This window comes from Bacillus sp. EB01, assembly GCF_000613125.1.
GTDB lineage: Bacteria > Bacillota > Bacilli > Bacillales > Cytobacillaceae > Bacillus_D.
Genome location: NZ_HG964497.1, coordinates 875,207 through 990,549, shown reverse-complemented (window position 1 = coordinate 990,549; position 115,343 = coordinate 875,207). Strand labels below are relative to the sequence as shown.

General features: G+C 43.0%; 107 protein-coding genes, 1 riboswitch and 1 other annotated feature (1 of these 109 cut by a window edge). Of the genes, 81 read left to right on the top strand and 26 right to left on the bottom strand.

Annotated features, from left to right (window positions below; genetic code table 11):
• The 3 genes from TY16_RS04405 to TY16_RS04395 all read right to left on the bottom strand — a co-directional run.
• Window positions 1-199, bottom strand: the start of a protein-coding gene (locus tag TY16_RS04405; RefSeq protein WP_043930554.1) for an FdhF/YdeP family oxidoreductase. It extends 2,162 nt beyond the left edge of the window; the window shows 199 of its 2,361 coding nt (coding positions 1-199); its start codon is at window positions 197-199; the stop codon falls past the left edge of the window.
• 248 nt (window positions 200-447) lie between these two features.
• Entirely contained in the window at window positions 448-807 is a 360-nt protein-coding gene (locus TY16_RS04400; RefSeq protein WP_043930553.1) for a DUF2294 domain-containing protein, read from the bottom strand.
• A 70-nt stretch (window positions 808-877) separates the two neighbouring features.
• Window positions 878-2,140 (bottom strand): L-lactate MFS transporter, encoded by a 1,263-nt coding sequence (locus tag TY16_RS04395; protein WP_043930551.1) that lies wholly within the window; start codon window positions 2,138-2,140, stop codon window positions 878-880.
• Between the two features lie 405 nt (window positions 2,141-2,545).
• On the opposite strand from TY16_RS04395, the gene fdhD reads away from it, so the two are divergent.
• Together fdhD and phaZ are read left to right on the top strand one after the other, a co-directional pair.
• Complete coding sequence (gene fdhD / locus TY16_RS04390; protein ID WP_043930549.1) at window positions 2,546-3,334, top strand: formate dehydrogenase accessory sulfurtransferase FdhD; 789 nt, start codon at window positions 2,546-2,548, stop codon at window positions 3,332-3,334.
• A 670-nt stretch (window positions 3,335-4,004) separates the two neighbouring features.
• A complete protein-coding gene (phaZ, locus tag TY16_RS04385) occupies window positions 4,005-4,910 on the top strand; it encodes an intracellular short-chain-length polyhydroxyalkanoate depolymerase (protein ID WP_231505556.1) in 906 nt (301 codons plus the stop codon).
• Between the two features lie 129 nt (window positions 4,911-5,039).
• Here phaZ and TY16_RS04380 read toward each other — a convergent pair whose 3' ends face one another.
• Both TY16_RS04380 and TY16_RS04375 read right to left on the bottom strand, forming a co-directional pair.
• Window positions 5,040-5,693 carry a carboxymuconolactone decarboxylase family protein gene (locus TY16_RS04380; RefSeq protein ID WP_043930548.1) on the bottom strand — a complete coding sequence of 218 codons (654 nt, stop codon included), beginning with the start codon at window positions 5,691-5,693 and terminating at the stop codon, window positions 5,040-5,042.
• A 218-nt stretch (window positions 5,694-5,911) separates the two neighbouring features.
• Entirely contained in the window at window positions 5,912-6,628 is a 717-nt protein-coding gene (locus tag TY16_RS04375; RefSeq protein WP_043930547.1) for a 3-ketoacyl-ACP reductase, read from the bottom strand.
• A 437-nt stretch (window positions 6,629-7,065) separates the two neighbouring features.
• Between TY16_RS04375 and TY16_RS04370 the strand changes: the two genes are divergently transcribed.
• The 7 genes from TY16_RS04370 (at window position 7,066) to TY16_RS04340 (ending at window position 16,973) form a co-directional block, all read left to right on the top strand.
• On the top strand, window positions 7,066-8,301 hold the full coding sequence (locus TY16_RS04370; RefSeq protein ID WP_043930546.1) for an ABC transporter substrate-binding protein: 1,236 nt from the start codon (window positions 7,066-7,068) through the stop codon (window positions 8,299-8,301).
• Between the two features lie 112 nt (window positions 8,302-8,413).
• Window positions 8,414-9,349, top strand: coding sequence for a carbohydrate ABC transporter permease (locus TY16_RS04365; RefSeq protein ID WP_043930545.1), 936 nt, complete (start codon window positions 8,414-8,416; stop codon window positions 9,347-9,349).
• Window positions 9,349-10,170: a carbohydrate ABC transporter permease gene (locus TY16_RS04360; RefSeq protein WP_043930544.1), complete on the top strand. Its 822-nt coding sequence runs from the start codon at window positions 9,349-9,351 to the stop codon at window positions 10,168-10,170. Before TY16_RS04365 ends, TY16_RS04360 begins: the two co-directional genes overlap by 1 nt.
• 16 nt (window positions 10,171-10,186) lie before the next feature.
• Window positions 10,187-13,249 carry a glycoside hydrolase family 2 TIM barrel-domain containing protein gene (locus TY16_RS04355; protein ID WP_043930543.1) on the top strand — a complete coding sequence of 1,021 codons (3,063 nt, stop codon included), beginning with the start codon at window positions 10,187-10,189 and terminating at the stop codon, window positions 13,247-13,249.
• Window positions 13,250-13,362: 113 nt separating this feature from the next.
• Window positions 13,363-15,045, top strand: coding sequence for an amylo-alpha-1,6-glucosidase (locus TY16_RS04350; protein ID WP_043930542.1), 1,683 nt, complete (start codon window positions 13,363-13,365; stop codon window positions 15,043-15,045).
• On the top strand, window positions 15,046-15,927 hold the full coding sequence (locus TY16_RS04345) for a DMT family transporter (RefSeq protein WP_043930541.1): 882 nt from the start codon (window positions 15,046-15,048) through the stop codon (window positions 15,925-15,927).
• Window positions 15,928-15,977: 50 nt separating this feature from the next.
• The gene (locus TY16_RS04340) at window positions 15,978-16,973 is read left to right on the top strand and encodes a LacI family DNA-binding transcriptional regulator (RefSeq protein ID WP_043930540.1); all 996 of its coding nucleotides are present in this window, start codon (window positions 15,978-15,980) and stop codon (window positions 16,971-16,973) included.
• 100 nt (window positions 16,974-17,073) lie between these two features.
• Here the strand turns inward: TY16_RS04340 and TY16_RS04335 are convergent, their stop codons facing one another.
• The 4 genes from TY16_RS04335 to TY16_RS04320 form a co-directional block, all read right to left on the bottom strand.
• Window positions 17,074-17,685: a hypothetical protein gene (locus TY16_RS04335; protein WP_043930539.1), complete on the bottom strand. Its 612-nt coding sequence runs from the start codon at window positions 17,683-17,685 to the stop codon at window positions 17,074-17,076.
• A gap of 101 nt (window positions 17,686-17,786) precedes the next feature.
• On the bottom strand, window positions 17,787-18,779 hold the full coding sequence (locus tag TY16_RS04330; RefSeq protein ID WP_043930538.1) for an LLM class flavin-dependent oxidoreductase: 993 nt from the start codon (window positions 18,777-18,779) through the stop codon (window positions 17,787-17,789).
• Between the two features lie 228 nt (window positions 18,780-19,007).
• Window positions 19,008-20,351, bottom strand: coding sequence for an RNA-guided endonuclease InsQ/TnpB family protein (locus TY16_RS04325; protein ID WP_043930537.1), 1,344 nt, complete (start codon window positions 20,349-20,351; stop codon window positions 19,008-19,010).
• 226 nt (window positions 20,352-20,577) lie between these two features.
• Window positions 20,578-20,934, bottom strand: coding sequence for a hypothetical protein (locus TY16_RS04320; protein ID WP_043930536.1), 357 nt, complete (start codon window positions 20,932-20,934; stop codon window positions 20,578-20,580).
• A gap of 178 nt (window positions 20,935-21,112) precedes the next feature.
• On the opposite strand from TY16_RS04320, the gene TY16_RS04315 reads away from it, so the two are divergent.
• From TY16_RS04315 to xylF, 8 genes are all read left to right on the top strand, one after another.
• Entirely contained in the window at window positions 21,113-21,550 is a 438-nt protein-coding gene (locus TY16_RS04315) for a 2-oxoglutarate dehydrogenase E1 (RefSeq protein ID WP_331281053.1), read from the top strand.
• A gap of 344 nt (window positions 21,551-21,894) precedes the next feature.
• Window positions 21,895-23,010: a sugar ABC transporter substrate-binding protein gene (locus TY16_RS04310; protein ID WP_043930534.1), complete on the top strand. Its 1,116-nt coding sequence runs from the start codon at window positions 21,895-21,897 to the stop codon at window positions 23,008-23,010.
• A gap of 248 nt (window positions 23,011-23,258) precedes the next feature.
• Window positions 23,259-24,779, top strand: a complete 1,521-nt coding sequence (locus TY16_RS04305; protein WP_043930533.1) for a sugar ABC transporter ATP-binding protein — start codon at window positions 23,259-23,261, stop codon at window positions 24,777-24,779.
• Between the two features lie 14 nt (window positions 24,780-24,793).
• A complete protein-coding gene (locus tag TY16_RS04300) occupies window positions 24,794-25,969 on the top strand; it encodes a sugar ABC transporter permease (protein ID WP_043930532.1) in 1,176 nt (391 codons plus the stop codon).
• A 229-nt stretch (window positions 25,970-26,198) separates the two neighbouring features.
• The gene (locus TY16_RS04295) at window positions 26,199-27,173 is read left to right on the top strand and encodes a sugar ABC transporter substrate-binding protein (protein ID WP_043934500.1); all 975 of its coding nucleotides are present in this window, start codon (window positions 26,199-26,201) and stop codon (window positions 27,171-27,173) included.
• Window position 27,174: 1 nt separating this feature from the next.
• The gene (locus TY16_RS04290) at window positions 27,175-28,620 is read left to right on the top strand and encodes a sensor histidine kinase (protein ID WP_043930531.1); all 1,446 of its coding nucleotides are present in this window, start codon (window positions 27,175-27,177) and stop codon (window positions 28,618-28,620) included.
• Window positions 28,617-30,188 (top strand): response regulator, encoded by a 1,572-nt coding sequence (locus TY16_RS04285; RefSeq protein WP_043930530.1) that lies wholly within the window; start codon window positions 28,617-28,619, stop codon window positions 30,186-30,188. The genes TY16_RS04290 and TY16_RS04285 overlap by 4 nt, the downstream gene beginning before the upstream one ends.
• A 1-nt stretch (window position 30,189) precedes the next feature.
• Window positions 30,190-31,284, top strand: coding sequence for a D-xylose ABC transporter substrate-binding protein (gene xylF / locus TY16_RS04280; RefSeq protein WP_043930529.1), 1,095 nt, complete (start codon window positions 30,190-30,192; stop codon window positions 31,282-31,284).
• A 126-nt stretch (window positions 31,285-31,410) separates the two neighbouring features.
• Here the strand turns inward: xylF and TY16_RS04275 are convergent, their stop codons facing one another.
• From TY16_RS04275 to TY16_RS04265, 3 genes are read right to left on the bottom strand one after another with little or no spacing between them, the layout of a single operon-like run.
• Complete coding sequence (locus TY16_RS04275; RefSeq protein WP_043930528.1) at window positions 31,411-31,878, bottom strand: flavodoxin domain-containing protein; 468 nt, start codon at window positions 31,876-31,878, stop codon at window positions 31,411-31,413.
• Window positions 31,859-32,905 (bottom strand): ribonucleotide-diphosphate reductase subunit beta, encoded by a 1,047-nt coding sequence (locus tag TY16_RS04270; protein WP_043930526.1) that lies wholly within the window; start codon window positions 32,903-32,905, stop codon window positions 31,859-31,861. The genes TY16_RS04275 and TY16_RS04270 overlap by 20 nt, the downstream gene beginning before the upstream one ends.
• Before the next feature lie 17 nt (window positions 32,906-32,922).
• Entirely contained in the window at window positions 32,923-35,211 is a 2,289-nt protein-coding gene (locus tag TY16_RS04265; protein WP_043930525.1) for a ribonucleoside-diphosphate reductase subunit alpha, read from the bottom strand.
• Between the two features lie 138 nt (window positions 35,212-35,349).
• Window positions 35,350-35,546: riboswitch (cobalamin riboswitch) on the bottom strand.
• A 213-nt stretch (window positions 35,547-35,759) separates the two neighbouring features.
• Between TY16_RS04265 and TY16_RS04260 the strand changes: the two genes are divergently transcribed.
• A complete protein-coding gene (locus TY16_RS04260; RefSeq protein ID WP_043930523.1) occupies window positions 35,760-36,431 on the top strand; it encodes a ThuA domain-containing protein in 672 nt (223 codons plus the stop codon).
• A 118-nt stretch (window positions 36,432-36,549) separates the two neighbouring features.
• Here TY16_RS04260 and TY16_RS04255 read toward each other — a convergent pair whose 3' ends face one another.
• Window positions 36,550-37,614, bottom strand: coding sequence for an LLM class flavin-dependent oxidoreductase (locus TY16_RS04255; RefSeq protein ID WP_043930522.1), 1,065 nt, complete (start codon window positions 37,612-37,614; stop codon window positions 36,550-36,552).
• Between the two features lie 207 nt (window positions 37,615-37,821).
• Window positions 37,822-38,033: a binding site (T-box leader), on the top strand.
• A gap of 97 nt (window positions 38,034-38,130) precedes the next feature.
• Between TY16_RS04255 and TY16_RS04250 the strand changes: the two genes are divergently transcribed.
• The 3 genes from TY16_RS04250 (at window position 38,131) to TY16_RS04240 (ending at window position 45,875) form a co-directional block, all read left to right on the top strand.
• On the top strand, window positions 38,131-39,321 hold the full coding sequence (locus tag TY16_RS04250) for a pyridoxal-phosphate-dependent aminotransferase family protein (RefSeq protein WP_043930520.1): 1,191 nt from the start codon (window positions 38,131-38,133) through the stop codon (window positions 39,319-39,321).
• Window positions 39,322-39,428: 107 nt separating this feature from the next.
• Complete coding sequence (gene serA, locus TY16_RS04245) at window positions 39,429-41,024, top strand: phosphoglycerate dehydrogenase (RefSeq protein ID WP_043930519.1); 1,596 nt, start codon at window positions 39,429-39,431, stop codon at window positions 41,022-41,024.
• A 297-nt stretch (window positions 41,025-41,321) separates the two neighbouring features.
• Window positions 41,322-45,875 carry a bifunctional 2',3'-cyclic-nucleotide 2'-phosphodiesterase/3'-nucleotidase gene (locus TY16_RS04240; RefSeq protein WP_081772880.1) on the top strand — a complete coding sequence of 1,518 codons (4,554 nt, stop codon included), beginning with the start codon at window positions 41,322-41,324 and terminating at the stop codon, window positions 45,873-45,875.
• Window positions 45,876-45,986: 111 nt separating this feature from the next.
• On the opposite strand, the gene TY16_RS04235 is transcribed toward TY16_RS04240, so the two are convergent.
• Complete coding sequence (locus TY16_RS04235) at window positions 45,987-46,955, bottom strand: NAD(P)-dependent alcohol dehydrogenase (RefSeq protein ID WP_043934498.1); 969 nt, start codon at window positions 46,953-46,955, stop codon at window positions 45,987-45,989.
• A gap of 134 nt (window positions 46,956-47,089) precedes the next feature.
• Between TY16_RS04235 and TY16_RS04230 the strand changes: the two genes are divergently transcribed.
• Together TY16_RS04230 and TY16_RS04225 are read left to right on the top strand one after the other, a co-directional pair.
• On the top strand, window positions 47,090-47,479 hold the full coding sequence (locus tag TY16_RS04230; RefSeq protein ID WP_043930518.1) for a hypothetical protein: 390 nt from the start codon (window positions 47,090-47,092) through the stop codon (window positions 47,477-47,479).
• Window positions 47,480-47,533: 54 nt separating this feature from the next.
• Window positions 47,534-48,586, top strand: a complete 1,053-nt coding sequence (locus TY16_RS04225) for an LLM class flavin-dependent oxidoreductase (RefSeq protein WP_043930517.1) — start codon at window positions 47,534-47,536, stop codon at window positions 48,584-48,586.
• A gap of 306 nt (window positions 48,587-48,892) precedes the next feature.
• Here TY16_RS04225 and TY16_RS04220 read toward each other — a convergent pair whose 3' ends face one another.
• Window positions 48,893-50,020: an HAD family hydrolase gene (locus TY16_RS04220; protein ID WP_043930516.1), complete on the bottom strand. Its 1,128-nt coding sequence runs from the start codon at window positions 50,018-50,020 to the stop codon at window positions 48,893-48,895.
• A gap of 234 nt (window positions 50,021-50,254) precedes the next feature.
• A complete protein-coding gene (locus TY16_RS04215; RefSeq protein ID WP_043930515.1) occupies window positions 50,255-51,991 on the bottom strand; it encodes an ABC transporter ATP-binding protein in 1,737 nt (578 codons plus the stop codon).
• Between the two features lie 298 nt (window positions 51,992-52,289).
• On the opposite strand from TY16_RS04215, the gene TY16_RS04210 reads away from it, so the two are divergent.
• The 6 genes from TY16_RS04210 (at window position 52,290) to TY16_RS04185 (ending at window position 60,720) form a co-directional block, all read left to right on the top strand.
• Window positions 52,290-54,383 carry a sensor domain-containing protein gene (locus TY16_RS04210; protein WP_043930514.1) on the top strand — a complete coding sequence of 698 codons (2,094 nt, stop codon included), beginning with the start codon at window positions 52,290-52,292 and terminating at the stop codon, window positions 54,381-54,383.
• Window positions 54,384-54,522: 139 nt separating this feature from the next.
• Complete coding sequence (locus TY16_RS04205) at window positions 54,523-56,547, top strand: chemotaxis protein CheA (protein ID WP_043930513.1); 2,025 nt, start codon at window positions 54,523-54,525, stop codon at window positions 56,545-56,547.
• Window positions 56,548-56,573: 26 nt separating this feature from the next.
• On the top strand, window positions 56,574-57,053 hold the full coding sequence (locus TY16_RS04200) for a chemotaxis protein CheW (protein WP_043930511.1): 480 nt from the start codon (window positions 56,574-56,576) through the stop codon (window positions 57,051-57,053).
• Window positions 57,054-57,072: 19 nt separating this feature from the next.
• Window positions 57,073-58,800, top strand: a complete 1,728-nt coding sequence (locus TY16_RS04195; RefSeq protein WP_197028356.1) for a methyl-accepting chemotaxis protein — start codon at window positions 57,073-57,075, stop codon at window positions 58,798-58,800.
• A gap of 56 nt (window positions 58,801-58,856) precedes the next feature.
• Window positions 58,857-59,672 carry a CheR family methyltransferase gene (locus tag TY16_RS04190; RefSeq protein ID WP_043930509.1) on the top strand — a complete coding sequence of 272 codons (816 nt, stop codon included), beginning with the start codon at window positions 58,857-58,859 and terminating at the stop codon, window positions 59,670-59,672.
• A 10-nt stretch (window positions 59,673-59,682) separates the two neighbouring features.
• On the top strand, window positions 59,683-60,720 hold the full coding sequence (locus TY16_RS04185) for a protein-glutamate methylesterase/protein-glutamine glutaminase (RefSeq protein ID WP_043934496.1): 1,038 nt from the start codon (window positions 59,683-59,685) through the stop codon (window positions 60,718-60,720).
• 338 nt (window positions 60,721-61,058) lie between these two features.
• Here TY16_RS04185 and TY16_RS04180 read toward each other — a convergent pair whose 3' ends face one another.
• Both TY16_RS04180 and TY16_RS04175 read right to left on the bottom strand, forming a co-directional pair.
• Window positions 61,059-61,838, bottom strand: a complete 780-nt coding sequence (locus TY16_RS04180; protein ID WP_043930508.1) for a flagellar motor protein MotB — start codon at window positions 61,836-61,838, stop codon at window positions 61,059-61,061.
• Complete coding sequence (locus TY16_RS04175) at window positions 61,819-62,619, bottom strand: MotA/TolQ/ExbB proton channel family protein (protein ID WP_043930507.1); 801 nt, start codon at window positions 62,617-62,619, stop codon at window positions 61,819-61,821. Before TY16_RS04175 ends, TY16_RS04180 begins: the two co-directional genes overlap by 20 nt.
• A gap of 345 nt (window positions 62,620-62,964) precedes the next feature.
• Here TY16_RS04175 and TY16_RS04170 point away from each other — a divergent pair, with 345 nt between their 5' ends.
• The 47 genes from TY16_RS04170 (at window position 62,965) to TY16_RS03940 (ending at window position 104,439) form a co-directional block, all read left to right on the top strand.
• A complete protein-coding gene (locus tag TY16_RS04170) occupies window positions 62,965-63,744 on the top strand; it encodes a CheR family methyltransferase (protein ID WP_043930505.1) in 780 nt (259 codons plus the stop codon).
• A 130-nt stretch (window positions 63,745-63,874) separates the two neighbouring features.
• Entirely contained in the window at window positions 63,875-65,188 is a 1,314-nt protein-coding gene (locus tag TY16_RS04165) for a flagellar hook-length control protein FliK (protein WP_043930504.1), read from the top strand.
• A 16-nt stretch (window positions 65,189-65,204) separates the two neighbouring features.
• Window positions 65,205-65,630, top strand: a complete 426-nt coding sequence (gene flgD, locus TY16_RS04160) for a flagellar hook assembly protein FlgD (RefSeq protein ID WP_052342591.1) — start codon at window positions 65,205-65,207, stop codon at window positions 65,628-65,630.
• A 25-nt stretch (window positions 65,631-65,655) separates the two neighbouring features.
• On the top strand, window positions 65,656-66,528 hold the full coding sequence (locus TY16_RS04155; RefSeq protein ID WP_043930503.1) for a flagellar hook-basal body complex protein: 873 nt from the start codon (window positions 65,656-65,658) through the stop codon (window positions 66,526-66,528).
• 70 nt (window positions 66,529-66,598) lie between these two features.
• On the top strand, window positions 66,599-67,573 hold the full coding sequence (fliM, locus tag TY16_RS04150) for a flagellar motor switch protein FliM (protein ID WP_043930502.1): 975 nt from the start codon (window positions 66,599-66,601) through the stop codon (window positions 67,571-67,573).
• A gap of 4 nt (window positions 67,574-67,577) precedes the next feature.
• Entirely contained in the window at window positions 67,578-68,693 is a 1,116-nt protein-coding gene (fliY, locus tag TY16_RS04145; protein WP_043930500.1) for a flagellar motor switch phosphatase FliY, read from the top strand.
• Window positions 68,694-68,720: 27 nt separating this feature from the next.
• Window positions 68,721-69,083: a response regulator gene (locus TY16_RS04140; protein WP_155922137.1), complete on the top strand. Its 363-nt coding sequence runs from the start codon at window positions 68,721-68,723 to the stop codon at window positions 69,081-69,083.
• Window positions 69,084-69,344: 261 nt separating this feature from the next.
• Complete coding sequence (locus tag TY16_RS04135; protein WP_052342590.1) at window positions 69,345-69,788, top strand: YaaR family protein; 444 nt, start codon at window positions 69,345-69,347, stop codon at window positions 69,786-69,788.
• 17 nt (window positions 69,789-69,805) lie between these two features.
• Window positions 69,806-70,684 carry a flagellar hook-basal body protein gene (locus TY16_RS04130; RefSeq protein WP_043930498.1) on the top strand — a complete coding sequence of 293 codons (879 nt, stop codon included), beginning with the start codon at window positions 69,806-69,808 and terminating at the stop codon, window positions 70,682-70,684.
• A 27-nt stretch (window positions 70,685-70,711) separates the two neighbouring features.
• Entirely contained in the window at window positions 70,712-71,548 is an 837-nt protein-coding gene (locus tag TY16_RS04125; protein WP_052342589.1) for a flagellar hook-basal body protein, read from the top strand.
• A 127-nt stretch (window positions 71,549-71,675) separates the two neighbouring features.
• Window positions 71,676-73,157: a flagellar filament capping protein FliD gene (fliD, locus tag TY16_RS04120; RefSeq protein ID WP_043930496.1), complete on the top strand. Its 1,482-nt coding sequence runs from the start codon at window positions 71,676-71,678 to the stop codon at window positions 73,155-73,157.
• A 197-nt stretch (window positions 73,158-73,354) separates the two neighbouring features.
• Window positions 73,355-73,678 (top strand): carbon storage regulator, encoded by a 324-nt coding sequence (locus TY16_RS04115; protein ID WP_043930495.1) that lies wholly within the window; start codon window positions 73,355-73,357, stop codon window positions 73,676-73,678.
• 191 nt (window positions 73,679-73,869) lie between these two features.
• On the top strand, window positions 73,870-74,613 hold the full coding sequence (locus TY16_RS04110) for a flagellin N-terminal helical domain-containing protein (protein WP_043930494.1): 744 nt from the start codon (window positions 73,870-73,872) through the stop codon (window positions 74,611-74,613).
• A 219-nt stretch (window positions 74,614-74,832) separates the two neighbouring features.
• Window positions 74,833-75,072: a flagellin gene (locus tag TY16_RS27045; RefSeq protein ID WP_269320271.1), complete on the top strand. Its 240-nt coding sequence runs from the start codon at window positions 74,833-74,835 to the stop codon at window positions 75,070-75,072.
• A gap of 678 nt (window positions 75,073-75,750) precedes the next feature.
• Window positions 75,751-77,334, top strand: a complete 1,584-nt coding sequence (locus tag TY16_RS04100) for a hypothetical protein (RefSeq protein WP_043930491.1) — start codon at window positions 75,751-75,753, stop codon at window positions 77,332-77,334.
• A 112-nt stretch (window positions 77,335-77,446) separates the two neighbouring features.
• Complete coding sequence (gene flaG / locus TY16_RS04095) at window positions 77,447-77,794, top strand: flagellar protein FlaG (RefSeq protein ID WP_043930490.1); 348 nt, start codon at window positions 77,447-77,449, stop codon at window positions 77,792-77,794.
• Window positions 77,795-77,854: 60 nt separating this feature from the next.
• Window positions 77,855-78,427, top strand: a complete 573-nt coding sequence (locus TY16_RS04090) for a DUF6470 family protein (RefSeq protein ID WP_043930489.1) — start codon at window positions 77,855-77,857, stop codon at window positions 78,425-78,427.
• A gap of 117 nt (window positions 78,428-78,544) precedes the next feature.
• Entirely contained in the window at window positions 78,545-78,820 is a 276-nt protein-coding gene (flgM, locus tag TY16_RS04085; RefSeq protein WP_043930488.1) for a flagellar biosynthesis anti-sigma factor FlgM, read from the top strand.
• Window positions 78,821-78,831: 11 nt separating this feature from the next.
• Window positions 78,832-79,317 carry a flagellar protein FlgN gene (locus TY16_RS04080; RefSeq protein ID WP_043930486.1) on the top strand — a complete coding sequence of 162 codons (486 nt, stop codon included), beginning with the start codon at window positions 78,832-78,834 and terminating at the stop codon, window positions 79,315-79,317.
• 32 nt (window positions 79,318-79,349) lie between these two features.
• Entirely contained in the window at window positions 79,350-80,810 is a 1,461-nt protein-coding gene (flgK, locus tag TY16_RS04075) for a flagellar hook-associated protein FlgK (RefSeq protein ID WP_043930485.1), read from the top strand.
• Window positions 80,811-80,825: 15 nt separating this feature from the next.
• The gene (gene flgL, locus TY16_RS04070; protein ID WP_043930483.1) at window positions 80,826-81,722 is read left to right on the top strand and encodes a flagellar hook-associated protein FlgL; all 897 of its coding nucleotides are present in this window, start codon (window positions 80,826-80,828) and stop codon (window positions 81,720-81,722) included.
• A 93-nt stretch (window positions 81,723-81,815) separates the two neighbouring features.
• Window positions 81,816-82,439: a flagellar brake protein gene (locus tag TY16_RS04065; protein WP_043930482.1), complete on the top strand. Its 624-nt coding sequence runs from the start codon at window positions 81,816-81,818 to the stop codon at window positions 82,437-82,439.
• 258 nt (window positions 82,440-82,697) lie between these two features.
• Window positions 82,698-83,588, top strand: coding sequence for a hypothetical protein (locus TY16_RS04060; RefSeq protein WP_043930481.1), 891 nt, complete (start codon window positions 82,698-82,700; stop codon window positions 83,586-83,588).
• Window positions 83,589-83,913: 325 nt separating this feature from the next.
• On the top strand, window positions 83,914-84,282 hold the full coding sequence (fliS, locus tag TY16_RS04055; RefSeq protein WP_043930479.1) for a flagellar export chaperone FliS: 369 nt from the start codon (window positions 83,914-83,916) through the stop codon (window positions 84,280-84,282).
• 1 nt (window position 84,283) lies between these two features.
• Window positions 84,284-84,631, top strand: a complete 348-nt coding sequence (locus tag TY16_RS04050) for a flagellar protein FliT (RefSeq protein WP_043930478.1) — start codon at window positions 84,284-84,286, stop codon at window positions 84,629-84,631.
• A 258-nt stretch (window positions 84,632-84,889) separates the two neighbouring features.
• Window positions 84,890-85,201 (top strand): hypothetical protein, encoded by a 312-nt coding sequence (locus tag TY16_RS04045; RefSeq protein ID WP_155922135.1) that lies wholly within the window; start codon window positions 84,890-84,892, stop codon window positions 85,199-85,201.
• A 29-nt stretch (window positions 85,202-85,230) separates the two neighbouring features.
• Window positions 85,231-85,944, top strand: a complete 714-nt coding sequence (locus TY16_RS25075; protein ID WP_052342588.1) for a glucosaminidase domain-containing protein — start codon at window positions 85,231-85,233, stop codon at window positions 85,942-85,944.
• 90 nt (window positions 85,945-86,034) lie between these two features.
• The gene (flgB, locus tag TY16_RS04035; protein WP_442853204.1) at window positions 86,035-86,436 is read left to right on the top strand and encodes a flagellar basal body rod protein FlgB; all 402 of its coding nucleotides are present in this window, start codon (window positions 86,035-86,037) and stop codon (window positions 86,434-86,436) included.
• 2 nt (window positions 86,437-86,438) lie between these two features.
• Window positions 86,439-86,879, top strand: coding sequence for a flagellar basal body rod protein FlgC (gene flgC, locus TY16_RS04030; RefSeq protein ID WP_081772875.1), 441 nt, complete (start codon window positions 86,439-86,441; stop codon window positions 86,877-86,879).
• An 11-nt stretch (window positions 86,880-86,890) separates the two neighbouring features.
• Window positions 86,891-87,190 carry a flagellar hook-basal body complex protein FliE gene (gene fliE, locus TY16_RS04025; RefSeq protein WP_043930476.1) on the top strand — a complete coding sequence of 100 codons (300 nt, stop codon included), beginning with the start codon at window positions 86,891-86,893 and terminating at the stop codon, window positions 87,188-87,190.
• Between the two features lie 28 nt (window positions 87,191-87,218).
• Entirely contained in the window at window positions 87,219-88,823 is a 1,605-nt protein-coding gene (gene fliF, locus TY16_RS04020) for a flagellar basal-body MS-ring/collar protein FliF (protein WP_052342586.1), read from the top strand.
• A gap of 5 nt (window positions 88,824-88,828) precedes the next feature.
• Entirely contained in the window at window positions 88,829-89,839 is a 1,011-nt protein-coding gene (fliG, locus tag TY16_RS04015) for a flagellar motor switch protein FliG (protein ID WP_043930475.1), read from the top strand.
• Window positions 89,823-90,617, top strand: coding sequence for a FliH/SctL family protein (locus tag TY16_RS04010; protein WP_043930474.1), 795 nt, complete (start codon window positions 89,823-89,825; stop codon window positions 90,615-90,617). The genes fliG and TY16_RS04010 overlap by 17 nt, the downstream gene beginning before the upstream one ends.
• Complete coding sequence (fliI, locus tag TY16_RS04005; RefSeq protein ID WP_043930473.1) at window positions 90,614-91,936, top strand: flagellar protein export ATPase FliI; 1,323 nt, start codon at window positions 90,614-90,616, stop codon at window positions 91,934-91,936. The genes TY16_RS04010 and fliI overlap by 4 nt, the downstream gene beginning before the upstream one ends.
• Window positions 91,933-92,367 carry a flagellar export protein FliJ gene (fliJ, locus tag TY16_RS04000; protein ID WP_043930471.1) on the top strand — a complete coding sequence of 145 codons (435 nt, stop codon included), beginning with the start codon at window positions 91,933-91,935 and terminating at the stop codon, window positions 92,365-92,367. Before fliI ends, fliJ begins: the two co-directional genes overlap by 4 nt.
• Before the next feature lie 271 nt (window positions 92,368-92,638).
• Window positions 92,639-93,214 carry a flagellar biosynthetic protein FliO gene (locus TY16_RS03995; protein ID WP_043930470.1) on the top strand — a complete coding sequence of 192 codons (576 nt, stop codon included), beginning with the start codon at window positions 92,639-92,641 and terminating at the stop codon, window positions 93,212-93,214.
• Window positions 93,211-93,948 carry a flagellar type III secretion system pore protein FliP gene (fliP, locus tag TY16_RS03990; protein ID WP_081772873.1) on the top strand — a complete coding sequence of 246 codons (738 nt, stop codon included), beginning with the start codon at window positions 93,211-93,213 and terminating at the stop codon, window positions 93,946-93,948. The genes TY16_RS03995 and fliP overlap by 4 nt, the downstream gene beginning before the upstream one ends.
• Window positions 93,949-93,963: 15 nt before the next feature.
• Window positions 93,964-94,233 (top strand): flagellar biosynthesis protein FliQ, encoded by a 270-nt coding sequence (gene fliQ / locus TY16_RS03985; protein WP_043930469.1) that lies wholly within the window; start codon window positions 93,964-93,966, stop codon window positions 94,231-94,233.
• Window positions 94,234-94,242: 9 nt separating this feature from the next.
• Entirely contained in the window at window positions 94,243-95,016 is a 774-nt protein-coding gene (fliR, locus tag TY16_RS03980) for a flagellar biosynthetic protein FliR (RefSeq protein WP_043930468.1), read from the top strand.
• Window positions 95,017-95,020: 4 nt separating this feature from the next.
• Window positions 95,021-96,115 (top strand): flagellar biosynthesis protein FlhB, encoded by a 1,095-nt coding sequence (flhB, locus tag TY16_RS03975; protein ID WP_043930467.1) that lies wholly within the window; start codon window positions 95,021-95,023, stop codon window positions 96,113-96,115.
• Window positions 96,112-98,145, top strand: a complete 2,034-nt coding sequence (gene flhA / locus TY16_RS03970; protein WP_043930465.1) for a flagellar biosynthesis protein FlhA — start codon at window positions 96,112-96,114, stop codon at window positions 98,143-98,145. Before flhB ends, flhA begins: the two co-directional genes overlap by 4 nt.
• Window positions 98,142-99,551, top strand: coding sequence for a flagellar biosynthesis protein FlhF (gene flhF / locus TY16_RS03965; RefSeq protein ID WP_043930464.1), 1,410 nt, complete (start codon window positions 98,142-98,144; stop codon window positions 99,549-99,551). The genes flhA and flhF overlap by 4 nt, the downstream gene beginning before the upstream one ends.
• Entirely contained in the window at window positions 99,508-100,395 is an 888-nt protein-coding gene (locus TY16_RS03960; protein WP_043930463.1) for a MinD/ParA family protein, read from the top strand. The genes flhF and TY16_RS03960 overlap by 44 nt, the downstream gene beginning before the upstream one ends.
• 11 nt (window positions 100,396-100,406) lie before the next feature.
• Entirely contained in the window at window positions 100,407-100,757 is a 351-nt protein-coding gene (locus TY16_RS03955) for a hypothetical protein (RefSeq protein WP_043930462.1), read from the top strand.
• A 17-nt stretch (window positions 100,758-100,774) separates the two neighbouring features.
• Window positions 100,775-101,578 (top strand): sigma-70 family RNA polymerase sigma factor, encoded by an 804-nt coding sequence (locus TY16_RS03950; protein ID WP_052342585.1) that lies wholly within the window; start codon window positions 100,775-100,777, stop codon window positions 101,576-101,578.
• Window positions 101,579-101,766: 188 nt separating this feature from the next.
• Window positions 101,767-103,770, top strand: a complete 2,004-nt coding sequence (locus TY16_RS25070; protein WP_052342584.1) for a PAS domain S-box protein — start codon at window positions 101,767-101,769, stop codon at window positions 103,768-103,770.
• A gap of 27 nt (window positions 103,771-103,797) precedes the next feature.
• On the top strand, window positions 103,798-104,439 hold the full coding sequence (locus TY16_RS03940; protein WP_043930461.1) for a response regulator transcription factor: 642 nt from the start codon (window positions 103,798-103,800) through the stop codon (window positions 104,437-104,439).
• Window positions 104,440-104,595: 156 nt separating this feature from the next.
• On the opposite strand, the gene TY16_RS03935 is transcribed toward TY16_RS03940, so the two are convergent.
• From TY16_RS03935 to TY16_RS03925, 3 genes are all read right to left on the bottom strand, one after another.
• A complete protein-coding gene (locus tag TY16_RS03935; RefSeq protein WP_043930459.1) occupies window positions 104,596-105,399 on the bottom strand; it encodes a CAP domain-containing protein in 804 nt (267 codons plus the stop codon).
• Window positions 105,400-105,813: 414 nt separating this feature from the next.
• Window positions 105,814-106,851 (bottom strand): alpha/beta fold hydrolase, encoded by a 1,038-nt coding sequence (locus tag TY16_RS03930; RefSeq protein ID WP_155922134.1) that lies wholly within the window; start codon window positions 106,849-106,851, stop codon window positions 105,814-105,816.
• On the bottom strand, window positions 106,848-107,225 hold the full coding sequence (locus TY16_RS03925; protein ID WP_043930458.1) for a hypothetical protein: 378 nt from the start codon (window positions 107,223-107,225) through the stop codon (window positions 106,848-106,850). The genes TY16_RS03930 and TY16_RS03925 overlap by 4 nt, the downstream gene beginning before the upstream one ends.
• 436 nt (window positions 107,226-107,661) lie before the next feature.
• Between TY16_RS03925 and TY16_RS03920 the strand changes: the two genes are divergently transcribed.
• Together TY16_RS03920 and trhA are read left to right on the top strand one after the other, a co-directional pair.
• Window positions 107,662-107,904 (top strand): hypothetical protein, encoded by a 243-nt coding sequence (locus tag TY16_RS03920; protein WP_043930457.1) that lies wholly within the window; start codon window positions 107,662-107,664, stop codon window positions 107,902-107,904.
• Window positions 107,905-108,206: 302 nt separating this feature from the next.
• Entirely contained in the window at window positions 108,207-108,842 is a 636-nt protein-coding gene (gene trhA / locus TY16_RS03915) for a PAQR family membrane homeostasis protein TrhA (protein WP_043930455.1), read from the top strand.
• A gap of 93 nt (window positions 108,843-108,935) precedes the next feature.
• On the opposite strand, the gene TY16_RS03910 is transcribed toward trhA, so the two are convergent.
• Window positions 108,936-109,826: a manganese catalase family protein gene (locus tag TY16_RS03910; protein ID WP_043930454.1), complete on the bottom strand. Its 891-nt coding sequence runs from the start codon at window positions 109,824-109,826 to the stop codon at window positions 108,936-108,938.
• A gap of 51 nt (window positions 109,827-109,877) precedes the next feature.
• Complete coding sequence (locus TY16_RS03905) at window positions 109,878-110,102, bottom strand: YuzF family protein (protein WP_043930453.1); 225 nt, start codon at window positions 110,100-110,102, stop codon at window positions 109,878-109,880.
• Between the two features lie 273 nt (window positions 110,103-110,375).
• On the opposite strand from TY16_RS03905, the gene TY16_RS03900 reads away from it, so the two are divergent.
• The gene (locus TY16_RS03900; RefSeq protein WP_155922133.1) at window positions 110,376-110,522 is read left to right on the top strand and encodes a hypothetical protein; all 147 of its coding nucleotides are present in this window, start codon (window positions 110,376-110,378) and stop codon (window positions 110,520-110,522) included.
• 320 nt (window positions 110,523-110,842) lie between these two features.
• Window positions 110,843-112,306: a protein adenylyltransferase SelO gene (locus tag TY16_RS03895; RefSeq protein WP_043930449.1), complete on the top strand. Its 1,464-nt coding sequence runs from the start codon at window positions 110,843-110,845 to the stop codon at window positions 112,304-112,306.
• Between the two features lie 53 nt (window positions 112,307-112,359).
• Here TY16_RS03895 and TY16_RS03890 read toward each other — a convergent pair whose 3' ends face one another.
• The 3 genes from TY16_RS03890 to TY16_RS03880 all read right to left on the bottom strand — a co-directional run bounded on the left by TY16_RS03890 (window position 112,360) and on the right by TY16_RS03880 (window position 114,595).
• Window positions 112,360-112,692 carry a hypothetical protein gene (locus tag TY16_RS03890; RefSeq protein ID WP_043930448.1) on the bottom strand — a complete coding sequence of 111 codons (333 nt, stop codon included), beginning with the start codon at window positions 112,690-112,692 and terminating at the stop codon, window positions 112,360-112,362.
• A 267-nt stretch (window positions 112,693-112,959) separates the two neighbouring features.
• On the bottom strand, window positions 112,960-113,157 hold the full coding sequence (locus tag TY16_RS03885) for a methionine aminopeptidase (protein ID WP_043930446.1): 198 nt from the start codon (window positions 113,155-113,157) through the stop codon (window positions 112,960-112,962).
• Window positions 113,158-113,317: 160 nt separating this feature from the next.
• Complete coding sequence (locus tag TY16_RS03880) at window positions 113,318-114,595, bottom strand: ATP-binding protein (protein WP_043930445.1); 1,278 nt, start codon at window positions 114,593-114,595, stop codon at window positions 113,318-113,320.
• Between the two features lie 489 nt (window positions 114,596-115,084).
• On the opposite strand from TY16_RS03880, the gene TY16_RS26795 reads away from it, so the two are divergent.
• On the top strand, window positions 115,085-115,343 hold a 259-nt coding region (locus TY16_RS26795; RefSeq protein ID WP_231505555.1), incomplete at its 3' end, for a hypothetical protein.

Here is a 115,343-nt window from a genome sequence, read left to right as displayed (position 1 = left end):
CACAGCCATCGCAAACTCCTTTTGTCAGGATATTAGTGGCATAGCCGAAATTGTCCCGGTTGTCCCATAGTGTTTTAACTGTATCACGAATATGTTTCGGCTTTACTTTGCCGAGCCCGAACGGAATGGGGCTTACCCAATGCTCTGGAGCCGGCATAGCCGATTTTTTCTGAGGTCCTGGATGTTTCGTTTTTCCCATATAAAACACTCCTATTTAAATCTTTATCCACATAAATGAAACGGAAATATTCTAGCTCGGTTGACCAAAGCAGAACTTAAGCTCAGTCTGCAACAGAAATTCAATTTGGACTTTGAGGACTTGCTGATGGCACTCCGCCCTTTTTCCTCTAAAAAGAAAAAACCACCGAAAACCTGGAATTCTAGTAAATTCTCAGGTGAACGGTGGTTAGTCTTTAGCAGGATCGCTGCCAAGCGCCATACCTTATTTTAGTTGCAATACTTTTTTTCAATGTCTTCGTCGAAAACAAAAATAGACATTCCAAAATCGCGGTCAATATCAATATCTACGAACAACTCAACGAATTTGCAACCGAGGAATTGTTCCATTTCTACCGGTGGATTTTTACGATACATGTCTTTTACCATTTCGGTTCTGGCTGCCCGCAATGCTTGTTTACCCTCATCGGCAGAAGCAATAAATTTTTCTACCGGTGAAAGGTTTCCTTCCATTTCACAAATGGCCCATTTTTTACAGAAAGTTGTCGTTATCTTGCTTGGCCCTTTCCCCATATGCTTTTTCCGAAAGGAACGGACCAAATTGCTAAACTCTGCTTCGTATTTATTCATAATTTCCCCCTGCTCTAGAGGCTTTCTAATTCTTGGTATTTTACCATACGAAGCCACTATAGAAAAGAAATTAAGAAGCGAGACTTCTTTGCTGTTCGTTTTTACTGCTAAGTTTTTTGATGTCGTAACGGATTAGGATGGATACAGCGAGAGCAACCACAAATAATACTGCAAAATAGGTAAGGCTTGCTGCATAGCTTTGTGTAGCGTCGTACATCCATGCTGCAAACATAGGGCCCGCCAAGCCTGCGGCCGCCCAAGCTGTAAGGATATAGCCATGGATTGCTCCTAGCTGTTTTGTTCCAAACAAATCACCGATATAGGCAGGAATGGAAGCGAATCCGCCGCCGTACATAGTGTAGACAATGGCTAGCATGACTTGGAAAAGGAATGCATTGGTTGTATGCGGTAACAAGGCAAATAATACAATTTGAGTTGCAAAGAAAATAGTGTACGTATTAGGCCTGCCAATATAATCGGAAATAGATGCCCAGCCGAGGCGGCCAAAACCGTTGAAAAGTCCCATGACTCCTACAAGTGCTGCTGCTCCGGCAGTTGTTAATCCAATGCTTTCTTGTGCAAGAGGCTTTGCAGCGGATAGAATCGCAATTCCGCATGTAACGTTTATGAAAAGCATCAGCCATAAATAATAGAAGCGGGTAGTTTTAACAGCTTCATTTGCCGTTAGTTGTGACAAATCCTGCTTAATTTTGGCTTTGCCGGATTGGACTTTTTCCTTGAATCCTTCAGGAAGCCAATCTGTAGGAGGCTTTTCTAAATAAAGGGAAGATAATGTCATGATTGCCAGGTAGGCAACTCCTAAAATAAAAAATGTATTTGCAGCGCCCACAGATTTTATCAATGAATCCATGATTGGACTGCTAATTGCAGCCGCGAAACCAAATCCCATGATAGCAAGTCCTGTTGCGAGGCCGCGCCTGTCAGGAAACCATTTTACCAGCGTGGATACTGGTGCAATATATCCAACCCCAAGACCAATACCACCAAGGACACCATATGTGATGTAAAGTAGCGGCAGTGATCCAAGCTTTACAGCTAGACCAGAACCTATGATTCCAGCACCGAAGAAGGCTGCAGAAAGCAATCCTGCTTTTCTCGGGCCGTGCTTTTCAACAAAGTGGCCAAGGAAAGCAGCGGACAGACCAAGGAACAGAATGGCGAGGCTGAATGTAAATTGCACTTGTTTTGCAGTCCAGCCAAACTGCTCCATTAAAGGATTTGTAAAGTTGCTCCATGCATAGACAGAGCCGATGGAAATATGGATTCCCACAGCCGATGTGGCAATTAGCCAGCGGTTTTTCGTTTTTCTCATAACGTTCCTCCTCGTTAAGATATTTCTGCACCGTAGAAATGTTTTTTATTATCCTGTTAGCCTGCTAAGCAATTGCAGCAAAAAAACCGCCAATCCATCGTGCATGCAAAAAATGGCATGCAGAAAAAGACTGACGGTTAGGTTCCAGCAGGATCGCTACTTTTAGACTAACAGTAATCGCTTTCAAATGTGCACGATTTTAATCGCAAACAGGATCGCTATTCCGAGTTAAAATGTGACATTTTTGTGAACTTTAAAAAAATTTTATCATTTCACAAACTCAAGTGCAACTCCTATTCTATTAATTTTTCACTATGTGCACGTTGTATATTTTTCTTGTGTAATCGATAAGAATGTGGTTAGATTTTAATTATTCAAAAATTCGTCAAGAATTTGGGTGATAAAATGCTTGAAAGTATGAGCCAAAAATATCAAATAACTAAATATGCCAATGGCCGATTCTGCAATGTTGAAGATGTAATTGTGAATGAATTCCCTTTGACTGTCTTCGTGAATGACGCTGAGTTTGCCACCATGGTTGTTACTCCTACCCACTTTGATGAAATGGTAATTGGTTTCCTTGCATCAGAAGGGGTCATACGTACCTACAGTGACATTCTTTCAATCAACATTGACGAAAATAAAGGCTATGCCTACGTAGATTTAAAAGTGAACTCAACAACAAACCAGCAGTATTATTCAAAGCGGTTTATTGGCTCTTGCTGCGGGAAAAGCCGTCAGTTTTATTTTCACAATGACGCCCGGACAGCGAGGACTTCCATGTCAAAAACAAAAATTAGTGCATCGCAGAGCATTTATCTTATGGATCAAATGCAAAACCGCTCAGTGGTTTTTCAGAAAACGGGAGGGGTTCATAATGCGGCACTGTGTTCACCGGATGAAATTATTGCTGTCCGTACCGATATTGGCAGACATAACGCGCTTGATAAATTATTTGGATATAGTATCTTGAACAACATTCCTGTACGTGACAAAATTATCGTTTTTAGTGGGAGAGTGTCTTCGGAAGTTCTCCTGAAAGCAGCAAAGATTGGTGTTGGCATTGTTTTATCCAAGTCGGCACCCACTGACCTGGCAATCAAACTTGCGAATGATTTGAATATCACAGCTGTTGGTTTTATTCGGAGTGAATCGTTCAATGTGTATTCCTGTCCCGAAAGAGTAATCGATTGAATTTTTGATAAAAAAGCCCTCAATGATTATGGCGTCAAATGCCCATTGAAGGCTTTTTTTGTGACTTTTTTTAATATGCTTGTAAAGAAATTGTTTGTGAATAATCACTGGAGAGTTGGGACCACTCGGAAATTCAATCGCATGTGCGTCTTCCCTTTTGGTTCTATCGGAGATACCTGTTCACATCAAGCAGGAGAAAGAGGTCGGGTGAGGCGAACAGTTAATGATAAAAAACGGAAAGGTATGTACACTATCTGTTCGGTGAAAATATTTAAGCAGCAATCATCAGATAGGAATACCTAAATGATTAAAGTTATACTGAGAAAACTTTTGGTCACCTCAATACTTCTTTGATCATGTGGTACCAAAGAGTCTCGCTTCTAGTGATTCGATGCTAAATTGTAATATAAAAAAGCCGTATAGATTACGAGGAAGCGAAGCAGGCAGACGTCTCCTTATCTTTCAATTTTACCCCGTCAGATTCTGATCATCCATATAGTTAAAAGATAGTAAGGGATTTAATAAAGGGATTAAGTATTAGGTGGAATTTCCCTTTTTTTTGCTTAAAGGCGGCAGTAGAAGAAGGGAATTCCAAATAAAAGCAGAAAGAATATACTAGAGATACCGCTATGCCTGAATACAGCCAACCATAAGGGAAAGGGTGTTTGTAGTGGGAAAAACGAAGGCTTTGTCAGTCGAGCTAAAAAAGGTTGATCTACCGAATGGGGAGACGCTTTCTTACCGGGAACGTGAAGGCGGAGAAAAGAATGTCTTGCTTGTTCATGGCAACATGACGTCTTCCAAGCATTGGGATTTGCTGATTGACCGTATGGATTCTGAGTTCAAAATCATTGCTGTAGACATGAGGGGTTTCGGGGAATCAACCTACCACAAAAAGGTCATGTCCATCAAAGACTTTTCAGATGATATTAAGTTGTTTGTTGATGCTCTCGCCCTAAAGGATTTTGCGATGATTGGCTGGTCGACCGGTGGAGCTGTCTGCATGCAGTTTACGGCTGATTATCCCGGATATTGCGACAAGTTAATCCTCCTTGAATCTGCTTCGACAAGGGGCTATCCATTCTTCGGAGTAACGCCCGAAGGCTTGCCGGACACGAGTAACCGCGTGACTACATACGAAGACGTTAAGGTGCATCCTACAACAGTTGCGATTCAGACAGCCTATGACCAGAACAACAGGGACTTCCTTAAAGCAACCTGGAATATGCTTATTTATACAAAGAATCAGCCGGATGCAGAGCTGTATGAGGAATATGTGGATGATATGCTGACCCAGCGGACGCTTGCTGAAGTCTATCATTCTCTTAATACCTTCAATATCAGCAGCAGGCATAATGGTCTGACAGAAGGGACGGACCAGGTTAAGAATATCAAAATTCCTGTCCTTGTGCTTTGGGGAGACAGGGATCTGGTTGTTAATAAACTTATGACAGAGGAAATTCTTGCGGACTTCGGCGGTCATGCCAAATACGTTGAGCTGACAGACTGCGGACATTCACCGCTTGTTGACGACCTTGAGCAGCTTAACGGGCATATTGAGGCATTCTTAAAATAAGATTAGGGACGGTTCTCGTTTGCCAAATGGGCAGAAGAGAACCGTCCTTCATTGTGTCGAATATCCAAAAGAGCAAGGAGGTAGGGTTGGAAAACTAACATCCCAAATCGAACAGCATAAAGCTGCTACCTATTCCCCATAGCTTTCAATTAAGTTGGCGATGTGTGCATATGCTCCGCCAGCCAGCAGTGCTGATGAAACGAGTACTGCTTCTGACAGCTCCTCGTTGCTGGCGCCTGCTTCGACAGCCTTTTTCGTATGGACATCAATACAATATGGGCATTGTGTAGCATGAGCGACTGCGACAGAGATAATTTCTTTAAATTTATTGCTGAGCTTTCCGTCCTTTGTTGAGGCAGCGCTGAAATTGGAGTAGCCCCTAAAGCCGACATGGGCATTCCTTCCGATAAAGCTTAGATTCTTTAGATTGCTTCTTGTGTACAGGTTATCCTCAGCTTCAGGGTCCTGGGCATTTTTGATGTGAGTACTATGGGTGACCGCACCTCCTGCTTCAATTCCAGCAGTCACAAATGCCGCCTCGACAAGCTCTTCGAGGGAAGCACCTTCTTGTTTTGCCTTTTTCGTATGTGAATCAATGCAGTAAGGGCACTGGGTAACATGAGCAATTGCCACTGCAACAATTTCTTTTTGTTTTTTGCTAAGGGCGCCGTCTTGAAAAACTGCCTCATTAAACTTCGAGAATGCTTCGGCTTGCTCGGGGGCTAGTTCTGCTATTCTGTTGAAATGGCGTGTATGCGATTTGTCGTAAAAGTTCGTTGACATTATAAAACCACCTCTTCGTAGTTTTTTAGTTTGGCCAACCGGCCGGTTCCCTTTAATTGTAGTTCTTATAATTTTTTGAAACAAAGAAATCGGCTTGCTGTTTAATGGGATAGGCCAATGTAAGGCCTATAATTAGTAAATGAAGGATGGTTCATGCTTGTTGATGCACAGGGACCATCCTTCTTTTTTAAGTTATGAAAGAAAAAATCACGAACTGGTTACGGATTCGTTGACCAAAGTCCCGCTGATTTCACAAATACTCTTGGATTCAGCTTCAGTCCGGCAACGAGATATTCTGCCAAATCTTCTGGATGCATCACTCGTTCAGGGTCACCGTTAATCAAATTTGTTTCTACCGCTAAGTCAGTGACGACGGTACTCGGTGTTAATGCCGTAACGCGGATGTTGTGCTTACGAACCTCAAGTGCCAAGGACTCAGTCAAGCCCAGTACCGCAAATTTAGATGCGCTATAGGCGCTAGTTACTGGTGCGCCTTTTTGTCCGGCGGTTGAAGAGATATTTACGATGTCTCCCGTTTTCCGTTCAACCATTTCGGGCAATACCGCTCTTGTGACATTGTATACACCCATCAGATTTACTTTGATGATGTTCTCCCATTCATCAGGATCCATTTCAAGGAAGCCTCCGAATTTCCCGACGCCGGCATTGTTGATAAGAATGTCAATCGGCCCAAGGTCGGCTTTGATATGCTCGACAGCATGTGTGACCGCCTCCGGGTCAGTGACATTGGCGGAAGCTGCTGAAACATTCACATCGAATTGATCGAGTTCGGTGCTGACTTTTTCAAGATTGGACATGTTCAATCCAATCAACCCTACATTAACACCTTCTTTTGCAAGTTCCATCGCAACCGCACGCCCAATACCTCTTCCTGCTCCAGTGATAATTGCATTCTTTCCTTTTAAAGAAATCATATGTATACCCCTCCTTATTTTCACAATAGTAATCATACCCTTGGAAAAGGTTTCTTACTCAGAATAAGCCTTCCGGAGGAAAAGTTCTTAGAATTTGCTTATTCACTGAAATGGAAGCAACACCTGTACTCCCTGTTTTAATAAATAGGTAGATGTCGGATTTAAAGAGTGTCTATAGTTTTACTGTTTATCTGATAATTTTAGTAAAAAGTCTAATTATTTAGGTTGTTCCGCTGTGAAAGGTGCCAAATTCAATATGGTTAAGGGGGTATTATTTCTAATAAAATCCATATTTGGATTAATTTTTAACCATTCTTTCGAAGAAGTTGTAAAATTCCAACTTACCTAAAAATATTTTAGTAAAATTAGTCGTGAAAGGGTTTACTTTTAGTAAAACATAATCTATTATTCTCTTATAAACAGCTAGGAGGGATATGATGAAGGTTTCAAAAATGCATTTATTTCTCGTTTTAACTTTAGTACTCTCTTTATTTTTATCAGCATGCAGTTCGTCTGGAGCAAATAGTAAACAAGATGAGGATGGTAAAGTAACGGTTCGCTTTGCTACATGGGATGTTGGAGACGATGTTAAACTCCAGCAAAAACTGATTGATCAATTCAATGCAGAAAACAAAGATATTAAAGTAGTTTTAGAAGCATACGGTGGGGATTATGATACGAAGATCACCGCAGGTATCGGAGCTAAGGATGCTCCGGATATCATGTATATGTGGAATTATCCTCAATATAAAGAAGCGCTCGAACCACTTGATTCATTTATTAAAGACCGTGGGGATGAATACAAGAATAATTTCTATGAAACACTATGGAACTACAACTCTGTAGGAGACGACATTTATGGTCTTCCGGTAGGCTACACAACTCATGTTGTTTATTACAATAAAGACCTGTTTGACCAGGCAGGCATTGAGTATCCTCAAGCTGGATGGACATGGGATGAATTTCAGGCAGCCGCTGAAAAGCTGACAGACAAAGGCAAGAAGACAACAGGATTTGCTTTCCCTGGCAAACCGGACCCATATGACTTTGAAATGTATCTATGGGGCAACGGCACTTCCTATGCTGATGAAAAAGGGAACTTGAAAGGGAATTTGAATTCTGCTAAGTCAGTCGAAACCTTTGAAATGTTCCAGGATATGCTTAAAAAAGATATAGCGATCACCTCTGAAGGATGGGGCGACACAGAAATGAAGTCAGGCAAGGTTGGTATGATTATCAACGGTGCCTGGTACCTTTCAGCTTTTGAAGAAGCTGGAATCAATTTTGGTGTTGTTGAAATCCCGTCGTTCGGTGACAAACCAAGTGCTAGTATCGTAAGTTCCTCGGGTATTGCGATGTCTAAGGATTCCAAGCATAAGGAAGAAGCGTTCAGGTTCATGGAATTCTGGACAGGCGAGCAGGCTAACAAAGAAAGGCTTTCTTTCGAATTGCCAGTCCTTAAGAGTGTAGTTGAATCAGAGAAACTTCAAGAAGACCCAATTAAAAAGGTATTCTACAACATGCTTGAACAAAGTGATGAGTATACACCAACTTCGTTTATCACAGAAGACTGGAGTCAATTGTCAGAGGACTTAGGTTTGGTCTTCGAACAAATCTTTAATCCTAGCACCCGAGTAGAACCTAAAGAAGCGCTTAATAGTCTAGTTAAGTAAAATCATTCACTTGGGGAATGAGGATGAGTCGTTAACAAAGCGATTTCTTCTCATTCTTCCTTTATAAAGAGCGGTTATTGTTTTTAAGGTCAAACCATTAAGAGGGAAAAATATGTTTACTAAAAAGGAAAAACAAAAAAAGTTCACATTAGTCCGTAAGAGAGTGCCATATTTATTTATTTTGCCATGGATTATAGGGTTTATTGTGTTCACGCTGGGGCCTTTAGCTTTTTCATTGGTAATGAGTTTATTTGATTGGCCGATTGCCGGTGAAGCAAAGTTTGTAGGAATGGGCAACTTTACTAAGATGTTTACGGATGACCCTCAGTTCTATGATTCTCTTATCATCACGTTTAAATTTGCCCTTATTTTTGTTCCGCTTAACCTTATCATCGCGCTCATTCTTGCTATGCTGATTACTCAGCCGGTTAAAGGTATCAAGGCGTTCAGAACCATCTTTTATCTGCCCGCAGTCGTATCAGGGGTTGCGGTATCGATAATCTGGGGATGGATGTTCAATACAGAGTACGGGGTCTTTAACTATCTCCTATCGTTCATTGGAATTGATGGGCCAAGCTGGTTGATCGATCCTAAATGGGCGATTGTAACAATCGTTATTGCCAGCGCCTGGGGCGTAGGAACTATGATGCTGATTTTCTATACCGATATTAAAAGTATACCGATTGAAATGTATGAAGCTGCTTCAATTGATGGAGCAGGACCAATTCGCCAATTTTTTAGTATTACGATTCCTACCATTACACCTACCATTCTCTTTAACCTGATTACTTCTGTCATTGCCGCACTCCAGCAGCTGACGCTTGTATTGCTTCTGACTGGCGGGGGCCCATTAAAATCCACTTATTTCTATGGATTATTCGTTTATAACAATGCATTTAAGCACCATGAACTCGGATATGCCAGCGCAAACGCATGGTTTATGTTTATCATTATCCTGCTCCTGACGCTGTTAATCTTTAAGTCTTCTTCGGCATGGGTATTCTATGAAGCTGAAGTAAAAAGAGAAAAAAAGGGAGGTAAAAAATAATGAAGCTTACAAAAAAGCATAAATTCGTAGTTTATACGATTCTTGTTATTTTCTCCCTTTACTTTTTATTTCCTTTTGTTTGGGCACTGATTACAGCACTGAAGTCAGAACCTGAGGTATTTACATACCCGCCAAAATTCATCCCTGATGTGCCGTTATTCAGCAACTTTATTGATGCCTGGAACAGCCAGCCGTTCGGGACCTACTTTAAAAACTCAATGATTGTAACTGTATTGACGACAATCGGCCAGTTGATTTCGTGTTCCCTGGTGGCGTACGGCTTTGCCAGATACGATTTTAAATATAAAAATATCCTTTTCGTTCTCTTATTATCAACGATGATGATTCCATGGGACGTTACAATGATTCCGCTTTATATGGAGTTCAACATGTTTGGCTGGATCAATACGCTGAAACCTCTTATCATTCCGGCATTCTTTGGATCAGCCTATAATATCTTCCTGCTTAGGCAGTTCCTAATGAACATACCGAAGGATCTAGAAAATGCAGCCCGTATTGACGGCGCGAATGAGTTTCAAATTTTTTATAAAATTTTCCTGCCAATCATGAGAGCACCTCTGACATTGATTGCTGTCTTGAATATTATCCTGGTTTGGAACGACTATCTTGGCCCATTAATTTATCTGCAGGACCAATCGAAGTATACGATGGCACTTGGGCTGGCATCATTCCAGGGTATCCATGAGCTTCAAATAATCCCGATAATGGCGATGACACTTGTTATGGTAATTCCGCCGGTAATCGTATTCGCATTTGCACAGAAATACATCGTTGAAGGAATTAGCGGTTCGATAAAGTAGTTTGGAGGTTTATGCAATGCAACGAGAAATGAAACGATGGGAAGATATCAGCTTGCTCGCTATGAACAGGCTGCCTGCCCATACAGACTTTTATCGATACAAAGAGTTGAATGAAGCCCTAGCTTTGAAAAAGGAAAAGAGCAAAGGCTACCAGAGCCTTGATGGGGAATGGAAATTCATTTATCTCCAAGCCCCGGAATATTCACCTCAGCATTTTGAGGCAGCCGACTTTGACATAGCTGGCATGGATTCTATTGAAGTACCTTCCTGCTGGCAGTTAAAGGGATATGGAAACATGCATTATACAGATGTTTTGTACCTGTTTCCGATCAACCCTCCATATGTGCCGCATGAAAACCCAACGGGGATTTACTTTAAAGATTTAGTTTTGGAGGAGGTCAAGGAAGACGAAAGCATCGTTCTTAAATTCAATGGTGTCGATTCTGCTTTCGACCTTTATGTAAATGGCCAGCATGCGGGGTTCAGCAAGGTCTCCAGGCTGCCATCGGAGTTTGATATTACTGATTTCGTCCATGAAGGAACGAACCGCTTGACTGTGAGAGTGTATCAATTTTCCGACGGGACATATTTGGAAGACCAGGATATGTGGTGGCTTTCCGGCATTTTTAGAAGTGTCGAGCTTTTCAGGCACCATAAAGATACGCTGAAGGATGTATGGATTGAAACCATTCCGGATGAGCAGTATCAATCATTCACTTTTACTATTAACGGTACCTTTTGGACAGAAGCGACCAGCAGTTTAAATGTGAAGCTTTTCCTAAAAGGTGAAGAGCAGCTCTCTTATTCCGTCAATGTTGAAGACGGAGCCTTCCAATCAAGCAGGGAAATTGCTGAACCATTGTTATGGAGCGCCGAAGACCCTAATCTTTATACTGCAGTCGTAGAATATGAGTTGCCTATTGGGAAAACAGAAGTTGTGCCAGTGAGATTCGGCTTCAGGTCGATTGAAATTAAAGACAATGAAATCAGGCTGAATGGGAAACGCATTTTCTTTAATGGAGTAAATCGTCATGACTTTAACCCTGTCATGGGCAGGACGGTCACGTATGACGATATGCTTCAAGATGTTATCCTTATGAAGCAGAACAACATTAATGCTGTCAGAACAGCTCACTATCCAAATCTCGATGCTTTTTATGACTTGTGTGATGAATATGGCCTTTATGTTATTGATGAAACAGATCTTGAATGTCACGGTTTTGAAAATACCGGCAATTATAATTGGATCAGCGACAACGAACGGTGGGAAAAGCAGTACGTAGACAGGGCAGTCCGGATGGTCCAAAGAGACCGGAACCATCCAAGCGTGATTATTTGGTCACTTGGCAATGAGTCAGGGGCAGGTCGTAATTTCACCGCTATGTACCAGGCTATCAAGGAAATTGATCCCTCCAGGCTCGTCCATTATGAAGGAGACAGAGTGGCAGCCTATAGCGATATGTACACGACTATGTACACTAGGTTGAAAGCTTTAGAGGAAATTGGTCAAGATGCTGAAGGGAAAAAGCCTCATATTTTATGCGAATATGGCCATGCCATGGGAAATGGACCTGGCGGATTGACCGAATATCAGGAAGTCATGAGGAAGTACCCAAGGCTGCAGGGCGGATTCATATGGGAATGGTATGACCATGGAATCCAGCAGATCGACGAAAATGGAAATGAATATTATCTTTATGGCGGAGATTATGGAGACTTCCCGACCAATGGGAACTTCTGTATTGATGGACTAGTATTCCCTGACCGGACTCCATCCCCTGGATTAATTGAATATAAGAAAGTAATCGAGCCAATTGTGACGGAAGCTGTACCAGGCAATCCGCTTCAGGTGAAAATTACAAACAGGTACGACTTCCGAAACCTGAAAGGAATCCAGCTTCGAATCGGAGTGGAATCGTTTGCGCAGTTAATAGAAGAAGTGGAAGTTCAACTTCCGGATATTCCGGCTGGTGAAACCATTGAGTATACTTTGCCAATCAACCTAGAAAAGGCTCAGGGACATGAAGATGTCTGGATTAGACTTAGCTACCATGAGCCGGAAGAGACAAGTTATGCGGAAAAGTGTCATCAAATCACGAATGAAAGCTTGCTGATTGAGGATACAAAGCGAATCAAGACAACTAAGGACCAATTGGTTCGTTCCGATTCTCAAATAAATGTTGAGGAAACCACAACACGGTTAACGGTGGAGAGCCCGCATTTCAATGCGGAATTTTCAAAGGTTGAAGGCGCCCTTCTTTCGTTTGTTCTCGAAGGGGAGGAAATCATTCAGTCTGGCCCTGAGCTTACGCTTTGGAGAGCATCGATTGACAATGACATGTATAAGCGTGATGCCTGGGTTAATAAATACTTCATTAAACATGCCAGGGAACAAATGGTTTCCATCAAACACCACGTTGGTGAAGGCTTGGTTGATGTGCAAATCAGAAAGTATCTATCCAGTATTAATCAAGGCTGGGGGTTTGACGTAACGTATTCGTACAGGATTACTTATGATGGAGTACTGAATATCCAGTTGGCAGGCGTGAAAGTGATCAGAGGCAAAGAAATTCCGGAGATGCTGCCGAGGATTGGAATCAATATGAAGCTTAATCAGGCATACAACGAAGTTACCTGGTACGGACGCGGCGATTCCGAGAGTTATCAGGACTCCAAGCGGAGCCAGCCTATTGGGTTATACACCAGTTCGGTTGAAGAAATGCATACTGACTATGTGTACCCTCAGGAGAATGGATCTAGATGCGATACCTCCTTCCTGGCGCTATCAAAGGGTGATCGCTCGATTCTTGTTAACTTTAATGAGCTTCGCGACTTCACTATCCATGATTACGAAACGGAAGCCCTAGAAGAGGCAAAGCACCGCGGAAAAATTAAAAAATCACCATATAACGTTTTGACTATCGACTACAGGCAGAGCGGCCTGGGCAGCAATAGCTGCGGCGAAGAACAGCTCCCTCCATACAGAGTCGGTGTCGAAGACTTTGAAATCGGCCTGGAAATCAGGGTAATCCAAAAGGGTAGCCTCGTAGAAGAAAGCAAATACTTTATAGCAAGATAAAGTACCATAATCCAATAAGCAGGGGAAACCCTGCTTATTGAGTTAAAAAGTAAGGAGGGGTCAGACCCCTACCCCCGGGGGGTAAGGGTCTGACCCCGGCTAGGAGAGATAGGATGAAACTAGATATTAAAGAAATTCCTTTTTCGAGATTTGGCTCCTATTTCTGTATTTCGGAGGAAAAGGATTCGAAGGATACTTATATAAGGGACGTTCACGGGGGCGATGATGCCCCGTCCCGTTTATTCAAGGTGGGTGTGCTAAAAGACGGGCTTGACCAGGATTTTGAAGTCCATGCCACGGAAGTCTCTATTCAATTTTTTATAAAAGGATCTGAAGAAGCAGTTGCCGAAATCATCCTTCCTAAGGAAGATGAACTCCATATTGAAGTAAGGGGTGCAGAATTAAGGCTGACTGCTGATAAAGGTAAATATGATTCGATGATGGAATTGCAAGAAGGGATGTATGAATATCATATTTACCCCAAGGAATTAAAGATAATGCTCGTTAATTTAAATGGGGTTATGGATATTCAGGCACCCTGGAATGTGATTGGAAATGAATACATTGATATTCGCTTAAGCAAGGGCCACTATGTTCTTGAAAGCTATCGGACTGTGTACAAAGAAAAAGAATATTTTTCGTTTCAAGAAGGGAAAGAAAAGGTCACTAAAATTTATCAGGCCTGGTTCCAATCGATGGCTCCTGTGAAATTAGAGAGCGAGTATCTCCCGTCGATTGAAAGAGCGGCGTATATTACTTGGTCAAGCGTCGTCCATCCGCATGGCCTGTTAAAAGATTATGCCATGTATATGTCCAAGCTTTGGATGTACAATATTTGGTCCTGGGACAATTGCTTCAATGCCCTGAATTTGGGCAAAGAACATCCTGAACTTGCCTACAGTCAGCTGAAAATTTTCATGGATACACAGGCTGAATCGGGTGCATATCCGGATTTTGTAAATGATAAGTTTATTTCCTACAATTGCATTAAGCCGCCTGTTTTTGCCTATGTGTATGAACAGCTGATGCAAAAAAATGACTACTTCAAGGAGGAGGGCCGGCTTAGGGAAGTCTATGAATCCACCAAAAAGGTATTAGCCTATTATGACAGCTACCGGACGTTTGATGGATGTCTTCCCCATTACAAACACGGAAATGATTCGGGTTGGGATAACGCTTCATTGTTCCACGCTGGCATGCCTGTAGAAGCTCCCGACCTGGCAAGCTTTCTCATCCGCACATATGATATAATGGCATCTTTTGCTAAGATTCTTGGTGAAAAAGAAGAATCAGCTTCCTTTAAGGATAGAGCAGAATCCATGTTCAGCCTGCTAATCGAGAGGTTGTACGATGAGAATGGCTTTTATGGCAGATTTGGAAAAGATGCTGAACCGATAGCAATCCGCTCCAGCTTAATTCTCAGGCTGCCGGTATTGATTGGCTACCGACTGGAAAAAGCCATTATGGACAAACTTGTAGCCGAGCTGGAGGAAAGCTTCGAAACAAAATTTGGCCTTGCAACTGAGAGTCCGTCAAGTCCTTATTATAAAGAAAACGGCTATTGGCTCGGGCCGATTTGGGCGCCAGTCACGTATTTATTTATTCATGCATTAAAGGTGAATGGATATAAGGATACGGCTGAAAGGCTGCGGAACAAGTTCCTTGATTTGACACTGCAAGGCGGAATGGCTGAAAACTTCGACCCATTCACAGGCAAAGGTTTGGTTGATACCTCGTTCACATGGACCTCGAGTGTCTTCCTTCAACTTTTACATGACAGGTTCGGGGAGGATTAAATGCGAAAGTATCTAGGTGAAATTTTTCTAACAATCACAGCCGTCATATGGGGCAGCGGGTTCGTGGCAAGTGCGATAGCCCTTGACCATTGGACACCGTATCAGATTTTGGCTGGCAGATTTGTGATAGGTGCAATTATCTTATGTGCGATATTTTTTCGGAAATTAAAAGGGATAAGCCGAAAGACGATTACCCAGGGTGTTATATTAGGAATTTTCCTTTATGGGGCATTTGCCCTCCAAACGGTAGGTCTTCAATTTACGACACCGTCTAAAAATGCATTTTTAACAGCCGTTAATGTCGTTATAGTCCCTTTTATCGCATTTATCTTTTATAAAAGAAAGGTAGACGCATTTGAATTAGTTGGTGCGATTATGGCGATGGTTGGGGTCGGGGTCCTTTCGCTTAAGGTAACTGGAGGAGTCAATATTGGCGATCTGCTGACCCTCGGATGTGCTGTCTTCTTTGCGCTTCAAATTTTTTATACGGCAAAGTATGTTAAGGATTCGGATCCAATCCTATTAACCTTAATGCAAATGATTGCAGCTGCAGCCATTGGCCTTATAGTAGTTATCTTCAAGGGTGACCCCGTCGGCCATATTGAGAGTGAAGGGATGCTATCGCTATTGTATCTAGGGGTGTTTTCAACAACTGTTGCCTACCTGCTCCAGACCGTGGCTCAAAAATGGATGTCAGAAACAACTGCTGCAATCATCCTTTCGACGGAATCCTTTTGGGGAATGGTCTTTTCGGTAGCGCTTTTGGGTGAGGTTATGACAATCAAAATGCTGATTGGCGCGATTTTAATTCTAAGCGCAATTATGATTTCAGAAACCAAGCCTGCTATTTTTAAAAGGAAAAAATTAAAGGAAATTAGTTGAATATGTAGAAAAGTGAAGATAAGAAATTAAATAGTAGTAGGAGATAACTAATGGCAACCATAAAAGATATAGCCAAGCTGGCGAATGTCTCAATAACAACAGTCTCCAGGGTCCTTAATTATGACGATACACTTAATGTGTCCCCGGAAACCAGAAAGAGAGTATTCGAGGCAGCCGAGAATTTATCATATGTGGTACAACCGAAAAAAAAGCAAAAGAGCAAGTGGAAGGTAGGCCTATACGATTCCTTCTCGCTCGAGGAAGAGCTGGTCGATACGTATTACTTATCGATCAGGGTAGCTCTCGAAAAGAAGCTAAAGGAAAAAGGAATTGATTTTTACCGGGTTGATAAGGAAGGAAATGGGGATGCCCCGAAAAGGCTTGATGGAATTTTAGCGCTTGGAACATTCAAACAAAAAGACATCGAGAAAATCAAAAGCTTTGATACACCGTGTGTTTTTGTTGATTCCAACCCAGATGAAGAGTATTTTGATTCGGTGAACATTGACTTTAAGTCAGCGACAAAAAGTGCCCTGAATTACTTGATTGGTTTGGGCCATGAACGAATCGGGTTTATTGGCGGAGTGGAAACTGATATGTACGGGAACCGATTCAAGGATTTGCGCCAGGATGTGTTTGAGACATATTTGAAAGAAAAACATATTTTTAACGAAGAGTTAGTGAAAATAGGCGGTTACGATCCAAAGGACGGATATATCCATTTAAGGGAAATGCTTAGTGGTGAAATTAAACCCACAGCTGTATTTGTAGCAAATGACACAATTGCCGTTGGCTGCTATAAAGCTGCTTATGAACTTGGTGTTAAAATCCCGGAACAGTTAAGCATTGTTGGATTCAATGACGTAGCCACTGCGAAATATATGATGCCTCCGTTGACAACCGTGAAGCTTTACACGGAAATTATGGGAGAAACCGCCGTTGATTTGCTGATTGACAGGCTAACAAGCAAGCGCGAAGTCAGCAAGAAGATTACGATCAATACAAAGCTCATCATCCGTGAAAGTGCGGCAGAGCCACCCAAATGAAACATTGGCAAATGCGGATTGCAACCTTGCTCGCCAAATAAGAAAGAGGCTCCATTAGGATGGAAGCCCCTTTTTTGTGGTTCATAAACTCCGCAGCATTTCACTTTCCGCGGAGTTTCCGTGTTAATGCCTTAAAGAAGGACTCTTTCATTGGTGCCGCTTTTTCCGAAATCTTCATCACAGTCCAGTGCCTGTCGTTTTGGATTTCCTCTCCTAAAAGGTCAATTCCAAAGTTCTTGCAAAACTCCTGCATGTCATCATAATCAAAGAAATGAGTTTCATTGTCTACACGTGCCAGTATTTCTTTTTCAAAAGGGAATGGAGAACCTTCCTGTTCAAACCCTTCTGTATCCTCTCCGCTATGAAGCTTTCGAATCAGTTCGCCGCCCTGATGGACACTGACCATATAGGTGTCTACAGTACTTTGGCCGATTGCCTGGATGACAGTAGAATTAAATTCAGCAGAAAGCAAGTTGGCTAGATCCAGCTGTGGTTCATAGGAGTCATGGAGAATTGAAATCCAGCCTTCTTTATGTTGACTAACAGCAAAATAGGTTGGAACTTCATTTTTGAAAAAATCAAAGACTGAATCCTGATCATTTTGGATAGTCGGTAATTCACCATGTGACTGGCTAAGCCAGTAACTCAGAAATTTTTTCACATCATTTGCTTTCGCCGTTTTTACATATAGTGCATAAATATTTATGGACATACAAACCTCCTAATTGGAATTGCGTATCTTTATTTTATAGGAAACCATTACGGCAAGGTGCTTTTTTCCAAAAAAAGCATCCACCGAAATGGATGCTCTTGTCATAGAAATGTTTCTGCCAATAACGTATAAGTTTTCATTTTAGCATCGTGGTCATGAACATTGTTAATAATCATGAACTCATTGGTTTGATAGATTTCACTGAGACGTAGTAGCTCATCCCTAACACTTTGAGGAGTACCGATAATCATCCGCTTTCTGTTCTTCCGTATTTTGTCTTTGTCTTCAGCTGTTAAGGACATTCTCCTCGCCTGTTCAGGGGAAGGAATTCTAGTATCCATGCCTCTTTCAACAGCCAGCAGCCATAAATCCTGGGTAATCGCCTGCTCTTCGGCCTCTTCCTGAGTTTGTGCGCACACGACAAAAATACAGACATTTGCTTTTGGCCTGGTGAGCAGGGGGGAGGGCTGAAAGGTATCAAAATAATGGTCCACAGCCTGTTTTCCGCCAGATGGGATGATGAAATGTCCGAATGTAAAAGCTGTGCCACTTTCTGCAGCGAGCCTGGCCCCTCTTTTGGTAACACCCAGCATCCATACATCCGGAATGGAGCTGGATTCCGGGAAGGCCTTCACATGATGAAATGCGTGACCTTCAGGAAGGCGATTTTGCAAAAAGCCCTGCAAATCCACGACCTGCCTCGGAAACTCGTTCATGCTTTTGCTCAATCCATCGGTCAATGCCAGCCTTGTTGCAGGAGCACCACCAGGAGAGCGTCCGATACCCAAATCAATTCGGTTTGGATACAGAGCTTCAAGAAGCTTGAAGTCTTCTGCAATTTTCAAGGGACTGTATTGTGGGAGCAGAACTCCACCCGAGCCGACGCGGATTTTATTCGTTTTTGAAGCAATATGTGAAATGAGAACCTGAGGAGACGACCCTGCGATTCCGTTGCTGTTATGGTGCTCGGCAACCCAAAACCTAGTATAGCCCAGCTCCTCCGTATGCTGGGCAAGCTTCACGGTGTTTTGCAATGCATCACTTGTCGATTCCCCTTGTCTGATAACGGATTGGTCCAGGACACTTAATCTCATTCTAAAATCCTCCACTGAAACACGTATTTATCTTAGATTCCCTAATGCGGGAGATATCTACCTTATTATAGTGAACTACCCACCACTTAATTTCTACAAAATTTGGAGTGGGGGCTTCCAAAGGCTTTCACCTTTTTCTTTTATTGCTAGGTCATCCACAAGACTATCGCCTCATGTCACTAGCCTTGAATTCGTGGCGTCCCTGCCACTACTGAAAATGGATACAACCTATATTGGCACTGGTACCCCAGCCATAGAACCTAAATCCGAAAGTATCTTGATTCCGTACTGTTTTAGATTTCTGGCCGCATTATAGTCTCTATCCATTTTTGTGTGACAATGCTCGCACACATATACTCTCTCTGATAGTTTCACTGTTTCCTTTTTTGAATAGCATTCACTACAAAGCTTAGTGGATGGGAAGAATTTATCTGCAAAGATAAGATGCTTTCCTTTTTTCTTCGCTTTATACTCCAACATGGTACGAAACATGCCAAACCCGTTGTCATGCAATTTCTTGCCCAGGGACAGGCATTGTGCCAAATTGCTCAAATCCAGGTCTTCCACCACGATAGCTCCATAATCATTGGTTATCTGATTACTTCTTTTGTGGAGAAAATCTTTTCGCTGATTTTTTGCCTTGGCCATGGTTTTTTGATAGTTCTTAAGCGTATTTTGATAAGTAGTTGAGTAAAGAATCCTGCCCTCAGAATCGACCAGGGCTTTATTCCAGTTCCTGGCCAATGACTTGTTCAACCGTCTCTGGCGCTTTTCAATGATCTTATGGTACCTTGGATACCCGGCTTTACGACCCTGGCTATCGACGTATAAATATGTTTGGCTATAATCCAGAGCCAGCACTTCATCATCCTTGATGTTACTCCGCAAAGGCTCTTGTTTCATTGGAAAATCCACAGACAACGATACCATATAGCGATCTCCTTCCCGTTTAATGGTCGCCTTCTTGATAATGGCTTCTTCAGGTAACTCACGATGCATGGCAATCGGGATTCCATTTCGAAACTTCGGGATACATAGTAGGGATTGGTGGTTACGTTGGACGATTTTAATATTTCCATTCGTTTGATTGGTGGAGTAGCTGAACTTTCCTTGCTTCTTGCTGTGGAATTTGGGGAGGCCTTTAATGTCTCGCAGAGTAGGAACATACCCAGTCGTTCGCATCTTTTTCCGGACCGCTTTTTTGTACTGCATCGGCTTTTTGGCGAATTCATCATTATATTTTTTCAACGCGGCCTGAAAACGGATTTTCGCATCATTGTAAACAAACGAATCGTTGGATTTATCGAGATAGTCATATTTCTGAGTGATGGTGGTGTAGTTAGGCGTTTTGTATTGAATATAGCCGCCTTGAAACCCGATTTTCTCCAAATGTTCGCAGAGTCCAGCTACATACTCATTGTATACTTTTCGTTCGCATCCGAAAGAGCGTTCTAATACTATTCTATCTTCTTCAGCCGGGAAAATTGCATAACGATACCCATACGTAACCCAATCGTCAGGCAACTCTTTTTTGGTACCTTTTATATAGTTTCCATTCTTGTCGGTAGCCATCTTTTCACCTCCCTTGTCCATGTTTGATCGAACATACTATATAAGAATATTTTACCAAAAAGAACGTATGTTTGTCTTGCTGTGGCATATATATATATTTAAGTGTTTTCCTTAGTTTCCCAAAACAGAAAACACACGCCATTCATCCCCCGCCTAAAATTTTTCGGATTTTTGAGGAAGGGGACTTCTGGCTAAAATTCGTTAAAAAAAGACCCTTAGAGGGCCTTTAAGAGATTTGGCTGACGATGAATTCCGCATTGGTCTGATATTCATCCTTACCCTGTACTTTATCAATCTTTTCAACAAACATGCCGAAGACCTTTTTCTTTTCCTCAAGGTCCTTGATTTCAAGTTTCAACTGGTTAAATCTTTCTTCAAAAGGCTTATGGTAAATCTCACGGATCGTACGGATAATTTCCTCATTCACCGTGGATTGACTTACCTGTTTGGTTATGCTGAACTTGTAACTGTATACTTGAAGCTCCTGCTTTACACTTTCATATTCCTTATCAATTTCCGCGAGCAATTCGAGGATTTCTTCTTTCCACTCATCCAGCGATTTTTTTAAGTATGATGATTCCATGCCCCGTCCCTCCACTTATGTATAAAACGTTTCTTCCATCTTATCATGCATAAATTACAGTCCCTTTTCTAACAAGTTACAAATTAGGCTTGTATATTAAATAGGTGTAACAAGAGGCGACTGATATATTTCATGGCGTCGGGAAAACTAATCTATATTATTTCACAAGGAGAGCATGATGATGAAAATTATATCCATGATTCAGCCATGGGCAAGTTTGTTTGTACTTGGGGAGTCCCAGTTCGAAACCAGGACGTGGAGGACCAATTATCGCGGCAAACTTGCAATTCATTCTAGCAAGAGGCCTGATAAAAAGGCGTGCAATGCTGGTCCTGTCCAGAAATTGCTTAAATTCCATGGCCTTTCAGCGGAAACACTGCCAACTGGCATGATTATTGGTGTTTGTGAGCTAAAAAATTGTATAAGGGTTATCGAAAATACAGGTACGATGGCTGTCCTGGAGGATGGACGGATTATTTCAGGCAAGGAATTATGGCTTGGGGACTATCGGGTTGGCTGCTTCGCCTGGGAAGTTGAAGGAATGCGGGCACTGGATGAGTTTATTCCTGCCAAGGGGCAGCTTGGCTTGTGGGAGTATGATGGAAACGTTTTGTGAACGAGTTATTTATTCTAGGAATATGTACTATACTAGGATTGTCCTAATTATCCTGAGAAATGTCCTGATTAATAAAATTTGTCCTAATCGGTTGCAGTTCTACTAACCCTAAATTTGAGTTAAATAAAAAAGCCCCTCCTTTTGATACCCTACTCACCTTTATTACGTAGTCCCCCATCAATAAAGGTTCTTGCAAACAATTCCTGTAGAGAAGTAAAACACATTTATGTAAAAGGATAAAAAAGTATAGAAGATATTAAAAGTTTACTATTGGTAACGCTTTCATACGGCATGCTTCTAAAAGATAATTAATTTGTAAGATTACTTTTTTGGGAGGAAATAGAATGAAGAAAAGCAGGAAATTAATTTCCCTTTTGATTGCCGTGATGATGGTAATGGTATTTGCATCAGCTTGCAGCCAGGGAACTAGCGGCGGCAGCAAAGATATAAGTGTTGGTATCGTATTGCCAACTAAAGATGAGCCAAGATGGGTTCAGGACGAACAGCGTTTTAAAGATGCGTTGAAAGGTACCAAGTATACAACTGAAATTCTATTTAGCCAAGGTTCTTCCGCTAAAGAAAAAGAAAACGTTGAAACATTGCTTAACAAGGGAATCGATGTCCTAATTATTTGTCCTCACGATGGTGCTGCTGCAGCTGCTGCAGTTGAAGCTGCCAAGAAAGATGGCGTTACAGTCATTGCTTATGACCGCCTTATAACTGATACAGATGCAGTGGATTATTATGTTACATTTGATAGCCTTGCAGTTGGTGCAGCACAGGGACAATACCTGATTGATAATGCAAAAGGTAAAGACGTACCATTGTATCTTTACGCAGGTGCGGCTTCTGACAACAACGCATTTCTTTTCTTCCAAGGCGCATGGAGTGTTCTTCAGCCAAAGATTGCTGATGGCACATTCAAAATCGCTAACTCCAGTGAAGCTGAAGCTTTGAAGGATAAAGCTGAACTTTCGCGTGATGAGCTTAGCAAGGTCATTGGTCAGGTAACAACGAACTGGGATGCTAACGAGGCAAAAAATAAAGCGCAAACACACTTGACAGCAGCTGCCGCTGATGCAAAAGGTGATGTATCAATCCTTGCTCCAAACGATGGAACAGCACGCTCCATTGCAGACGTTTTTGCAACTGACAGTGCTGTAAAAAGCTACACAGTAACTGGCCAGGATGCTGAAAAAGCTTCAATTCAATACATTATTGATGGCAAACAATCGATGACAGTATTCAAGGATGTCCGTACTCTTGTTAAAGATGCAATGGGCATGGCCATCAATATCCTTGACGATAAGAAACCTGAAACAACAGGCTCGTATGACAACGGCGAAATCGAGGTAAAAGCAAAGCAAACAAATGTTATCGTCGTTAACAAAGAAAATGTTAAAAAAGAACTGATTGATTCTGAGTATTACAAAGCAGATGAATTTACAGGCCTTGAGTAGAAAAGTGGTAGCGCCTGTTTAGCGGCGTATGGCCTGGAGGGCTCCTGAACGAGATAAAAAAAAACACGAAGAGGCCTTAAGCCGTTTCGATGTTGACTTATCGTAAGGAGAGGGCCTGAAGGACACTAGCCGCTGGGCGCTGCAGCTGGACAAATTAAGAAAATAGCATAAAGATGACGCGGAATGGTGATAGACTCGTCTATCACTATTTCGGGTTACACTTGTTTGGCTAAGGGAGGGTTCGAGAGTTGAGCGACTATATTTTGGAGATGAAGACTATTTCCAAGGAATTCACAGGAGTCAAGGCGCTCTCAAATGTTAACTTCAAGGTGGAGAAGGGCGAGATACACTGTCTGATCGGTGAAAACGGAGCCGGCAAATCTACCCTGATGAAAGTACTGAGCGGAGTTTATCCTTTCGGTACGTATGAAGGGGATATTGTATTCGAGGGCAGCGTGCAGAAATTCAATAAAATCAATGACAGTGTAAAAGCGGGCATCGTCATCATATACCAGGAGCTGGCTTTGTTCCCGGACCTTACTGTGTACGAGAACATTTTTGTTGGCAATGAAATTAGACGTGGTGGTGTCGTAGACTGGAATCAGACAATTGCCCAGTCCAAGAACATGCTGGAAAAGGTTAAGCTCGATGTGAATCCGGAAACACTTGTAAAGGATTTAAGCGTGGGCAAACAGCAATTGGTCGAAATTGCAAAAGCCTTAAGCAAAGACGTTAAGCTTCTTATTCTTGATGAGCCTACTGCAGCACTTAATGAAGATGACAGTGAAAATCTGTTAAAGCTATTGGGTGAGCTAAAACAGCAGGGGATTACTTGTATCATGATTTCTCACAAGCTGAAAGAGGTTATCGCAATCGCGGATAAGGCAACGGTGCTGCGTGATGGCCAAACCATCTGCACATTGGATAAAGCAAAGGGCGAAGTTCAGGAAAACGTCATTATCAAGAACATGGTCGGCCGGGAAATCGAGGATATTTATCCTAAGCGGCCAACTAAAACATTCGGCGAAAAGGTTCTTGAACTGCGCAATTGGTCTGCTTATGATACCCAGTTGGCCCGCCAGGTTGTCAAAAATGTTGATTTTCATGTAAATAAAGGTGAAATTGTCGGGATTGCCGGATTAATGGGATCGGGCAGAACCGAACTTGCGTTGAGTGTCTTTGGTAATCCGAAATCCTATAAATTGCAGGGCGAGCTGTTTGTGGATGGCAAGACTAGAAACCTGAAACATACAAGTGATGCTATAAGAGCTGGAATTGCCTACGTAACGGAAGATCGAAAGGGTAACGGTTTATTTTTGATACAGGATATTAAAAACAATGTATCCGCCGCAAATCTGAAAAGCGTGGCCGCAAATGGAGTTATTAATGATAACGAAGAAATTAAGAAGGTAAGAGAATATAAGGAATCGATGTATATTAAGGCTCCGTCGATTGAGCAGCTCGTAGGTAATTTGAGCGGTGGCAATCAGCAGAAGGTATCACTGGGCAAATGGCTATTTGTAGGGCCGAAGTTGTTAATACTCGATGAGCCGACACGCGGCATTGATGTTGGTGCAAAATTTGAAATATATACAATTATGAACAAATTGATTAATGAAGGTATGAGTATAATCATGATTTCCTCGGAACTCGGTGAGGTGCTGGGCATGAGCGATCGTGTGTATGTTATGGCTGAGGGCGCGATTAAAGGTGAGTTGTCGATAGAAGAGGCAAATCAAGAAAATATCATGCAGCTTGCTACGCAATAGGAGGGTTTAGGTAGATGGGTTTTGTAAATGAAGCAAAAACACTGTTCAAAGAAAATATCCGTGACTATGGTATGTATATTGCCCTGTTTGTCATTATGCTCACCTTCACCATCATGACTGACGGACTGTTCATATCTTCACGTAACATTAGTAATCTATTGGATTCAGCTGGTTATATTGCTGTCTTGGCAGTCGGTATGACTCTGGTTATCGTTATTCGGCATATTGATTTGTCGGTAGGTTTTGCCGCAGGATTCATGGGTGCGATTGCGGCGATTCTCCTTACAAGATATGGAGTGCCTGTTTTTGTGACAATCCCGATTATCCTTGTCCTGGGCGTTCTTATCGGTCTTTTCAACGGTACACTGGTTGCAAAGTTTGGGATTCCTTCCTTTGTTGCGACCCTAGCAGGGTGGCTGATTTTCCGGGGTGCTCTACTGCGGGTAACAGAAGGTTCGGGAACAATTATCATTAAAAATGATGCGTTCAATGCAATTGGAAATGGCTACATTCCTTCCATCGCCCAGGTAAATGGACTTCATTTGCTCACCTTGCTTTTGGGCCTTGTTGCAATTCTTTTGTATATTTACAGCGAATTCTCCACACGGAGGAATAAACTGAAGTACCAATTTGAGGTCACTTCCAATAGTATCTTTACGTTTAAACTCGTATTCGTTTCAGCAATCATTGCTTATATAACCTGGATACTGGCTGGCTATAATGGATTTTCGTGGACAGTAATCATTATGCTTCTAGTTGTGGTCGTTTATCATTTCCTGGCAACCAAAACAGTCCTCGGAAGGCATGTTTACGCAGTCGGCAGCAATCCGGAAGCAGCTCATCTGAGCGGAATTAATGTCAATAAGATTATCTATATAGTTTTTGGTTCAATGGGAATGCTCGCTGCACTTTCAGGGATTTTGTTCACTTCCCGCCTTCAGTCAGCTACAACGACAGCGGGTACACTGTTTGAGCTTGATGCGGTTGCAGCAGCCTATGTTGGCGGGGTTTCCTCTGCAGGTGGTGTTGGTAAGGTAACCGGAGCCATTATTGGTGCGATTGTTATGGCTTCACTGTCTAGCGGAATGAACCTGCTAGGTGTTGGCGTTTCAATGCAGTATATGATTCGAGGTGGTGTATTGGCCGGAGCAGTCATATTTGATGTCATGACCCGGAAAAAGAGAGGATAATAGTTTAGGCGAGGGGGGCTGACTTGGTCCCTCTATTTGCTATTTTATCCTTTTCCTCTACTTGTCTGGAGCTGCAATTGTACACAGTCCAAACTATGGCAAAAGAGTTACAGAAAACTGCCAGTCTATGTCCCAACCGTTCCTGCTATCCTTAAAACATATTGAACAAATGCTAATAGGTGTTATCATGAAAACAGGCGGATTCTTCTATGGAAAAGGAGATAGTTTCTTGCAAAAAACGGTTATAGTTCTGCTCAGTATTATAGGTATCACACTGTTTTACTTTACAGCATTGTCAGCGGAAAAAGTACTGCAACCAGATTGGCAGCTGCCAAATAACTCTCAGGCAAACCAAGAAAAAATTCGGCTTGTTCTAATTACACAAGAGCTGGAGACGCCCTTCTGGGAAGAGGTAGGAAGCGGCGCGCTTGAACAGGCTCAAGAAGAAGGGGCACGCCTTGAAGTTTGGGGAAGCTATGGAAACAATAAAGAGGACTTTTTAAAGGAAGTTGAAATTGCGATCCATTCAAAGGTGGATGGCATTATCGTGCAGGGGCTTGATACAGAGGAGTTTAAAGAATTAACAAAATTCAAGGCTGCATTTTATGGGATACCGATTATCACTGTTGCAAATGATGTTCAGGCGGATCAAAGCTTAAGAAGGACCTATGTCGGCTCCAATCAGTATTTATCCGGGAAAATGATTGCGAATCAACTTCTCGAAGACATGGGGCCAACAGGCAAAGTAGCGCTTATCGGTGACTTGCAGCAGGATTATTATCAGAAACAACGCCTGCAAGGCATACTGGACGTTTTTAAGAACAATCCAGGCATGTCTATCATCAGAGCTGAAACCACGGATACGAAGGATCAGGTTATTGCAACTACGCAGGAATTATTGAATAACTCGCCAAATGTGGACGGATTCATAGCTGTTGATGCCGATATGGCCGGGGCGATGATTCAGGAAATTGAAAGGCGGGCAATGGTCGAACCTTATTATATATACACATTTGATGACGGTCCTGAAACGATGCGGCTGCTTAGTGAACGCAAGCTTGATGCAGTAATAAAGCAATCACCCGAATCGATGGGGAAAGTAAGTGTTAGCTTGATCATGAAATGGCTGCGGGGAGAGACAGTACCGCTTAATATGGATGGTTATCATACCGATATTACAGTTTTAAAGGCGATGGATTTTTGAAATGAGCAAAATTCAAAAGAAAATATGGATGCATGCCATTACAGTCCTTTTCATAATGGCCTCAATTTGGGGGGCGCTTACTTTTTACAATCAAAAAACGCAAACCCAATATAATGATATCCTTGAGCGTTACTTAAGCCTAAACGAAGTGACGATTTCAAGCCAGAAACTGATTACAGATGTGAACGATTACTTGATAAAGTCTTCAAAGGAAAATTTCGAGGAGGTTATTAAAAGTAAAGGGGAGCTGCGGAGTGCAAAATATAAAGTCTTTGCTCTTAAAAACGACGAGAACGATTTTGAACTTACAAACATTGTAAACTTGATTGATAGCCTGATAGAAACAGTGGATAGGTCTCTCCTGTTCCAAACAGAAAATGAAACCGAGGCGTCTTTAAAGGAATTTTCTGAAGCAACACGAATTACAGGATATATTTCTGATACAACACTTGTTTTGTTGGACAAGGAATTAAAAACATATGAAAGTTTTTATCACGGTATTATCCAGCAGTCCAATGATCTGCGGACATTAGGGATTTGGCTTATGCTTCTTATCACCTTTTTAATGCTGGCGATTACGTACTGGTTTTCGAGAAGTATTACAAAACCCGTTCTTAAATTGACCCAGGCAGCAAACGAACTGTCAAAGGGACGGTTTGATTTGAAAATCGACATTAAATCTAATGATGAAATTGCTTTTCTTGGAAAAACGTTTGACCGGATGAGAATCAATATTAATAACTTAATATCAGAAATCCGAGAAAAGGCGCTTCTTGAACGGGAACTGCAGGAAAACAAGCTTCTTTTGCAGGAAAGTCAGCTTCGTACTTTGCAGAGCCAGATAAATCCGCATTTTCTCTTTAACACTCTTAATATACTTTCCAAAAAAGCGTATCTTGAGGGGGCCGAAGAGACGAGTGATCTGCTTGTAAACGTAGCTGGACTATTGCGATACAACCTAAAAAGAATCGACACTTCTGTCACACTAGGTGAAGAGGCCGATGTATTGCAACAGTATATCGAAATTCAAAAAGCGAGGTTTACAGAACGCCTTCAATTTTATAAGGAAATCGATGAATCATGCCTGGATATCCAAATACCGGGTCTGACATTGCAGCCTATTGTTGAAAACGCTGTCATCCACGCGATTGAACCGAGGGAAAATGGCGGGTCTATATGGTTCCGGGTCGTTGATGGGGGTGAATGGATCCTTATTGAACTTGAAGATGACGGGCCGGGGATGGCGGCAGATACAATTAGGTCTATTTTAGAGGAACTTCCTGTTAAGACGGATGGCCAGTCCACGGGAATCGGCTTTAGCAATGTCATACAGCGCCTCCGCCTTTTTTACGGACAGCAAGATGTAATGGAAATCCTGAGCAATAAAGATAAAGGAACAAAGATTGTCTTGAAAATACCTAAAACTAAGGAGAACCAAGTAGCATGATGAAGCTCCTGATTGTTGATGACGAACAGATTGAAAGAGAAGGGCTTCGCGCGATATTGCAGAAGGCGTTTCCTGACATCCTTATCGAAGAGGCCAAGAATGGTAGTACGGCCATTGCGCTTGCAGATGAATTTCATCCCGATCTTATTTTAATGGATATCAAGATGCCAGGCATGAGCGGTCTTGAGGCAATAGCGGCAATTAAGGAAAATCAGCCACATATAAAATTTGTCATGGTTACAGCCTTTGATATGTTTGAATATGCACGTCAGGCGATTAAGCTTGGCGTTAAAGATTATTTGCTAAAACCGAGCAAAGCCACGGAAATAACCACGACTGTCGGCAGGGTGCTGCAAGAGTGCAAGTCGGAAAAGCACAGTCTTGAGTCTAGAAAGATTCAGGATGCGGCTATGCAAAAAGCACTGGCACTCGTCGAAACCGATGTTGTCACCCAATTGTTGTTTGACCATGTACATGAGGTCCATATCAATATGCTTGTTGAAATGCTAGATATACGATCAGCAAATCAAAGTTTTATAATGCTTGTTATCTTGCCGGAAGAGCCTGAGTCTTATTACTCAATGGTGAAAGAAAAGGTTAGAAAGGCACATAGCGGGTGGGTTGGAGCCATGTATAGCCACCAGATTCCTATCATTGTGTTCAGGAAACAGGATGTATCGTTCCGATCCCAGGCGGCCTCACTAGCGAGGGATATACTTTCCTTATCAAATTCGAGCCTTAGCAAAGATTGGTTCATAGGAATTGGAAATGTGTGCGATTCACTCGATCAAATCAGGCAATCGTATCAGGAATCATTAATAGCTTCCATGGATAGGACCATCCCAGCCCGGCACCGTTTTTATATGGATACCCCAATACTTGGAGGAGATGGAAACAGGCAGCACGACAAGCAAAAGCAAAAACAGTTCTTCGACCAGGTCAGGTTAGGAGAATGGGGACAAGTCCGCCAGGGTGTAATGGAAGTTATTCAATCCTGTGAAAATGACGGAGTCAATCTGCTTCAAGCCCAGCAGAGGGTACTTGAATTACTTTGGCTTACAACCCGGTTGATGGATGAAATAGGCATTGAGGTGGAAACGCCCATTTATTCAGCACAAGCCCAAGATTATCGCCATCTCCGTTCTGAGACAAGTTATTTGCTGGAGAAGATTAGACAGAAGCATGCCGAGAACTACGAGAAGAAGGATACAGATTCAATTTTGAAAATAAAACACTATATTATTGAGCATTCTCATGAAGATATTTCGCTTGAGGCGCTTGGCAATAAAGTAGGCTTAAGCCCGATTTATATTAGCAAAATTTTTAAGGAAAAGCTTGGTGTTAATTATATTGATTTTTTAACAGAATGCCGCATAGAGAAGGCCAAAAAACTACTGAATGACCTTGAAAAAAGCATTAAAGAAATAACTTTCGAGGTTGGATATCATGAACCAAACTATTTCAGTAAGGTTTTTAAAAAAGCAACTGGTACATCGCCAAAAGAGTACCGAACCAGTCTTTTTGGCAATAAAGCAATTCAAGTAAGGAAAATGGAAAAGGTGGAATGAAATGCGGAGGATATTTACCATCATCGTAATTTTCCTGATGGCTATAAGCCTAATAAGTGTTCTCCAAGCTTGTGAAAAAGAGGTTGCCCTGGATAAGCCGCCATTAACGGAGAAACCGAAGAAACCGCAGCGTGAAGATCCAAAACTTGATAACAGTAAAATCAAAATCGGCTTTTCAATGGATACATTGCGGGAGGACAGATGGCTGAAGGATCGGGATTTATTCATAGAGGCTGTTCGCGCTTTAGGTGCAGAGGTAGAGGTGACGGCTGCCAGTGGGGATGACGCATTGCAAATTGCTCAAGCTGAAACGCTAATTAGCAAGGGCGTAGACGTTCTGGTTGTCGTTCCCCATAATGCGGAATCCATGGCCACAATTGTTGACAAAGCTCATCTCGCTGGCATAAAGGTCATTGCCTATGACCGTCTTGTAAAAAACGCCAATCTTAATTATTATGTTTCCTTCGATAATCTCCAGGTCGGTGAGCTGCAAGCCAAGGCGATAACGGATTTGGTTCCAAAAGGCAAATATGTCTATATCGGAGGAGCCGAGACAGATTATAATGCACATTTAATTAAAAAAGGTGTTTTCAAAGTCCTACAACCTTTTATTGATAAAGGGGACATAAAGGTAGTATATGACCAATGGAGTAAGGATTGGACACCGGACAATGCCTTTGCAAACATGCAGGCCGCCTTGGAGGCCAATGGTAATCAGATTGATGCCGTTATTGCAGCAAATGATGCCACTGCCGGTGGAGTGATACAAGCACTTAAGGCGCAGGGACTAGAGGGCAAAATCCCCGTTGCCGGCCAGGACGCGGATCTTGCAGCCATGCACAGAATTCTTTCCGGAACTCAGAAAATGACTGTGTATAAGTCGATTAAATCCTTAACTGAGGAAGCTGCCCGGCTTGCTGTCCAGCTTGCAAAAGGTGAAAGCCCAGAAACATTCAGGATTATAAACAATGGCAAAGTAGAGGTCCCGTCCGTACTACTTCCACCAATCGCGGTCGATAAAAATACAATTGACGAGATCGTAATTGCGGATGGATTCCATTCAAGGGAAGAAGTTTATGGGTATGATAAAAAATAGTTCTCACAGATAGGGGTTTGAAATCCGCAACTTTGCAGTCCAATTCGGAATGAATTGGACTGCTCTTTTCCTAATTAGACTAAGCCGGATTAATGTATGGCTCTAACATGGAAAACCTTATATTCATTAATTTTTAACTTTCTCCACACATTTTAGTATACTTTCCACAAACCTCTTGCAGCGTGGCAGGTCGGTCATTTGAGGTTTTAGTTCCACTTTTAAGGTAGCTGCTAGCCTAGACTGTACGAAAAGCATATCCCTAAACTCATCGACAGCACCACAAAAGTTGGGATAGAAACTGTCCCCGGTGCCAATCACCCCGGTCACAACTTCTGAAACATCTTGAGTTTCAAATCCATTATAAATAGGGAGAATTTCACGGGGCAGTGTTCCATTACCCCACGTATACGTTCCGACAATCACAGCGTCAAATGTGCCAAGTATTTCCATTGGGAACAGGTTCGCCTGATAGATGACAGGATATATGGACAGTTTCCTAAACTCGCTTTCTATTATTTCTGCAAGCTCTTTCGTGTTTCCGGTTATAGATGTGTAAATTATAGCGATATTCTTTTTATAGCTCATCAAAGCCATTGGATTGAGTCACCTTTGAATATGTTCGGGATTTTTGCTCAAAAAAATCGGATTTCGTTTCATTGATCATTTCATCGCTAAAAACGTGAATCCATGGCATCGGGTTTTCTCTTTCCTTAAATAAATTAGTAAATCCTAATTGACGCAGTCTTTTATTGGCCAAATATTCGATGTATGAATGAAACTCTTCAAGATCGATTCCATTGATGTCGTGCAGGATTTCGTCTGCCCATTCCTTCTCCAATAAAACAGCTTGTCCAATAGCCTCATAGATAAATTGAATGTTTTCACTTGTATTTAGTTCGGGGTTTTCTGCTAACATAATTCGGATAAACTGTGACATGAAATAGGCATGCTGCATTTCATCACGTTGAATATAGCTGATCATGGTGCTTGTTTTAAGCATCTTTTGCTGGCGGGCAAGATTGTAAAAAAAGGCGAAGCCCGCGTAAAAATAAATTCCTTCCAGGTTAATGGAGTTTATCCCTAGCTCAAATAATGCTTGGGGGGACGGTTCACTTCGAAATTGCTCATATGATTGTAAAATGAACTTATTTCTTTTTTGAACAATCCGATCTTCTTTGGCTTGATTGAAACGATTGTTTTGTTCGCTTAAAGGCACCAGTGAGCTAAGGATATATGAGTATGATTCATTATGGACAGCTTCTTGTTGGGAGATGACAGCAAAAATTGCTTTAAAACTTGAATCGGTGACATAGTCCATAACCTGGCTCATCGTTGGTGTCTGGAGGCTGTCCAACGAAGCAAGCTGAGTATTGACCCGTAAAAAGATGTCTTTTTCTATTTCGCTAAGGTAGTCCCACTGCTTTATATCATCTTGCATATTAATCTCCTGCGCTTTCCAGAAGTTTGACAGCAGCGTTTGATAAACGTCGTACATCTGCGGATAGGCAATATCATTCCAGTTGAGCAAACCGGATGTTTTTCCGTTGATAATCCCAGTTGACCGGTTTGGTTCACTAAGATTTAATAATTTGCTTTTAGTTAAAGGGGCATATATATTCATGGGTTTCTCCTCTCTAGTTAACTATGACAAGCTTCACATTCTTCAATTTGGGCCTGTGACGTACTCCGGACATAATAGGTAGTCTTCAATCCCTGTTTCCATGATTCGATATGGAGGTTTAATAGGTCCTTCGCCTTAATGTCATGCCTCACGTAAAGATTGAAGCTGATTGATTGGTCGATATGTCGCTGGCGTTTGGCATTCTGGCGGATGCTCCAGGTTTGGTCAAGTTCATGCCGGGCGCGGCGGTAATAGTTATAGGTAACATGGTTTAAATCCGGTGCTGTTACCTTAAACTTGAAGTTCTTTTTTTCTTCCGCGTATTCCACCGAGTAGAGCGGGTCGATTCCATCCGTAGAACCGCCTATTTTTGCGGTAGAGGAATTGGGTGCGACCGCCATGAGCCAGCCATTGCGAAGGCCGTGTGTCTGAATCTTATCCTTCAGATCTTGCCAACGGCTCGATGTGTAATTTTTTCTTTTAAAATAATTGCCGGTTTCCCATTCAGAACCTTTGAATTTGCTGTAGGCTCCTTTTTCCTTTGCTAGTTCCATTGAGGAAAGGATTGTGTAATAAGCGATATCCTCGTAAAGCTTATCTGCAAATTCAACCGCCTTTTCAGATTCCCAATGGATTCCTTCTAATGCCAGCAAGTGATGCCAACCGAACGAACCAAGGCCAATTGCCCTGAACATTTGATTGGTTTTCTGAGCCTGTGCAACCGGAATCGTGTTTAAATCAATGACGTTATCAAGCATCCTGACCTGGATTTTAATGAGTCGTTCCAGTACCGAAGCTGAAAATGCTTTTGCCAAATTGATTGAGGAGAGGTTGCAAACAACGAAATTACCAGGCTTTCGGACTGTCACCAGATTGCCGTCTTGATTCTCATATTCGTTAATAATCGTTGTTGGTGACATGTTCTGGGTGATCTCCGTACATAAGTTACTGCAATAAATCGCCGTCCTTCCTTCACCGAGCAGGTGTTTATTAGGATTCTGGCGGTTTACTTCATCCCTATAGAACATATAAGGAGTCCCGGTCTCAAGCTGGGCCACCATTATTCTCGCCATGATATCCATTGCCCGATATGTTTTCCTTGGCAGGAGTGGATTGCTGACAGCTTCCATGTATTTTTCGGTGAACATCTTTTTATCGACATCATCATAAAAGTCCTCTAGCCCAAGTGGCTGTCCGTTTTCATCTTTCCATCCCATCAATTGCTTTACTTGGTGGGGACAAAAGGTGTGCCACACTCCAATACTCCGCCCATGTTCATCTGTTTCAAGCAGCATTTCCATAAACAGGTCAGGAATCGCTACACCTGTAAAAATATCATGAGCTTTTCTCCGTTCATCACCATTATTGGTTTTTAAATCGAGGAAACCGTTCATGATATCTTTATGAAAAACATCAAGATAGACTGCGATAGCTCCTTGCCTTTGTCCAAGCTGGTCGACGCTTACCGCTGTTCCGTTAATGAGACGGATCCAGGGAATGACTCCGGAAGACATTCCTTTGAAGCCTTTTATATCAGAGCCAAGCGCGCGAACTTTCCCGTAATATACTCCAATCCCGCCGCCATCCTTGCTTAATCGCGCGATATCCCAATTGTTCAAGTAGATACCATCGAGAGAATCCTCAACCGTATCAATGAAGCAGGAGGAAAGTTGGCCATAATTTTTCCCGGCATTGGAAAGGGTAGGTGTCGCCACGGTCATGTATAAATTGCTCATGGCCCAATAAGCTTCTTTGATAAGGGAAAGCCTGTTGGGCTTAGGCTCATTCATCAATAAATACATTGCGATAATCATAAATCGTTCCTGAGGCAGCTCGAATAAATTTCTCTCATGGTCCCTTGCCAAATACCTGTCTGCGAATAAAAATAATCCTATGTAATTAAAGAGGCAGTCTTTTTCAGGTTTAATTTCCCTTTCGAGTTCCTCTATTTCTTCTCTTGTATATGTGTTTAATAGCTCCGGGGAGTAAATCCCTTTTTTCGTTAAAGTTATAATCAGGTTATATAAATCGCCATATTGTAAATCCGCGTCGTATCCGCGGTTTCTTGCTGCTTCTTTATATAATTCTTTAAGATAAAGTCTTGCTGCTAAAAAAGTCCAATTTGGCTGGTCCATTGCTATTCTATTCAATGCATATAACATTGCCTGGTAGTTTACATCTTTGCCTGATGCCCGCCACTCAGCTACTTTCCCCATAATTTCTGTAATATCAAGCTTGTATTGACTGGCCGTTTCTTCGATTGCCTTTGCTAGGTCCAACCCCTCAATCTGAATTTGATGTTCCATGAAAATCCCCTCCTGATAAAATAAAAATCCGCTCAGTGAAACTGAGCGGATGAAACGATCACCTCAGGTGAGGGCGAAAAAAGCGTACACAGGACCCTGCTGAGTGCCATCGTTTCATCTTCCCAATCCCCGAGAAAGTGAAACAGCTTAAGATGGACAGGTCTCCTGACTTATGCTTCAACCTACTTTGAACCCTTCCCCTGCAGGCACCTGACATCCAAGCACGTTGCAAAGTGGTTTGTTCATTTCGTCGCATTTACAGTTGCGGGGGCAGTTCCGGCATTTCACCGGATTCCCTATTAAGCCCAATGGCATCCAATCTCAAGGCAATACTATATATAGTTGTTATTTTATTAAAATCACCATCATCTAGTACATGTATAGTATATTAACGAAAGTCTCATAGAATAGCAAACTATAAAGATTACACATAATTTTTCCTGAAATCCACTTTCTGCAAAAGGCAAGATGCCCAGCTGCTTTTTTTCTCCGAAGTGGTTAGCACTTGGCAGAGAAGGGAACGTTTCAATAGATAGGAGGTAATCAATATGAAAGTAACCATCTGGAATGAATTCCGTCATGAAAAGAACGATCTTCCCGTAAAGGAGATTTATCCGGAAGGAATACATACTATAATTAAACGATTTCTTGAGAAAGCGGGAATTGAGTCTGTCACAACAGCAACGCTTGATGAGCCAGAGCACGGATTAACTGACGAAGTACTGCAAAATACGGACGTTTTAATTTGGTGGGGGCATCAATCCCATGAGGAAGTAAGGGATGAAATTGTTGAAAAAGTGAAGCACCGCGTTTTGGAAGGAATGGGCCTGATTGCCTTGCATTCTGCCCATTACTCAAAAATTTTCAAAAAGCTTATGGGAACTGACTGCAGTTTGAAATGGCGAGAAGCAGACGACAAGGAACGGCTATGGGTAGTCGAACCGGGCCACCCGATTGCCAATGGGATTCCAGAGGTCATCGAGCTAGAGCAAGAGGAGATGTACGGCGAGCACTTCGATATCCCACAGCCGGACGAACTTGTCTTCATAAGCTGGTTTACCGGTGGGGAAGTGTTCCGAAGCGGTTGTACGTTTACCCGCGGGAAGGGGAGGATTTTCTATTTTCGTCCAGGACACGAGACGTTCCCGACCTACCAAAACAAATATATCCAAAAAGTTATCATAAACGCAGTGAAATGGGCAGCACCAGGCCGAACATAGAATTATCCAGCCGACCCTGTCGGCTGGATACTTCTTTTTAAAAAACCGCCGAATTAATTTCAAAATCGCAGAATTATTTCTGGAATCGCCGAATTAACACTCCAAACCGTCGGATTATTTAGCGCTTATTCAATTCCCTTCGTAAAACTGGTGCGACTTCAGTTGCCAGCAGCTCGATACCCTCTACAATCTTCTTAAATGGAACGGCGCCAATGTCTATCTGGGCAAGGAATCTTGTATGTCCAAAGAGTTCGTGCTGATGAAGAACCTTTTCAATAATTTGTTGCGGGCTGCCTACGAAAAGTGCAGTATCCGGGCCGGCCATTTTGTCAAAGTCATTTCTCGAAATGCTTGTAGCCATTCCCCGCTGGCCGTTTACATATTTCCAGTAATTTGAATAGTAAGGATAAAACTCATCCTTTGCCTGCTGGGTTGTTTTTGCGATAAATCCGTGGCCGGTTACACCCAGCTTTAGGCGCTCCTCAGGGTGGCCAGATTCCAATCCTGCCTGGCGATAAATATCGGCAAGTGCTTTGAACCGGATTGGGTCGCCTCCAAGGATGGCCATCGCCATGCCAACACCGAGTTTTCCGGCGCGAATTGCGCTCTCAGGTGAACCGCCTACGCCAATCCAGACTGGCAGCTCTTTTTGGTAAGGTCGAGGGGCGATTTCAGCATTGTTTATTGGAGACCGAAACTTGCCTTCCCAGCTAACCCGTTCGTTCTGGTTAAGCTTAAGCAGCAATTCCATATTTTCCGAAAACAATTCATCATAATCATCGAGGCTATAACCGAACAGAGGGAATGACTCAATGAATGCTCCCCGGCCGGCAATGATTTCTGCGCGCCCATCCGAGATTAAATCCAGTGTTGCGAAATCCTCGAACAAACGAACCGGATCAATCGTACTCAAAACAGTCGTGGTGCTTGTCAGTTTAATCCGTTTTGTTTGCTGGGCAATACCGGCAAGGACGACAGCTGGAGTAGACACGGAATAATCGAGGCGGTGGTGCTCCCCAACTCCAAAAATATCAAGGCCTGCCTCATCTGCTAGCTTTGCAGCAGCCATAATTTCTTTGAGGCGCTCTCCCGCACTAATTGTTTTTCCTGTATGAGGGTCAGGACAAATATCCCCAAGGGTGTAAAGGCCGATCTCGAAGGAGTTGTTATTTTCATGTATCAATGGTAGTCCTCCAGTTATATTAGCTAAATTAAGTTACTTTATATAAGTAGGTTTATCAAAGTAAGTTTATCGTGAAATCATCAAATCGACAAGCTTTTTTACTATAATTTTTATGCTCTTACCCTATTAGTTGTATCAAAAACAAACTTTTTCATACAAATAGGTCTTTACAAAAGGCAATAATTGAGTTAAAGTTTTCTGTATATTCTAAAAGTACTGATGAAGACGGCTATAAGAAGGAGTCCCAGAGAGTCGGTGGCCGCTGTGAACCGATGCCTTTCTTATTAAAGCCCAGCACTTCTGAACTGGTCTGCTGAACAATAAAGTAGGCGGACACGGTGAAAGCCGTTATCTTTCCTGAGGTTGCCTTTTGACTGGCAACGAATGAGGGTGGCACCGCGTTATTCCACGCCCCTCATAACAGACGCATGCTCTGTTATGGGGGGCGTTTTTATTTTGTTTTCTTGCGCCTATGGTTTTGTATTGGAAGATAATTAGCGGAGGGAATGATGAAGGATGATGATTGACCAGCAAGCTTTATTTACCCCGGGACCCACGCCAGTTCCAGAACGAGTGAAGCATGCGATGAACCAGCCGATGATTGCGCATCGCAGTAAACAGTTCTCGAGCCTTCTTGAAGAGGTATCGTTACGCCTCCGACCAGCATTCGGCTCGGAAAATCCCGTGACAGTCATTTCTGGAAGTGGGACGGCCGCCCTGGAAACAGCAGCAGCCAACGTGGTGGAGGAAGGCGACCATGTGATTGTCATCGTAACAGGAGCATTCGGGGACCGGTTCGCCAGCATTTGTGAGTCATTCGGTGCTAATGTGTACCGACTTGAAATAGAATGGGGGAAAACCTGCTCCGCACTGGAACTTGATGATTTTTTTAAAAAAATCAACGTCAGTGTTAAGGCGGTTTTCGCTACCTATTGTGAAACCTCGACAGGTGTGTTCAACCCAATAAAGGCGCTGGGTGATGTAGTCAAGGAGCAGTCTGACGCGTTATTTATTGTTGATGGAGTTAGCTGCATTGGCGCAGTAAACGTGGATATGGAAGCCTGGCACATTGACATTCTGGCAGCAGGTTCCCAGAAAGCTCTCATGCTCCCTCCAGGACTCGCATTCATCGCAACCAGTGATAAGGCGCGCTCCGCCATCTCTGCCTGTAAGACAAAACGGTTTTACCTTGATTTAAACCGCTACTTCTCTTCTTTTGAAAAAGAAACGTCGACGCCATTTACGCCAGCTGTCTCATTGATATACGGAGCGCTCGAGGTTTGCAGGATGCTCGAGGAGGAAGGTTTTGACCATGTTGTTTCCCGTCACCTTCTGCTTAAGGAAATGGTCCGTGAAGGGGTTAAAGCATTGGGCATGCCGCTGCTGACAAGCGATGAGGATGCATCCTCTACCGTGACAGCAATCGTGACCAACAATGAAAAAACCAGGCAGCTGAAAAAAGTGCTGCAGGACCAGTTTGCCATTACCATCGCGGGCGGCCAGAAAAAGCTGAAAGGAGAAATCATCCGCATTGGCCATATGGGTTATTGCACACCGTTTGATGTGATGAAGGTTTTAACAGGGATGGAATTGGCACTCGCTCAGCTAGGCGAAAAGGAAGTGCTTGGAGCAGCAACCTCAAAAGCTAAGGAAGTTTGGCTTAAGAGCTTGTTAAAGCAAGAGCAAAACGAATGGGTACGAACTTGAATCGCGTTTTTTAAAACAAATCGGGAAAGAAAATATGAACGACTAAAAAACCAAAACCAAGCTTCAAAAGACAACAAATTTTGAATAACCAGTGGGGAGGCAGAATAATGTTTAAGGTGTTGATTACAGATAGTATTAGTGATAGCGGGCTTCAAGCTTTATATGAACATCCTCTTTTCACCGTAGATAAGCAGGTTGGCCTTCCGCACTCCGATCTTGTTGAGCAAATCCATCATTATGATGCATTAATTGTCCGCAGCCAAACAAAGGTAACCGAGGACATCATTCAGAAGGCGGACCGCCTAAAGGTGATTGCCCGGGCCGGGGTCGGTGTAGATAACATTGATGTGAGCGCGGCGACACGCAAAGGAATTCTTGTCATTAACGCGCCTGGCGGGAATACCATTGCTGCTACTGAGCACACGTTGGCGATGCTGCTTGCGCTCGCCCGTAATATCCCGCAGGCCCACGAGATTACATCCAAAGGTGAATGGAACCGCGGTGCCTTCCAGGGAGTCGAATTATACAGGAAAACTTTAGGAGTCATCGGTATGGGTAAAATCGGTACTGAGGTTGCCAAGCGGGCAAAAAGCTTTGGAATGGAGATTCTCGGCTTTGACCCCTATCTGACCGAAGAGCGCGCAGCCAAACTTGGAATCGTCAAGGCAACAATCGATGAAATTGCAAGAAATTCCGATTTTATTACGATTCACACACCGCTTATTAATGCGACCCGAAATCTGGTGGATGATGAATTTTTGGCAAAAACAAAAAGGGGTGTCAGGTTTATTAACTGTGCAAGAGGCGGGATTATCGACGAGGAAGCACTGGTGAGGTCAATCAATGACGGTCATGTGGCAGGGGCTGCCCTTGATGTATTCCAGACAGAGCCGCCTACCAACAGCGGACTGCTCAATCACCCGCGAATCATTACCACCCCACATCTTGGGGCATCGACAGTCGAAGCACAGGAAAAGGTCGCTGAAGAGGTTAGTGAGGAAATCATTGAAATTCTTCAATCAAAGGTTGTCCGCCATGCTGTCAACATGCCGCAAATCTCCACTGAAGCGATGAAGAGCCTGCAGCCATATCTCCGGCTTGGGGAACAGGTCGGCCAGCTTGTTATCCAGCTGTTGCACGAAGCACCCAATAAAATCGACATTGATTACTACGGAGATTTGATTAAGGAAGACACAGACCTTATTTCAAGGTCGATTGTAAAAGGAGTGCTGACCCATCACCTGAGCGATTCTGTAAATCTGGTAAATGCCCTGCACCTTTTAAACGAGCATGGAGTTCCGCACACTGTGCGGAAAAACACAAATAATAAAGGCTTTGCGAATTATGTGGAAGTGACGGTCTCAAACGGAAACAGAAAAGCTTGCATTGGTGCCACAGTTCTCAATGGATATGGCGAACGGATTGTGAAGATTAATAAGTACCGTGTCGATGTCCGCCCTGAACGCCATCTGTTATTCATTAATCATCATGATGTTCCCGGGATGATCGGCAGAGTAGGTGCACTTCTGGGGGATCACCAAATTAATATTGGTACGATGCAGGTAGGCCGGGCCGATGTCGGCGGCGAGGCCATTATGGTACTGACACTTGATAAACCAATCAGCCATGAGGTCTTACAAGGCTTGACCGCCATCGACGGATTGAAGGAAGCGCAGTTGTTGGAATTGTATCCAGATCATTAAATAACTTGAACGCACATTCAGATGTGCGTTCTTTTTTTGCGATTTTTTTATCGGAGGGAGCTCATTTTAATAGCTTGAGTAGAGTCGAATTATGAGTAATTTTGCAATGTAAAAATTTTTTAAAATCATTCGACAATATCTATTATTCTAGTTTACTAGGTTGTATAATATGTAAGCGGTTAACAGGTAATACGTCATACCTCTTGAACTATTATTTGCTAATTGATAGAAAATCGGAAAGGAGAACAGTTTTTTAGTAGGATTAACTATTTTATTCTATTTAAGGAGCGTTCTTTCATGAAGAAAAAGAACTTAGGGATGTTTAGCAAGGTAACGGCTGCTGCTGTTCTGGCCAGCACGATTCTCTCCCCTATAGGCAGCTTGTCCGCGAATGCCGAGACGGCTCCCGGATCAATTGATCTTAGGATTTTGGAGACAACTGATGTCCATGCCAATATTATGGACTATGATTACTATCAAACAAAGTCAACAATCGAGTACGGACTCACCAGGACTGCGGATCTGATTAATACTGCCCGTGCTGAGAAACAAAACTCCCTGCTTTTTGACAATGGGGACCTACTACAAGGTAATCCTCTTGCCGATTACATTGCCAAAGTGAAAAAACTTGGCGCAACTGAAACACACCCTGTCTATAAGGCTATGAACCTGTTGGACTATGATGCTGCTACATTCGGAAACCATGAGTTTAACTATGGCTTGGATTTCCTTCACAATGCAATTGAGGAAGCTAAGTTTCCTTATGTAAACGCCAATATTTATGCTGATGACAAAGATAACGACAATACCAATGATGCAAATAAATATAAGCCGTACCAAATCCTTAAACGAACCTTTAAGGACAGCAACGGCAATAATGTAGAGCTTAAGGTTGGTGTCATCGGGCTCGTAACTCCTCAAATTATGCAGTGGGATAAGGCGAACCTTGAAGGCCAAGTAAAAGTTAAGGACATAGTTGCAACCGCTGAAAAATTCGTGCCGCAAATGAAAGCTGAAGGTGCTGACCTTGTAGTAGCTCTTGCGCACACTGGATTTGACGCTACAGCAGAAGCCTACAAAGATGCGGAAAATGCTGTTCTTCCTTTGAGCAAGGTAACAGATATCGACGCGATTCTTTTCGGACACAAGCACGTAGTATTCCCAGGTACAGCTCCTGACTTTGCTAATGTAAACGGCGTTGATGCTACAAACGGCACAATCAATGGTGTTGCAGCTGTTGAGGCAGGTAACTGGGGCAACAACCTTGGTGTCATTGACATGAAAATTGAGCAAGTAAATGGCAAATGGGAAGTAACAGGCTCAAAGTCTGCTTCAAGGCCAGTATTTGTAACTGAGAAGCAAGCAGATGGCAGCTCAAAGAAAATTGCAAAAGCTACTCCTGTTCAAGCTATTGCAGACGCTGTAAAGACTGAGCACGAAGAAACAATCCAATTTGTAAATACAAAAATTGGAACAACAAACGCACCAATGTACAGCTATTTTGCACGTGTGCAGGATGATCCCACTATCCAAATCGTAAACAACGCACAGACTTGGTATGTTGAAAACTATGTTGCGAAAAACCTTCCTGAATATAAGAATGTACCAATCCTTTCTGCAGGTGCACCGTTTAAAGCCGGCCGTGGAGGTCCAAACGATTATACGTACATTCAAAAAGGTGACCTGACAATCAAGAGTGCAAATGACCTTTATTTGTACCCTAACACATTGAAGGCTGTTGAATTGACTGGAGCACAAGTTAAAGAGTGGCTTGAAATGTCAGCGGCACAATTCAATGAAGTGAACCTTGAGTCTTCTGATTCACAAGACATTATCAACTCTGCTTTTGAAACATTCAATTATGACGTAATCGACGGTGTCAAGTATGAAATTGATATCACTGTACCAGCTAAGTACAAACCAGACGGATCAATCAATAATGCAAACTCAAGCCGTATCAAAAATCTTCGCCTGCTGGATGGCACGAAAGTTGACCCAGCACAGAAGTTCCTAGTTGCCACAAACAACTACCGTGCAACAGGCGGCGGTAACTTCCCTGGCCTAGCTGGCGGAAAAGCAAAGATTGTTATTGATTCACCAGACGAGAATCGCCAAATCTTGATGGATTACATCATGACTCAACCTTCCATCGATCCTTCGGCGGATGGCAACTGGAGCATTAAGCCAATCAACAAAGAAGTTGACCTGTTCTTTAAATCTTCACCATCTGATGAAGCACAAGGATTCACTGCTGATACAACAAACATCAAATATACTGGTAGTACTTCTGATTCAAAAGGAACATGGGGTAAGTACTCCATCGACCTTTTCCAGGCTCCACCAGCGAACATTAAAGTTCAGCTTTTGGGAATTAACGATTTCCACGGCCAGCTTGATACAACAAAAGTTGTAAGCGGAAAAGTTGCCGGCGGAGCTGAATATCTAGCTTCTTACTTGAAGCAGCGTGAAAGAACAAATCCAAATACATTGATGGTTCACTCTGGAGACGCAGTTGGAGCCAGCTCTCCGACATCGGCCCTTCTGCAGGACGAGCCTACAATGGAATTCTTAAATGACCTTGGTTTCGATGTTGGTACTGTTGGAAACCATGAATTTGATGAAGGCGTAGCAGAAATGATGCGCTTGATTGACGGCGGACGCCATCCTAAAACATACGATCAATTCGGCGTTTTCAAAGGTGTTGACTTCCCATATGTTTCTGGGAATATCGTAAACTCGGAAACCAATGAGCTAATTTTTGATCCGTATGTAGTGAAAGAAGTAGGCAGCGCGAAGGTTGGTTTCATCGGCGTCACGCTTTCCGATACACCAAGCATTGTAACACCTGCGGGTACTGCGGGAGTTAAGTTCCTTGACGAAGTACCTCAAATCAATAAGTACGCTGCTGAGTTGAAGTCCAAAGGCGTTGAAGCAATTGTAGTTCTTGCTCACAACCCTGGAGTTTCCAATACAGACGGCACAAACGCTTCTGGCGAGATCGTTGATTTTGCCAACCAGGTAGATGATGAAGTAGATGTTATCTTTGGCGCGCACAACCATGCGTATACAAATGCGTTAGTTGATAACAAACTACTTGTTCAAGCTTATTCTTCCGGTACTGCTTTTGCGGATGTAGACATTGAAATCGATCCTGTAACTGGTGATATCGTTGAAAAGCGTGCAAGTGTTGTTACAACATTCCAGAATGGTGTAACTCCTGATGCAGCTGTAAAGGCAAAGGTTGACAGCTACAAAGCAATTGTTTCCCCAATCATCGATCGTGTAATTGGTGAAGCAGCTGTTGAAATGAAAGATGATCAAAACGAGCATGGTGAGTCTGTACTCGGTAATGTTATTGCCGATGCAATGAAAGCTGAAATGGGCTCAGACTTTGCATTTATGAACCCAGGCGGAATCCGTGCTGACCTCAATGCGGGTGAAATCACTTGGGGTGAATTGTTCACAATCCAGCCATTCGGCAACGATCTTGTGAAAATGACTCTGACTGGCCAGCAGGTAAAAGACCTTCTGAACCAACAGTGGACTCCAAATAAAGTTAGAATGCTTCAAATCGCTGGTTTGAAATACACTTGGTCCGAGCAGTTGCCAATGGGTAACCGCGTTGTTGATGTATTCCTTCCAGATGGAAGCAAGATTGATTTAAATAAAGATTACACTGTAACAGTAAATAACTTCATGGCAGGCGGCGGCGATAACTATACTGCCCTACTAGGCGGGAAAAACCCTGAAATTGGGCCAACTGACCTTGACGGACTTGTCAATTATGTTGCTGCACAGCCTAAACCGTTCACTGCACAAATTGAAGGCCGTCACTTGAAGGTTGTTGATACTACAACCACAGCTCCTGTTGTAAATGAAGTTACAACTGATAGCACTGCAATTACTGGAACTGCGGAAGCTGGTGCAACGGTTGTTGCAAAAGTTGCCGATGCTGAAATTGGCCGTTCGACTGCTGACAATGCAGGTGCATTCTCGATTACTATCGAAAAGCAGGCTGCTGATACTGAAATTTCGGTTGTAGCAACAGACTTGGTTGGAAACGTTAGTACTGCTACTGTAGTAAAAGTGGTGGACAAAGCTGCTCCAAATAAGCCGTTCGTAAACCAGGTTCGTGATAATGATAAGAAAGTTACTGGTAAATCGGAAGTCGATGGCAAAGTAACTGTTAAAAAAGGTTCTACAGTTCTTGGAACGGGTGTTGTTGATAAGAACGGCAGCTTCTCCGTTACATTGAAGGCTGCTCAGCCGGCAGGAACTGTTCTGACAGTAACCGTTGCCGACAAAGCTGGAAATGTAAGTGAAGCAACCTCCGTAACAGTTGTTGATAAAACAGCTCCAGTGAAGCCGGTTGTAAACACTGTTAAGGATTCCGACAAGAAAGTTACCGGTAAAGCAGAAGCTGGCTCCAAAGTAACTGTAAAAGCGGGATCCACTGTCCTCGGCTATGCGAATGCCGACAAGTATGGCAGCTTCTCTGTTACGTTGAAGAAAGCTCAAAAGGCTGGTACAAAACTGACTGTGTTCGTTACTGACAAAGCTGGCAATAACTCTGTCTCTGTAACAGTGTCAGTGGTAGACAAGACTCCTCCGGCAGCTCCAACAGTAAACAAAGTGAAAGCTTCTTCCACAACCGTTACAGGTAAAGCCGAAGCTTATTCCACTGTTTACGTAAAGGCTGGCAGCAAGGTAGTCGGCTACGCAACAGCGAACAAATACGGTAATTATACTGTGAAAATCAAGAAACAAAAAGCTGGCACAAAGCTGACTGTCCAAGCGAAGGACAAGGCTGGAAACTATGGTAAATCAGTTAGTGTTACTGTAGCGAAGTAAGACAACCTGGCACGTGATTATTAAAAAATCCCCTCCACGCATCTATTTGGAGGGGATTTTTTATGCTGCAATTTGGAAAAGGGTAAGCTGAGAAAGAAATCGACCGGTATGTCAGACTGTAATAACGACTTTCCCCTGAGCATGCCCTTCTGAAAAATATCTGAAGGCATCAGCGATATCGCTAAGCTGGTATTTACGGTCAATAATGGGTTTTAATTTTCCTGCTTCCACAAGCTCTTTAATTGCAATCAAGTCGTGTTGATTTTGCCGCTGAAGGAAATTGCCAATCTTCTTATTGCTGGTCATCGAAATCCAAGGGCCTAGTGCCATTGCCTGGAACATCTGGGACTCCGAACCCCCGACATGGACAAAAATACCGTTATCCTTTAAAACTCGTTTGTAAGCAGAAATCGGCTGGTGTCCATTTACACCCAGAATCAGGTCATAGCGCTCCGGTTTTTCTGTGAAGTTTTCCTTTTTGTAGTCAATCACATAGTCGGCTCCGATTGCCTTAGCGATATCGGCATTCCTTGTACTGCATACCGCAGTTACTTCTGCGCCCATCGCCTTAGCAATCTGGACGGCAAACGTTCCAACACCGCCAGATGCCCCATTAATTAGCACCTTTTTACCGGCCTGAGTTTTTCCTTTATCACGCAGGCTCTGCAGTGCGGTCGCGGCTGCCATCGGGATCGCCGCTGCCTCTTCATACGATAAATTGGCTGGTTTCAAGGCGAGGGCACGCTCAGGAACAGCAACATACTCTGCATATCCGCCCCAGCCGGAGCTTGATAGATCGCCAAACACCTCGTCATCAGGAGCGAATTGAGTAACATCTTTGCCTACCGCCTCAACCCGCCCAGCGATATCGCCGCCAGGTATTGGGTATTTTGGTTTGCGAAGGCCGAAGACGAAGCGGGCCAGGAAGGGCTCTCCTTTTAAAAGGACGAGGTTGCCAAAATTAACAGAGGAGGCATGGATCCTCACGAGCACTTGATTATCCTTTGGTATTGGCTTCTCTACATCCTTTAATGTTAGGACATCAGGGGACCCGTATTGGTTACTCACAATTGCTTTAATACAAACCAACTCCTTATTATGGTTGATGAAAAGTCGTACTAATATAGTCTTTTATTTGTACGCTTGTAATCTAAAGTAGTTTCGGAAATTTCTGTTTTTTTGTTCGACATCATTTTGTTGAAAAGAATTGAAGGATGGAACTTGTTAATTCAGAGAAAAATACTGAATTGAAATTATTTAAAATGGTCCAGCTCAGCAAACGGTTGCGGACCGGTGGGAATCACCTGAGAATGTTCCTTATCAAATATGCTTCTCTTGAACCGATTTATAAATCAAGACAACTTTTTATGGAATCAAGACAGATTTTTCGATATACAGGACATTTCCCGGAAGATACAGGACATTTCCCAAACTTTACAGGACAGTTTTACAATTTTTCAGGACAAACTCCATTCCAAGCTCAACTGATAGCACAACCCACAACCAAACAGGAAAAACCACACTCCATGAATTTTAAAGAAAGAAAAAATAGAAACCGTCCTGATCAATCCAGCACGCATTTGTTGAAAATAGTAGAAGGGTAGGATACGTTTATCGTATCGCTTTAGGAACGAGCCAAATAAAGGGAGGAAATCATAATGGAAATAGGGATAAGTACCTTTGTTGAAACCACACCAGACCCGCAAACAGGCGAAGTCATCAGCCATGCACAGCGGATTCGCGAAGTGGTGGAAGAAATTATTTTAGCGGACCAGGTTGGGCTGGACGTATTTGGAGTAGGGGAGCATCACCGCGAGGATTACGCCGCTTCAGCACCTGCTGTTGTACTGGCTGCGGCAGCCTCACAGACAAAACGAATTCGGCTGACGAGCGCGGTCACTGTGCTTTCATCCGACGACCCTGTCCGTGTCTTCCAGGACTTCGCAACCCTTGATGCAGTTTCGAATGGCCGCGCAGAAATCATGGCAGGCAGGGGTTCGTTCATTGAATCGTTCCCGCTCTTTGGATATGATTTGCAGGATTACAACGAACTATTTGAGGAAAAGCTGGATTTGCTCCTACACCTGCAACAATCCGAAAAGGTCACCTGGAGCGGCAAGCACCGTGCGGCCATCAACAATTTGGGTATCTACCCACGGCCAGTCCAGGATCCATTGCCAATCTGGATCGGGAGCGGAGGCAATCAGGAATCGGTAGCCCGGGCTGGATTGCTCGGCTTACCGCTTGTCCTCGCAATTATCGGCGGAAGCCCAAGGCATTTCGCCCCGCTTGTCAATCTTTATTACCGCGCAGCGGAGCATGCCGGACACGACCGTTCCAAGCTGAAAGTTGCTTCGCATTCCCATGGATTTGTGGGGGGAAGTACGGAAGAGGCAGCAGATAAATTTTTCCCATCAACCGCACAGGCAATGACGAAACTGGGTAGGGAGAGAGGATGGGGCCAGTATACCCGTTCGACATTTGATGCTGCACGCAGTCTTGAGGGAGCATTGTATGTCGGAGACCCTGATACCGTTGCGGAAAAAATCATTCACTTGCGAAAGAATGTTGGCGTCACGAGGTTCATGCTGCATTGCCCTGTCGGCACGATGCCTCATGAGGACGTCATGAAATCAATTGAGCTATTGGGCAAGGAAGTGGCACCTCGCGTTAGGGAAGAAGTGGCTCGGTGGGAAGCAGAGCAGCGATAAGGCGGGGGTTACAGTGAAGCTATTTTATCCTGGCAAAATCGTCAAGAACCATCATTGACGACCGTGCCATCCATTAGTTAATCGGCAGGGTCGTTCAGAAGCTCTATTGACGACCGCGCCGTCCCATTTTTTCTCAGCAGAGTCGTTAAGAGCCACTATTGGTGACCGTGCCGTCACATTTTTTTCAGCAGAGTCATCAAGAACCACCATTGACGACCGCACCGCCAATTTTCACTCACAGGGTCGTCATTAGTCACCACACAAAAAAGCTGTACGGCCTCATAACGGCCGTACAGTTTTTTTAAATTAATCCCGAATTGCTTCAAGCACCCCAAGTACATTATCAAAAATATAATCCGCCTGATGCTCCTCGAACAAAGTCCTCGCCTTGTCGCCAGTCAGCCCAGTCAGGACCGCCGCAAACGTACAGCCCATTTCCCTTGCAGCAAGCAGGTCTGCCAGCGAATCCCCGACAACCATAATCTCGCTGCCATTCCCTAATGGCAAGACGGAATCCAGGACTGACTCTGCCTTCGTTCCTTTGCCAAGAAGGGCATGCATAAACGTGTACGGATGCGGCTTTGCCAGTGACTTTTTTTCAGGAAGCTGACGTTCAGCCTTAAGCACGTCATCAGCGGTCACAATATGGTCTGCATCAAAATACTTGAGCCAATCAAGATGGCCGAACGGCTGAATAGTTTCCAGTTCTGGACGCCCGGTTCCAATTCCGATAGAAATGCCGGCTTCAAGTAACTGTTCGAACAACTGCTCAAACTGTTCCTGAGGACAGAGGGTGGCTTCATTTGCGAGAAACCCTTTCTTACCGGTTTGGACAGATGGCCTGCCTGTTGAATGCAAAACATTGTCATCGCCAACATACCATTCCTGGGAAACGTGCTCACCGACCGACCAGAGTACTCCTTTTTCACCGAAGGCCGATGTTTCAATGCCGATTTTTTCAAAAACAAGTCTGTCAAGATGCCGGAACAGGCCTCGCTTCGTTTCATCTGTTCTTTCAAAGTCCTCGATAAAGCGTCCGAAATCAAGCTGAACCGAGGTCTCCTTCAGAGTATCGCCAATCTCAATCAAGGCATCCCGGTCTAAATCCCGGCTGAGCCAGGTGAGTACCTTATCCTGGTCGTCAAGCTGCGACAGCAGATGAATGAGCTGATAGCTGAAGGTTATGTAAATCATATCCCAGTTGGCATTCAAGCCCCGTGCTTTCATAAATGACAGAACCTTGTCATCTTGAAAAATTTCACGTCTGATTTCATCAATTTCATCTTGCTGAACATCGGTGTGGAATGTTTCAGGAGCGAGTCCAAGATAGTTTTCGCTATACAACAGCTCCCAAACTGTGAGTGCAGAGGCATCGAAATAATGTTCCTCGCTTAACAGCACCCCATCTACATCAAACAAGATCGTTTTTATCATCCGAATTCCCCACTCCCTATAACTTTCTCATCATATCTAGCTCCAGCGCCTATCGCCTTGCAAACTTCAGGCCTCCTCCCTACGATAAGTCACCATCGAATCGCTATCGCTCTTCGTGATTCCTTTATCTCAGTCGAAGTCCCTCCATTTTGTACGGCGATGAGCAAGGCGCTTACGCTTTTATTTCTTTAATGTACCACAGCGCCAGCTAGATAACTATCATCAACTTACTTATCAATTCGCCAGTTGCTGCTCGGCAAATTCACGGTAAAGTGGGTGTGATTGCGTCAACTCAGTATGAGTTCCAATCCCGGTTACCTTGCCTTTTTCAAAAAAGACAATCTTGTCCGCATTAACGATGGTCGATAATCTATGTGCGATGACGAAAGTAGTCCGGCCCTCCATCAGACGGGTCAAGGCTTGTTGGACCATACTTTCTGATTGGCTGTCAAGACTCGCGGTTGCCTCATCCATCATCAGGATTTTCGGATCCCGCAAAAATGCCCTTGCAATCGCAATTCTCTGCCTTTGTCCGCCGGATAGCTTAACGCCGCGCTCGCCAACCTCGGTATCCAGCCCTTTCGGAAATGCCTGAATGAATTCATCCGCATAAGCCATCCTGGCCACTTCCCATAAACGCTCATCTTCAATTGACTCTTTCTCAACGAGTCCATACGTTAAATTTTCACGGATGGTGCCAGCCATCATCGCACTTTCCTGAGAAACGTAGCCAATTTGGCTGCGCCAGGACGATAAAGCAAGCTCACTGATAGGTATGCTGCCGATTCGGATGATTCCGGAGGTCGGTTCGTAATAACGTTCGAGAAGCGCGAATAGCGTGGTTTTTCCGGCGCCGCTTGGCCCGGCGAAGGCTATCATCTGGCCGGGTTCAGCTGTGACGGAAACTCCCTCGAGAACTGATTCACCTTCGGCATAAGAAAAGGAGACGTTATCGATTTCAACAGGGAGGTTGCTGATGTTCAACTCAATACCCTGCTGCCCTTCCTCGAGAGGCTCTTCCAAAATCGTAATGATTCGCTCAGTTGCTCCTTTTGCTTTTTGCATCTGAGTGAAAAACATCGCGAACGATGTAATAGGCATGATGATTTGGAACAAATAGAGCAGAAATGCAATCAGGGAGCCTGTTGACATCGTACCGTTGGCAACCCGTAATCCACCGTAAGCAATAATCATCACGATAACAACCATGACGACAAGATACATGATCGGACCAATCAGCGCAAAAATCCGGGCTTCTTTTAGGCCATAACCAAGCAAGGACTGAATGCCGCCGTTACCCTTTAATTCTTCAATTTCCTCTGCAGTCGAAGCCTTCATTAACCGGATTTCTCCAAGAGTCTGGGTGATTTGGCCCGTAAACGTTGCAGTTTCGTTTTGCAGCCCGCGGGATATTGCAGCCATTTTCCGCCCAAGCGGAAACATGATAGCCATTGTGAGCGGGACTGACACCAGCATGAGCAGCGTCATTTTCCAATCCATAAAAAGCAGAATGGCAATTGCCCCGATGATGGAAATAATTCCGGTAACAAAATTTGAAAAATGATTTGTAATTAATTCGCGAACGACGCTCGTATCATTGATGACCCGGCTGACAGTTTCTCCGGTAGACTGTTTGTCAAAAAAACCGACCGGTAACCGCAATAGCTTTGACCACATCCGCTCACGCAATCGTGCCACGACTTTTTGCCCGGTATAGCTGAGCAGGTAGATGGAGATTCCGCTAATGACAGCCTGGATGATAAATGCTGCACCAATTCCAATAATTAACGGGACACTCAACGATTCAACAGAGAAACCGTCTACAAGATTTTTTGTTAAAAGTGGCACCACCAGCCCGGCCAGCGTGGTCATTATGCTAGCAGTCAGTCCGGCGAGGAGCGCTGCTTTTGGTATATTGGTTGATAATAATAATGAAATAAATGGTTTGAAATCTGTCTTTTGTTTCTCCATATGAAAGCTCCTATTCAAGTCGTTGCCAAATTTAGTAAGAATATGGCTCTATTATAGCATTTAAAAGGATTGCAATTCGAGGTACGGGAAGACAGTCCGTGATATCGACAAAAATCGTGGTAATTCATGTATATTTTTTACAAAGCTGTGAATTTATGTGGTTAAATGAAATAAAAAGCAAAAAAATAACGAAATATCCTAATCTATTGGCTGCTCCTTGCCGATTATATAAAGTAAAGACTTTATGGAATTATCCGAGGGTAATTTCAATTTGGGTTGAAGTGAGGTTACATAATTTATGGTACAAAATATAAATCAATCATCCTCGCTTTTAGAGATTTATAAATCTTTTTACAAGTATAATCCAAACGTCATTTTTGCATTGAACACAAATGGCAAATTTGTGCTGGTCAATGAAATGGCCATACACTTGACGGGTTATACAAGAGAGGAATTACTGCAGTTATCCCTCACTTCCATCGTTCATGAGAAGTATAGTGATACGGTGACCGAAACCTTTATTGAACTATTAGGCGGAAAAAAGAAAAGCTTTGAAGTTTCCATTTATCATAAATCCGGGGCTTTGATTGATTTAAGTATTACAACAGTGCCTATTTTTATCGGTCAGCAAATCATCGGTATTGCGGGGATGACGAAAGATTTAACCGAAAGAAATACGATTCAGAGAGAGTTGGATTTATCAAAAAACCAGCTCGAAAATTTGTTCAATAATCTCGATATTTGCGTTGTTACCACGGATGTCAACCGTGGATATATCCTGGATATTTCTCCAGGCTGCTATAAGCTATATGGGCGTATGCCGGAGGACTTGCTTCAAAAGCCTTCTTTTTTTTGGAAAGAAGCCGTCCATCCGGATGATATTGATATAGTCCGAACTGGCCTTATCAATATACATAATGGCAAACGGGCAGAAATGGAATATCGGATTAAAGATGTTAAGGGTACAGTCAAATGGGTCAAGGAACAGACGACACCAATTTTTGATGAATCTGGGATATTGACTAAATTTGAAAGTGTCATTACCGATATTAGCGACCGGCGCAAGGTGGAAGAAGATTTAAAGTTCCTGGCAAACCATGACCTTCTGACCGAGCTGCCTAATCGGAGCATGTTTGAAAAAATGGTGCAGAGTGCTGTTGACGATGCTTATAGCAAGAAATCGAAACTGGCGATCTTTTATCTCGATCTAGACCATTTTAAATTAATCAACGATACACTTGGCCATCATGCAGGAGATGAATTACTGCAAATTATCGCCGCCCGGCTGAGGAAATGCTTGCGCTCTACCGATATCATTTCCCGTCAAGGCGGGGACGAGTTTGCGATTCTGCTGGATGGCTTCACGGATGTGAAACAATTAGACATAGTGGCCAAAAGGCTAATTGATACAGTAACCGAACCGCTGCGGCTTGCAGATCGGGAGTACGTTATCACAACTAGCCTGGGAATAAGTATTTATCCAGATGATACTGAAGACCCGCACAGCTTAATTAAACAAGCTGACCAGGCAATGTATCATGCGAAGGAAAACGGCAATAGTTCGTATCAATATTACCAGTCGAGCATGTCAATCAATCTATCAAGAAGGCTCGAATTGGAACAGGATTTAAGACAGGCCTTGAAGGAAAATGAATTGACTATATACTATCAGCCTGTGGTCGATATTCGCTCCAAGAAAATTATCGGATTTGAGGCCCTGCTGCGCTGGATTCACCCAAAGCACGGATTCATCTCGCCTGCTGAATTCATTCCTATAGCAGAAGAATCGGGGCTTATTATCCCAATAGGAGAGTGGGTGCTTCGGACGGCGTGCATGCAGTTTAAAGAGCTGCATAAGGGAGGTCATCCTGATACGTATGTTTCAGTGAATGTTTCCACCAAGCAGTTTGAAGGCGGTAATTTTGTCTCATTTGTTGAAGGGGTCCTTGAGGAAACAAATTTTAATCCTACTCTGCTTAAAGTAGAAATTACTGAGAGTGTCATGATGAAGGATATTGAGGACATTGTCGTCAAGCTCAAGGTTCTCGAGGAGCTGGGAGTCAAAGTATTCCTTGATGATTTTGGAAAAGGCTATTCCTCTTTATATTACTTGCAAAGGCTCCCTATCAATCTGATGAAAATTGATAAGTCGTATGTACAAAGTATTGATAATAATTCTGGCCAGGAAACAATTATTAGAACTATCATTGCGATGGCTAATAGTCTTGGTTTGGGAATTATTGCTGAAGGCGTTGAATTGGAGAGCCAAATTTCCTTTCTGGAAAACCATGGCTGTTATAATCTGCAAGGCTTCATTTTTAGCAAACCAGTACCGTATGACCTGATCCCTGGGTTGCTTGAGAAAAGTGCTTTGGAACAATACACAACTTAACTTAATCTGTGACATTTTTCCGTTTGAGGTCAACAATTCTACTAAACTTACAAAAGGCGGATGAAACAAAAACTTTTTGATTCATGCCGCCTTACAACTCAAATGGATATGGTAACTGATAGAAACGAGGGAGGAGAATATGTCAGGTCAGGTAGTAGATGATGCGATTTTAGAGGTTTATATTTTTGAATTATCGCAAATGGTTGAACAGCTTGAAACAGTCATTTTGAGCTGTGACCAGGCAGGTGTTTATTCACCTGAAATGGTAAATGATATTTTCCGGATCATGCATACGATAAAAGGATCTTCAAGCATGATGGCCTATCATAATATCGCGACATTGGCACATGTTTTGGAGGATCTGTTTTCTTTGCTGCGCCAGGATACAATGAGGCTCGATGATTACTCGAAGCTTACAGATCTTATGCTTGAAGGAGTCGATTTTATCAAAGTCGAGCTGGAAAAAATCAAAAACAGAGACCCTGTTGATGGGGATTCCAGCTTATTAATCGAACAAGCAAAGAAATATTTGAGCATCATGACCTACAGGATTTCAGGTAAAGCCGGGAAAGAAGCGGAAGTTGTGCAAAATGCTCAAGAACAAGCATCGCCACTACCGGATGCCTCTGGGATGAATCAATATGAAGCAACTGTCCGCCTTGAGGATTGTGGCGGTATGGAAAGTGTCCGGGCGTTTCAAATCATACAGCGTTTTAAGGAGGATATCGAGGATCTCCGCTTTGAACCTAGCGATTTGGAAACGAATTTTGATACTGCCACTCATATTCGCGATCATGGCTTCAAAATTTTTATCAATACTGAAAAGGCGTTTGATGAAGTCGAAAACATCTTTAACTTTGTCACCTATGTGGAGTCTTTTGAATTTAGGCAAATCGAGAAGGAAGTTTCCGAATTTGTTTCTGAGCAGAATGTTCAGGAAATCACAGAAACCACCGAAACGAAACTAGCAGGACCAACGGCAACTAAACAAACCTCCAGCCAATCAAGTTTTATTAGTGTAAATGTTGTGAAATTGGACGAGCTGATGGACATTGTCGGGGAGCTTGTTATTGCTGAGGCAATGGTTACCCAAAATCCAGACCTGCAAGGGCTTGAGCTTGACCAATTTACTAAAGCATCCAGGCATTTGAAAAAAATCATCGATGATATTCAAGACAAGGTAATGTCGATCCGAATGCTTCCGCTCGCAAACACGTTCAAAAAAATGAACCGGATTGTACGGGATATGAGTAAAAAGCTAGGGAAAGAGGTTCATTTGCAGCTTATTGGTGAAGACACCGAAGTCGATAAGAACATTATTGAACATATCTCAGATCCATTAATGCACATTGTTCGCAATTCGATTGATCATGGATTGGAGCCAGTTGAGGACCGGATCGCGGCTGGAAAACCATTAGCTGGGACATTAATTCTTGAAGCGAAGAATGCCGGAAACGAGGTTGTCATTCTGGTCAAGGATGATGGACGCGGGCTTAATAAGCAAAAACTTCTTAAGAGGGCCAGGGAAAATGGAATCCTCTATAAAAATGAATCAGAAATGACAGACAGTGAAATCTATAATCTTATCTTCCTGCCAGGGTTCTCTACAAAGGATAAAGTCACGGAGTTTAGCGGTCGCGGTGTTGGGATGGATGTTGTTATGAAGAACATTGGGTCTGTCGGTGGCACTGTTTCTATCGAGAGCCAGTGGGGGAAAGGAACGACCATAATCATCCGGATTCCACTGACATTGGCAATTATCGATGGTATGAATTTAAAAACCGGCAACTCAAGGTTTACATTGCCTACTACTTCAATAAAGGAATCATTCCGCCCTGATAAAAGGAATGTCATTACTGATCCGGATGGAAATGAAATGATCATGGTCAGGGGGCAATGCTACCCAATCATCCGTCTTCACAAAAAGCTCAGCATACAAACGGATATAACCAATTTGGAAGAAGGCATCCTCATCATGGCAGACCATAATTCAAGACAAGTGTGCATTTTTGCCGATGAGCTCCTTGGCCAGCAACAGGTTGTCGTAAAATCCCTGCCGGCTTATTTAAAGAGAATAGGAAATGTAAAAGGGATAACCGGCTGTACGCTTTTGGGTGATGGTAGCATCAGCTTGATCTTGGATGTTACAGGGTTATCAAGCTAACAGATTACTAGAAAGGAGCAGGTGAGATGGCTCAGATCATAGAGGAAGAATTTGAAGACAGCCTGGCGGATAAATTTTTAACATTCAATCTTGAAAATGAATTTTACGGAATTGATATTCGCCATGTCATCGAGATTATCGGTATTCAGCAAATTACTGAGGTACCGGAAATGCCGGAATATATTCGGGGAATTATCAATCTCCGCGGAAAAATAATCCCTGTTATGGATGTCCGGGTGCGATTTAAAAAGCAACCGAAAGAGTATAACGACAGGACGTGTATCATTGTTATCGAAGTTCATGAGGTTTCTGTCGGTCTGATAGTGGACAGTGTTTCAGAGGTATTGACAATTTCCCCTGAAAATATTGTACTGCCTCCAGATATTAGCCAGGGTGTAAATCGGTATGTGAAAGGCATTGGCAAGGTTGGCGATGATGTTAAATTGCTTTTAAACTGTGATACGTTGCTGCATGAAGACATAGCAGAACAGATAGGACATATTTAAGCAGGGGGTTAATTGAACCATGATGAAATGGTATATCAATATGAAAATAGGCAAAAAACTTCTCTTTGGCTTTTTATCTGTTGCTATTTTCACAGCAGCAATAGGTGTCTATCAGATTATTAATATGAGGCAAATCGACCGGGATTACAAAAAGCTTTACGAGGATTATGGCGTAGCTGTTGGAGACATTGGCAAGGTCGGAATCAATTTCCAAAATTCCCGGGCTATCCTGCGTGACTTAATCATTGCCAATGATGTTGACAAAATGGACGAATATAATGCGAAGCTAGAAATATTGGCTGATGAGCTTTTTGAAGAAAGTAAAGCGTTTGAAAAAACTATCCGTACCGACGAAGTACGCGAGACCTTCAATATGCTGAACAATTCCATCGATAAATATTTCTCGGCAAGGGAACAAATTATTGCACTGGCTTATGCCAATAAGGATGCCGAGGCGCTTGCTATGCTCCAATCCGATGGAGTGCCGCCAGCAGTAGAGGCTGAACTGTATATTAATAAATTGTTTGACCAAAAGAGGGAACATGGTGCGGCTAAGTCAGAGGAATTGACAAAGCTTACAAGCGAAACGGTTACTGTTGTCATTATTGTTCTTTCAATCGCAACATTAGCAGCTATCGGAATGGGCGTTTTCATGGCGAAAACAATTAGAGTGCCACTTCAAATGATTGTCGATAATGCCCGCCAGATTGCAAACGGCGATTTGGACTTTGAAGTTCAAATCGAAGGTAAAGACGAAATTGGCCAGGTTGGGAATGCTTTTCGCGAGGCGGTTGCCAATTTGAATGAAGTTATGAATGAAATCAAGCATGCGACTGAACAGGTGGCGGTCGGTTCCAAACAGGCGTCTGAGACAAGTGTTACCCTTTCCCAGGGCGCTACGGAACAGGCAAGCTCCATTGAAGAACTATCTGCTACGGTTGAAGAAATTTCATCGCAAACAAGGCAGAACGCTGATTATGCGGTTGAGGCTAATAAACTGGCCGAGGTTGCCAAGGAAAATGCGGTTCATGGAAATGGCCAGATGAACGCAATGCTCAAAGCAATGGATGATATTAATCTTGCATCAGAGAATATATCAAAAATTATTAAAGTCATTGATGAAATTGCTTTCCAAACGAATATTCTAGCATTGAACGCTGCCGTTGAAGCCGCCAGGGCCGGCCAGCATGGCAAAGGCTTCGCGGTTGTTGCTGAGGAAGTACGTAATCTTGCCGCCCGTTCAGCAAATGCCGCAAAGGAAACAACTGAACTAATTGAAGGTTCTATCAAAAAGGTAGGCGGCGGAACTAAAATTGCCAATGAAACCGCCACTGCATTAGAAAAAATTGTTGAAGATGTCGCAAAAGTTGCTGATTTAGTAAAAGATATTGCGACTGCATCCAGCGAACAAGCTGTTGGGATTAGCCAAATTAACCAGGGGATTATGCAAGTATCCCAAGTGGTACAGGCCAACTCTGCAACATCAGAACAAACTGCTGCAGCAAGTGAAGAATTATCAAGCCAGGCTAGCATTCTGAAGAGCAAGGTTGCCCAATTCAAGCTAAGAAGCACGCAGTACTCTTCTTCTTCTTTAAGCGGATTGAGCGGATTAAACCCGGAAGTCCTTAGCATGCTGGAACAATTGAACCAGCAGCAAAGGCAAGAAATCGAAAGCTCGCTGTCCGAGGTGGCCGCTTCTGGCCAAAAAAGAATTGTGTTAAGTGATAATGAATTTGGAAAGTATTAAAGGCAAAATTGAGGGAGAGGGTCTATGACTCTCTCTTTCTTTAAGCGGGTGAAAAGATGATCAGTATAACAGACAAAGAATTTAAACAGCTATCCGACTTTATTAAAGCAAACTATGGAATAAACCTAAAGGGAGAAAAGAAGGTCATTATTGAGGGACGATTGTTTCAAGTTCTCCAGCAGCTCAATTTTGATAACTATACTGATTACTTCCGTTATGTTCTTGAAGATAAGACGGACCGTGCGGCCTCTACACTTGTGGAGAAAATCACAACGAATCATACCTATTTTATGAGGGAAATGGAGCATTTTCGTTTTCTTCAGAACAATGTATTGCCGTATTTATCCCAAACGGTTCATAACCGGGATTTAAGAATTTGGAGTGCCGGCTGTTCAACAGGGGAAGAGCCCTATATGCTTGCAATGGTGCTGGATGAATTTTTTGGAACTCAAAAGATGTATTGGGATGCAAAAATTCTTGCAACAGACCTTTCGCCGAAAGTACTGGAAACAGCGGCAAAGGGAGTATATCCGAATACAGGGCTCGCGGCCATGCCAAAGATTTGGAGACAGCTGTATTTTAAAGCCAAAGGTGAAGGGTATTCAGAGATTGCAGCCCGAATTAAAAACGAGGTCATTTTCAGGCGATTCAATCTGATGGAGAGGACCTTCCCTTTTAAAAAGAGGTTCCATGTGATATTTTGCCGCAATGTGATGATTTACTTCGATCATGACACAAAAATGGAATTGGTTAATAAGTTTTATAATCTTTTGGAGCCAGGAGGCTATTTATTTATCGGCCAATCAGAAACGATTGATAGGGAGGCCTGCCAATTCAAGTATGTCATGCCTTCTGTATATAGAAAAGAATAAGGGTGGTTCAATGCTTACGCATAAGAAAATAAAAGTGCTGGTTGTCGATGACTCGCCTTTATTCAGGGAGATAATCTCCCGGGGGATTGAATCAGACCCTATGATTCAAGTGATTGCCAAAGCAGGGGATCCTCTTGAAGCGCGCGATTATATTTTAAAATATGAACCCGATGTAATGATTTGCGATATTGAAATGCCGAAAATGAATGGACTCGATTTTGTCCGTAGACTGCTGCCTCAGTATCCGATGCCTGTATTGCTGATCAGCTCGGCTAATTATACTGAGAATGACGCGCTAAATGCAGGCGCTGTCGAGTTTATTCCGAAGCCTAATACAAATTCGGCCGAAGATGTGAAAAAATTCATTATAGAGATGGTTCAAAAGGTAAAGAAAGCTGTTCGTGGTGCAAAAGCAGAAGAAACAACCATCTTAAGTCCAGTCATCGATCAAACGAAAGTAACTAAATCCAAAATCAAATTGATTGCCATTGGCGCTTCGACAGGCGGTACCGATGCCCTGACAAAAATCATTTCTGCCTTACCAACGGCAGGCATGCCTGGAATTGTTATTGTCCAGCACATACCACCAGTTTTTTCGCGGATGTTTGCCGAGCGGCTGAACCAGGCCACAGGTTTTACCGTTAAGGAGGCCCAAACTGGTGATATCGTTGAACCCGGAAAGATTCTCATCGCACCGGGGGAAATGCATATGAAAATCAAAAAAGCTGGTTCAAGCTACAAAGTAGTATGCAGCCAGGGGGAAAGAGTCAACGGCCATTGCCCATCTGTAGATGTATTATTTGACTCAGTCGCCAAAGAGGCAGGCAAGGATGCATTAGGACTGATCTTAACAGGAATGGGCTATGATGGGGCGAAAGGATTGCTTGCGATGAGAAGAAAGGGAGCCAGAACCATTGGGCAAGATGAAGCATCTTCCGTTGTATATGGAATGCCAATGGCAGCCTTTAATATCGGTGCTGTAGAAAAACAGGCATCGTTAACAAAAATCCCACAGCTGATCTATTCGACTGTTAGTGGGAAATCATAAAAAAAATTGGGCTGTCTCAAAGGGTTGTTGAAAAACGACTCTTATGGGACAGTTTTTTTATTGATATTTTTAATCTTAGGCTACTATAGTAATTTCCGCTTCAGGCGCTTCGCTTTCCACGGGCGGCCTGGGAGCCTCCTCGGCGCGAGCGCCTGTGGGGTCTCCCACTGACCTTTTCTCCCGTAGGAGTCTTCGCGCCTTCCGCTACAATTAATACCGAATTCTATCTTACTAGCTGTTTTGGATCCACATGAATAATAAAAACTTCCATTTGGAGTAATTAGTCAATTCAACAAATAGGAAAGGGTATCCCATTTTCTTTTGGGACACCCTCATTTTTAATTGGTCTGATTGTTAGCTTCTGAATTTCGCAAGATTACGATGTTAACTCGCCGGTTTGATTGGCGGTTATCTACAGTATTGTTAGGAACTAATGGCTTGAATTCACCATAACCAGTAAATTGAAGCCTGCTCTCTTGAATATTTTTTGAAGCAAAGTAATGAAGGACGCTGCTTGCCCTGGCGGAAGAGAGCTCCCAATTCGAGCGGTATGGCGCGTTCCCGATTGGGACGTTGTCTGTGTGGCCCTCGATACTTATTGGATTTGGCAAAGCTTTCAGAAGTCCGATAATCGCATTGAGCGTTTTAAAAGAGTGTTCTTTTAGAATCGCCTGTCCAGGATCGAACAAGATAACGTCTTTCAGCGTAATTTCAACCCCGCGTTTTGATTCGGACAGGGTGACAACCGCATCAAGGTCGTTATTTTTAATATACGATTCCATTCTTCTTTTTAATTCGTCAAGCTCCGGATCCTCGGTTTCACCTTCATCAGGAGGTTGTTCTTCTTTTGGAGGTTCTTCCTCCTGTGCGTGATCAGTAGGTGTTTCGGGCGGCTCTGTCGATAATCCCTGTTTGCTGCTATCGACATTGGTTCCGGTAAATTCGGTCTTGAAGGAATTCATAATCGCTTCATATTTTGATATATTGATACTACTCGAAGCAAACAGGACAATAAAAAGTGCGAGTAACAGGGTCAGGATATCAGCATACGGAAGCAGCCAGGACTCATCAACATGCTCCTCGTGTTCTTCAGGTCGCCTACGCCGTCTGCTGCTCATCGTCTTTTGCTCCATTTTTACTTTCATACTTGAGGCGTTCCTTTGGTGTTACATACACAGAAAGCTTTTTTTCAAGAGCACTTGGGGTGAGTCCGTTGCATATTCCCAGGATACCTTGAATGGTAACAAACTTTAATTCCTGTTCCTGTTTTGAAATTCGCTTTAATTTATTTGCAATCGGATTCCATAATACATACCCGCAAAAAATCCCCAGCAAGGTGGCAATGAAAGCAGCAGCGATTGAATGGCCAAGCTTATCCACATCATTAAGATTGCCAAGTGAAGCGACCAATCCGACAACCGCTCCAAGAACCCCTAGAGATGGAGCGTAGGAACCTATCTGTGTGAACATAAGCGCCCCTGTTTTATGCCTCTTATCAATTTCCTCTAGTTCTTCGTGCAATAATTCTTCAATAAAATCATAATTGTAGCCATCTATCAACAATTCAAGGCCCTTTTTAAAAAACGGATCCTGTGTATCTGTTGATACTTCCTCCAATGCAAGGATTCCTTCTCTTTTAGCAATTTCGGCACAGTTAATAATGTTAGAAATTTGCTCTGACTTGGAAGGGAGCTTGGGCTCGAAAAGCGCGATTTTTAGAAGGACAGGAAACTTTTTTGCTTCACGAAAGGGGAAGGCAATTAAAAGAGTCGCTAGCGTCCCGCCAAAGATAATCAGGAAGGCCGCCGGGTTATTCAACGCTGAAAGCGAAGCCCCTTTTAAAACCATCCCTACTCCAATTGCAACAAGAGCTATTAAAATTCCGATAATACTAGACATCACTTTCTCCTTTTCGTACGGACTTAGTTATAAAACTATTTTAATAGAATCAAAAAAAATCAACAACAAGCAATCAAACAAAATCAAAAAGTTTTCGACAATATTAAAGAAGTTATTGACGATGAGGTAGCCAATCTCGTATTTTGTAAAAGGAAGAGATGATTTTACCAGTATTTTGAATAGGCATGTTCAAGGAAGAACACCCATACAGAAAGGTGCCACACACACACTTTCTATCTGCTATAAGGGCAAACATCTCATTATTCTATATCGTCTTTATTTATTAATAGTTTAATTGGATTGAAGCAGATGAAAGTGACAATACCTTACGAATAGGTGGATAAGATGACCGACCTTGAATATGTTGATTTCACACAACAATTTACACTCCAAACCGGAATAGATTTGGGCAACTATAAACAAGAACAAATTCGAAAGCGGCTGGCGCTGCTTTATCATAAAGGCAGCTTTCATTCCATAGGTGACTCGGATTCTCTTCTTTTCAATTCTGGATTTGTTCAAGAGATTACCGGCCAAATAACCGCCCATATAACGGAATTCTATCGAAACCCGGAAGTGTGGGAGTACTTGCATCACTCTGCACTTCCCGGGCTTTTGCAAAAGAGAGCAAGCCTGAACTGTTGGAGTGCAGGTTGCTCTACGGGGGAGGAAGCATATACCCTGGCAATGATTCTTGAAGAGATGGATATAGAGACTTATTCCATTGTCGCCTCGGACCTAAACGATAGTCTCTTAACGAAGGCCAAACAAGGTTTATACCGAGAGAAAGCCCTGGGAAGCCTGCCATCAGGACTAAAGCTGAAGTATTTGAGGAAATTCGGAACTCATTATTCAGTGCACAAGGACATGAAAAAAGCAGTCAGCTTTGAACGTCAGAACCTGCTGCATGGCCGGTTAGAATCCGGATTTGATCTTATTCTTTGCCGCAATGTCATAATGTATTTGACAGAGGAGGCAAACCATTATCTTCTGTCGAGATTAAGTAGTGCCATGTGTCCAGGCGGGATTCTTGTTGTTGGAAGCAGGGATAGCATTCCTGAGCCTGAACACTATGGACTGATTAAGTTGAATTCTTTCTTTTTCCAAAAGAGGGAAAGAGTTTAATTTACGCATCAAAATAGTCCAATAGTATCAAAAACTTTGATTATATCAAAAAATGTCATGACTATCTTTGGAAGGTCAGGTATAATAAGGGTTAAACGTAAACTTTAACCGTTTTGCAGGGGGTTTTTATTTGAATAACCTTCAAGTAACTATCAAAAACAATCAAACAAACAATTGGGAATCTCCAATAAAGAAGTCGCTTAAGCAACCTGATACTCTTACTTCATTTGACCAGATTTTACAAATGTTCCAGGTTAATGTAAATGAAGATGGGCAGGACTCACTTTTAACAGTGGAATCTTCCACTGAAGAAACAGGGGTCATCCCTTCCGAGGAAAAAGAAGAAGAAGTTGCAGCACTGTTAGCGGGATTGCTTGGGTTGTTCAAAGAGCTTCAGAACGTGCTGACTGCTTCCGCTTCAGGTGAAAACGCTCAAGGCGATCCTTCCGATTCAACAAACTCTGGAGTTATGCAGCTTGCTGGAAAAATTGAAGCAGTAAAAGGACAGCTTGATTTAAGTTCGATTCAGGAGATTTATGAGATACCAGGCATTCGTGACCTGCTTCAAAAAGCAGTAAGCCTCCTTGAATCCGGCCCAGCAGCTAATACAGGAGTATTAACAGAATTGGCGGAAGCTATCGAGCCTCTAATTGCCGGTTTACAGGCAAGACAGGACAAGCTGGTTAAAGATGCTCAAGATTCGCGGAAGCCTTCCATTTCCGAACCACAGTCTCCGGAATACAAACCAACCGACGCAAAATTGCCTCTGGATCTAGATAAAAATCAATTGTTCTTATCCGCTTCAAGCGGAGCAACCAAGCCATTGCAAATAAAAGAAGAAGGAATTCAAGGTACGGCCAATCCTTCCTTATTCCCTTCAGGAGCGATAAACGTACAAAGCAATGGAAGCTGGAGTGAGCCAACCGCTCCTCCTAAAACAGTGCATGTTCAATCATTTGTTCCGGAAGCAACCCGGATCCTTGGTCAAATTACGGCAAATGTCAATGGACTTCCTGACAAAACCGTTGCCCGATTTTTACTTTCTCCCGAGCATCTTGGCAAGGTTCAAATCCAGGTTATGCTTCAGGATGGACAGGTAACCGCTGAAATTATAACGGAAACTTTAGCTGCCCGGGATGTACTTGAGGGGCAGTTGTCCAGTTTGAAACAAGCATTACAGCAGCAAGGGATTGTCGTGAATAAGGTCGATGTGGTCCAGCAGCCTGTACTTGCTTCAGACTCAACCGCACAGGGCTTTTCTTTTACACAAGGGGGATTCAATTCTCCCCAGGAACAGAAGGCCTTTCAGTCACAAGAGCATCCATCCGGCAAACGTACTAAATCAATCACACTCGAAGAAGCAGATATTGAGAAAGAGATAACTTCTTATACATATGGAAGTAACTCAAAGAGATCGGTTTCTAGTATTGATTTCACCGCATAAAAGGAGAGACTCACTTATGAGCAATTGGGTCAATGTCAGCAACGCTGCAAATACGGCCTCAATTTTTCGGAACGCCACCCCTTTTGAGGAAAAAAGCAAACTGGGGAAAGACGACTTTCTGAAAATATTAACTACCCAGCTATCGAATCAGGATCCATCCAATCCGCTTCAGGACCGCGATTTTATCGCGCAAATGGCGACATTCAGTTCTCTGGAGCAGATGACCAACCTGAACCAGTCCTTTGAACAGTTTGCCAATTTGCAAATCAGCCAGCATGCTTCGGTTATTGGAAAAGAGATTACTTGGGTGACGGATTCATCCGGAGCTACTGCCAGTGGTACTGTAAAAGGGATTTCCACAATTGATGGAAATTATTATTATCTTGTTGGCGAGCAAAAAATTCCTTTGGAGTATGTTACAGAAATTAAAGAAGTGAAATAAAACCAAGAATTTAGGAGGGAAATGAATGTTAAAGTCTCTATACTCCGGTGTTTCAGGGATGAAAGGGTTTCAAACAAAACTGGATGTAATCGGTAATAACATCGCAAACGTAAATACTGTCGGATTTAAAAAAGGCCGTGTCATGTTCCAGGATATTATCAGCCAAAATATTGCTGGTGCCACTGGTCCAAATAATCAAACAGGCGGAATAAACCCTAAGCAAGTCGGTCTAGGTACAAGGATTTCATCGATTGATACCCTCCACACACCTGGAAGCCCAATGACTACGAATGTAGGGACAGACCTTGCCATTGATGGAGATGCATTTTTCGTTGTCACGTCAGAGGCTGGCGCGAATGCAACACCGTATTTGACAAAAGCAGGCAACTTCACGGTTGATGCAAGTGGAAATCTTGTCAATTCCAACGGCTTTTTTGTAAAAGGTACAACTGATACAGGCCTGGTTGACATTAAGCTATCAAGCGCAGATTATACGTCTTTTTCAATTGATGCCTATGGCTATATTAACGTTGTTGATAAAAATGGCCAAAGCGGCAAGCTTGCCTATGACGGTACGAACTATTATATGAATAATGACGATACTCGCGCCGGCGAAAATATTTCGCTTGCGACTGCAGTTGTACCTAATCCAGGGGGCCTTAGCAAAGTTGGCAGCACATTATTTGAAGAAACAGGAAACTCCGGTGATGTCTTCGCAGGCAGAATTGAAGACAACCGAGGCGGACAAATCAATTCGGGTATCCTTGAGATGTCGAATGTTGATCTGACCGAAGAATTTACTGAGCTGATTGTTGCTCAGCGTGGATTCCAGGCAAACGCCAGGACAATCACAACATCAGACTCCATCCTTGAAGAAATTATCAACCTTAAGCGTTAACCGTTCTCCCTTTTATGATAAGAGGCCATGAATGGTTATATAACTCAGGGAAGAGTTAGGGGGAAGGCATTTGGCAGATGTTTTATCTCAACAGGAAATAGATGCCCTGTTATCAGCTCTGCACAGCGGAGATTTTCAAGCCTCCGATATAAACGAACCAAAAGATAAAGTGAAAGTATATGATTTCAAACGTGCGATGCGATACTCGAAGGATCAGCTTCGCAGCATTATGCGCATTCATGAAAATTTCACGAGGATGTTCACTTCCTATCTTTCAGCTCAGTTAAGGACATTTGTCCAAATTGAAATTGATCTCGTCGACCAGGTAAACTACCAGGAATTCATTGCATCTATTCCGTCCAAGACGATTTTGAATCTTTACGACGTGAAACCGATGGATGGAAAAATGGTGATTGAAACAAATCCCCAGATTGCCACTGCAATGCTGGAACGGTTGATGGGAGGGGTAGGGGTTTCCTCTGCCCGAAGTGAAGCTTTGACTGAGATTGAAACAGTGCTCATCAAGAAAATTTTCGTCAAAGTAGCAGAGATGTACCAGGATGTTTGGAAAGGTATTGAGAATGTAGAGGTTCATTGGGAAGCAATCGAATCCAATCCTCAATTCATTCAAATTGCATCCCAGAATGACACCGTGATTATCGTTGCACTGCGTGCGACCATTGGTGAGGTTACCGGAAGATTGACATTATGCATTCCGCATTTAATTGTCGAGCCTATTCTTCCGAAACTGTCGACACAACAGCTGTATTCATCAATGACAACGAGAAAAAATCCTCCACAGCAGGATAAAATTGTCCAGAACTTAAACACAGTCAATGTTCCGGTCATTGCCGAAGTTGGCAAGGCGACATTATCCGTTTCTGATTTAATGAATCTGCAAATTGGAGATGTAATCGGCATTGACGCAGGTAAGCTGCTTGTAAAAGTCGGCCAATCAACAAGATATCTTGGAAACCCGGGTGTCCAAAAAGGGCGCTATGCGGTCCAAATCGATCATGCAGTTACAATGGAAGGAGATGAATGAATTAATGGGTGAAGGTTCATTATCTCAAGAAGAAATTAATGCGTTATTTAATCAAATTGATTCCACTACAGTTTTGTCCATAAAGGATTTCCTAAGCCCTTTGGAGCAAGATGCCCTAGGTGAACTCGGTAATATCTCACTTGGAAGTTCAACGACTGCCCTCTCGACACTCCTGAATCAAAGGGTTGAAATTACAACCCCTACTCTTGCGGTGATTGAGTGGGAGCGGATGGAAGAGTCGATCAAAGAAAACCAGGTAGCAGTCCATGTTGACTATACTTCCGGCATTCGAGGCAAGAATCTGCTCATGATTAAAGAAAAAGATGCCAAAATCATAGCTGATTTGATGATGGGCGGCGAAGGCATTCCTGCTGAAGGAAATCTTTCAGAACTGCATCTTAGTGCAGTCCAGGAAGCAATGAACCAGATGATGGGGTCAGCTGCTACATCGATGTCTACCCTCTTTAATCAAAAGGTGGATATTTCACCACCGACGGTTGATGTACTTGGAGTCCCTCCAAAGAAGGTCGAGGATTTAAATGAGGAAATTATTATTGAGGTGTCCTTCAAACTGAAGGTTGGCAGTTTAATAGATTCCAATATGGTTCAATTCATACCGCTATCAGTCGGAAAAGAAATGATTCATAAGCTGCTTAATCCGGGGGAAGCTCCTGTGCCTGAACCGGCTACGGTTCAGCAGCAAGTGCAGCCTCAGATTCAGCCAATCATGAATACGGCGCCTGTTGCTCCGGTCATGCAGCCAGAACCAGCACCTGCTGCAATGGTTCCACCTAATACGAATGTCCAAAGAGTGGAATATGCGACATTTGCTGAACATTCGGTTGGACACGCAAGCAAAGCTAATATTGATTTACTGTACGATATCCCATTGGCTATTACCGTAGAGTTGGGCCGTACGCAAATGCCGATTAAAAAAATTCTTGAACTTGGACCAGGTTCTGTCATTCAGCTTGATAAATTGGCAGGAGAACCTGTTGACATACTGGCAAACAACAAGCTGATCGCAAAAGGAGAAGTTGTTGTCATTGAGGAAAACTTCGGTGTCCGGATTACGGATATTGTCAGCCCTATTGACCGTATAAGCAAAATGACTAATTAAACACCGATAGACAATAGGAGGAAGAAGATTATGGCAAGGGTATTAATCGTTGATGATGCCGCGTTTATGCGCATGATGCTGAAAGATATACTAACTAAAAATGGACTTGAAGTTGTTGGCGAAGCTGTCAATGGAGCAGACGCTATCGAAAAATTTCAGGAACTGAATCCTGATGTTGTAACTATGGACATCACGATGCCGGAAATGGACGGTATTACGGCAGTGAAACAAATCAGGGCGTTAAACCCGCAGGCCAGCATTATTATGTGCTCGGCTATGGGTCAGCAGCCAATGGTATTGGAAGCTATCCAGGCTGGCGCAAAGGATTTCGTTGTTAAGCCGTTCCAGGCTGACCGCGTTATGGAATCAATCCGTAAAGTGATCGGTTAAGCAGGACGAACCTTACTGAGCAAGTCTACATTTTACAAGGACCCTGCTAGAGGGTCCTTTTTAAAAAGATAAAAAGTATATTTTACTAGAGAACTGTCTAGCTCCAGCGCCTAGCGCCTAGTGTACTTCGGTCCCCTCGTTACGATAAGTCAACATCGATTCGCTTACGCTTATCGTGTTTCCTTTATCTCCTTCGAGGCCCTCCAGTCCATACGGCGCTGACCAAGGCGCTTGCGCTTTTCTAAGAAAGGGGACACGCGTGTGAAAGTACAGGACTCAATACGATTAAACTTTGGTGAGCAACGCTTTCCTACACAAGAACGCGGCGCAGTCCAATCCCCAGCCTTTCAATCAATTTTCAACACATATTCAAAGGAACTGACAAAGGAACACCTTCATCAGCTTCTGCAGGATATCGACAGCCAGGGGCAAAAACTGAGTGAAAACCCAACGTTTCAAGAACTCAATAAATACAAAAACCTTGTCAAGCGATTCATGGATGATGTTACAAAAAACGGCGTCGGCCTCTACCAGACAGAAAGCTGGGATTTATACGGCGGAAACAAAGTCTTGAAGACTGTCCAAGTGATCGATAAGAAAATGGTGGAGTTAACCGACCAAATTCTTAATCAGCAGCATGACCAGCTTTCTATTTTGGAGCGAATCGGTGAAATAAAAGGGATATTAGTTAACTTATACACGTAAAAGAAAGGGGGAGAAAGATGATAAGAGGATTGTACTCGGCAGCATCAGGGATGTTCGCGATGGAGCGGAAGCAGGAAGCACTGTCCAATAACCTGGCAAATGCCCAGACACCAGGCTTCAAGAAAGACGATGCCACTCTTCGTTCATTTCCAAATATGCTAATTTCCAGGATCCGTGATTATGAACAAATCCAAGCCGGTGCTACAGGGATTAAAATTCCTGGCCAGCCAGCTTTGATTGGCGAGCTTTCCAACGGTGTTTATGCCCAGGAGCGGGTGCCAAGCTTTTTGCAAGGTTCACTTGTGGAAACTGGCTTGCCGCTTGATGTGGCAATTAATGATCAATCATTGCCTGTCGGAACGGTTAACGGCCGGCAGGTTAAACCTGCTGCCTTTTTCACTGTCCAGCTATCCGATGGAACGGTTGGATATACACGGAATGGCAAGTGGGACGTCGATGCAAACGGTCAGCTTGTCACATCGGAAGGTTATAGAATTCTCGGATCTGATGGCCAGCCGATTCGGCTGAATGCAGGTCTTACGAAAGAAGATATCCGAATTAACCCCGATGGCCAGATCACTCTTTATCCCGGGCGTCCTGAGCTAACCACGGATGGGGGACAAGTTGGTGTTGCTGTTGCAAATAATCCAAATGAACTTCGCCGCTTTGGCGGCAGTGTGTTCCTGGCAGATGCGCCCTTGCAGGTAATCGATGGCGGTAATAATCCAGGCTTTTCGCTGAACCAGGGCTTCATTGAACAATCCAATGTCGACCTTGGCCAAACGATGACAGACATGATGACAGTAGTGCGGAGCTACGAGGCAAATCAGAAGGTAGTCGGTGCATATGATCGCTCACTTGAGCAGCTGAACACAATCGGCAGGGTCAATGGCTAATATCTTTTTTAAAAGGAGAACATGCACGTGAATACGTCATTATATATTTCTTCAGGTGCGCTGCACGCCTATCAGCAAAAGCTGGATACGTCGGCAAACAACCTGGCAAATATCAATACACCAGGATTTAAGCGCCGTGAGCAAAGCTTCTCGGAAATTCTTGCTTCACAGCTGAATAACCAGGTTAGAGGCGATCAGGAACAGGGCAGGTTGACTCCGATGGGTCTCCGGGTTGGCTATGGAACGGTTGCTGGGATGACTCAGTTGGACATGGCACAGGGACAGGCAATTGAAACAGGAAGTCCGTTTGATCTGATGCTTTCTGGCAAGGGCTTTTTTCAGGTGAGAACAGGAGCTGGTGAAGTTCGTTATACAAGGGACGGAAGCTTTCATTTAAGCCCTAATCCTGATAATCCAGGAAGCTACCATCTTGCACATGCTAATGGTGCGCTATTGCTTGACCAAACAGGCAATCCTATTGAACTGAGTGGTGCTGATGAAGTAAAAATCATGGAAAATGGTCAGATTCAGCTTAGAAACAAGCAGACTGGGCAAAACTCACTTTCCCAGCAACAGGTTGGTGTTGTTGATATTCCGAATCCTTCGCTATTGCAAAATACAGGAGACAACCAATTCGTGATTGATGAAGCAGCTCTCCCTCAAGGAGCTGTCATTGGCAACTTTGTGCGAGCAATGGAAGCAGGGGAATTCAAAGTATCGACTGGGTTTTTGGAAGGATCCAATGTTGATATTACAAAGGAAATGGCCGACTTGATGACTTCCCAGCGGAGCTATCAAATGAACTCACGGGCAGTTTCCTATGCCGACCAAATGATGGGGGTAGCTAATAATATTATGAGGTAGATTGAATCGGGACACTGGGCAAGCTGTCCCGATTTTTTCATATCTCTAAACTTTAATTTGTTATAGCCGATAGACTTCGATAAAAGGGTCGTCATTTTACAAAAAGCATGGAAGGGGGTATGACCCAATGATTAATAGTAATAGTACAACATTAAGAATCAGCGGCTTGGCTTCCGGAATGAATACCGATGAGATTGTCGCCAATCTAGTAAATGTCCAAAGCAGCCGTCTTCATAAGATGCAGCAATCGAAAATCTCAATGGGCTGGAAGTCCGATGCCTATCGTGATGTGAATAAGAAGGTTGATGAATTCAGGAAGGCTATGGAAGGCTTACGTTTGCAATCCACATTTAATAAGCAAACAGTCAGCTCCAGTGATCCTAATGTAGCGGTATCTTCTGCAGGGATTAGTTCAAAATCGGAAATTATCATCAACAGCGCCACTCTTGCAACAGCTGACAAACCGGCAATTGTTAGTTTCAATACACAAGGAAAAGATATTGCTGAACAATTCAGCTTTACCTTAAATAATTCTGATACAGCAATTGTGGTTCCAAAAGGAACTTTAGATCAGGCTGTTGCTGCAATTAATAAATTGTCTGATAAAACTCTGGTAAAAGCAGCAAACGTGGGTGGAAGCCTTGTCCTTACCTCAACTGGTACAGGTCCGGAAGCAGAGATTAGAGTTTCCAACATAACCGGGCTTGATCCCTGGGGAATGGCAACTACTTTAAGTACTCCAAAAACAGGTGAAGCAGGGAAGTCAGGTGCAGTAACAATTAATGGCACACCCATAATGATTTCCACCAATACTTTTACGTATGAGGGAGTAACTATCAATCTAAAGAATGATATTTCTAAAAATGTTACCGTTCAAATAGGCAGTGACACTGAGGGAATCTTTACTGGGATTAAGACATTTGTTGACAAATACAACGAACTGATTGCTGACCTGAATGGCCGCCTATCAGAGAAGAAGTATCGGGACTATCCGCCACTTCTGGATGAACAGCGAAAAGATATGAAAGAAAATGAAACCAAGCTTTGGGATGAGAAGGCGAAAAGCGGTTTATTAACTGGAGACTCAACCATCCGCTCTTTTTTGACGGAAATGAGGAACAGTCTCAATTCAGCAATAGAAGGCATGCCAGATGGCTTTAAATCATTAAGAGATATTGGAATCAATTTTTCTACTAATTATCGTGATAACGGTAAATTAATTCTTGATGAAGCGAAGCTGAAAGGTGTACTTCAAACCAATCTTGTAGATGTCAAAAATATGTTTGCAGCAAAAGACCCGGATTTAACTGGAACAACTGTAACGAATTCAACTCTGCACCAAAAGAGTGGATTCGCTTGGCGAATTTATGACCGTCTGAACACAACTGTATTACAGATGGGCTCTTTAGCGGGTTCACCAAACTCCACTGTTGATACAAAAAGCTTCATTGGTAAGCAACTTAAAACGCTCGATCAAAATATTGTTAGGGAGCAGGATAAGGTCCATGCCTATGAAAACAGGCTATGGAAGCAGTTCAGTGCGATGGAAAAGGCCCTCCAGCAAATGAATTCGCAAAGCTCCTGGCTTTCTTCGCAATTAGGGATGTAATTCAAAAAAACTGTCTTATGGGAAAACTTCGTAAGGCAGTTTTTTTATTTATAAAAATTTACTTTCTCACTAAACAACTTCGGCTTCTTGACGATAAGTATAATAGATAGTTTGAACTATTTTCATCAATAAATAAGGAAAACTATTGTATCTCTTTAACAATAAAATAATAGGAGGTAACCGGGGAGGTTCGATAAATGTTGATTATTGGGAGGGAAATTGGACAATCCGTCATCATTGATGGAGATGTGAAAGTAACAGCTGTCCAATTTGCTTCAAAACTCCGCCTGACAGTTGATGCACCGGAAAACATCCAGGTGACTAGGTCCAAGCCTGAACCTGCTAGAATTTTTAAGAAAAAACTTAAATCAATTAGTGAAACCGTTCAAATTGGCGATTCTATTAAAGTGACCATTCTCCTGACAGAAACAGGATTATTGCGGCTCGCAATTGATGCACCGAGAGAGATCAGGGTTTATCGTGAAGAATTGTATTTGCAGGAAGAAATACAAATCTCTTAGCACAAAAAAGGTAGTGAAAATAAATTTAAATAAACCACTAAACTCTTTTTCACACTCTCCGATAAAAATAATAGATTCATAAGAAACTTATTTAACACACCGGGATAATAAACCGAATTGGTTTATCATAAATCATCTTTAAAAGGATCATCCTTTTAAAAATATAAACATACATTTAGGAGGAAAATGAAATGCGTATTAACCATAACATCGCAGCACTTAACACTCACCGTCAATTGAGTGCAGCGAATAATGCACAACAAAGTTCAATGGAGAAGTTATCTTCAGGTCTTCGTATTAACAAGGCTGGAGATGATGCAGCAGGTCTTTCAATTTCAGAGAAAATGCGTGGACAAATTAGAGGGTTAGAAAAAGCATCTCAGAATGCCCAGGACGGTATATCAATGATTCAGGTAGCCGAAGGAGCTTTAGCTGAAGCTCAAGATATTCTACAACGTATGCGTGAATTGTCTGTTCAGGCAGCGAACGATACAAATTATACTGAAGATAGAACTGCGATTGCTGATGAATTAGGGGAATTGAAGACTGAACTTACACGTATAAAAGATACTACACAGTTTAATAACCAGAAACTTTTAGACGGTACTTCAGCTGGTAATGCTGGCACTGTTACATTACAAGTTGGTGCCAATGCAACTGAGTCCATGACATTAGACTTTACAGCTGCTACAGGCATCGACTTAGCAGGTATTATTACTACTATTGGTGATATTGATGTATCAGATAATGGAAAAGCTCAGACTCAGATTACAACTTTCCAAACAGCTTTAGATTCAGTCTCTGCCCAACGCTCTAAATTAGGAGCATATCAAAATAGATTAGAACATACTATCAATAACTTAGATAATGCTGCACAGAACACAACTGCAGCGGAATCTCGTATCCGTGACGTAGATTATGCTTTAGCTGCTTAAGCAGTAACAAGCACAGTCGTCCTAGCTGGTAACGGCTAGCGAGTATAATTGGGTGAATTGCTGGAAAACCCTTAGAGCTTTTCTTGCCACAACGTAGTTGGAAACGACAGACGTGACGGTTTGAAAAAAGAAAAGATTGGGCAATCAGCAGCCAAGCTCCTGTCTCGAAAGAGTGGAGAAGGTTCAACGACTAGGATATACCATCTAAGGCGAAAAGCTATGGTGATGAAATCCATAGGTGAAACAATGTCCATCAGCATTGTGGATCCGAAGTGCCCAGCCCCTACTAGATTACTAGAGGGTGAAGATATAGTCTGGTCATTTATGAAAGTAAATGTTCGCACGATGGCGAAAGAGATGATGGCACAAACTAAGAATTCAATTCTTTCTCAGGCAGCACAAGCAATGCTGGCTCAATCCAATCAGATGCCTCAAGGGGTTTTACAACTTTTGAGATAATGATTAGAAGGGCGTCTAGCTTGGCAACGAGCTAGAGGATAACTGGGTGAATTGCTGGAACTTCCTAAAGCTTCATCAGCCACAACGCAACTGGAAACGGTAAGCGTGATGGCATGAAAATGATGAAGATGAACCAATGGATAATCAGCAGCCAAGCTCCTGTGAGGAAACTCTGGAGAAGGTTCAACGACTAGAGAATACGGTCTACGGCAAAAGCTATGGCTATGAATCTCGTAGGGCAGCATAAGCTGTTCGAAGTGCCCAGCTCCATAATAGTATGGATGAAGATATAGTCTATTCTATGACCGAAAGGCATAGCGGCAAAGCAAGCCAACCAACAGCCACAAGGAGTTCTTCAACTTCTTCGTTAATAAACAATAAAAAACACGGTCTGAGCAATCAGCCGTGTTTTTTTACATGCATTTTTAAAGGGTATGCGGATGAAAAAACAGGAACTGATATCCGAAATTAATGAATTTCTATGTAGAAATCCAGGAACAAATAACATACTTTTGAATTTCTTGTAGAGACCCTATTTAAGGGCTTACCAGTAGTGCAATCGCGGAACTATCCATGGCCTTTAACATTAAAAAAGGCACTGAAAAAAGATTTATTAAGATAGCTTTTATGTACAAACATACGTTCCTTTTTTGTGTATAATCAAATAGTGTGATACATATGAAATTGGAACAATTCCAAAGGCTATCACATCATGAGTTACTCAAACATCCAGCTTTAAAACCTTATAATGAGTTACTTTCTAATCAAATACGTGCTCTGCCAAGAGGAACGTGGCAGAAGGATGAGAACGCGATTGTTCTTATTCGATATGTTTTGGAAATTAAGCTTGGTTTAACAAGGGATGAGATTTCTAAAATTACACGCACTCATATTAAAGAAAATAAGCTCTGGGGTGCCTTGAATCGTTTTAAATCAATTCGTAAGTTGATTCATTTTGTTTATCCAGGCGAATATCATGAATGTGAGTTTAGTAAAGTTCCGGTAGATTATTGGTCAAATCTAGGGAACATAAAGGAACGTTTTGAATGGCGACTTCAGCAGGAGGGGCTGACAATTGCTGACGTTCCGTCTATTAATTACGATTTACTCATTAAGTGGGGTTTTGCTAATCCACTTAAGCGTTACGGTGATTCTCCTTATAGGTTATTAAGCTCACTTTATCCCAATCGCTTCAAGGAAACTGATTTTAAAAAGACACCCCAAGGTTATCGAAAAGATACGGCTAATTTAAAACAACAATTTCTTGAAATATTGGAAAAGGAAAAAATTCAAATGGACGATGTACCAAAACTGGTAAATCGCGATCTTCTTTATCGCTATCGCCTTTCTGGTGTACTTTCTTCTTTTTCTAGTTCAGTTTCAAAACTAGTGAGTTCATTGTTTCCTGAGCATTTTTCAATAGAAGATTTTCCCGTAAAGCCAAATCGCTATTGGGATGATTTGCAAAATGCAAAGGATGTGATTGAGAAGCTATTGGGAAAGGAAGGTGTGTTAGAACAAGATATACCATCTTTTCTCACAAAGAAAAAGCTTACAGAAGCGAAACTCGGTGGCTTGCTTGACCGATTTCATGGATCACCGATTGAAATTGTCCAGGCTCTTTATCCAGGGAGGTTCTCGCTAACGGACTTCCAGCGGGTACCGAATAAATATTGGTATAAAAAAGAGCATAGAATACAGGCATTGAGGGATTACTGTAGAAAGGAAAACATAAAGCGTGATCAATTGCCACTTTTAAACCGGGCTTATTTTCGTAAATACTTCCCTCGATTTATTAGTGTTGCTGACCGCCACTATGATAGCAAATTTTATAGATGGATTATTGAAAGTTTTCCAGAGTATACATTTTCATTACAAGAGTTCCAATTGCTTGTTGGGGATGATGGCCAAATCTGTGATTCAAAAGAAGAGCTTATCCTTCATAACTTATTTATCAAGTTATTAACCAATGCAATAATTGAACGTGAGGCGGCCTTTTTCCACAATGAGAATGCTAATGAAACGTATATTCCTGATTGGATCATTGAACAGAATGGACAGAAATATATAGTTGAATATTTTGGGTTATTTGGTTCTACTCGCTATCCCCATTATTCTGAAAAGACAACTCGGAAAATGCTTTTCTATAAATTACTTGAGGAATACGCTTTTATAGGGATATTTCCGGAAGAATTAAAAGAGAAAGGATTTGATAGAGTGTCTAATAAATTGCACCAAGCAGGGATAATGATAATGCAGTAGGTTTTCTCAGAGTTTTTACAATGGTTCTTTTTGGTCAAAAAAAAACTCCTAAACTTCCCCTCGTTTTATCCGATATTGCAAATAGCCACTACTATGCCATGGAGGGGATACCATGCTGGATAAAATAACGCTTCACAACCAACTGCGGATGGACACGAATATTAAACAGGAAGTAGATGTACCAAAGGTTAGAGAAGTAATACCTATTAAGGAAGAACTTCCAGAGCAACACCCATCAAAGAAACAAACTGAAAAAGTCATTAATAGCATGAATGATTTTTTAACAAGCTCTCAATCGCATTTGAAATTTGAATACCACGAAGGTTTGGAAGAGTACTTTGTGACACTCATTGATGATAACACCAACCAGGTCCTCAGAGAAATTCCTTCAAAGAAGCTGCTCGATATGTATGCAGCGATGTCCGAGTATCTTGGCCATTTGATCGACCGTAAAGCATAATATCGGGAACCTTTCATCTTAGAATACAACATAATCCTATAAATTCAGGAAGTGAACACGTTGTTCCCTCAAATACGCATCACCCAAACACACGCGCAAATAGGTTTACGCAAGACAGAGCCGATACAGGAACTTGAGCAAAAACCAGCCCAGCTGTCTTTAAATCAGCAGCCAGCCCGAATGTCAATTGACCGCCAAGCCTCAGTGCTTGAAATCGATCAGGAGCAGGCACGATATGACCTGAATATGAAAAATCGTGCCACTTTTCATGCCGACATGGTTTCAGAAGCAAGACAAGCTGCGTTAGAAGCGGTTGCCGAGATTTCGCAGGAAGGCGATCAGCTGGCTGCGATTGAGCAAAAAACGGATGCACTAAACAATATTATAACTAGCAAAGTGAACCCGCCAGCTGCAGACACAACGATAAAGTTCATTCCGAGCCATGGTTCGGTAAAATTAAATTTTACTCCGACTGAGCTTAAAATCAACTGGGAGCGGGGCGGCGTCCAGGCAGACTATACTCCTTTTGAAACAATCCATAATTACACACCTGGTAAAGTTGAAGTCTACGTAAGGCAAAAACAGCAGCTTGAGATTGACTTTGTTGGGCTGAATGTTAACAGCAAATCTTAATGCAAAAAGCAGCGTTCCAACTTTGGAACTCTGCTTTTTTACGTTTTTTTGTAAAAAACACTAAACATTCATTCCTAAATGTCCGATAATAGAAAGGAAGTGATAGGAGGGATTACTATGCGGATCAATGACATGAAATATGGGTTCCATTCCTACCAGAGTCAACAGAACCGTTCAACTATAAACAATACAGATAGGAAGTCATCTCCTTCTGCAGACGTTAAGATTTCTGCGAAGGGACTTGAGATTTCCAAAGCAATGGCTACTGGCCAGGCAGAGCGCCAGGCACGCATTCAGGAACTAAAAGCACAAATCGCAAACGGTACCTATAATGTCGATAGCTCCAAAGTGGCAGACAAACTACTTGGCTTTTGGGCAAATGAAGGAGAATAGGAGTGACGCAGATGGCGCCTCTTACGAATTTAATAGATATATTGGAAAAGATGCATGAAGAGCATCGGCAGCTGTTGGAACTGGCTAAAGAGAAGCGGGAAGTTCTGATCTCAGGGGATACTGAAATGCTTCAGAGCCTGCTGTCTAGAGAAGCGCGATTTTTAGAAGCAGTTGGGGTTCTCGAACGTGAAAGGGAACAGTTTGTTAAGGATTATCAAACCAACAATGGACTGGAAGGTACATCTTACACACTGGATGAACTTGTTGGACATGTTCATCAACCTTTCTTGAAAAATCGTATTACTGCCGCAGCCTCTAAACTCCGGAATGTTATTCAGGAGTTAAGCCAGGCAAACAAGGATAACCAGCAATTAATTCAAACGTCGTTGTCCTATTTGCACTACTCAATCGGTTTGTTTGCTGGAAAGGAACAGACGACCGGGTACGGGCCAAATGTAAAGAAACGATATTCAAGTCTGCTAGATGCAAAAATATAGATCGAAGTTTTAGGCAAGGAGAGGGTTAGGGAATGGCTTCAACTTTTCACGGCTTGGAAGTGGGGAAAAGAGGGCTTTATGCCCAGCAAACTGCATTGTCCGTCACTGGCCATAATATAGCAAATGCAAATACAACAGGATATACACGGCAGCGGGCAGAAATGCAGGCCTCAAAAGCGATCCCTAGTCCTGGCATGCACAATGACCAGTCTCCTGCCCAATTGGGGACAGGTGTTGAGGTTAGCAAAATCGTCCGCCTCCGCGAAGAATACCTGGATGTCCAGATTCGCGGCGAGAGCAAAAATCTCGGCTATTGGGAAGCAAAAACCAATACTTTCACCCGGATTGAGGAGCTTTTGAACGAACCATCCGATTCCGGGCTTGCTGCGACAATGGACGAGTTCTGGAAGGGTTGGGAAGAGCTTTCCAAAAATCCAGACAGTGCAGCCGCCCGTGCGGTTGTAAGGCAAAGAGGTGTGGCTGTAGCTGAAACCTTTCAGCACATATCCAACACACTGGATCAAATCCAAGGTGATTTGAAAAATGTCATCAAAACAAAAGAAAGCGAAATTAATTCTCTTTCTTCACAGATTGCAAGTCTGAATAAGCAGATTTCTAGTCTTGTGCCGAACAATTATCAGCCGAATGACCTTTATGACCAGCGCGATGTCCTGATTGACCGGCTCTCCAAGCTTGTCAATGTTAATGTTACTCCAGGAGCAAACGGTATGGTCAATGTCTCGGCAGGCAATGGCGTATTGGTTTCAGGCCATACACCCGGCAAGTTAACAATTGGCTATGATCCAGCCACAGGGCTCGTGGATCCGGATGAAATCCAAATAGACGACCAAAAAGTATCTTTCGCTTCAGGCGAATTGCTTGGCCATATGGAGTCATATGGTTTGAAAGGCTCTGAAGCGTCTTCCATCATTCCTGGCTTAAAAGGAAAAATGGATGAACTGGCAGCAGCATTTACAACTCAAATTAACTCCATCCACCTAAACGGCTATAATTTGAATAATATTAATGGAAGTTCGCAAGAAAGAGTTCCTTTCTTTACAGGTTCAACAGCCGCGGATATAGAAGTCCATGGGGATATTATCGCCTCGTTGAACATGATTGCAGCAGGCAAGGAAGAATCTGCTGGCACGTCATCCACTGGTAACGGCCAGAATGCACAGGAAATCGCCAATGCAAAGTTTGTTGGTGTAACCTTTGGAAGTGCGAATTCAACAGCAGACGATTTTTACCGGAACATCATCGGCCAGTTGGGGATTGATTCAAACGAAGCCCAGCGGATGAAGGATAACTCAGAAGTGATTATCCAGCAGGTAGAAAACCGCCGCCAATCTGTTTCCGGTGTATCCCTGGATGAGGAAATGGCAAACATGATTAAATTCCAGCAGGCATATAATGCTGCTGCCAGATATGTGACTGTCATGGACCAGTTGTTAGATAAAGTCATCAACGGCATGGGCAGAGTCGGATTGTAGAAGGAGAGATAAGCTATGCGGGTCACTCAGAGCATGCTGAACCAGAACATGCTTGCGAATTTAAATAGAAGCAACCAGGCGATGGAGAAATATCAGCAGCAATTATCCACTGGTAAAAAAATCGATAAGCCATCGGACGATCCTGTCGTAGCGGTAAGAGGCATGTTTTACAGATCGTCATTAAATGAAATTGAACAATATAAGCGGAACAGCGATGACGGGCTTTCGTGGATGACAGCAACTGATGAAGCCCTCGACGAAGTGACTTCAGTTCTGCAAAGGGTTCGTGAACTGACACTGCAGGGTACGAATGGGACAAACCCTGATACAGCCAAAGAGGCCATAGCACAGGAAATTGCCCAGCTGAAGGAACATCTAGGTGAGGTAGCAAACACCCAGTTGGCCGGAAAGTTTATTTTTGCCGGCACAGATGTGAAAACTCCGCCTTACCGAGAATCCGCTCCAGGCACTGCAAAAGAATTCATGAATAACAACACTGAACTGCTTGAGCTTCGGGTTGGCCAGACGAATATTGTTCAAATCAATATTCTTGGTACTGACGTTTTCAATAACGACGGTAATGGTGGAGTATTCAAGGTTCTTGAGGATATTGTTTCAGGCTTTAGTGCTGGTGGACAAACATCCGCTGATGCCTTAACAAAGCTTGATGGGCAAATTGATAATCTTCTCAGGCAGCGTGCTGAGGTGGGGGCAAGAATGAACCGGATGGAGCTCAGCATGTCACGAATTGACGGGCTTGAGCTGTCAACGACCCGAATGCTTTCCCAAGAGGAAGATGTTGATTTAACTAAAGTTATCATTGACCTGAAAGCTCAAGAAAATGTGCAAAGAGCTGCATTATCTGCCGGAGCACGAATCATTCAGCCATCTCTCGTAGACTTTTTAAGATAAGTAGTAAACAGGATGAAGCCAATTCATCCTCTTTTTTTAGCTTTACGCATAGGTAAAATTTGTAAAGAAAACTAATATATTAGAGGGGATCACATGTTTCCAAAAGTAAATCAAAATATTTTTATTGATATTGTGGATCAAGAGCATTCTTGCCGTTCAATTATTGCCGACATAACTGAAAAAGAAGTAATGATTAGTTCTCCTTCAGATGCGAATGTGATTGGAGAACTGGTGGCGGGTACTCCATTGAGAATATCTTTTGTCACCAACGATAATCAGTATCGATTTGGAACAGAAGTACTCGGAGTAAAGAAAGACGCAATTCTTTTATACCGGTTAAAAAAGCCACGTGAACAGGATGTTATTAAGATTCAGCGAAGAGAGGATTTTCGAGTAAGTGCGAGTTTGCCAGTCACATTAAATGGCCAGAACTGTACTTCCATCAACATCAGCAGTGGTGGCATTTTGCTTTCCTGCAGCCCGCAAGCAGAACTTCCAACTGAAGAAATTTTTACTGGAACCTTCATGCTTCCATCGGTAAACAAAGTGATTTCAAAAATAGATTTTGATGCCCAGGTAATTCGAACTTCGCCAAGTGAGGATGGGCAAAGGCAAACTGTAGCACTTAAGTTTGTACACCTAGGTCAATCCGACCAAATGAAAATCCTGCAATTCTGTTTTGAAAAGCAAAGGCAAATGCGCTTAAAACAACGGTAAAAACCAAGAATATCCCCTTGAAAAACATGCCTCCTGACCGGCATGTTTTTCTCATTTCTTTTTACAAAAACTTACTGACCCCTTATAATACAAGTAGGAATATAGTGTTGTTTTGTTTGATACCTTCATCAAAAAATACACAGATACTCCCCAAAAAACGATTCTAACATTCGTACTATATAGTAAATTACCCCAAACAAACTATAAACTTTTTTATATATAAGATAATAGGGATGCTTTGAAATAGGAGGTATGACGATGAGCTTAAAATTGGCTCTTTCTGAATTGAAAGAAATGATGCTCCAGCCCCATCAGGCGCAGGTAGGAGAGGAAGAAATCCATCAGCTTGAAACAAAGTACGGATTAAGTAAAGATTCACTAATTTTCTACTATAACAATTTAATGATGCTTGGCCTTAATCAAACACAAGACCAGGGTGAATCAAAAAAAGTGAACCGTAAATGGTCAAAAGCCGAAATCGACTTTTTGTTCCTGTATCTTAAAGAACGCCAGGAAGAAGGCGCGAGAAATATTACAGAACTATTGGATGAGGCAGCGAATCTGTTGGGCCGCGGCTACCAATCTGTAAGCTATAAGTATTACACTCTGGCAAAAAAACAGCAGAAGACGCAAAAGGTTGAACAGCCTCAGGTTGAATTCGTTACGATCTCTGAAAATGACGTGCCTGTTGTTTCTACGGAGTTCATCGAGCCGATAAACGCACCAGCTGGAAGCATGGCTAAAAAACCTTCTCAGGACGGCGACCTGATTGATATCCTATCGGGGCTTATCTCTAACGTGGAACAGCTTCCGGGGATAAATTTGCATGAGATGCTGCGCAGCCTGTACCAGCTAACCAATATGGCGCTGCTCAATCAGCAAGCAGCCACTGAAATTGAGAACATGAAGTCAGAAATCAACTCCGAGAAAGAAGTTCTCCGGAATAAGCTTAAGAAGCAAGAACAGCAACTCAATCAAGAACGTCAGCGCAACATCGAGCTGCAAAATGAAGTTTCCAGACTGGCAAGGGAAATCCACGCATTCAGCCAGCTTGGCGATGCAGCAAAAATACAGAACTTGAAATCCTACAACCAAAGGCTTAACTACCTCATTGACAGCTCCGGCGTCGTCCATCAAGTCGGCAGCTAAAACTAGCCTATAAAAGCTACTCTGAAAAGGGTGGCTTTTTATATTTTAATAGAACAGAGTTAATGACTAAGTTGATATATAAGATGTTGATTGGAGCGGAGGACGCGTAGACTCCTGCGGGAGAAAAGGTCAGTGGAAGACCCCACAGGCGCATAGCGCCGAAGAGGCTTCCAGACCACCCTCGGAAAGCGAAGCGTCCGTAGCGAAAATCAACAAACCTGTCTAACGCAGCTTGTACTAATTTATTTAAATTAATCCTTAACTTTCCCACATTTTTACCGATAATAGAAATAACCGATCTTTTAGGAATTGAAGGGAGTATCCTATGACTCTAAAAAATCCATACCAAACCTACCAAAAACAAGCTGTTTCCACTTCGAAACCCGAAGACCTCACCTTGATGTTATATCAGGGTCTCGTTAAATTTATTCGTCTTTCCAAGCTTGCCCTTGATCAAAATAAAATACAAGATGCCCATACCCATAACCTTAGGGCTCAGGATATTTTAACCGAATTAATGGTCACCTTAAAGCCTGAATACGAAGTTTCAAAATCGCTTAAGGCGATGTATGATTTTATGAAAACGCGTTTAATTGAGGCGAATATGAAAAAGGATCAGGAGCTGCTGGTCGAGGTTGAAGCCTTTGCTGTTGAATTGGCCGAAACTTGGTCAGAAGCTGTGAAGAGAAAATAGAATGGAAACTTGGATTGAGGAACTAACTAAAATCTCAGTGGAAATGAAAAAGGCAATCGAACATGAAGAGTTTGACGAGCTAAATGAATTGTTGAAAATTCGTCACATTCTTATGGACAAGGTAGATGAATGGAAAGCAACTAATCCTGGGACTAAACTATCACAAAATGATAAAGAGAAATTGAAGGAAGTACTGGGGCTCGATCAGGAGTTGGAAAGAGTCTTAAAAGTAAAAATGTCAGAGAATATCCAGTTGCGGGGGCAATTGAAGGACCGCAACCGTGCCTCAAAAAAATACGGAAATTATCAAAGTTTGACGAACGGTGCGTTTGTCGACACATTCAAATAGTCCTAGCAAAATATGCGTTGGTCCGCAAAAATCCTTGCGTGACCGCGCATTTTTTTATGTCCGTCGCAATTTTTTTTGCGTACTCACGCATGTTTTTTTCGGTACAGTTAAAATTTGTTATCCATTAGAATAACAGTATAAAGAAATTTGCACTTTTTTGTCGGAGGACATCCTTTATATTCATTGTCGGTTGCCATGATTCAACAGACAGTGAGTATATTCGATATTATTCACCAGGTTGGCGGAGGGAAGAATGGAATGATCGAGCAAACACTGCAAAACAAAAAACCGGCAAGCAAACTCTATAATTTTTTTGATTATAAAAAGAAGAAGCCATTCTTTACAAAACCAATTAAATTAACTGTCGGACATCCTATCAACGACTCCTTTGATATGATACGGAATCTGGTTTACGGGGAAAAGCAGATTCTTGTATTGAAACGGGCCCATGATCCGCTTCGTATCATCCTGGTTGAAGCAAAGATAGTAGATGGAAGGCTGAAGAATATTTCAATGCTTCCAGACGAAATAATTGGCGATATATCTGGATTACTAAGAGAATCCATTTAATAAAGTTCATGCCAGAGAGGATGAAGCTTTTGTTAATAGGTGATGATTGGTTTATCAGGTCAATGCTCATTGACACGCTTTCACGGGCACTAAGCGCTGGCAGCCAAAAGACCGAAACCAATGCGGCTGCTCTATTTTCTGAGGTACTGCAACAATACATGATGATGCAGCAGGCACAAACGGCCCCGCAAATAAATTCGCAGCCGAACCAACCCGTTTATACGTATACCCAGGGTTTAAATCAGATAAACCTTCTTTCTGAAAAAAATATTACTTTTTCCGAAAAAAATAATTCCTTACCTGAAATGGGACCTTCTGAACAGCCCGGTTCACTAAGATTTAAAGAGATTAATAGTGAAAAAGTCAATCAACTTCTTGGCGGCAAGCTTGCTGGCAGGGGTGAGGTGTTTATTGAGGCGGGAAAACGGTACAACATCGATCCAGCCTTGCTCGTTGCAATTTCCCAACATGAAACAGGGAATGGCAAATCAAGGGCAGCGGCGGAAAAAAATAATATAGCCGGTATGATGGGGAAAAATGGCTTAAGGTCGTATAACACAGTTGACGAAAGCATCATGGATATGGCACGAAACCTAAGTAAGAACTATCTTGATTCAGGTTTTACCAGCATTGCAAAAATTGCTGGCAAATACGCTCCAATTGGCGCGGCCAATGATCCAACAGGTTTGAACAACCACTGGGTAACGGGTGTTACAAATCATTTTGAAAAAGTCCGAGGATAAGTTGCTTGAGGCGCTTGAGGTGCCTCTTTTCGCCTGCAATTGTTTACTAGTTTTTATTTTGATAGATATCAAACTATTCCAGGGATAGGAGTGTCGTTTTTGACTAATATCAATCTCCTTCATTCTGCATTAAATGCTTCAAGCATGCGCCAGAATGTAATTTCCAACAATATCGCCAATGCAGAGACTCCGGGCTTTAAATCCAAAAGTGTCGTATTTGAAGATATTTTGAAACAAAAATTGAACAATCAAACAAATTTTGTTGGGAACAGGTCGGATTCCAGGCATGTCATCATTGGCAATAGTTCTGGCATACCGCAGCCTTTTGCGGTGGAAAACAGAGGAACGACCATGCAAAACAATGAAAATAACGTTGATCTTGATGAACAGATGAGTTCCTTAAGTAAAAATGCTTTGTGGTATAACACGCTCACAAGTCAGCTTTCAAGTGAATTTCAAAAACTGTCGATTGCCATTAAAGGGAGGGTCTAAGGTTGTTTGATTCATTAAATATCAATGCATCGGCGCTTACAGCTCAGCGCCTGCGCATGGATGTGGTCTCTTCGAATATTGCAAATGCAAATTCAACACGCGGAAGGTTTGTCAATGGCGAATGGGAACCCTATCGCCGGAAGATGGTCGAAATGGAATCAAGGCAAAGCCAGTTTGCTGGCATTTTTCAAACTGAAATGAGCAAGCAGGCTGGGCAGGGTGTCAGAGTTACAAGAATTGCGGAAGACCAGACACCATTTAAACTAGTTTTTGATCCAAGTCATCCAGATGCAAATCCGGAAGGCTACGTAAGACTTCCGAACGTAGACTTGTCCAGGGAAATGATTGATTTGATGGCCTCCTCAAGGTCGTATGAAGCAAATGTAACAGCGTTCAATACAGGAAAGTCCCTAATGCTAAAAGCGCTTGAATTGGGACGTTAGGAGAATAAGGGATGGATATTTCACGATTAAATGGTGATTTCATCAAAATAAATCAAAATCCTTTTCAAAAGGCAGAAGCAGCGAAGCCAACAGTGTCGTTTTCGAATGTACTTAAAACTTATATGGAAAATGTCGACACCACGGTTAAGCAGGCTTCGGAAATGTCTGTTCAGGCAGCAGCCGGGACGGCAGAGAATGTACACGATGTGACGATAGCCTCTCAAAAGGCAAAGCTTGCCCTTGAGCTCACAGTAGCTGTAAGGGACAAAGCGGTTGAAACGTATCAAGAAATCATGAGAATGCAAATGTAATTTAGAAAGATGCTGGGCAGGGTGAGAAATGAGAGGATCATGGAAAGATCAAATAAAAAAGTCAACAGAACTTTTTAGCCAGTATTGGGGAGCGCGGAGTTCAAAACAAAAATGGCTCATCATTGGAACTTTTTTATTTCTGATGTTTGCCTTATCCGCATTTGTTGTTTTTGCGTCACGGCCACAGTATGTCCCGCTTTATACGGGCCAGCTAAGCACCCGTGAAGTAGGAGATATTAAAGCAGAGCTGGACAGCCAGGGATACACCGACTATAAACTTTCCGATAACGGAACAATGCTGCTTGTGCCGCAAAAAGATGCAGCCGATTTATTAGTCACCCTTGCTTCGGCGGGTTATCCGAAGGACACCAATATTAACTATGATATTTTCAGTCAGAATTTATCGTTTGGGGCCACAGACCGCCAGTTTGACATTCTTGAGCGGGAAGCGATGCAAAACCAGCTGGCTAAGGTAATTACCCATATTGATGGAATCAAAAACGCAGAGGTCATTTTGAATTTGCCTGAGGAGTCTGTCTTTATCAGGCCAGGTGATGAGCAGGCTGCAAGTGCTTCTGTCATGGTAGAAATTGAACCGGGTGCAAAGCTGAATGCAGAACAGGTTAAAGCTCTGTATACGCTTATTGCCAGAAGTGTTAAAAACCTGCCGATGGAAAACATCACGGTCATGAATCAATATAGCGAAACCTTGCTGCTCGATGAAACGGGCACAGAAGGAATGGCTTTGGAGAATTATGACGAACAAAGAAAAGTTCAGCAGGATATTGAGCGGGATATCCAGCAAAACCTACAAAAGCTATTAGGTGGTGTGCTAGGCAGCGATAAGGTATCCGTCCATACTTTTGTGAAAATGAACTTTGACAAAGTGAAGACCCAGGAAAATCTTGTAAAACCTGCGGATGGCTCTGAGCAGGGACTGGTTATCAGTTCTGAAGAAAGCTCAAAGTCCTACACGGGCACCGATGCCGAGAACGCGGGTGGAGTTGTCGGTACGGGTGAAACAGATGTACCTGGTTATACAGGCAATACAGCTAATGGAACTGGGGATTATGAAGAAGCGCAGGAGCGCGTCAATTATGAAGTTAATCGGATTACAAATGAAATTGTAAAAAGCCCTTATGAAATTGAAGATATCACGATAAACGTTGGCGTTCCGTCAGTCCCGGGAAAACCCGGTCTCGTCCCCGAAGGTGTCCAGGAAAATATTCATAATATAGCAGCGAATATTGTACGAACTGCACTGGGACATCCGGAGTTGACAGCAGAACAAATCGCACAGCGGGTAACAGTCGTTCCGCATCAATTTTCGGAAGAAACGCCGGTTGCGGCTGAAGCAGAACAAAATTGGTTCCTGATTGGCGGGATCGCGGTTGCTGCAGCAACGCTTCTCCTAGCTGGCTTACTGATATGGATGTTTGTGAGAAGAAGCAAAAAAGAAGACGAAGAAATCCAAGCGGCATTTGAGCAGCAGCAGCCTATTCCATTGAACGAACAGGAATACTTTGCCGAACATGATTTAACGGTCGAAAGCCAATTGAAGCGGCTGCTTGAACAAAGGCCGGAGGATTTTGCAAAAATCGTCCGAACATGGCTGCATGAAGAGGAGGTCTGATCATTGTGGCGACAGCATTAAGATTGAATGGCAAGCAAAAAGCAGCAATTTTGCTGATTACAATGGGGAAAGATGCTTCTTCAAAGGTGTTCAAGCATCTGGATGATCAAGAGATTGAGAAGCTGACACTAGCCATTGCGGGCATTCAAAAGGTGGATTCCAAAGAGAAGGAAGAAGTGTTCAACGAGTTCCACGAAATGTGCATTGCCCAGGATTACCTGGCAATGGGCGGAATCGGATATGCAAAAGAGGTTCTCGAAGAAGCACTAGGAAGGGACAAGGCAACTAAAATCATACAGAAGCTTACCTCAGAGCTCCAAGTTAAACCTTTTGATTTTGCGCGCCGGATTGACCCAATGCAAATCTATAACTTCCTGCAAAGTGAGCACCCGCAAACTATTGCGCTTGTTCTTGCGCATTTGGAGCCGCAGCAGGCTTCGGTTATCTTGTCATCGTTGACCGGTGACCTCCAGTCCGATGTTGCAAGACGGATTGCTTTATTGGAACAAACATCACCTGAAGTCATAAAGGAAGTCGAGAAAATTCTTGAACAGAACCTGTCCGCAACAATTCGCCAGGACTTCACCGTAGTCGGAGGAATCGAATCAATTGTTACTATTCTGAACGGCGTCGACCGAAGCACAGAAAAGGGAATTCTCGAAGAGCTCAAGCTCAGGGACCAGGATTTGGCCGAGGAAATCAAAAAACGGATGTTTGTGTTCGAGGATATTATTACACTCGACCGCCGGGCTATTCAGCGTGTTATTCAGGAAGTTGATAATCAGGATTTGATGCTCTCCTTGAAGGCGGCGAGCGAGGAAGTCAAGAAGGTTATATACGAAAATATGTCCTCCCGGATGGTGGAAACCTTCGAGGAAGAAATGCAATATATGGGGCCTGTTAGGGTCAAGGATGTTGAAGAGGCACAAGGACGGATTGTATCTGTCATTAGGCGCCTTGAAGATGCCGGCGAGATTGTGATTGCCCGGGGTGAAAATGATGGTATCCTACTCTAAGGTTTTTAAAGCTTCCGGGCTGTCCGTAAGCGATGAAATTAAGGTATTGAAAGAACCATTTCGCCCGGTCAAGCAGCCTCAGTCATCAAACAGCGAAGAAGCTTCGCCGGTTGCTGAATCAACTCAATTAGCGAAAGCGGCTGAGCGGGCTGAAGAAATCCTGGAAGAAGCCAGGCAAAATGCTTTGGCCATCCAGGTGGAAGCAGAGGAAAGCATCAAACAATGGTGGGCAGAAAAACAATCTGAGCTTGAAGTTATCTCAATTGATGCCAGACAGCTCGGCTATGAAGAAGGTTTCCTGGCTGGAAAGCGCCAGGGTGAAGAGGAAGCCAGGATGGAATATGCACTTAAGCTGGAGCAGGCTCAAGCAGTACTCGATGATGCCTTCCAGCAAAAAGAGTCAATTATAACCGAGGCAGAACCGTTCCTTCTCGAACTAAGTACCGTAATAGCCGAGCAAATTGTTAAGCACGAGCTAGAAACATCACCCGAGTGGATGATTGAGCTGATCAAGCAGCATATCCTTCGTTTTAAGGAAAAGGAATATATTACAGTCTGCGTCCATCCTGAGGATTTTGAGTTTATCAATTCACAGCGCGGCCACTTAATAGCAGTTGTTAATGGGGAAACCGAAATTAAAATTGTTCCAGACCATTCTGTAGGTGAAAAAGGATGTGTTATCCGTACCGCCTATGGAAGCGTCGACGCCAGGATTGATACACAGATTGAAGAAATCAAAAAAGTCATTCTTGAGGCTAGAAGAGGTGCAGAAGAATGATTTTAGCCACAGAGAACTATGTGAAGCTGATACGCAGTATCGATCCAGTCCGGGTTAATGGGAAAATCACTCAAATCATCGGGCTTACAATCGAGTCAGAGGGACCGGATGTAAGGATTGGCGAAATTTGCTCGATTTATCCGTCCCATTCACAAAAGCCAATTCAGGCTGAGGTTGTTGGGATTAAAGAAAATAAAGTGTTGCTCATGCCCCTTGGTGAAGTAAGAGCAATTGGTCCCGGATGTGATGTGGTTGCAAGCGGGAAAAACATGGTCGTTAAGGCCGGCACACAGTTGCTTGGAAGAATTCTTGACGGGCTCGGGAATCCGATTGACGGAAAGCCGCTCCCACTCGGTCTTGAAGAGGTATCCGCACATGCAACACCACCAAACCCGCTGACAAGGCCGAGAATTCATGAGGCACTTGGCACAGGGGTCAAAACAATTGATGGTTTGCTGACGATGGGAAAAGGGCAGCGGGTCGGGATCTTTGCTGGAAGCGGCGTCGGGAAGAGTACGCTTTTAGGCATGATATCGAGAAATACGACTGCTGAAGTCAACGTAATTGCACTTATTGGTGAACGTGGACGTGAGGTTCTCGATTTTATCGAACAAAACCTTGGTCCTGAAGGGCTTGCGAAATCTGTTGTCATTGTTGCGACATCGGATCAGCCGGCGCTTATCAGGATAAAAGGGGCGCTGACAGCTACAGCTATTGCGGAATATTTCCGTGACCAGGGCAAGGATGTGCTGCTCGTCATGGACTCTGTGACCCGCTTTGCGATGGCACAGAGAGAGGTAGGGCTTGCTATTGGGGAACCGCCGACAACAAAGGGATATACACCTTCCGTTTTTGCGATGCTTCCTCAATTGCTTGAGAGATCGGGAACCGGTCCTAAGGGGACGATTTCCGCCATCTATACGGTCCTGGTAGACGGGGATGATATGAATGAGCCGATTGCCGATGCTGTCCGGGGCATTTTGGATGGCCATATTGTCCTGAACCGTGGGATAGGCGCGAAAGGAATTTTTCCGGCAATCGATGTGTTAAATAGCGCAAGCCGTGTTATGACCGAAATCACCACTGCGGAACATCAAAAAGCGGCAGTGCAGTTTAAGAAATTGTTGGCTTCTTTTAACGAAGCTGAAGATTTAATTAATATTGGTGCATATAAAAAAGGCTCCAACCGCGATATTGATTTAGCCCTTAGGCAAAAACCGCTCATGGACCAATTCCTGCGGCAGGGCATCTATGAAAGCTCCACCCTTGAGGAAGCACAAACCTTCCTACTATCACAATTTGGAGAATCGTACCGATGAACTATAAGTTTCCTTATCAAAAAGTACTTGAGTATAAAGAGAAGCAGCAGGATCTGGCCGAACAGGAATTTGGAGTGGTAAAACAAAAGCAATTTGAATTAGAGCAGGAGCTTGAAGGCCTGCAATCGAGAGAGCAAGGTATCTTTGATGAGTACAATCAAGTCCATCAAAAAAAGGTTGCCGACATTCTCGAAATCCAGGCTGGGATCAAACATGTTCATCATATTAAGCGCCAGCTGGAACACAAGACCGTTGAAGTTCATAAAGAGCTCGAGGCCAAACAGCAAGTATTGCTTGAGAGGTCACAGGAAGCCAAGATTTGGAACAAATGGAAAGCTAAATCCCGCGCCTCCTTCATAAAGGAAATGGATCAAAAAGAGCAGGCAATGCTCGATGAAATGGCGGTCATTCGCTACTCAAGAAAAATATAAATTCTAGTATCATCCCAAGCCTCCAGCATCCTAATTGAGCAGAGAAGTTTTCCTTAATTACTATAGGATGCTGACCAATTATTAATAGTGTTGATGGAGCGGAAGGCGCGTAGACTCCTGCGGGAGAAAAGGACAGTGGGAGACCCCACAGGCGCTCGCGCCGAGGAGGCTCCCAGGCCGCCCGCGGAAAGCGAAGCGCCTGGAGCGGAATCAACAAACCTATATAAAAAGCTTATAAAAAGAAGCAAGAGCTCCATGGAAGGAGAACATCATGAAATACTTTCTATTATCTATTATTCTATTTTTACTTATACCAATACAATCCCCCGCCTTTGCTGCAGAGTCCAAAGCGGCTGGCGATCCCTTTGTCTACGATAACCTCCAAAATGACAAAGAAGGTGAATCGACTCCTGTTTCAATAGAAAAAACGGAAAGTCAATCATCTTCGATTACTTCACTTGTAATTAAATTCCTGTTTTCATTTATCGTTGTCATAGCCTTGTTAATTGGCCTTGGCCGGTTTCTCGCAACAAAAGGCAGGCGCCTGCAAAGTAACGGGCCTGTACTGTCGCTTGCTGGCCATATGATGGGGCAAAACAAGTCTCTGCAGGTCGTGCTGATTGGCCAAACGATCTACATTTTAGGGGTTGGAGAAAACGTCACATTAGTTCGCTCCATTTCCAAAGGAGAAGAAGAATATCAGCAGTTACTGGAAAGTGTTGAAAACCAGGCTGATGGGCAGCCGGCAAAATGGCATGGCCTTGAACCTAATCAAACTTGGGCAGCGACCTTTCAAAAACATATTAAAAAGGTTCAGCAAGAGTTTCAAAAGGGGCGGGATTCATGAAAAAGAAGCTTTATATCCTCGTTCCATTTTTAGTTCTGTTTTTTTTCAGCCTAACCTCTGAGGCAAATGCAAGTTTCCTTCCGGGCATTGAGACATCGGATAGTCCGGAAAATGTATCGACAAGTGTACGGATTATCCTGCTTCTGACCGTCCTATCAATAGCACCGGCCATTCTCATTATGATGACGAGTTTTACGAGGTTAGTCATCGTTCTGGGGTTTGTCCGTACTGCGCTTGGAACACAGTATATGCCTCCGAATCAGGTATTAATCGGCCTGGCAATGTTTTTAACGTTTTTCATCATGGGACCCACTTTTTCACAGATAAATGAGGATGCGCTGCAGCCATTCATGGCAGGAGAGATGAGCCAGGAAGAGGCCTTTGATAAAGCAGCCTCGCCAGCGAAGGAATTCATGGCAAAGCATACGCGTGAAAAGGATTTAGCTTTGTTTCTTGATTATGCCAATTTGGACAGGCCTAAAACAATCGAGGATATTCCGTTGACAGCCCTTGTCCCGGCGTTTGCCATTAGTGAGCTAAAAACAGCTTTTCAGATGGGTTTCATGATATTCGTACCTTTTCTTGTGATTGACATGATTGTAGCAAGCATTTTGATGTCAATGGGTATGATGATGCTTCCTCCGGTTATGATATCGCTACCCTTTAAAATTCTACTTTTCATTTTGGTAGATGGGTGGCACTTAATCGTAGAATCTTTGCTTAAGAGCTTTTAAGGAGGAGTATTTCCATTGACACCAGAAGTCGTATTGCAAGTTGCCCAGCAGGCAATTTATACAATCCTAATCGTTATTGCCCCTGCATGCGGAATCGCATTGCTGGTAGGCCTATTAGTCAGTATTTTTCAGGCAACTACACAGATCCAGGACCAGACGCTGGCATTTGTGCCTAAAATTGTTGCCGTTTTTGTAGCCATTCTGTTTTTTGGATCATGGATGCTCCGATATGTGGTTGAATTCACACAAAACTTGCTCGGAAATCTTTCACAGTTTATCGGTTAGGTGATGACAATGTTTGATCTTTCACCGTGGTGGGCATTTTTGCTCGTGTTTGTAAGAATTTCTTCATTTATTGTCACAGCTCCAATTTTCTCAGGAAGACAAATTCCGGCTCAGCATAAAATCGGCCTCAGTTTTGTTCTGACCTTAGTATGCATTAGTGTTGTGAATGAACCTTTGGAGCCTGTGGCTGATGGTATGCTCATCCTGTTGATTTTAAAAGAATTCCTAATTGGTGCGGTGCTGGGGATGATAGCAAATATCATTTTCTACGCCGTCCAGTTTGCAGGAACATTAATAGATTTCCAGATTGGTTTTTTTATGGCCAATATGTTTGATCCAACTTTTCAAACGAATACCCAGGTGACAGGACAGTTTAAAAACGTACTGGCCATTCTCGTATTGTTGGCCACCAACGGCCATCACCTCCTAATACAAGGAGTGCTGGCCAGCTTTGACTGGGTGGGTCTGAAGGAGCTTGTCCCCGCCTGGAGTGATGGCCGGATGGCTTCGCAAATTCTGGATTCAGTCTCTCAGATGTTTATGGCAGGCTTCATGATGGCAGTCCCAATTATCGGTACCCTGTTTGTCGTGGATGTGGCGCTTGGAATAATTTCTAAAACAGTTCCACAAATGAACCTAATTGCCATCTTCCCTCCGGTCAAAATTTTGCTGCACTTTACGATTTATACTTTTATCCTGCCAAGCTTCTTTTACTTGCTGGCAAAGCTTTTTGAAATGATGTACGAATCAATGTCTTCAATCATGAAGATTATGGGGGCTTAGACTTATGCTGTTGCGCTTGGATTTGCAGTTATTTGCCGGTGAAAAAACAGAAAAAGCCACCCCGAATAAACGCAGGGAAGCCAGGAATAAGGGCCAGGTGGCAAAAAGCCAGGAAGTATCCTCGGCATTGACGCTGTTATTTACCTTTTCTTTTTTGTTCATTTTTGGTGAGTCAGTGATATCGGGATTATTCCAGCTCTTGCGCCAAAGCTTTCAGGAATACATGTTGTGGGATGTTTCTACATCCAGTATTCAGCTAATGTTCAATCAGCTCTTGATTAAAGCGGTCACCATCGCCGGCCCGATCATGGGAGTTGCGATGCTTGCCGGAATCATCTCAAATTATTCACAGGTCGGATTTATGTTCAATACCGAGTCGATTAAATTCAATTTAGGCAAGCTCAATCCCATCCAGGGTGCGAAGCAAATTTTTTCGATGCGGGCGGTTGTTGAACTGATCAAGTCCATCTTGAAAATGGTTATAACCTCCTTTGTTGTCTATATGGTCATCTGGCCGAAAAAAGAAGAGCTGCTCGTCATGGGCGAGAAACCACTATGGGACTCAATGAGGTTTATAGGCTCGATTACCCTGCAGGCGGGCCTTGCGATAGCAGTGATCCTCGGGGTAATCGCTGGTGCGGATTACCTCTACCAGCGCTTTGAGCATGAAAAGAAGTTGAGGATGTCAAAGCAGGATATAAAGGATGAGTTCAAAAAGATGGAAGGGGATCCGCATGTTAAAGGGCAGCGAAGGGCGATTCAGCGCCAAATGTCGATGAACCGGATGATGCAGGAGGTCCCGAAAGCCGATGTGGTCATTACAAACCCAACGCACTTTGCGGTTGCAATCCGTTATGATGTGACAACAATGGAAGCGCCGGAAGTTATTGCAAAAGGACAGGATCATGTCGCTTTGAAAATTAAGGAAATTGCTAGAGAAAACAAAATCATGACGGTCGAAAACAAACCACTGGCACGTGCACTGTTTGCTTCGGTGGAAATCGGTGAAACGATTCCGGAAGAACTGTTCAATGCTGTGGGTGAAATATTGGCGTATGTGTATTTTCAGGAAGGCCGCTTTAAGGGGATTGCTACATGAAAAAATCAGACTTATCCGTATTGATACTTGTTATCTTAATAGTGGCAATGATGATTATTCCAATGCCAACCTTACTGTTAGATTTTCTGTTAATCTTTAATATTTCATTGTCTCTATTGATTTTGCTTGTAGCAATGAATACGAAGGAACCATTAGACTTTTCAATTTTCCCAACAGCAATCCTGATTACGACCCTTTTTCGGCTTGCGTTGAATGTATCGACAACCCGGTCGATTTTGACACATGCTGATGGCGGGGAAGTGATTGAAACGTTCGGATCGTTCGTTATTGGCGGCAGTCCTGTAATAGGTTTTGTCGTGTTCTTAATTCTCGTTGTTATCCAATTTCTCGTTATTACAAAAGGATCAGAACGGGTAGCGGAAGTTGCCGCCCGGTTTACCCTGGATGCTATGCCTGGTAAGCAAATGAGTATTGATGCTGATATGAATGCCGGCCTGCTTACGGAACAGGAAGCACGCGACCGCCGGAGAAAGGTTGAACGGGAAGCAGACTTCTACGGAGCGATGGATGGTGCCAGTAAATTCGTTAAAGGTGATGCTATTGCCGGTATTATCATATTGCTTATTAACGTCATCGGCGGATTCGCAATTGGCATGGCGATACATGGTATGGGGTTTGCTGAAGCGGCAAGTACGTTCACATTGCTCTCTGTCGGGGACGGGCTCGTCAGCCAGATTCCTGCCCTGCTAATCTCTACAGCTACAGGTATTACGGTCACAAGAGCCGCATCAGAGGGAAACCTTGGCACGGATATAATGAATCAAATATTCAATTATCCAAAGCTCCTCTATTTTGTGGCGGGAACAATTCTGTTGTTCGGTATCTTTACACCGATTGGCATCTTCCTGACATTCCCAATTGCAGCCCTGCTTGCTTTTGGTGCTTATACGATGAATAACGCTGCCCGGAATAAAGAAGCCGAACTTGTGGCTGCGACCGCGGAAGAGCAGGAGGAAGATATCCGCAATCCCGAGAAAGTGATCAATCTTCTTCAACTCGATACATTGGAGCTTGAAATCGGATATGCCCTTATCCCGTTGGCTGATCAAAAACAGGGTGGAGATATCCTTGATCGGATTGTCATGATCCGCAGGCAATTTGCAATAGAATTAGGGCTTGTGATTCCGACCATAAGAATCCGTGATAACCTGCAGGTCCCGCCTAACCATTATGTATTAAAGTATAGAGGCTCAAAGATTGCCTCTGGTGAGATATATCTTGACCACTTCCTGGCTATGAATTCAGTCCCGGATGCCGAACCAATTGAAGGAATACATGTCGTTGAACCTGCCTTTGGAATGCCGGCAACATGGGTCAGCAAAGAAGAAAAGCAGCGTGCTGAATTAATGGGCTATATCATTGTTGATCCTCCTTCAGTTATTGCGACACACTTAACTGAAGTGCTCAGGCGGTTCGCGTATCAGCTGCTAGGCAGGGAAGAAACGAAGGAACTCGTCGAAAATCTCAAAGAAACGCATCCAAATCTGGTTGAGGAACTTGTTCCAAATTTGCTCCCTGTCGGAGAAATCCAAAAGGTATTGCAAAATTTGCTTCGAGAACAAATTTCAATCCGCGATTTGGTTACGATATTTGAAACGCTTGCCGATTATTCAGTTTATACGAAGGATCCAAGAGTCCTAACAGAATATGTCCGACAATCATTGACACGTCAAATTACCGAGCAATATGCAGAAGAAGGTGTCATCCATGTCCTCACTGCAGGAGCAACACTTGAAAAAGGAATATCCGACTCCATTCAGCAAACTGAAGCGGGAATGTACTATCTTTCTATGGACCCTCAATTGACAAGAAGAATTACCGAGGAACTAAGGGAACAGATTTCACGGGTGACTACAGTGGGAGGCCAGCCAATTTTCTTGACTTCCCCATCAATTAGAATGTATATGAAACAGCTTGTTGATAAAGTGCTGCCAACGGTCCCGGTTCTTGCCTACACCGAGCTTGAACAAGATATTGAGATTCAAAGTATAGGAGTCGTGAATATATGAAAACGAAAAAAATAGTTGCGGAGTCCATGCCCCTTGCATTGAAGATGGTTCGACAGGAGCTTGGTGACAATGCCATCATCGTGAACACAAGAACCATTAAAGCTGGCGGCATCTTCGGATTATTTTCAAAGCAAAAGTATGAGGTTACTGCTTACACCCTGGATGGGGAACCGAAAAAACAGGAACCCGCACTTACCCTTGATATCACCCAAAAGCCAGATAGAGCTGAATTAAATCGGCTGATTGCTGGGGAACGGCCTGAACAGACGGAAGAACCATCTTTTCCTGTAAAAAGGGAAGGAACTTCAAAGTACGGAGGATCGGCTGTGAAGCCTGAATCCGCAAAGCCTGAGGCAGTAACACCAGAATTGGCAAAACCCGAACCAGCAACACCTGAATTCGCAAAGCTGGAGCTGGTAAAACCCAAGCTGGTAAAGACTGAGGCAGCAAAACCTGAACCGGTAGAGCAGAAAACAGTATCGCAAGGGAATGAGCAGCTCCTAGAAGAACTCCAGGACATGCGAAAAATGATGATGATCATGATGAGGGATCGAAATCAGGAGACACCTTTGTCTGAAGAATTAGCTGATTGGGCCAAACGCTTAAAAAAGCAAGGCGTGGAAGAAGAGGTAATCGATTATATTACAACCATACTTCTTAAAAACCAGCCTGACGTGTCTACGGATAATACCTCTATTCACGAGCAAATCAAGGGAATTATTGAAGGCATTCTAAAAAAGAGAATTCCAAATTCAACTTCTATTAATAAGAATGTCCGAATGGTAAATATTATTGGCCCGACTGGTGTTGGAAAAACAACCTCGATTGCCAAGCTGGCAACCGAGCAGGTATTGCGCCAAAAGCGAAGAGTCGCGATGATAACAACGGATGTTTACCGAATTGGCGCAGTTGAGCAGCTGAAGACGTATGCGGGTATTCTGAATGTGCCAATCGAAGTCGTCCGTTCAGCAGATGAATTAGAAACAGCCCTAGCAAGGCTTGCACCATATGACTTGATTTATATGGATACGACTGGCCGGAATTACCGGGAACTCATCCATAGAGAAGCAATCGGCAAGTATCTGGAATATCCAGGGGATAACGAAAACTTTCTTGCTTTAAGTTTGACAACGAAATATGAAGACATGGCTGTTGTTCTGAATGAATTCCTTGAAAGTCCTGTAAAGAAATTAATTTTGACTAAATTCGATGAAACGACGACCTACGGCTCGATTCTCAATATTGCATACCACTTTCCTTACGAATTAGCATACATGACCAACGGCCAAAGTGTTCCCGAGGATATTACAGCAATTGATGCGAAGCTGATAACGGGATATTTAGTAGGAGATGAAGTCGAAGATGGATCAGGCACAGAGTCTAAGAGAATATATGCATCGCTTTAATGCCGAACAGCATGCAGAGCATTCCGCGCGTGTCATCACGATTACAAGCGGAAAGGGTGGTGTCGGTAAATCAAATTTCACTCTTAATTTTGCTCTTGGCTTAAAGGCTGCTGGTAAGAAAGTCATTGTTCTTGATCTAGACTTGTCAACTGCCAACCTTGATATTCTGATGGGGCTTACACCTCTGTATAGCTTAGTGGATGTGCTTTACCAGCGAAAATATATTTGGGATGTCCTTGAAAAAGGTACGGACGGAATCGAGTATATTTCTGGCGGATTTGAAATGAAGGATCTTTTGAAGTTTGATGAGGTATTTCTGGAGTTTTTTTGGAGCCAAATTCAAGAGCTGCAACATTACGCGGATTTTATTTTGCTTGATACAGGTGCAGGGCTATCAAAGGAACTGGTTCATTTTATTCTGGCATCAGATGAGACCATCCTCGTGACAACTCCCGAGCCGACATCAATCGCTGATGCTTATGGTGTGCTGAAAACTGCTGTCCGCGATCGGAAAAATGTTCCTGTATTCCGGCTTGTGGTGAACCGTGCCCAATCTTATCGCGAGGCAGTTGATACATCAAGAGCAATTAAAAGTGCGTCCAGCCATTTTCTGAAGATAAAGCTAAATACGCTTGGTTTTATTATGGAGGATGGAAAAGTCCGGGAATCTGTCCTTCAGCAGACACCTTTTATGATCAGTTTCCCTAACTGTGAAGCCGCGAGAAATATAAAACAAATCGTCCATTCCTATTTCCCTGAGAAAGAAGAAAATAATTCGTCGGCACATGCGACAGGGATAAAAGGCTTTTTTGAAAAAATCATGATGCTGGGCAAGGCATTTTAAGGGGCAATAAAATGAAGTGGAAAGTAAATATATTGCTGGGTTTAGTAGCTTGCACTGCCTCATTTCTTTTTTCTTACATGAATAATATGTGGCATGTTTCGCTGACACGGGCAGGAATAGGGTTTTTACTATTCTTCATGGCAGGATGGGTTGCTCAGATTGTCCTAGGTTTATTGAAAGTTGAAGAAAAGGAAACGAGGCAAGTGACTCTTTTAGAAAATGAAAGTGTTCCTTTGCCGGGTGAGATCGCAGAACAAAAGGAAGAGCAACCATTCACTGGAATCCCATTGGAGCTGCTTCACGGGAAAGAGGAAAAACTCGAAATGGAAAACGCCTCAGGAACATTTCGTTCCGGGATATAGATAAGGGGGGATGACAATTGAAATCCGCTTTGAAGGAAGCCGCGCAATATCATTCGCTTTGGAAATCATATCGTGATACGCAGGATTCATTATCCCAGGAACAACTGGTTGTTAAGTACATGTATTTGGTAGAGAAAGTGGCTAATCGAATCAGTGCCAGTATTCCCAACAGAGTTGTACCGAAGGAAGACTTAATGGGAATGGGTTATATTGGGCTAATTGAGGCGATTCGGAAATTTGATTACCAAAAAGGCTATAATTTTGAAACGTATGGACTTTGGAGAATTAAAGGCGCGATGCTGGATGGGCTTCGTAAATTGGATTGGGTGCCGCGCGGTGTAAGGGAAAAGGCGAAAAAAATGAATAGTGCCATGCGCGACCTTGAGCAATCTTTACTCAGGACACCGAGCCAGGAGGAACTGAGCGAGTATTTACAGGTGCCGGCTGAGGAAATTGATCAATCGATGTCTGTTCTGTCTTTAACGATGCTTCTTTCATTAAATGAGCAAATAAAGGAAAATGATAGCGCTGGGAAGCAGGAAACGAGACTAGAAAAAATCGTTGATGAAAACTCAGTTGCCCATGAAAAGCAGCTGCAAATGGCCGAGTTCAGGAAACTGATTGCCGCAAGCATAGATAAAATGCCTGAGAAGGAAAGATTGGTCATCACTCTTCTATATTATGAAGGACTCTCGCAAGTAGAAATAGCAGAAGTGCTTGACCTCACAAAGGGACGCATTTCCCAGCTCCATTCCCAAGCCATTTTACGTATGAGAAAAAGCTTTCAGGAAAAAGGATATTCGATGGATTCATTTATCTGATTTCTTAGGTAAAAATATATAAATTTTTTGAAAATGCCTCCGAAAAGGGGGCATTTTTCCTTAATTTAGATTTTTTAAGCCCTAATCATCTTGGTTAAATGGTGGAAATGTCGTATAATTGCACCTGAGATGTCGAATTTTGTATTTTTGGTTTTGCAGCATAGTATTAGCAGAGGAGAGGGTAGGCAGTGAACGAGATATGGTTTATCGTAATCATCTGTATTCTTATTGTTCTGCTTATAGTTATCTCTTCTTCTATGGGTAAATTGAAAGAACAGAATCGAAGTCTATGCCAAACGTTGAAGAAGGCTGAAGAAAATAAAGATGAAACGGCATTGCTTGTTGAACATTTACCAGATCCTTATTTAATCATAAACAGTCATAGTAGAATAGTTTATGCCAATCGGGCAATGCTTACAGGTCTCGGTATGCAGAATTCAGATGAGATTATCGGTAAATCCGTTTTTGATTTTATTTTGTCTCCTTCTAAATCAGAAGTACATAATCGGATAGAAAGAGTTTTTAGCGGTGAAAGGCTTAAGAGTATCACGTTTAAAGTTAAAACAGGGACTGCTAAACTTATAGAATATGAAATTACGACTGCGCCTATTCAATATTTGGGAGAATCTTGTGTCATCATAGCGGCACGAGATGCGACAGGAAAGAAGCAAATCGAACAAGAATTGTTTCAGACAAGAGAGCAGCTCCAAGATTTACTGGCATATGTCGATGCGGCAATATGGATTCGCGACAGTAAAACAGGGGAACTGGTTGTCTCCCTAGGCATGGAAAATATATTTGGCTATTCTGAAGAGGCTTTCCAAAATCGGGCATTGCTCCGTGATGAAATTATTCATCCCGAAGACATCGAGTTTGTGAAGGAAAAGGTAAAAGCTTTTGGACATAATCCAATAAAATTTGATTATCGGATTATTAAAAATAAGACTGAAGTTCGCTGGCTGCACCTATCAAGCACCCCAATCTTAGGGGAGAATGGGGATACCCCCAAGATGATGGGGATTCTTGTAGATATTACCGATGTAAAACAAACAGAGGAAAAGCTAAAAGAGAGTGAAGAACATTATCGCATCCTGCAGGAAAGCCTTGATCATTTTTCCAAGGATTTATCAAAAGTAATGAAAATCTCAGATTTGGAGTCCAGGCTTATTTTGGAACTCCAGGAAATTTTAGGCCTTCAGGAGGGCATTCATATCCTGGAGATTGATGATCGTCTAAATCTTTACCGCTGTACAGGTGGTTCGGCCGACTTACACGAAGCAGTTCTACAGGACTTTGATGAAACTGCGCAAATTGGGAGTATTGTTGAGTTTGAAATGGGCTGGATTATTAAAATTGGTGAAATCCACGAACGGATCATTGTTTTAAGCATTGAAAAAAGTAAGGCGGCAACGTCCATTTATGATAAAAAAATTTGGCTTCAAACAATTTCGAGATATGTCAGTGTACTGTATGAAAATCTGTATACACTTGAAGAAATGATTAAGGAACTTGAGAGAAAAACGAAGGATAAGCTGGCTCCGAGATGGATCATGAGGCTATTGTTTCTTCTCGCAGAAAAGGAACGAGCGCGGCTTTCGGCCGACTTACATGATTCTGTATTACAAAATCAAATTCTTTGGTACCGCAAACTTCAATCCCTCCGTTCTGAATGGGACATTCCTGGCGATTTAGAAGATGAGCTTTACACAATAGAGGAAGGCATGTTGGATGTCATCCGTCAAATTCGAGTTACATGCAACAATCTCCGCCCTCCATATTTAAATGAAGTTGGATTAATCAAAGCTCTCGAAACCCTGTTTTCACAAACTGAAAGAGATGTCCAATTTGTGATTGAGTTTGATCATACGGGGCTGCACCATGATTTAAATGAGGAAGAAATGATTACGATATATCGTGTGGCCCAGGAGTTGCTGGCAAATGCCAGAAAGCATTCGAATGCGACAAAGGTCGAATTTTGCATATCCAGTATTGATAGGACTGTTTACTTCAGTTACAGTGATAATGGAGTCGGTATGAAGTTTGAAAATTTGGTGGATTCGTTTGACCATATTGGTTTATCCGGAATAAAGAGAAGAGTTGATAGTATCAACGGTGAAATTGAACTGTACTCTTCACCTGGGAAAGGTGTCAACTTGTTGATATCAATTCCGATTGGGAACATAAAAGTTTAGAAGAGGCGAATGGTATGAGGTGTTTGAATGATTCATATATTGCTTGTTGACGATCATCCACTGGTTAGTGAGGGAACTAAACTAATCATTGAAAAAGAAAAAGATATGAAGGTACATATTGAAACCTCGTGTTCCCAGGCATTGGAAATCGTCGATAAGCTTTCGTTCGACGTAATGCTTTTTGACCTGCAAATGCCAGAAATGGATGGATTTGAATTATGTAAAAGGGTTTTGGCTAAACTTCCGGATGCAAATATCTTAATTTATTCAGGCTATGAAATTCTTCCTCATTTTGACTTATTGATGGAATCGGGAGCAATCGGTCATATTTCAAAAACTGCCTCAAAGGATCAAGTCATAAGAGCCATTCGCTGTGCGTTAAATAAGGAAACAGTTATGCCAGCCTCATTATTAAGGGAAATCTATTATGGGGCAAAACAATCAAAGAAGCAGGATACTAAAAAGGAACGGGTATCCATCAGTGACAAAGAAAAATTGATTTTAAAGGAACTCATTCGCGGTAAGACGAACAAAGATATAGCACAATCGCTTTTTCTTGGCCAGCGCTCTCTGGAATATAGCCTGACACATCTTTTTCAAAAGCTGGGCGTACAAACTAGAGTTGAAGCTGTTGTGAAAGCGCAGGAATTGGGCCTAATTGATACATAAGCAATTTTATTATTTTCATCTATTATACATACAATAATCAGAGTGTTTGCCGGAAAGGTAAAGGCTCTTTCTTTTGGCTATTTATTGCGCTAAAGGGCTCAAACGTAAACAAAGATGGCTGTTTCCGTCGTGGGAAACAGCCTCTCTGCTTTATAATTATTTTCCGATGAACATTTGTGTCCAGTAGTTGCCATTTTCAATATGACCAACACCGATATGTGTGAAGTCTGCATTCATGATATTCTTGCGGTGGCCTTCAGAGTTCATCCACGCTGTGACAACTTCCTGTGGAGTCCTTTGTCCCATTGCAATGTTCTCACCAGCTGTACGATAGCTAATGCCAAATTGCTTCATCATATCAAATGGTGAACCGTATGTTGGGCTTGTGTGGCTAAAATAGTTTTTCGCACCCATGTCGCGTGATTTTTCGCGCGCCACTTTGCTAAGGTTTTCATCGATCTTAAGAGCTGGAAGGCCTGCTTTGGCACGTTCCTGGTTAGTTAGGGTTACAACTTGTTGCTCATATGCGCTCAATGCACTTGATGCCTGCTTAGTAGGAGCCGGAGCAGCCTGTTTAGCTGGTGCTGGCGCTGCTGCTTTTGCAGGAGCCTTAGCTGGTGCTGGTGCTGCTTTAGGCTTTGCTGGAGCAGGTGCGGCTGGCTTTGCAGGTGTTTTTACAGCCTGCTTTGCAGGTGCTGGAGCTTTTTCAGCCTTTTTTGCTGGAGCAGGTACGGCTGGTACTGGAGCTGCCTGCTTAAGGTAAGATGTAAAGCCATAACGCTTTAGGGTATCTTCTATCAAATTATTAATATCGTTAATATCGCTGCTTTTATATACGTAAACATGCTTTTGAACTGTTGGGTTAAGCGATGCTGCTTCTGTTTTTGTTGGTGCTTGACCGTTCATCCAAAGAGCTGAAGCAACTGCAAAGGACAGAATTACCTTTTTCTTGTTTATCATTGGGATTCCTCCTGTAGTATGATTTGCTTGGTGTAAGCCATATGTCCTGCAAGCAACTTTATAGTAACATAGGTTTTTTGTCATATTTCAGGAAGAATCTAGAAACGGTTCATGGGTAATTTTACCCACGCAGAAGAGTTCGAGGAAAATAGTTGGTATAAAAGGATTTTGTAATAGGTTGGAATAATTTTACTGCGGTGGTATTATTCTCGGAATCTAGCAAGCAAACCAAAATTTTCAAGAAAATCGGGGTTGACGGCAGATTGAGATGGCCAGTTTTGTTACAATTTCGTTAGAGATTTGTTACAAAAATACAAAGGGACGGTTCTATTGCAGAGGAGAACCGTCCCTGATTTTTCTAGTAAATTAGAACCATCCCTGATTTAGGATTATCCCGGCAGACGTGAACAGTTCCTACTTTGCCCCGGACCTCTTGGGGAGCCAATCTTCCAGGAATTGTGGGAGCCCTTTATCTTTGACAGCGAGGGTGGTGTGGCCGCCAGAGACAAGGGTATAGGTTTTATCTTTGCTTGAGACCAGATCGATGAAGTCCCTACTCATGTTTTCGGGAACGAGCCGATCCTGGCTTCCGGCAACGACAAGCAGATTGGCTGTAATATTGGCGGGGTCTGCGTTTCGACCTTGAATCATCAGTTTACGGTTGATGAATTTGTTGTCCTTGCCAAGGTCGTTCATCAGCTGCCTAAGTGCTGCGCCGGAGAACCCTACGTGCCCGTTTGTCCAATTGTTGAAGCGGCGCCAGCGATTAACATACTCATCATCGTACGCTTTGTTTAATAACGACAAATAATGGCTGAAGTAGACGGGGGCACTTGCCATGCGCATGCCATATTTCATCATCGAAGGCGAAATGAAACCAGTCGCGTGCAGAAGCCCGTCGACATCGAGGTCTCCTCTCCTGATGGCGTCGACCCATTTATCATAAAGAGGGGGTTCGGCAAAGTTGAGAGGAGCAACGCAGATTATCAGGTTTCGGATTGGTTCAGTGGCAAGGGAGGCATAAATAGCGGCTAGTGTGCCACCTAGGCAGTAGCCGATAACAGTTATGTCCTTTGCCCGGGAGTGGTGCAGCGCCTTGCGTACGGCCTGCTGGATGTAGTCGATGACATATTCATCAACAGTAATATCCTTGTCGCTGTAGTCAGGGGATCCGAATTCGAGCAAGTAGACATCAAAGCCATTCTCGATGAAGCTTTCAATCATGCTGCCGCCTGGTGCCATATCGAGAACGAATGCTTTGTTGACGAGAGAATAGACCAGAAACAAAGGAGTTGCATAGCGTTTCTTGGGGGAACGGTAATACCAGAGTGTGGCTTTGTTTTTTTTCCAGACAGCGCTTTTGGGAGTTAGGCCCACCTCGGGTTCGGGTGTTGTCCAGACGCTGATCAAATTCTTCCAGCGCCTATATTCCTTTTCTGGCCAGTTTGTCACTGGGGCTGCCTCCTCCCAGGGATTGTCTGATTTTCGAGCATTCTGTTGAATTGTGCGAGTAGTGCAGCTTTTGATTGCTTGGATCGTTTTCTTCTACGAGTGGATGCAACTTGTGTGGTTGTTTGGTTAGTTGTGGGTTTGTCGTCCTTGTTGGCTGTATGTGATGGATGAGTAGTGGTTTGTGTAAAAAGGGTCTGTGGCTGTTGTAGTAGATTCTTGAGTTTTCTATGAGCTTTTGAAATGGCCGCTGCAGTATTGACGAGCCTTCCATTGTTCAAGCTGTTTAAGATTGCCTGGTTGATTTGCATTTCTGCCTTGAAACCGGCATTTCTGATTGCTTCATATACATCCTTAGGCGGTTGTCTCTTAGTCATCGGTATCTTTCCTTTCTTTGAGAGTTGTACATAATAGTATAAACAAGCAGTCCTTTTTGTGTGCGGAAAATGGTGATAGAGCCCTTGTTCAAAGGTGTGACGTGGACTAGTGGACATTAGACCAGTTGGTGAAAAGTTACCATATTAAATTTAGTGCGAGGACTTGAAAAGTTGCTAAATTTAATTCTTGAATAGCAACGAAGTGTTTTAGTACTAATCTGAGTAACGGCCATTTAATTTGGCTGACTCACTAGTAAGTGTCTGAGTAGTGTTAGTGAAAAGCGACTATATTTATACTGTAACCAGTTATAAAGTGTTTCCGCGCTGTCCTTTAATTCCCGCAACGACCCATTTTTTTTAAAAAAAGGCATGTACCGCTCCCTTTTTAGTCATACTGCATACCGTATGGAGAATGACTGACGAAGGAGGGGCATGGATGACAGAAGAGGAAATGGCGGATGTGTTTTCATTGTACGGGCATGGAGAACTGTATAAGAAGCTGAAATATCCACTTTTTGTATCCGGCGAATTGGACAAGGTGGACCGGAGCCTGCTGGAATCGTTTTTCTCCTGGTATAGCTTTGATAGGGAAAAGCCGGTCTTATTTGATGACTTTGTCTTTCATTTTCGGGTATTCAGAGGAATAACTGGCCAAGATATTTTGCCCGAACTTTACTAAGGAGATTCGAAAAGTGGACAAACAGGAAAGGGACAGCCGTACAAAAATCGGCTGCCCTTTTACATATATGTAACAAAAAGCATTCGGTTAACCGACAAAATTGTTATATGATTATAATAGAAGCTGACAGCTGTTCCAGTTTCGATGAGAAAAGAATGAACTAATCAGGCAAGGTTTTGGGTAACAAATTATATGGAAAGTGAAACGCCGGCAGGTCGATGAAGGACTTGTGATGCCAGTAACTAGAGGCTGAAAAGGTGGCACTTTATAGATTGCACTTTTCAAGGAGGTTAGGCAAGAAATTGAAAACCCATGTTTTTACTAAAGGTGAGGAAATCGCAAATGCCATCATTCATGGGATTGGCTTTGTATTAAGCATTGCGGCTCTAACCATTTTGATTGTTTTTTCAGCAATGGAAGGAACCCCATGGCATGTGGTCAGCTTTACGATTTTTGGAGTCACAATGGTGATTCTATATACTTCATCTACGCTGCTCCATAGTTTTCCGCCGGGAAAGGCAAAGGATGTATTTGAAGTGCTGGACCATTCGTCCATTTACTTTTTTATAGCAGGAACCTACACGCCATTTCTGTTCCTTGCGGTCAAGGGAGCGCTTGGCTGGACGTTGTTTGGAGTTGTTTGGGGACTAGCGATCGCTGGTACGGTGTTTAAATCTTTCTTTGTTAAAAAGTATGTTATACCGTCGACAGTCTTGTATGTGGTCATGGGTTGGCTTATCGTGTTTGCCTGGGAGCCGCTCGTTGCCAATCTTACAGCAGAAGGGCTTAAGTTCTTAATTATTGGCGGTGGCCTATACACAGTGGGCGCCATCTTCTACGTATGGCGAGCGTTCCATTACCACCATGCAATATGGCATATATTCGTACTTGCAGGCAGTATCATGCACTTCTTCGCGGTACTCACCTTGTTGCCTTAAGTGTAGAATTACACAAAGGGGTCAGACCCCTTGTGAAAATGTGAACAACCCGAATGGAATATCCATTCGGGTCTGCTGGGCTGGAGACAATAGTTACATATTGCTTAACAGTCTTTTTAATATTCGCTGGTAGTCGTCCTGGTCGATTCCTGGTGCAAATTCTTCCGGTTTTTCTTCGAAGTCGGGGATAGGGGCTCCTTCAGGGCATCCATCTATTACCTGGAGCGGCTGCCCTGTTTCAGGATTTGGACCTTTCCAGATCTGAGCAATGTCCCTATATTCCGATTCACCCCATGTATATAGGACATTATGCAGTCCTTGTTCCATGTATTTTTTGGCATGGTCAAACTTATAATTATCAAGGTCCGGCACCGGCAGCATTTTACCTACTTCTACTCCGGTTGCCATTTCTAGAGCCTTGGCATAGGCGATAATATGGGTTCCGCCGCGCACTAGCAAAAAGCCGGTCAATTCACGCGCAACTGGATTTGTTGTCGTTTCATATACGCGCATTTTCTGTATCCGAGCGCCGATTTCCAGCAAATAATTATGGAGAAGGTCTTGGACAAGCACCCCTGTATTCGTAACAAATTCACCATTCCAGGGCCGTCCCATGCTATCTCCGGGATAGGCTGCCTGCGGTGTCAATAAAAAGTGGAGCGAGTATCTTGCATCCTTGCCAATCTGTAGTGGAGCCAGATCTGGATCTGTTGCATATGTGTTGCCATGTGAGAGCAGGTTGATTGTATTGGCAACAAGTTCGACGTGGGCAAATTCTTCAGCAGAGATGCTTGCGATTAAGTCATAAAAGGGTTTATATCTTTTTTTTCCACGGAAGTTGAATGACTGGAACATATAATTGTTTAACGTCGACATCTCACCAAATTTTCCGCCCATCAGTTCCTGTACGGCCGCGGCTGCATTGGGATCACCGTGTTCGGGGATCGGTAATGCAATCTGGAGCTTGTTGATGCGTTTCATCATGTGGGCCACCCCCAAGTAAGTATTTTTTCGGTCGGACTTAGAAGAGCCATTTTATACAAGTACCTGTTGTGGATTTGGCACGACCCAAATAATTTGGGCTGTCCGAATGAAAAAAGCATTTCCCCCGAACTCCACCACAATATGGTCAGGCTGGACGTTTGCAAGCCTGCCTCGTACTGAGCCTCTGACTGTCTCAACTGCAATCTGTGAGCCAACAATCCCGGACAGCGTTTGAAACACATATGGATCGCTGACTTTCCATTCAATATTGTCCATTCTTTATCCCTCCCGCACACGTTTTCTTAAGATGTATATGTCTTTGGCGGAAAAATAAATGTTGTCCAACAAAAGCAAATTACATTTCCTGAGTTTCTTAGAAACTGTTTTGCTCTTGTGGCCACCCAAACGATTTTTGATAGGGTCCTGGTAAGCTTTAAGCTTCTTCTTGAATTTTAATTTTGTTTCGTTAATCCTCTAAGACCATTACATAGATAATTAGCCAGCAAGGGAAAGCTATCAGGGAGAACCTCACTTGGAAGGGGCAGGAATATGGACAAAAATAATAAATCCGCTGGGAAAGCCGGCAGAGGAAACAAACATGACAACAAAAATAAAAAAATGGGCAACAGTGTTTCTCCACAGAACGATGGGTTCCGCTATGATTACGATGATTCATCTGATGTTAGGAAAAATTAAAGTTCAACAACTGCCTGAAAAAGTAACAGCAATTTGCTAAAAAGGTGTGTGGGGGGTATTAATGTGGTAGAAGGGATGTTTAATATACTTTTTAAGAGGACAATGGTGGTTTTGAGAGGTGAAAGTCCCTAAACTGTCTGGCCAGGACTAATGCAGGTTTTCAGAGGCGAGCCTTAAACTTCTTGCCAGAGACTTGTTTTTAAAGGTAATTTGGCCTTGAATTCCTCTGCAAAGGAGAACTTATTCTTGTCAAACGTGATTTTGTCCCTGGGTTGCTTTAAGGTTGGTAGTAGATCACATAGTATCTGAAAGGAGTTACGATGACTAAACAAACACAAAATCAAGGCTGGAACTTCGATAATAGCTATGCCCGCCTTCCTGAGTTCTTTTTTACAAAACAGGAACCAACTCCGGTTGAGGCTCCGAAAATTGTTGTTTTCAATCCGCAGCTGGCGGAAGAACTCGGACTCAATCCAAAGGAACTTGAAACAGACGCTGAGGTTTTTTCCGGTAATAAGCTTCCCATTGGCGCTAACCCCATTGCCCAGGCATATGCGGGCCATCAATTCGGGCATCTCGCCATGCTCGGGGACGGCCGGGCGATATTGCTTGGTGAACAGCTTACTCCCAATGGAGAACGGTTTGATATCCAGCTAAAGGGCTCTGGACGGACACCTTATTCCCGTGGGGGTGACGGCCGTGCCGCGCTTGGGCCAATGCTTCGGGAGTATATTATCAGCGAAGCACTGCACGCTCTCGGAATCCCAACGACAAGAAGCCTCGCTGTAGTTTCGACAGGAGAGGCGGTATACAGGGAAACTGAACTTCCTGGCGCCATTCTTACTCGTGTGGCTGCCAGCCATCTACGTGTCGGTACTTTCACATATGCTGCTGGGGCGGGAGAAAAGGATGAGATTCGCACCCTGGCTGATTATGCTATAGATCGCCATTATCCAGATTTAGAACATGGTGAAAATAAATACTTAGCTTTTTTGAGAGCGGTGATTGACCGCCAGGCGGCGCTTATCGCCCAGTGGCAGCTAGTCGGTTTTATTCACGGTGTTATGAATACAGACAACATGACAATTAGCGGTGAAACGATTGATTATGGGCCATGTGCATTTATGGATGTCTACGACCCTGCAACTGTATTCAGCTCAATAGATAGGGAAGGCCGTTATGCATATGGAAACCAGCCATATATAGGCGGCTGGAATCTGGCACGGCTTGCTGAGGCCTTGCTTCCGCTGTTTCATGATGACACGGAAAAGGCTGTCGATATTGCCCAGGAAGAGATTGCGGGGTATATCAAGCTTCACCATTCCTATTGGATAGAAGGGATGCGGAAGAAACTCGGATTGTTTAACGAAGAAGAGGAAGACGAGATGCTAGTCGACGAACTTCTAAGCATGATGAAAAACTATTGGGCTGATTATACAAATACATTCCGGGCCCTGACCTTTGGAAAAACAGACGAGTCTGTCCTAAAAGGCTACCCGGACTTTACCGAATGGCTTGAGCGGTGGGAGGCCAGGCGCACAAGACAGAAACAGACGAAGGAAGAATCCCATCAGCTGATGAGAAACAGCAATCCGGCGGTAATCCCGAGGAACTACCGAGTAGAGGAAGCGCTTGAAGCTGCTGTGGAAGAGGAAGACTTCAGTGTAATGGAAAGGCTGCTAATAGCACTATCCAATCCCTTTGCACATTCTCCGGAACAGGAAGAGTACTGCAAGCTGGCACCTGCTTCCAGTCAGCCGTATCGAACTTTTTGCGGAACATAGAAACAAGAAGCCGGGGCAAACTGCCAGCCCCGGCTTCTCGTTTTGGCCCAAACTTATCTCCTGCATTTGCAATTATGATGGTCTCTGTTGTCATTGTCATCATTGTCGTCCCGAAGGCCGCCAACGAGATCCCTGATCAAACAGCGGCGGACTGCACGGCAGAAATCGTCTCCATCAATGGAAGCGTTGACCCTTACGCGGAAATTTTCATCGAATATTCCTGCAACATCTTCATTGGAGCGATTCCGGCGTTTGCCATTTCTGTCATCCTCTGCGCCACCAACGCGATTTCGCCTTTTGCGGCGGTCATCCTGGGCTCCGCCAACATCAGACCCTCTGCGGCAAGCTTCCAAAAGCCCTGCAATATCATCGTTTGAAAAGAACATATGTTATTCCCTCCTCTCTTCTTTTGATACTGTATACTATTCGCTTTCGTACAAGCTGTCAGGGCTTGTATCCTATTCTTCTAAAAATCCACTAAAACCTAGAATCACTAGATTAATAGGCAAAAAAATAGTCTGCACTGCGACTGCGTTCGCAGGCTATTCTTATGATAAAAACGAAAGGTCACCAAAAGCGTGTTTTGGTGACCACAGGGTAGTATATCGTTCCCTTTTGCCAATAACATAAGAGGGAGAAGTTGGGAGGCTTAATTATTCCGCTACATCTTCCCATTCTGAAAATAAACCAGTTCCGTTGCAGCCCGCGCAGTCAAAAGAATCCATAACATAATCAAATCCACGGTATAATACGAACCCCTTACCGTTACAGATCGGGCAGCGGTTATCCTCCCGCATCTTCAATTTATGTTTTTCATTCCTTGCTCGTCTCCATTCATTGAAAAGTCCCATGTAATATCCCTCACTTTTTACTCTTAATCTTTGCAATAAAAAGAAATAAATACATGTATATTTCTAACCTAAGAATTTCGGTATGGAGTCAAGCTATCGTTAATTCTTGATATAGTTATGGACAGCTTTTCGAATGTAGTTGGTAAGCCTGGCCTATTCATCAGGACGATGATATTGACTTCTGGATAAAGAGTGGAAAGGACAATTCAAAGGTAGTTCCTTTATTTTTCTCGGTTCTGACGGTCCAGGTGCCGCCGATTTCCGTAATGATTTGCAGGGTGACCATCAGGCCGAGGCCTGTGCCTTTTTCTTTTGTGGAATAATAGGGAAGCCCCAGATTTTTTATCTGATCCTCATCCATTCCCTGACCATTGTCCGAAATAAAAATGGTAGCCTTATCATGGCTTTTTTGCAGGCTAATAGAAACAGTACCACCGGAATCCGACGCTTCAATTCCATTTTTAATTAAATTTATGAACATTTGCCTTATCCGGCCGGGTAAGCCCAAGATGTATGCTTCTTCGTTTATGTCCACTACAAGGGCAACATTTTGAAGTGCTGCAAAAGAGGTTAATGACTTAGCGGAATGCCTTGCCTCTGCCCCAAGATTCATTTCAATCAGAGAATGCTCATTTATCTCTTTTTTTCCTAACGAAAGATAATCTGAAATAATTTCATTGGCACGATCCAGTTCTGTAATACAAACAGTAAGATAATTTTTTTGATCGGATGTAATATTATCAGCATTCTGAAGGATTTGGATAAAGCCTCTCACACTCGTCATGGGGTTTCTGATTTCATGGGCAACGCTTGCAGCAAGCTGACCGACAATTTCCATTTTTTCTTTTCTATGCAGTTCTCCGACCAGTTTTCTTTTTAACGTGAAAGTTTCCAATAAATGAATGGCAAGCCAGACTGTCAGGACATTGGCAAAAATATAGACAACTAAATAAAAGACTCCAAGTGGATAGATCCCCTGTTTGAATGCAACAGACCATACAACTGAATAAGCAAATGTTACAATGACAAAAAATAAAGTACTTAAGGATAGTTTCTTTTTGATTGGAGAAGAATGAAAAGTCTTGCTAAATTGGAAAATAATATACGCTAACATTAGCAGGAGAATGATACTTTCCTCTGCTCCAGCACCACCAACTATGAAGCGGAGTCCCGCGGTGAACGCTGTTACACTAACACCAATAAGGGTTCCACCATACAAAAAAGAGAGGAATAAAGGGACCAGACGAATATCCAGAAGTACACCGTGAATATTAATGGAGAAAAGCATGGATAGGGCTATACTTGCAGTACAAGCGATACCCCAAAGGAGATTTCCTTTTTCAGGTTGGTTCCGTTCACTTGTTAAGGCAAGATACAGGATGATTGGAAAAAGAACCATAAGAATTTGAAGCAATATATGCTGAATGGCAACATTCATGAAAATCCCCCAACTTTACATATCAGTAAAAGAATAATTCGCCAAAATCAGACAGTCTCCTTCATATGTGGGCTGGCAACAAATAAATTTTTTGCGAACCTCTAATCGTCAAACCTTTTGGAAGGAAATAATCATCGTAAGTAGGTGTGATGAGATCTTTTGGGTTCTTCTATAAAGAAAGCATCGCGGGCAGTCGTCCGCGATGCATTTTATGTAGATAAGGTGAGTGTGTCTAAGTGTAGCTTCACAAGGAAAGCAGGAGCGCCTACGCGTGCGCAAACTTCAGGTCTCCTCCCTGCGATAAGTCACGCACGAATGCGCTGTCGCTCTTCGTGATTCCTTTATCCCACTCTTAAAAGGCTCAGTAAGCCTCCTCCGTCGGCAACAGATCCTAAAGGTCCGATTCGTGAAATAAGATTTTTCTTAGGGCTTCAGCCCTTAGAAAAATCAATCGGGCTTTGCGCGACTAACCATCAGCAAAAATCGCTGATGGAAGTTTCACTTTATCTCACTCAAAGTCCCTCCATTTTGTACGGCGATGACCACAAAGGAAAGCTCCTCAGAATAATCATCGCAGGGACACAAAGGAAAGCATCTGTGAAATTAACATCGCAGAGACAGGCGGTTCTTTGCCTGGCTCGAGGCCGTTCTTTTGCCAGTCACGAGGCGATTTCGCTTTATTCTATTTTTGCTGAAAGTGATTTTAATATGCTGAAACCTGATAGTTTAAGTGTAAGCTTTTCTTTTC

Bases quoted from the DNA above. Each gene is read 5' to 3' on its own strand.
- TY16_RS04400 (WP_043930553.1), bottom strand. From the start codon at position 807: ATGAATAAATACGAAGCAGAGTTTAGCAATTTGGTCCGTTCCTTTCGG.
- TY16_RS04395 (WP_043930551.1), bottom strand. From the start codon at position 2,140: ATGAGAAAAACGAAAAACCGCTGGCTAATTGCCACATCGGCTGTGGGA.
- fdhD (WP_043930549.1), top strand. From the start codon at position 2,546: ATGCTTGAAAGTATGAGCCAAAAATATCAAATAACTAAATATGCCAAT.
- TY16_RS04380 (WP_043930548.1), bottom strand. From the start codon at position 5,693: ATGTCAACGAACTTTTACGACAAATCGCATACACGCCATTTCAACAGA.
- TY16_RS04375 (WP_043930547.1), bottom strand. From the start codon at position 6,628: ATGATTTCTTTAAAAGGAAAGAATGCAATTATCACTGGAGCAGGAAGA.
- TY16_RS04370 (WP_043930546.1), top strand. From the start codon at position 7,066: ATGAAGGTTTCAAAAATGCATTTATTTCTCGTTTTAACTTTAGTACTC.
- TY16_RS04365 (WP_043930545.1), top strand. From the start codon at position 8,414: ATGTTTACTAAAAAGGAAAAACAAAAAAAGTTCACATTAGTCCGTAAG.
- TY16_RS04360 (WP_043930544.1), top strand. From the start codon at position 9,349: ATGAAGCTTACAAAAAAGCATAAATTCGTAGTTTATACGATTCTTGTT.
- TY16_RS04355 (WP_043930543.1), top strand. From the start codon at position 10,187: ATGCAACGAGAAATGAAACGATGGGAAGATATCAGCTTGCTCGCTATG.
- TY16_RS04350 (WP_043930542.1), top strand. From the start codon at position 13,363: ATGAAACTAGATATTAAAGAAATTCCTTTTTCGAGATTTGGCTCCTAT.
- TY16_RS04345 (WP_043930541.1), top strand. From the start codon at position 15,046: ATGCGAAAGTATCTAGGTGAAATTTTTCTAACAATCACAGCCGTCATA.
- TY16_RS04340 (WP_043930540.1), top strand. From the start codon at position 15,978: ATGGCAACCATAAAAGATATAGCCAAGCTGGCGAATGTCTCAATAACA.
- TY16_RS04335 (WP_043930539.1), bottom strand. From the start codon at position 17,685: ATGTCCATAAATATTTATGCACTATATGTAAAAACGGCGAAAGCAAAT.
- TY16_RS04330 (WP_043930538.1), bottom strand. From the start codon at position 18,779: ATGAGATTAAGTGTCCTGGACCAATCCGTTATCAGACAAGGGGAATCG.
- TY16_RS04325 (WP_043930537.1), bottom strand. From the start codon at position 20,351: ATGGCTACCGACAAGAATGGAAACTATATAAAAGGTACCAAAAAAGAG.
- TY16_RS04320 (WP_043930536.1), bottom strand. From the start codon at position 20,934: ATGGAATCATCATACTTAAAAAAATCGCTGGATGAGTGGAAAGAAGAA.
- TY16_RS04315 (WP_331281053.1), top strand. From the start codon at position 21,113: ATGATGAAAATTATATCCATGATTCAGCCATGGGCAAGTTTGTTTGTA.
- TY16_RS04310 (WP_043930534.1), top strand. From the start codon at position 21,895: ATGAAGAAAAGCAGGAAATTAATTTCCCTTTTGATTGCCGTGATGATG.
- TY16_RS04300 (WP_043930532.1), top strand. From the start codon at position 24,794: ATGGGTTTTGTAAATGAAGCAAAAACACTGTTCAAAGAAAATATCCGT.
- TY16_RS04290 (WP_043930531.1), top strand. From the start codon at position 27,175: ATGAGCAAAATTCAAAAGAAAATATGGATGCATGCCATTACAGTCCTT.
- TY16_RS04285 (WP_043930530.1), top strand. From the start codon at position 28,617: ATGATGAAGCTCCTGATTGTTGATGACGAACAGATTGAAAGAGAAGGG.
- xylF (WP_043930529.1), top strand. From the start codon at position 30,190: ATGCGGAGGATATTTACCATCATCGTAATTTTCCTGATGGCTATAAGC.
- TY16_RS04275 (WP_043930528.1), bottom strand. From the start codon at position 31,878: ATGGCTTTGATGAGCTATAAAAAGAATATCGCTATAATTTACACATCT.
- TY16_RS04270 (WP_043930526.1), bottom strand. From the start codon at position 32,905: ATGAATATATATGCCCCTTTAACTAAAAGCAAATTATTAAATCTTAGT.
- TY16_RS04265 (WP_043930525.1), bottom strand. From the start codon at position 35,211: ATGGAACATCAAATTCAGATTGAGGGGTTGGACCTAGCAAAGGCAATC.
- TY16_RS04260 (WP_043930523.1), top strand. From the start codon at position 35,760: ATGAAAGTAACCATCTGGAATGAATTCCGTCATGAAAAGAACGATCTT.
- TY16_RS04250 (WP_043930520.1), top strand. From the start codon at position 38,131: ATGATGATTGACCAGCAAGCTTTATTTACCCCGGGACCCACGCCAGTT.
- serA (WP_043930519.1), top strand. From the start codon at position 39,429: ATGTTTAAGGTGTTGATTACAGATAGTATTAGTGATAGCGGGCTTCAA.
- TY16_RS04240 (WP_081772880.1), top strand. From the start codon at position 41,322: ATGAAGAAAAAGAACTTAGGGATGTTTAGCAAGGTAACGGCTGCTGCT.
- TY16_RS04230 (WP_043930518.1), top strand. From the start codon at position 47,090: ATGGAACTTGTTAATTCAGAGAAAAATACTGAATTGAAATTATTTAAA.
- TY16_RS04225 (WP_043930517.1), top strand. From the start codon at position 47,534: ATGGAAATAGGGATAAGTACCTTTGTTGAAACCACACCAGACCCGCAA.
- TY16_RS04220 (WP_043930516.1), bottom strand. From the start codon at position 50,020: ATGATAAAAACGATCTTGTTTGATGTAGATGGGGTGCTGTTAAGCGAG.
- TY16_RS04215 (WP_043930515.1), bottom strand. From the start codon at position 51,991: ATGGAGAAACAAAAGACAGATTTCAAACCATTTATTTCATTATTATTA.
- TY16_RS04210 (WP_043930514.1), top strand. From the start codon at position 52,290: ATGGTACAAAATATAAATCAATCATCCTCGCTTTTAGAGATTTATAAA.
- TY16_RS04205 (WP_043930513.1), top strand. From the start codon at position 54,523: ATGTCAGGTCAGGTAGTAGATGATGCGATTTTAGAGGTTTATATTTTT.
- TY16_RS04200 (WP_043930511.1), top strand. From the start codon at position 56,574: ATGGCTCAGATCATAGAGGAAGAATTTGAAGACAGCCTGGCGGATAAA.
- TY16_RS04195 (WP_197028356.1), top strand. From the start codon at position 57,073: ATGATGAAATGGTATATCAATATGAAAATAGGCAAAAAACTTCTCTTT.
- TY16_RS04190 (WP_043930509.1), top strand. From the start codon at position 58,857: ATGATCAGTATAACAGACAAAGAATTTAAACAGCTATCCGACTTTATT.
- TY16_RS04185 (WP_043934496.1), top strand. From the start codon at position 59,683: ATGCTTACGCATAAGAAAATAAAAGTGCTGGTTGTCGATGACTCGCCT.
- TY16_RS04180 (WP_043930508.1), bottom strand. From the start codon at position 61,838: ATGAGCAGCAGACGGCGTAGGCGACCTGAAGAACACGAGGAGCATGTT.
- TY16_RS04175 (WP_043930507.1), bottom strand. From the start codon at position 62,619: ATGTCTAGTATTATCGGAATTTTAATAGCTCTTGTTGCAATTGGAGTA.
- TY16_RS04170 (WP_043930505.1), top strand. From the start codon at position 62,965: ATGACCGACCTTGAATATGTTGATTTCACACAACAATTTACACTCCAA.
- flgD (WP_052342591.1), top strand. From the start codon at position 65,205: ATGAGCAATTGGGTCAATGTCAGCAACGCTGCAAATACGGCCTCAATT.
- TY16_RS04155 (WP_043930503.1), top strand. From the start codon at position 65,656: ATGTTAAAGTCTCTATACTCCGGTGTTTCAGGGATGAAAGGGTTTCAA.
- fliY (WP_043930500.1), top strand. From the start codon at position 67,578: ATGGGTGAAGGTTCATTATCTCAAGAAGAAATTAATGCGTTATTTAAT.
- TY16_RS04130 (WP_043930498.1), top strand. From the start codon at position 69,806: ATGATAAGAGGATTGTACTCGGCAGCATCAGGGATGTTCGCGATGGAG.
- fliD (WP_043930496.1), top strand. From the start codon at position 71,676: ATGATTAATAGTAATAGTACAACATTAAGAATCAGCGGCTTGGCTTCC.
- TY16_RS04115 (WP_043930495.1), top strand. From the start codon at position 73,355: ATGTTGATTATTGGGAGGGAAATTGGACAATCCGTCATCATTGATGGA.
- TY16_RS04110 (WP_043930494.1), top strand. From the start codon at position 73,870: ATGCGTATTAACCATAACATCGCAGCACTTAACACTCACCGTCAATTG.
- TY16_RS27045 (WP_269320271.1), top strand. From the start codon at position 74,833: ATGGTGATGAAATCCATAGGTGAAACAATGTCCATCAGCATTGTGGAT.
- TY16_RS04100 (WP_043930491.1), top strand. From the start codon at position 75,751: ATGAAATTGGAACAATTCCAAAGGCTATCACATCATGAGTTACTCAAA.
- flaG (WP_043930490.1), top strand. From the start codon at position 77,447: ATGCTGGATAAAATAACGCTTCACAACCAACTGCGGATGGACACGAAT.
- flgM (WP_043930488.1), top strand. From the start codon at position 78,545: ATGCGGATCAATGACATGAAATATGGGTTCCATTCCTACCAGAGTCAA.
- TY16_RS04080 (WP_043930486.1), top strand. From the start codon at position 78,832: ATGGCGCCTCTTACGAATTTAATAGATATATTGGAAAAGATGCATGAA.
- flgK (WP_043930485.1), top strand. From the start codon at position 79,350: ATGGCTTCAACTTTTCACGGCTTGGAAGTGGGGAAAAGAGGGCTTTAT.
- flgL (WP_043930483.1), top strand. From the start codon at position 80,826: ATGCGGGTCACTCAGAGCATGCTGAACCAGAACATGCTTGCGAATTTA.
- TY16_RS04065 (WP_043930482.1), top strand. From the start codon at position 81,816: ATGTTTCCAAAAGTAAATCAAAATATTTTTATTGATATTGTGGATCAA.
- TY16_RS04060 (WP_043930481.1), top strand. From the start codon at position 82,698: ATGAGCTTAAAATTGGCTCTTTCTGAATTGAAAGAAATGATGCTCCAG.
- fliS (WP_043930479.1), top strand. From the start codon at position 83,914: ATGACTCTAAAAAATCCATACCAAACCTACCAAAAACAAGCTGTTTCC.
- TY16_RS04050 (WP_043930478.1), top strand. From the start codon at position 84,284: ATGGAAACTTGGATTGAGGAACTAACTAAAATCTCAGTGGAAATGAAA.
- TY16_RS04045 (WP_155922135.1), top strand. From the start codon at position 84,890: ATGATCGAGCAAACACTGCAAAACAAAAAACCGGCAAGCAAACTCTAT.
- fliE (WP_043930476.1), top strand. From the start codon at position 86,891: ATGGATATTTCACGATTAAATGGTGATTTCATCAAAATAAATCAAAAT.
- fliF (WP_052342586.1), top strand. From the start codon at position 87,219: ATGAGAGGATCATGGAAAGATCAAATAAAAAAGTCAACAGAACTTTTT.
- TY16_RS04010 (WP_043930474.1), top strand. From the start codon at position 89,823: ATGGTATCCTACTCTAAGGTTTTTAAAGCTTCCGGGCTGTCCGTAAGC.
- fliI (WP_043930473.1), top strand. From the start codon at position 90,614: ATGATTTTAGCCACAGAGAACTATGTGAAGCTGATACGCAGTATCGAT.
- fliJ (WP_043930471.1), top strand. From the start codon at position 91,933: ATGAACTATAAGTTTCCTTATCAAAAAGTACTTGAGTATAAAGAGAAG.
- TY16_RS03995 (WP_043930470.1), top strand. From the start codon at position 92,639: ATGAAATACTTTCTATTATCTATTATTCTATTTTTACTTATACCAATA.
- fliP (WP_081772873.1), top strand. From the start codon at position 93,211: ATGAAAAAGAAGCTTTATATCCTCGTTCCATTTTTAGTTCTGTTTTTT.
- fliR (WP_043930468.1), top strand. From the start codon at position 94,243: ATGTTTGATCTTTCACCGTGGTGGGCATTTTTGCTCGTGTTTGTAAGA.
- flhB (WP_043930467.1), top strand. From the start codon at position 95,021: ATGCTGTTGCGCTTGGATTTGCAGTTATTTGCCGGTGAAAAAACAGAA.
- flhA (WP_043930465.1), top strand. From the start codon at position 96,112: ATGAAAAAATCAGACTTATCCGTATTGATACTTGTTATCTTAATAGTG.
- flhF (WP_043930464.1), top strand. From the start codon at position 98,142: ATGAAAACGAAAAAAATAGTTGCGGAGTCCATGCCCCTTGCATTGAAG.
- TY16_RS03960 (WP_043930463.1), top strand. From the start codon at position 99,508: ATGGATCAGGCACAGAGTCTAAGAGAATATATGCATCGCTTTAATGCC.
- TY16_RS03955 (WP_043930462.1), top strand. From the start codon at position 100,407: ATGAAGTGGAAAGTAAATATATTGCTGGGTTTAGTAGCTTGCACTGCC.
- TY16_RS03940 (WP_043930461.1), top strand. From the start codon at position 103,798: ATGATTCATATATTGCTTGTTGACGATCATCCACTGGTTAGTGAGGGA.
- TY16_RS03935 (WP_043930459.1), bottom strand. From the start codon at position 105,399: ATGATAAACAAGAAAAAGGTAATTCTGTCCTTTGCAGTTGCTTCAGCT.
- TY16_RS03925 (WP_043930458.1), bottom strand. From the start codon at position 107,225: ATGACTAAGAGACAACCGCCTAAGGATGTATATGAAGCAATCAGAAAT.
- TY16_RS03920 (WP_043930457.1), top strand. From the start codon at position 107,662: ATGACAGAAGAGGAAATGGCGGATGTGTTTTCATTGTACGGGCATGGA.
- TY16_RS03910 (WP_043930454.1), bottom strand. From the start codon at position 109,826: ATGATGAAACGCATCAACAAGCTCCAGATTGCATTACCGATCCCCGAA.
- TY16_RS03905 (WP_043930453.1), bottom strand. From the start codon at position 110,102: ATGGACAATATTGAATGGAAAGTCAGCGATCCATATGTGTTTCAAACG.
- TY16_RS03900 (WP_155922133.1), top strand. From the start codon at position 110,376: ATGGACAAAAATAATAAATCCGCTGGGAAAGCCGGCAGAGGAAACAAA.
- TY16_RS03895 (WP_043930449.1), top strand. From the start codon at position 110,843: ATGACTAAACAAACACAAAATCAAGGCTGGAACTTCGATAATAGCTAT.
- TY16_RS03890 (WP_043930448.1), bottom strand. From the start codon at position 112,692: ATGTTCTTTTCAAACGATGATATTGCAGGGCTTTTGGAAGCTTGCCGC.
- TY16_RS03885 (WP_043930446.1), bottom strand. From the start codon at position 113,157: ATGGGACTTTTCAATGAATGGAGACGAGCAAGGAATGAAAAACATAAA.
- TY16_RS03880 (WP_043930445.1), bottom strand. From the start codon at position 114,595: ATGAATGTTGCCATTCAGCATATATTGCTTCAAATTCTTATGGTTCTT.